93 protein-coding genes and 2 pseudogenes (1 of these 95 running past the window's edge) are annotated in these 115,343 nt (G+C 73.8%); 61 read left to right on the forward strand and 34 right to left on the reverse strand.

Annotated features, from left to right (window positions below; translation table 11 throughout):
* Positions 1-1,303, reverse strand: a 1,303-nt coding sequence (locus AC3ERT_RS19745; RefSeq protein WP_435175707.1) for a DUF1015 family protein, incomplete at its 3' end; no start/stop codon positions are given.
* Between the two features lie 91 nt (positions 1,304-1,394).
* Here AC3ERT_RS19745 and AC3ERT_RS19750 point away from each other — a divergent pair.
* The 4 genes from AC3ERT_RS19750 (at position 1,395) to AC3ERT_RS19765 (ending at position 4,985) form a co-directional block, all read left to right on the forward strand.
* Entirely contained in the window at positions 1,395-2,417 is a 1,023-nt protein-coding gene (locus AC3ERT_RS19750; RefSeq protein WP_435131555.1) for an HAD-IIA family hydrolase, read from the forward strand.
* Between the two features lie 124 nt (positions 2,418-2,541).
* Complete coding sequence (locus AC3ERT_RS19755) at positions 2,542-3,075, forward strand: SigE family RNA polymerase sigma factor (protein ID WP_335982189.1); 534 nt, start codon at positions 2,542-2,544, stop codon at positions 3,073-3,075.
* Positions 3,068-3,589, forward strand: coding sequence for a hypothetical protein (locus tag AC3ERT_RS19760; protein ID WP_435131556.1), 522 nt, complete (start codon positions 3,068-3,070; stop codon positions 3,587-3,589). Before AC3ERT_RS19755 ends, AC3ERT_RS19760 begins: the two co-directional genes overlap by 8 nt.
* Positions 3,590-3,749: 160 nt before the next feature.
* On the forward strand, positions 3,750-4,985 hold the full coding sequence (locus AC3ERT_RS19765; protein WP_435175709.1) for a mannosyltransferase family protein: 1,236 nt from the start codon (positions 3,750-3,752) through the stop codon (positions 4,983-4,985).
* Between the two features lie 27 nt (positions 4,986-5,012).
* On the opposite strand, the gene AC3ERT_RS19770 is transcribed toward AC3ERT_RS19765, so the two are convergent.
* Together AC3ERT_RS19770 and AC3ERT_RS19775 are read right to left on the reverse strand one after the other, a co-directional pair.
* Positions 5,013-5,885: a siderophore-interacting protein gene (locus AC3ERT_RS19770; RefSeq protein ID WP_435175711.1), complete on the reverse strand. Its 873-nt coding sequence runs from the start codon at positions 5,883-5,885 to the stop codon at positions 5,013-5,015.
* Positions 5,886-5,889: 4 nt separating this feature from the next.
* Complete coding sequence (locus AC3ERT_RS19775; RefSeq protein WP_435175713.1) at positions 5,890-6,945, reverse strand: ABC transporter substrate-binding protein; 1,056 nt, start codon at positions 6,943-6,945, stop codon at positions 5,890-5,892.
* Positions 6,946-7,001: 56 nt separating this feature from the next.
* On the opposite strand from AC3ERT_RS19775, the gene AC3ERT_RS19780 reads away from it, so the two are divergent.
* The 3 genes from AC3ERT_RS19780 to AC3ERT_RS19790 are packed head-to-tail and all read left to right on the forward strand — an operon-like array spanning position 7,002 to position 10,230.
* Positions 7,002-8,066 (forward strand): FecCD family ABC transporter permease, encoded by a 1,065-nt coding sequence (locus tag AC3ERT_RS19780; protein ID WP_435175827.1) that lies wholly within the window; start codon positions 7,002-7,004, stop codon positions 8,064-8,066.
* A complete protein-coding gene (locus AC3ERT_RS19785; protein WP_435175715.1) occupies positions 8,063-9,136 on the forward strand; it encodes a FecCD family ABC transporter permease in 1,074 nt (357 codons plus the stop codon). The genes AC3ERT_RS19780 and AC3ERT_RS19785 overlap by 4 nt, the downstream gene beginning before the upstream one ends.
* 56 nt (positions 9,137-9,192) lie before the next feature.
* Positions 9,193-10,230 (forward strand): ABC transporter ATP-binding protein, encoded by a 1,038-nt coding sequence (locus AC3ERT_RS19790; protein WP_435131562.1) that lies wholly within the window; start codon positions 9,193-9,195, stop codon positions 10,228-10,230.
* On the opposite strand, the gene AC3ERT_RS19795 is transcribed toward AC3ERT_RS19790, so the two are convergent.
* On the reverse strand, positions 10,178-10,525 hold the full coding sequence (locus AC3ERT_RS19795) for a sterol-binding protein (protein ID WP_435131564.1): 348 nt from the start codon (positions 10,523-10,525) through the stop codon (positions 10,178-10,180). The two genes, AC3ERT_RS19790 and AC3ERT_RS19795, sit on opposite strands and share 53 nt — an antisense overlap.
* A gap of 150 nt (positions 10,526-10,675) precedes the next feature.
* Here AC3ERT_RS19795 and AC3ERT_RS19800 point away from each other — a divergent pair, with 150 nt between their 5' ends.
* From AC3ERT_RS19800 to AC3ERT_RS19830, 7 genes are all read left to right on the forward strand, one after another.
* Complete coding sequence (locus tag AC3ERT_RS19800; protein WP_435175717.1) at positions 10,676-11,602, forward strand: histone; 927 nt, start codon at positions 10,676-10,678, stop codon at positions 11,600-11,602.
* Positions 11,595-11,897 carry a hypothetical protein gene (locus AC3ERT_RS19805; protein ID WP_435175719.1) on the forward strand — a complete coding sequence of 101 codons (303 nt, stop codon included), beginning with the start codon at positions 11,595-11,597 and terminating at the stop codon, positions 11,895-11,897. Before AC3ERT_RS19800 ends, AC3ERT_RS19805 begins: the two co-directional genes overlap by 8 nt.
* A gap of 7 nt (positions 11,898-11,904) precedes the next feature.
* Entirely contained in the window at positions 11,905-12,711 is an 807-nt protein-coding gene (locus AC3ERT_RS19810; RefSeq protein WP_335982205.1) for a TlyA family RNA methyltransferase, read from the forward strand.
* Positions 12,708-13,718 carry an NAD kinase gene (locus tag AC3ERT_RS19815; RefSeq protein WP_435131569.1) on the forward strand — a complete coding sequence of 337 codons (1,011 nt, stop codon included), beginning with the start codon at positions 12,708-12,710 and terminating at the stop codon, positions 13,716-13,718. Before AC3ERT_RS19810 ends, AC3ERT_RS19815 begins: the two co-directional genes overlap by 4 nt.
* A gap of 86 nt (positions 13,719-13,804) precedes the next feature.
* Positions 13,805-15,583: a DNA repair protein RecN gene (gene recN / locus AC3ERT_RS19820; RefSeq protein ID WP_335982207.1), complete on the forward strand. Its 1,779-nt coding sequence runs from the start codon at positions 13,805-13,807 to the stop codon at positions 15,581-15,583.
* An 85-nt stretch (positions 15,584-15,668) separates the two neighbouring features.
* The gene (locus tag AC3ERT_RS19825; protein ID WP_335982209.1) at positions 15,669-16,499 is read left to right on the forward strand and encodes a hypothetical protein; all 831 of its coding nucleotides are present in this window, start codon (positions 15,669-15,671) and stop codon (positions 16,497-16,499) included.
* A 154-nt stretch (positions 16,500-16,653) separates the two neighbouring features.
* Positions 16,654-17,781, forward strand: coding sequence for a glycosyltransferase family 4 protein (locus AC3ERT_RS19830; protein WP_335982211.1), 1,128 nt, complete (start codon positions 16,654-16,656; stop codon positions 17,779-17,781).
* 51 nt (positions 17,782-17,832) lie between these two features.
* Here the strand turns inward: AC3ERT_RS19830 and AC3ERT_RS19835 are convergent, their stop codons facing one another.
* Positions 17,833-19,659 (reverse strand): glycoside hydrolase family 15 protein, encoded by a 1,827-nt coding sequence (locus AC3ERT_RS19835; protein WP_435175829.1) that lies wholly within the window; start codon positions 19,657-19,659, stop codon positions 17,833-17,835.
* A gap of 542 nt (positions 19,660-20,201) precedes the next feature.
* Between AC3ERT_RS19835 and pyrG the strand changes: the two genes are divergently transcribed.
* The 10 genes from pyrG (at position 20,202) to AC3ERT_RS19885 (ending at position 32,729) form a co-directional block, all read left to right on the forward strand.
* Positions 20,202-21,860, forward strand: a complete 1,659-nt coding sequence (gene pyrG, locus AC3ERT_RS19840) for a CTP synthase (protein WP_335982331.1) — start codon at positions 20,202-20,204, stop codon at positions 21,858-21,860.
* An 87-nt stretch (positions 21,861-21,947) separates the two neighbouring features.
* Entirely contained in the window at positions 21,948-22,571 is a 624-nt protein-coding gene (locus AC3ERT_RS19845) for an NUDIX domain-containing protein (protein ID WP_335982213.1), read from the forward strand.
* Positions 22,572-22,772: 201 nt separating this feature from the next.
* Positions 22,773-25,415: a tetratricopeptide repeat protein gene (locus tag AC3ERT_RS19850; protein ID WP_435175721.1), complete on the forward strand. Its 2,643-nt coding sequence runs from the start codon at positions 22,773-22,775 to the stop codon at positions 25,413-25,415.
* 256 nt (positions 25,416-25,671) lie between these two features.
* Entirely contained in the window at positions 25,672-26,787 is a 1,116-nt protein-coding gene (gene ald / locus AC3ERT_RS19855) for an alanine dehydrogenase (RefSeq protein WP_435175831.1), read from the forward strand.
* 261 nt (positions 26,788-27,048) lie between these two features.
* Positions 27,049-28,140, forward strand: a complete 1,092-nt coding sequence (locus tag AC3ERT_RS19860; protein WP_335982217.1) for a ParA family protein — start codon at positions 27,049-27,051, stop codon at positions 28,138-28,140.
* The gene (locus AC3ERT_RS19865; RefSeq protein ID WP_335982219.1) at positions 28,125-28,757 is read left to right on the forward strand and encodes a hypothetical protein; all 633 of its coding nucleotides are present in this window, start codon (positions 28,125-28,127) and stop codon (positions 28,755-28,757) included. The genes AC3ERT_RS19860 and AC3ERT_RS19865 overlap by 16 nt, the downstream gene beginning before the upstream one ends.
* A 45-nt stretch (positions 28,758-28,802) precedes the next feature.
* Positions 28,803-29,906 carry a segregation and condensation protein A gene (locus tag AC3ERT_RS19870; protein ID WP_435175723.1) on the forward strand — a complete coding sequence of 368 codons (1,104 nt, stop codon included), beginning with the start codon at positions 28,803-28,805 and terminating at the stop codon, positions 29,904-29,906.
* Positions 29,903-30,631, forward strand: coding sequence for an SMC-Scp complex subunit ScpB (gene scpB, locus AC3ERT_RS19875; protein ID WP_335982223.1), 729 nt, complete (start codon positions 29,903-29,905; stop codon positions 30,629-30,631). The genes AC3ERT_RS19870 and scpB overlap by 4 nt, the downstream gene beginning before the upstream one ends.
* A complete protein-coding gene (locus AC3ERT_RS19880; RefSeq protein ID WP_335982225.1) occupies positions 30,631-31,731 on the forward strand; it encodes a pseudouridine synthase in 1,101 nt (366 codons plus the stop codon). Before scpB ends, AC3ERT_RS19880 begins: the two co-directional genes overlap by 1 nt.
* A gap of 206 nt (positions 31,732-31,937) precedes the next feature.
* A complete protein-coding gene (locus AC3ERT_RS19885; protein WP_435175833.1) occupies positions 31,938-32,729 on the forward strand; it encodes a nucleotidyltransferase domain-containing protein in 792 nt (263 codons plus the stop codon).
* Positions 32,730-32,778: 49 nt separating this feature from the next.
* Here the strand turns inward: AC3ERT_RS19885 and AC3ERT_RS19890 are convergent, their stop codons facing one another.
* On the reverse strand, positions 32,779-33,522 hold the full coding sequence (locus tag AC3ERT_RS19890; RefSeq protein ID WP_435131576.1) for a nucleotidyltransferase domain-containing protein: 744 nt from the start codon (positions 33,520-33,522) through the stop codon (positions 32,779-32,781).
* A gap of 311 nt (positions 33,523-33,833) precedes the next feature.
* Between AC3ERT_RS19890 and AC3ERT_RS19895 the strand changes: the two genes are divergently transcribed.
* The 4 genes from AC3ERT_RS19895 to der all read left to right on the forward strand — a co-directional run bounded on the left by AC3ERT_RS19895 (position 33,834) and on the right by der (position 38,023).
* Positions 33,834-34,919 carry a prephenate dehydrogenase gene (locus AC3ERT_RS19895; protein WP_335982229.1) on the forward strand — a complete coding sequence of 362 codons (1,086 nt, stop codon included), beginning with the start codon at positions 33,834-33,836 and terminating at the stop codon, positions 34,917-34,919.
* A 150-nt stretch (positions 34,920-35,069) separates the two neighbouring features.
* Positions 35,070-35,747, forward strand: a complete 678-nt coding sequence (cmk, locus tag AC3ERT_RS19900) for a (d)CMP kinase (RefSeq protein WP_435131577.1) — start codon at positions 35,070-35,072, stop codon at positions 35,745-35,747.
* A gap of 131 nt (positions 35,748-35,878) precedes the next feature.
* A complete protein-coding gene (locus AC3ERT_RS19905) occupies positions 35,879-36,466 on the forward strand; it encodes a lysophospholipid acyltransferase family protein (protein WP_435175835.1) in 588 nt (195 codons plus the stop codon).
* 99 nt (positions 36,467-36,565) lie between these two features.
* Complete coding sequence (gene der, locus AC3ERT_RS19910; RefSeq protein ID WP_335982232.1) at positions 36,566-38,023, forward strand: ribosome biogenesis GTPase Der; 1,458 nt, start codon at positions 36,566-36,568, stop codon at positions 38,021-38,023.
* A 75-nt stretch (positions 38,024-38,098) separates the two neighbouring features.
* On the opposite strand, the gene AC3ERT_RS19915 is transcribed toward der, so the two are convergent.
* Together AC3ERT_RS19915 and AC3ERT_RS19920 are read right to left on the reverse strand one after the other, a co-directional pair.
* Complete coding sequence (locus AC3ERT_RS19915; protein ID WP_435175725.1) at positions 38,099-38,464, reverse strand: hypothetical protein; 366 nt, start codon at positions 38,462-38,464, stop codon at positions 38,099-38,101.
* Positions 38,465-38,682: 218 nt separating this feature from the next.
* Complete coding sequence (locus tag AC3ERT_RS19920; RefSeq protein WP_435131579.1) at positions 38,683-39,624, reverse strand: hypothetical protein; 942 nt, start codon at positions 39,622-39,624, stop codon at positions 38,683-38,685.
* Positions 39,625-39,880: 256 nt separating this feature from the next.
* Here AC3ERT_RS19920 and AC3ERT_RS19925 point away from each other — a divergent pair, with 256 nt between their 5' ends.
* Positions 39,881-40,756, forward strand: a complete 876-nt coding sequence (locus tag AC3ERT_RS19925) for a LysM peptidoglycan-binding domain-containing protein (RefSeq protein ID WP_435175727.1) — start codon at positions 39,881-39,883, stop codon at positions 40,754-40,756.
* Between the two features lie 254 nt (positions 40,757-41,010).
* The gene (locus AC3ERT_RS19930; protein WP_335982238.1) at positions 41,011-41,229 is read left to right on the forward strand and encodes an I78 family peptidase inhibitor; all 219 of its coding nucleotides are present in this window, start codon (positions 41,011-41,013) and stop codon (positions 41,227-41,229) included.
* On the opposite strand, the gene AC3ERT_RS19935 is transcribed toward AC3ERT_RS19930, so the two are convergent.
* Entirely contained in the window at positions 41,186-42,208 is a 1,023-nt protein-coding gene (locus AC3ERT_RS19935) for a phosphatase PAP2 family protein (RefSeq protein WP_435175729.1), read from the reverse strand. The two genes, AC3ERT_RS19930 and AC3ERT_RS19935, sit on opposite strands and share 44 nt — an antisense overlap.
* 396 nt (positions 42,209-42,604) lie before the next feature.
* Here AC3ERT_RS19935 and AC3ERT_RS19940 point away from each other — a divergent pair, with 396 nt between their 5' ends.
* Positions 42,605-44,290 carry an MFS transporter gene (locus AC3ERT_RS19940; RefSeq protein ID WP_435175731.1) on the forward strand — a complete coding sequence of 562 codons (1,686 nt, stop codon included), beginning with the start codon at positions 42,605-42,607 and terminating at the stop codon, positions 44,288-44,290.
* Between the two features lie 65 nt (positions 44,291-44,355).
* Complete coding sequence (locus AC3ERT_RS19945; RefSeq protein ID WP_435175733.1) at positions 44,356-45,546, forward strand: acyl-CoA dehydrogenase family protein; 1,191 nt, start codon at positions 44,356-44,358, stop codon at positions 45,544-45,546.
* 42 nt (positions 45,547-45,588) lie between these two features.
* Here the strand turns inward: AC3ERT_RS19945 and AC3ERT_RS19950 are convergent, their stop codons facing one another.
* Positions 45,589-46,032 carry a cell division protein SepF gene (locus AC3ERT_RS19950; protein ID WP_335982246.1) on the reverse strand — a complete coding sequence of 148 codons (444 nt, stop codon included), beginning with the start codon at positions 46,030-46,032 and terminating at the stop codon, positions 45,589-45,591.
* 386 nt (positions 46,033-46,418) lie between these two features.
* On the opposite strand from AC3ERT_RS19950, the gene AC3ERT_RS19955 reads away from it, so the two are divergent.
* Positions 46,419-47,684 carry a DUF5685 family protein gene (locus tag AC3ERT_RS19955; RefSeq protein WP_435175735.1) on the forward strand — a complete coding sequence of 422 codons (1,266 nt, stop codon included), beginning with the start codon at positions 46,419-46,421 and terminating at the stop codon, positions 47,682-47,684.
* A 151-nt stretch (positions 47,685-47,835) separates the two neighbouring features.
* Complete coding sequence (locus AC3ERT_RS19960; RefSeq protein ID WP_435175737.1) at positions 47,836-48,840, forward strand: helix-turn-helix transcriptional regulator; 1,005 nt, start codon at positions 47,836-47,838, stop codon at positions 48,838-48,840.
* Here AC3ERT_RS19960 and AC3ERT_RS19965 read toward each other — a convergent pair.
* From AC3ERT_RS19965 to AC3ERT_RS19975, 3 genes are all read right to left on the reverse strand, one after another.
* The gene (locus AC3ERT_RS19965) at positions 48,837-49,301 is read right to left on the reverse strand and encodes a PPOX class F420-dependent oxidoreductase (protein ID WP_335982252.1); all 465 of its coding nucleotides are present in this window, start codon (positions 49,299-49,301) and stop codon (positions 48,837-48,839) included. The two genes, AC3ERT_RS19960 and AC3ERT_RS19965, sit on opposite strands and share 4 nt — an antisense overlap.
* A 111-nt stretch (positions 49,302-49,412) precedes the next feature.
* Positions 49,413-50,525: a DNA polymerase Y family protein gene (locus tag AC3ERT_RS19970; protein WP_435175739.1), complete on the reverse strand. Its 1,113-nt coding sequence runs from the start codon at positions 50,523-50,525 to the stop codon at positions 49,413-49,415.
* A 31-nt stretch (positions 50,526-50,556) separates the two neighbouring features.
* Positions 50,557-54,039, reverse strand: a complete 3,483-nt coding sequence (locus AC3ERT_RS19975; protein ID WP_435175741.1) for a DNA polymerase III subunit alpha — start codon at positions 54,037-54,039, stop codon at positions 50,557-50,559.
* A 404-nt stretch (positions 54,040-54,443) separates the two neighbouring features.
* Between AC3ERT_RS19975 and AC3ERT_RS19980 the strand changes: the two genes are divergently transcribed.
* From AC3ERT_RS19980 to AC3ERT_RS19990, 3 genes are all read left to right on the forward strand, one after another.
* Positions 54,444-55,487, forward strand: a complete 1,044-nt coding sequence (locus tag AC3ERT_RS19980) for a polyprenyl synthetase family protein (RefSeq protein WP_435175743.1) — start codon at positions 54,444-54,446, stop codon at positions 55,485-55,487.
* Between the two features lie 78 nt (positions 55,488-55,565).
* Positions 55,566-56,702, forward strand: a complete 1,137-nt coding sequence (locus tag AC3ERT_RS19985; RefSeq protein WP_435175745.1) for a methyltransferase domain-containing protein — start codon at positions 55,566-55,568, stop codon at positions 56,700-56,702.
* Positions 56,699-57,070: a GntR family transcriptional regulator gene (locus tag AC3ERT_RS19990; RefSeq protein ID WP_335982261.1), complete on the forward strand. Its 372-nt coding sequence runs from the start codon at positions 56,699-56,701 to the stop codon at positions 57,068-57,070. The genes AC3ERT_RS19985 and AC3ERT_RS19990 overlap by 4 nt, the downstream gene beginning before the upstream one ends.
* A gap of 52 nt (positions 57,071-57,122) precedes the next feature.
* Here the strand turns inward: AC3ERT_RS19990 and AC3ERT_RS19995 are convergent, their stop codons facing one another.
* Positions 57,123-58,280 carry a DUF5925 domain-containing protein gene (locus AC3ERT_RS19995; protein ID WP_435175747.1) on the reverse strand — a complete coding sequence of 386 codons (1,158 nt, stop codon included), beginning with the start codon at positions 58,278-58,280 and terminating at the stop codon, positions 57,123-57,125.
* Between the two features lie 301 nt (positions 58,281-58,581).
* Between AC3ERT_RS19995 and AC3ERT_RS20000 the strand changes: the two genes are divergently transcribed.
* Positions 58,582-58,845, forward strand: coding sequence for a hypothetical protein (locus AC3ERT_RS20000; RefSeq protein WP_335982264.1), 264 nt, complete (start codon positions 58,582-58,584; stop codon positions 58,843-58,845).
* A gap of 93 nt (positions 58,846-58,938) precedes the next feature.
* Here AC3ERT_RS20000 and AC3ERT_RS20005 read toward each other — a convergent pair whose 3' ends face one another.
* Genes AC3ERT_RS20005 through hmgA form a run of 3 tightly spaced genes read right to left on the reverse strand, consistent with a single transcriptional unit; the run spans position 58,939 to position 62,284 of the window.
* On the reverse strand, positions 58,939-60,186 hold the full coding sequence (locus AC3ERT_RS20005; RefSeq protein ID WP_435175749.1) for a type ISP restriction/modification enzyme: 1,248 nt from the start codon (positions 60,184-60,186) through the stop codon (positions 58,939-58,941).
* Positions 60,187-60,209: 23 nt separating this feature from the next.
* Positions 60,210-60,965, reverse strand: a complete 756-nt coding sequence (locus AC3ERT_RS20010) for a GntR family transcriptional regulator (protein ID WP_435175751.1) — start codon at positions 60,963-60,965, stop codon at positions 60,210-60,212.
* Positions 60,962-62,284, reverse strand: a complete 1,323-nt coding sequence (gene hmgA, locus AC3ERT_RS20015) for a homogentisate 1,2-dioxygenase (RefSeq protein ID WP_435175753.1) — start codon at positions 62,282-62,284, stop codon at positions 60,962-60,964. The genes AC3ERT_RS20010 and hmgA overlap by 4 nt, the downstream gene beginning before the upstream one ends.
* A gap of 370 nt (positions 62,285-62,654) precedes the next feature.
* Here hmgA and AC3ERT_RS20020 point away from each other — a divergent pair, with 370 nt between their 5' ends.
* From AC3ERT_RS20020 to AC3ERT_RS20030, 3 genes are all read left to right on the forward strand, one after another.
* The gene (locus AC3ERT_RS20020; protein ID WP_435175755.1) at positions 62,655-63,287 is read left to right on the forward strand and encodes a TetR/AcrR family transcriptional regulator; all 633 of its coding nucleotides are present in this window, start codon (positions 62,655-62,657) and stop codon (positions 63,285-63,287) included.
* Between the two features lie 306 nt (positions 63,288-63,593).
* Positions 63,594-64,946, forward strand: coding sequence for an aldehyde dehydrogenase family protein (locus AC3ERT_RS20025; RefSeq protein ID WP_435175837.1), 1,353 nt, complete (start codon positions 63,594-63,596; stop codon positions 64,944-64,946).
* Positions 64,947-65,104: 158 nt separating this feature from the next.
* Entirely contained in the window at positions 65,105-66,187 is a 1,083-nt protein-coding gene (locus tag AC3ERT_RS20030; RefSeq protein WP_435175757.1) for a zinc-binding dehydrogenase, read from the forward strand.
* A 24-nt stretch (positions 66,188-66,211) separates the two neighbouring features.
* On the opposite strand, the gene AC3ERT_RS20035 is transcribed toward AC3ERT_RS20030, so the two are convergent.
* Positions 66,212-66,760: a DUF402 domain-containing protein gene (locus AC3ERT_RS20035; protein ID WP_488180742.1), complete on the reverse strand. Its 549-nt coding sequence runs from the start codon at positions 66,758-66,760 to the stop codon at positions 66,212-66,214.
* A gap of 24 nt (positions 66,761-66,784) precedes the next feature.
* Entirely contained in the window at positions 66,785-67,420 is a 636-nt protein-coding gene (locus AC3ERT_RS20040; RefSeq protein WP_335982278.1) for a TetR/AcrR family transcriptional regulator, read from the reverse strand.
* 76 nt (positions 67,421-67,496) lie between these two features.
* Between AC3ERT_RS20040 and AC3ERT_RS20045 the strand changes: the two genes are divergently transcribed.
* Entirely contained in the window at positions 67,497-68,645 is a 1,149-nt protein-coding gene (locus AC3ERT_RS20045; RefSeq protein ID WP_335982338.1) for an acyl-CoA dehydrogenase family protein, read from the forward strand.
* Between the two features lie 119 nt (positions 68,646-68,764).
* Positions 68,765-69,382 carry a TetR/AcrR family transcriptional regulator gene (locus AC3ERT_RS20050; RefSeq protein WP_435175759.1) on the forward strand — a complete coding sequence of 206 codons (618 nt, stop codon included), beginning with the start codon at positions 68,765-68,767 and terminating at the stop codon, positions 69,380-69,382.
* Between the two features lie 64 nt (positions 69,383-69,446).
* On the opposite strand, the gene AC3ERT_RS20055 is transcribed toward AC3ERT_RS20050, so the two are convergent.
* Together AC3ERT_RS20055 and AC3ERT_RS20060 are read right to left on the reverse strand one after the other, a co-directional pair.
* Positions 69,447-69,908, reverse strand: coding sequence for a MaoC family dehydratase (locus AC3ERT_RS20055; protein WP_435131608.1), 462 nt, complete (start codon positions 69,906-69,908; stop codon positions 69,447-69,449).
* A gap of 110 nt (positions 69,909-70,018) precedes the next feature.
* Positions 70,019-70,837, reverse strand: coding sequence for a helix-turn-helix domain-containing protein (locus tag AC3ERT_RS20060; protein ID WP_335982284.1), 819 nt, complete (start codon positions 70,835-70,837; stop codon positions 70,019-70,021).
* A 151-nt stretch (positions 70,838-70,988) separates the two neighbouring features.
* On the opposite strand from AC3ERT_RS20060, the gene AC3ERT_RS20065 reads away from it, so the two are divergent.
* The 7 genes from AC3ERT_RS20065 (at position 70,989) to AC3ERT_RS20095 (ending at position 80,435) form a co-directional block, all read left to right on the forward strand.
* Positions 70,989-71,993 carry an NAD-dependent epimerase/dehydratase family protein gene (locus AC3ERT_RS20065; RefSeq protein ID WP_435131611.1) on the forward strand — a complete coding sequence of 335 codons (1,005 nt, stop codon included), beginning with the start codon at positions 70,989-70,991 and terminating at the stop codon, positions 71,991-71,993.
* Positions 71,994-72,237: 244 nt separating this feature from the next.
* Positions 72,238-72,981, forward strand: coding sequence for a methyltransferase domain-containing protein (locus tag AC3ERT_RS20070; protein ID WP_335982288.1), 744 nt, complete (start codon positions 72,238-72,240; stop codon positions 72,979-72,981).
* A 212-nt stretch (positions 72,982-73,193) separates the two neighbouring features.
* Positions 73,194-75,968, forward strand: coding sequence for a penicillin acylase family protein (locus AC3ERT_RS20075; protein WP_435175761.1), 2,775 nt, complete (start codon positions 73,194-73,196; stop codon positions 75,966-75,968).
* 193 nt (positions 75,969-76,161) lie between these two features.
* A complete protein-coding gene (locus tag AC3ERT_RS20080) occupies positions 76,162-77,028 on the forward strand; it encodes an SDR family oxidoreductase (protein WP_435175839.1) in 867 nt (288 codons plus the stop codon).
* Complete coding sequence (locus tag AC3ERT_RS20085; RefSeq protein ID WP_435175763.1) at positions 77,025-78,740, forward strand: AMP-binding protein; 1,716 nt, start codon at positions 77,025-77,027, stop codon at positions 78,738-78,740. The genes AC3ERT_RS20080 and AC3ERT_RS20085 overlap by 4 nt, the downstream gene beginning before the upstream one ends.
* Before the next feature lie 64 nt (positions 78,741-78,804).
* On the forward strand, positions 78,805-79,455 hold the full coding sequence (locus tag AC3ERT_RS20090; protein WP_335982294.1) for a TetR/AcrR family transcriptional regulator: 651 nt from the start codon (positions 78,805-78,807) through the stop codon (positions 79,453-79,455).
* Positions 79,452-80,435: an NADPH:quinone oxidoreductase family protein gene (locus AC3ERT_RS20095; protein ID WP_435175765.1), complete on the forward strand. Its 984-nt coding sequence runs from the start codon at positions 79,452-79,454 to the stop codon at positions 80,433-80,435. Before AC3ERT_RS20090 ends, AC3ERT_RS20095 begins: the two co-directional genes overlap by 4 nt.
* A gap of 206 nt (positions 80,436-80,641) precedes the next feature.
* On the opposite strand, the gene AC3ERT_RS20100 is transcribed toward AC3ERT_RS20095, so the two are convergent.
* Both AC3ERT_RS20100 and AC3ERT_RS20105 read right to left on the reverse strand, forming a co-directional pair.
* Positions 80,642-81,856, reverse strand: coding sequence for an acyl-CoA dehydrogenase family protein (locus AC3ERT_RS20100; protein WP_435175767.1), 1,215 nt, complete (start codon positions 81,854-81,856; stop codon positions 80,642-80,644).
* Positions 81,857-81,862: 6 nt separating this feature from the next.
* Positions 81,863-82,960, reverse strand: coding sequence for a phosphotransferase family protein (locus AC3ERT_RS20105; RefSeq protein WP_435175769.1), 1,098 nt, complete (start codon positions 82,958-82,960; stop codon positions 81,863-81,865).
* A 152-nt stretch (positions 82,961-83,112) separates the two neighbouring features.
* Here AC3ERT_RS20105 and AC3ERT_RS20110 point away from each other — a divergent pair, with 152 nt between their 5' ends.
* Positions 83,113-84,432, forward strand: a complete 1,320-nt coding sequence (locus tag AC3ERT_RS20110; RefSeq protein WP_435175841.1) for a glucarate dehydratase family protein — start codon at positions 83,113-83,115, stop codon at positions 84,430-84,432.
* Between the two features lie 81 nt (positions 84,433-84,513).
* Here the strand turns inward: AC3ERT_RS20110 and AC3ERT_RS20115 are convergent, their stop codons facing one another.
* Positions 84,514-85,470, reverse strand: a complete 957-nt coding sequence (locus AC3ERT_RS20115; RefSeq protein WP_335982302.1) for an acyl-CoA desaturase — start codon at positions 85,468-85,470, stop codon at positions 84,514-84,516.
* Between the two features lie 174 nt (positions 85,471-85,644).
* A complete protein-coding gene (locus AC3ERT_RS20120; protein WP_435175772.1) occupies positions 85,645-86,853 on the reverse strand; it encodes a PucR family transcriptional regulator in 1,209 nt (402 codons plus the stop codon).
* 341 nt (positions 86,854-87,194) lie between these two features.
* Between AC3ERT_RS20120 and AC3ERT_RS20125 the strand changes: the two genes are divergently transcribed.
* The 4 genes from AC3ERT_RS20125 to AC3ERT_RS20140 all read left to right on the forward strand — a co-directional run bounded on the left by AC3ERT_RS20125 (position 87,195) and on the right by AC3ERT_RS20140 (position 96,347).
* Positions 87,195-88,742: an acyl-CoA carboxylase subunit beta gene (locus AC3ERT_RS20125; RefSeq protein ID WP_435175774.1), complete on the forward strand. Its 1,548-nt coding sequence runs from the start codon at positions 87,195-87,197 to the stop codon at positions 88,740-88,742.
* Between the two features lie 114 nt (positions 88,743-88,856).
* Entirely contained in the window at positions 88,857-90,686 is a 1,830-nt protein-coding gene (locus AC3ERT_RS20130; protein WP_435175776.1) for a fatty acyl-AMP ligase, read from the forward strand.
* Positions 90,679-95,310, forward strand: a complete 4,632-nt coding sequence (locus AC3ERT_RS20135; RefSeq protein WP_435175778.1) for a beta-ketoacyl synthase N-terminal-like domain-containing protein — start codon at positions 90,679-90,681, stop codon at positions 95,308-95,310. Before AC3ERT_RS20130 ends, AC3ERT_RS20135 begins: the two co-directional genes overlap by 8 nt.
* An 8-nt stretch (positions 95,311-95,318) precedes the next feature.
* Complete coding sequence (locus tag AC3ERT_RS20140) at positions 95,319-96,347, forward strand: alpha/beta hydrolase (RefSeq protein ID WP_435175780.1); 1,029 nt, start codon at positions 95,319-95,321, stop codon at positions 96,345-96,347.
* 59 nt (positions 96,348-96,406) lie between these two features.
* Here the strand turns inward: AC3ERT_RS20140 and AC3ERT_RS20145 are convergent, their stop codons facing one another.
* Entirely contained in the window at positions 96,407-96,994 is a 588-nt protein-coding gene (locus AC3ERT_RS20145) for an NUDIX hydrolase (protein WP_435175782.1), read from the reverse strand.
* 156 nt (positions 96,995-97,150) lie between these two features.
* On the opposite strand from AC3ERT_RS20145, the gene AC3ERT_RS20150 reads away from it, so the two are divergent.
* From AC3ERT_RS20150 to AC3ERT_RS20160, 3 genes are all read left to right on the forward strand, one after another.
* On the forward strand, positions 97,151-99,031 hold the full coding sequence (locus AC3ERT_RS20150) for an acyclic terpene utilization AtuA family protein (protein ID WP_435175843.1): 1,881 nt from the start codon (positions 97,151-97,153) through the stop codon (positions 99,029-99,031).
* A gap of 18 nt (positions 99,032-99,049) precedes the next feature.
* Complete coding sequence (locus AC3ERT_RS20155) at positions 99,050-100,015, forward strand: pirin family protein (protein WP_435175784.1); 966 nt, start codon at positions 99,050-99,052, stop codon at positions 100,013-100,015.
* 782 nt (positions 100,016-100,797) lie between these two features.
* Complete coding sequence (locus AC3ERT_RS20160; protein ID WP_435131630.1) at positions 100,798-101,688, forward strand: NmrA family NAD(P)-binding protein; 891 nt, start codon at positions 100,798-100,800, stop codon at positions 101,686-101,688.
* Positions 101,689-102,214: 526 nt separating this feature from the next.
* Here AC3ERT_RS20160 and AC3ERT_RS20165 read toward each other — a convergent pair.
* Positions 102,215-102,853 carry a TetR/AcrR family transcriptional regulator gene (locus tag AC3ERT_RS20165; protein WP_335983668.1) on the reverse strand — a complete coding sequence of 213 codons (639 nt, stop codon included), beginning with the start codon at positions 102,851-102,853 and terminating at the stop codon, positions 102,215-102,217.
* Positions 102,854-102,945: 92 nt separating this feature from the next.
* Here AC3ERT_RS20165 and AC3ERT_RS20170 point away from each other — a divergent pair, with 92 nt between their 5' ends.
* The gene (locus tag AC3ERT_RS20170) at positions 102,946-104,121 is read left to right on the forward strand and encodes an FAD-dependent oxidoreductase (RefSeq protein WP_435175786.1); all 1,176 of its coding nucleotides are present in this window, start codon (positions 102,946-102,948) and stop codon (positions 104,119-104,121) included.
* A 296-nt stretch (positions 104,122-104,417) separates the two neighbouring features.
* Here AC3ERT_RS20170 and AC3ERT_RS20175 read toward each other — a convergent pair whose 3' ends face one another.
* The 6 genes and pseudogenes from AC3ERT_RS20175 to AC3ERT_RS20200 all read right to left on the reverse strand — a co-directional run bounded on the left by AC3ERT_RS20175 (position 104,418) and on the right by AC3ERT_RS20200 (position 113,014).
* Positions 104,418-105,578 carry an acyl-CoA dehydrogenase family protein gene (locus tag AC3ERT_RS20175; protein WP_435175788.1) on the reverse strand — a complete coding sequence of 387 codons (1,161 nt, stop codon included), beginning with the start codon at positions 105,576-105,578 and terminating at the stop codon, positions 104,418-104,420.
* Between the two features lie 139 nt (positions 105,579-105,717).
* Positions 105,718-106,680 carry an RNA polymerase sigma factor gene (locus tag AC3ERT_RS20180; RefSeq protein ID WP_435175790.1) on the reverse strand — a complete coding sequence of 321 codons (963 nt, stop codon included), beginning with the start codon at positions 106,678-106,680 and terminating at the stop codon, positions 105,718-105,720.
* A 135-nt stretch (positions 106,681-106,815) separates the two neighbouring features.
* Positions 106,816-108,033 carry an FAD-dependent monooxygenase gene (locus AC3ERT_RS20185; RefSeq protein ID WP_435175792.1) on the reverse strand — a complete coding sequence of 406 codons (1,218 nt, stop codon included), beginning with the start codon at positions 108,031-108,033 and terminating at the stop codon, positions 106,816-106,818.
* Positions 108,030-109,427, reverse strand: a complete 1,398-nt coding sequence (locus AC3ERT_RS20190) for an MFS transporter (RefSeq protein WP_435131756.1) — start codon at positions 109,425-109,427, stop codon at positions 108,030-108,032. Before AC3ERT_RS20190 ends, AC3ERT_RS20185 begins: the two co-directional genes overlap by 4 nt.
* 253 nt (positions 109,428-109,680) lie before the next feature.
* Positions 109,681-112,199, reverse strand: a pseudogene (locus AC3ERT_RS20195) (FtsX-like permease family protein).
* Positions 112,196-113,014, reverse strand: coding sequence for an ABC transporter ATP-binding protein (locus AC3ERT_RS20200; protein ID WP_435175794.1), 819 nt, complete (start codon positions 113,012-113,014; stop codon positions 112,196-112,198). Before AC3ERT_RS20200 ends, AC3ERT_RS20195 begins: the two are co-directional and overlap by 4 nt.
* A gap of 358 nt (positions 113,015-113,372) precedes the next feature.
* Between AC3ERT_RS20200 and AC3ERT_RS20205 the strand changes: the two genes are divergently transcribed.
* Positions 113,373-113,570, forward strand: coding sequence for a hypothetical protein (locus AC3ERT_RS20205; protein ID WP_335983685.1), 198 nt, complete (start codon positions 113,373-113,375; stop codon positions 113,568-113,570).
* Positions 113,571-114,096: 526 nt separating this feature from the next.
* Here the strand turns inward: AC3ERT_RS20205 and AC3ERT_RS20210 are convergent.
* Entirely contained in the window at positions 114,097-114,738 is a 642-nt protein-coding gene (locus AC3ERT_RS20210) for a TetR/AcrR family transcriptional regulator (protein WP_435131641.1), read from the reverse strand.
* A gap of 469 nt (positions 114,739-115,207) precedes the next feature.
* Here AC3ERT_RS20210 and AC3ERT_RS20215 point away from each other — a divergent pair.
* Positions 115,208-115,343, forward strand: a pseudogene (locus tag AC3ERT_RS20215) (sensor histidine kinase) (it continues 1,115 nt past the right edge of the window).

Below are 115,343 nucleotides of genomic sequence, written 5' to 3' on the forward strand. Positions count from 1 at the left end.
CCACGCTCCGCATCACCAGTCCGCTGGCCGGCTTCGGCCCGAACGACGTCGACTTGCGGGGCATCATCACGCCCTGCCGGGCCAGGTCGAAAACGACGCCCTCGTGCACCGGGTGCATCAGGACGGCGGTGCCGCCGAGTTGACGGGCGAGCCGGACCGCGGCCTCGGCGTCGTGGATGTAGCGGATGTGCTCGGGGGAGTCCGGCACCCGCCAGACGTGGTCGAGCAGCAGGCTGTGCAGCACGGTCGCGTCCAGCCGCCGCCATGGCTCGGGCCGGTCGTCGGGCACCGTCTCACGCAGGAGCACGGCGTCCGGCCGGTCCAGGAGGTGGAAGTCCTCGCCCGCCAGCAGGAAGGCGTTCCCAGCACGCCCGGCCGCCGCACCAGGGCCCGCGCCCTCGGGCTCCCCGCTCGCCGTCGCCAGTGCCTCCAGCGCCTCCGCCAGGCCTTGGGCGGCCAGCCGCCGTACCCGGAAGGCGCCGCGCGCGGCGGCGAGGGCGGCGCCGGGCGCGAGTTCGGGCAGCACCCGGTGGATCGCGCGCACCCGCAGCGGATAGCGGGCGCTGTCCACGAGCAGCACCAGGCCGTAGTCCCAGCCGGTGCCGGGCGGGTGGTCGGCCTGGAGCCGGCGGTAGGTGGCCCAGCGGTGGTGCCCGTCGGCGATCAGGGCCTGGCGGGCGGCGAGTTCGGCGTCGACCGCGGCCAGCTCGGCGGGGTCGGTCAGCGCCCACAGCCGGTGCCGTACGCCGTCCTCGGTGGTGATCGCGAGCAGCGGTTCCGCGCTGCCGGCAGTGCGTTCGACGATTGCGGCGGTGGCGGGTCCGTCGCGGTAGGAGAGCAGCAGGGGTTCGAGGTTGGCCCCGGTCGCGCGCATCAGGGCGGCGCGGTCGGCGACCGGCCCGGGCATGACGTCCTCGTGCGGGAGGACGGCGCCCTCCTCGGGGCCGCTGAGCCGCAGGGCGCCGATCACCCCGCGCTGGAGGTGGTCGCCGTCGCGCTGCTCGTAGACGTAGAGGGCGGGGGCCGGGTCCTGGGCGAGGACCCCGCGGTCGAGCCAGGTCGCCAGGGTGCGGGCGGCCTTGCGGTGCCGGGCGTCGGGGGTGGTGGCGTCCGGGAGGATCAGCCGGACCACGTTGTACGGGTCGGCGGTCTCCAGATGGCGCTGGCCGTCGGGGCGTACCACGACGTCGTACGGCGGCGAGGTGACGGCGGCCAGGCTGCCGACGTGCTCCCGTACGAAGCGCAGCCCGCGGAACGGCGCCAGGTGAGGGCCCCGCGGGTGGTCCTGATCGGTGTCGGTCATCCGCGCATGCTACGACGCCCTCGCGGCGCCGGGGCCGATCGGCATGGGGGATGATCGAGGGGTAGCCCACCGACGAGGAGCGAGCCCCGCCATGACGTACCGCACCAGCCCGCACCGCAGCGACGAGCCGCTGGACACGGCGTACGACACCGCGCTGCTGGACCTCGACGGCGTGGTGTACGCGGGCGGGGAGGCGATCGCGCACGCGGTGGAGTCGCTGGGCACCGCGCGGCGGCAGGGCATGCACCTCGCCTACGTCACCAACAACGCCTCGCGTACGCCGGACGCGGTCGCCGAGCATCTGACGAGGCTGGGGGTCCCGGCGGGGGCGGACGACGTGATCACCTCGGCGCAGGCGGTGGCGCGGCTGATCGCGGACCAGGTGCCGGCCGGTGCGAAGGTGCTCGCGGTGGGCGGGGAGGGGCTGATGGTGGCGCTGCGCGAGCGCGGCCTGGTCCCGGTGGACTCCGCGGACGACGACCCGGTGGCGGCGGTGCAGGGGTACGGTCCGGACCTGCGGTGGTCCCAGCTGGCGGAGATGGCGTACGCGGTGAACCGGGGGGTGCCGTGGTTCGCGTCGAACACGGACCTGACGATCCCGAGCGGGCGGGGCATCGCGCCGGGCAACGGCGCCGCGGTGCAGGCGGTGCGGATCGCGACGGGCGGTGACCCGCAGGCGGCGGGCAAGCCGCTGCCGCCGATGCACCGGGAGACGGTGCTGCGTACCGGCGCGCGGCGGCCGCTGGTGGTGGGGGACCGGCTGGACACCGACATCGAGGGGGCGTTCGCGGGCGGGGTGGACTCGCTGCTGGTGCTGACGGGGGTGACCGACCCGGCGGCGCTGCTGGCGGCCGAGCCGAAGCACCGGCCCACGTATGTCGGGCGGGATCTGCGGGAGTTGCTGGTGGCGCAGCCGCCGGTGGAGGTGGGTGCGGCGGGGGCCGCCGTGTGCGGGGGGTGGAGTGCGTCGGCCGCGGGCGGGGTGCTCGCGGTGGAGGGCGACGGCGACCCGCTGGACGGGCTGCGGGCGCTGTGCGGGGCGGCCTGGAGCAGTGCGGGCGAGGGGAGTTGCGGCCTGGACGCGGGGAAGGCGGTCGGGCGGCTGGGGCTGTAGAGCGCCGTCGGGCCGGGCACCGCGGGCGGTGGTGCGTCCGGCGCCGCCCCGAGCATCCACCCTATGACGCAGGTCACGTCGCGATGTCGCACGCGGTGTAGACCGGATCGGGCCCGACGAGCGTATGCCCGGTGAGACCGAGCAGACCCGGGAGCGATCGTTGACCGTCGAGGAGTTCGAGGAGTTCTACGCGCAGACGGTCGGTCGGCTGACCGGCCAGTTGTACGTGATGCTCGGCGATCACCAAGAGGCGCAGGACGTCGTGCAGGAGGCGTTCGTCCGCGGTTGGAGCCGGCGGCGCCAACTGCGGTCCGACGCACGCCCGGAGGCTTGGGTGCGTACGGTCGCGTGGCGGCTGGCGGTGAGCCGCTGGCGGGGCCGGCGGCGTACCGCGGAGGCATGGCACCGGACCGGGCCGCCGGTAACTGCGGAGGGTCCTGGGCCGGAGCCGGTGGTGCTGGTGGAGGCGCTGCGCGAGCTGCCGCCGAAGCAGCGCCGCACGCTGACCCTGCACTACGTCTGCGATCTGAGTGTGGACCAGATCGCGGCGGAGACCGGGGTGTCGGTGAGCACCGTCAAGACGCATCTGGTCCGGGGCCGCTCGGCGCTCGCCCACCTCCTGAACGATCCGCGGCACGAGGAGGCTTCCGGTGCCTGAACACCGCGACGCGCACGGCGACTTCGACGACCTGGGCGGCCTGCCGGGGCCCTTCGGCGGGTCCGGTCCTGATGGTCCTGATGGTCCGGACGAGCCGCTGCGCGCCCTGTTCAAGTCGGCCGCCGCCGACGGGCAGGCCAGGACGCGTTCCGCGCCGCCGGCGGAGGTCCGGGCGCGGGGAGCGGCGCGGCGCCGACGGCGTGCGGCGGTGGCCGCGGCCGCGCTGTCCGTGGTGCTCGCCGGAACAGCCGCGGGGCTGGTCTCGGCGCTGCCGCGCGGCGGCGGCTCCGTACCGCCCGGCAGCACGAGCAGCGGCGGGGGCGGGTCCGCCACCGCGCCGGGCACCGCGAGCAGCGGCCCGGTGCGCGGCGCGGACCCGGCCGGCACCACGCTGTCCCGGGCGCCCTCGACCACGACCAGCGTGCGGGGCACCGGCGCCGCGGACGGTGCCACCGGGCTGCCGTCCTCCCCGGCGAGCACCACACCGGCCTACCCGCGGACCACGGCGCCCTGAGCGCCCGCTGCCCGCACACCCGTACCCCCGTATCCCGAACGCCCGCTTCCGATCGACGGCTTCGCATCCTGATCCCGATATCCCGCACCGCCCCCGCCCGCGCGCCCCGGCCGCCAGGGCGCGGTGCCGTACGTCCGGACGCAGCCCGAAAGGTCCGTTCATGACGATCTCCCCTGCCCTGCCGACCGTCGAGGCGGCCGAGTCCGAGCCGGAGCGCCCTGGTGCGCGGCGCCGGCGCCCCTTCTCGGTGCGGCGCTTCACCGGCCGGCTGACGCGTGCCGACCGCGACGTGCTGTGGCTGTACGTCCTGACGCGGGCCGGGCTGTGGGGCACGGAGTACTGCGCCCGCTGGCTCTTCCCGGCCGACGGGGACAGCCGCCACCCGGCGGCGGTCCTCGCGCCGTGGCAGCAGTGGGACTGGGCGTATTACCTGCACATCGCGCGGGACGGCTACTTCCCGGCGGGCGCGCCGGGCCCCGGCCAGGTCGGCTGGGACAACCGGGAGGCGTTCTTCCCCGGCTTCCCGCTGGTGCTGCGGGCGGTGCACACGGTGATCGGCGACTGGACGGCGGCGGGGCTGACCGTCTCCTTCGCCGCCGGCGCGGTCGCGGTGGTGGCGCTGGGGCGGATAGCCGGGCTGGACCAGCCGGGTGCGGGCGCGCCGCGGCGGACGGCCGCGCTGTTCCTGCTGTCGCCGTGTGCGGTGTTCCTCGCCGCGGGCTACACCGAGTCGCTGTTCCTGGCGCTGGCGCTGCCCGCGTGGCTCGCGGCCCGCCGGGAGGAGTGGGGGCGGGCGGCGGTGCTGGCGTGCCTGGCGTGCACGGTGCGGGTGTCCGGGCTGTTCCTGGTGGCGGCGCTCGTGGTCCAGCTGCTGGTGGCGGTGCGGCGGCCGCGCGACCTGCGCCCGCTGCCGTGGCTGGCGCTGCCCGCGCTGCCGCCGCTGCTGTACAGCGCCTACCTGCACTCGCGTACCGGCGACTGGCTGGCGTGGAAGGACGCGGAGGACCGGGGCTGGGCGCGGCAGTTCCACAGTCCGTGGAGCGCCTGGCACCACACGTGGACCGCGGCGTTCGGGCACACCCAGGGCACGGGGTACGCGGTGATGTTCCAGGCCGAACTGGTCGCGATGGCCGCCGGGACGGTGCTGCTGGTGTTCCTGCTGGTGCGGCGCCGGTGGGCGGAGGGGGTGTACGTCGGGCTGAGCCTGTGGGCGCTGGGCACGTCGTACTGGTACATGTCGATCCCGCGGGCGGCGCTGCTGTGGTGGCCGCTGTGGACGTCGCTGTGCGCGGCGACTGCGGTCCGGCCGCGGCTGCGCACCGCCTACTTCGCGGTGGCCGGGCCGCTGGGCACCGTGCTGGCGCTGGCCTTCTTCACCGGGCGGTGGGCGGGGTGAGGGCGGCCGGGCGGTGCCCGGCGGCGGTCAGGCGGCGGCCGTCTGTGCTTGCGCCTCGGCCGCGGCGACGGCGGCGCGGAGCAGGTCGTCCTCGGTGCGGCCCTGGCGCCAGTAGCCGGTGAACGAGACCGCCTTGCGGTCCATTCCGCGCTCGGTCACCAGGTGGCGGCGCAGCGCCCGTACGCAGCCGGCCTCGCCGGCCAGCCACGCGTAGGGCGCGGCCCCGTCGGGGGCGGCGGTGGCGCGTACGGCGTCCAGCAGGGGTGTGGTGCGGTCGTGGCCGGCGCGGACCAGCCATGTGACGCGGGCGTCGGCCCGGGTGGGCAGGTGGCGGCGGTCGTCGGGGTGGCCGACCTCGACGAAGGCGCGGACCGGCAGTCCGGCGGGGAGCGCGGCGAGGATGTTCGCCACCGCGGGGAGCGCGGTCTCGTCGGCGGCGAGCAGCACCCAGCCGGTGCCGGCCGGCGGGCGGAACTCGATGCCGCCGTTGTCCTCGACGACGGGTGCCAGCAGCGCGACGCGGTCGCCGGGGCAGGCCCGCGCGGCCCAGCGGGAGGCCGGGCCGAGGTCGCCGTGCAGGGCGAAGTCGATGTCGAGTTCGGCGGTTTGCGGCCGGACGGCGCTGACGGTGTAGGTGCGCATCACGCCGCGCAGGTCCGGGTCGAGGCCGCGCCAGCGGGCGTACCAGTCGTCGTCGAGGACCTTGGGCAGGACGGGCGCGGACTGGCCGGGGCGCGGCAGGAAGAGCTTGACGCGCTGGTCGCGGCCGCCGGTGACGATCCGGGCGAGGCCGGCGCCGCCGAGCACGACGCGGCGCAGCGTGGGGGACAGCTGCCGGGTGCGCACGACCCGCGGGTGGAAGAACTGGTACGGGCGCTCGTTCACGGGGCGGTCGTTCACGGTGTCAGACCAGCTTCTTCGCGGAGGTGATGGCGTGGGTGAGGGCGTCGATCCGGTCGGCGCACTTGGCGTAGGAGAAGATCGGCTCGCTGGGCCAGCCGACGACCTGGCCGCCCTTGACCGCAGGGAGCTTCGTCCAGGTGGGCTTGCCGGTGAGGTCCTTGGGCTGGAGGGTGGCGGTGCGGTTGTCGAGCATGATGATGTCCGCCTGGTACTTGTCGGCGTTCTCCCAGCTCAGCGTCTCGAAGAAGCCGCCCTTGACCTGGTTCGGGACGATGAAGTCCACCCCGAGGCTCTGGTAGTAGCGCAGGTCGGAGGCGGCGGCGGGGGTGGAGACGTACAGCGAGTCGGCGCTCGCCGAGCCGGCCATGACGGTGATGCCGGGGTGCGCTTTGACGGCCGCGCGCAGGGCGGCGGAGGACTTCTCGAAGCGGGCCTTCTGGGCGGCGTTGGTGCCGGCGGCCATGTCGGCGCCCAGGGACGCGGCGAGTTCGGCGTAGCGCTGGAGCGGCGTGGTGAGGGGGACCCCGGCGACGTTGATGCCGACGCTGGGCGCCAGGGCGAGGATCTTCGCGGAGCTGTCGTCGGGGACGAACCAGAGCGTGGGGGCCTGGTACATGTGGCTGACGAGCAGGCCGGGGTTCAGGGCGGCGTACTTCTCGATGTTGAACTCGCCCCAGGTGTTGCCGATCACGGTGAGTTTCTTCACGTCGAGGTCGCCGGCCATCGGGTCGGGCGAGCCGTCCTTGAGGGTGGTCGGGCCGAAGACGCCGGTGCACTCGACGCCGTAGTCGCGCAGGGCCGCGGCGGTGCCGGTGTAGGCGACGAGGTTCGCGGGTATGCGGTCGGCCTTGGCGGTCTTCTTGCGGTCGTCGGTGAAGCTCCAAGGGCCGCCGGCCTTGGTGTCCTTGCCGCCGGAGGAGGCCGCGGCGGTGTCGGAGCCGGAGCCGGACGACCCGCCGCACGCGGCCAGCAGCGCGCCGAGACCGACGGACCCGCCCGCGGCGAGCACCCCTCGGCGCGACGGTTCGGAGACTGGGGCGAAACGGGACGCGTGCATGGGGCTACCGCTCTGCTCGAAGTGGACTGGCGAGGGTAGGCTAACCTAAGTCCGTGCTGGTCGACCGACACTCCCCGCCCCAGGCGGACACCGGGCCCCCGTCCGCCCCAGCGCGCGGCAGCGTCGCGCGCGCCGACGCGCGCCGGGCCGCCGGGCTGCTGCTGGCCGTCGGGCTGCTCGCCTTCGTGGTGGTGGCGAGCATCGCGATCGGCGCGCGGAACGTGCCCGTCGGCCACGTGTGGCACGGCCTGTTCCACTACACCGGCACGGACGACGACGTGGTCATCCGCAAACTGCGGCTGCCCCGTACCGTACTCGGCCTGGTCGTCGGCGCCGCGCTCGGTGTCGCCGGGGCCGCCATGCAGGCGCTGACCCGCAACCCGCTCGCCGACCCGGGCCTGCTCGGCGTCAACGCCGGTGCGGCCGCCGCCGTGGTCTCCGGGATCAGCTTCCTCGGGGTCACCTCCACCACCGGCTACGTCTGGTTCGCGCTGGTGGGCGCCGCGGTGGTCTCCGTGCTCGTCTACGCCATCGGCGGCAGCCGCTCGGCGACCCCGGTACGGCTCGCGCTCGCCGGCACCGCCATCACCGCGCTGCTCCAGGGCTGGACCACCGCCGTCGAACTCACCGACAAGGTCGCCCTGGACCGGATGCGCTTCTGGCAGGTCGGCTCGCTCGCCTCGGCGAACATGTCCACCGTGCGGGACGTCGCGCCCTTCCTCGCGGTCGGCGCGGTGCTCGCCCTGGCCACCGCCCGCCCGCTGAACGCGGTCGCGCTCGGCGACGACACAGCGCGCGGCCTCGGCGCGAAACTCACCCGCACCCGCGTGCTGGTGATGGCCGCGATCACCCTGCTGTGCGGCGCCGCGACCGCCGCGTGCGGGCCGATCGTCTTCGTCGGCCTGATGGTGCCGCACGTGGTGCGCGGCATCACCGGCCCCGACATGCGCTGGATCATCCCCTACGCCGCGGTGCTCTCGCCGGTGCTGCTGCTCGGCTCCGACGTCATCGGACGGGTCGTCACCCGGCCCGCCGAACTCCAGGTCGGCATCGTCACCGCCGTCATCGGCGGCCCCGTCTTCATCGCGCTGGTCCGACGCCGAAGGATGGCCGAACTGTGAGCCGGACCCTGACCCGGACCCCCGGCCGGAGCACGGCCCCGCACCGGACCGTGCTGCGCCGAGGCCACCTCTCGCTGCCGGTCGACCGGCGCTCGCTGCTGGTCTGCGCGGGCCTGCTGGTGGTCGCGCTGGCCATCTCCGTGGTGCTCATCGGCACCGGCGACTACCACATCGCCCCGCTCGACGTGGTGCGCAGCCTCACCGGCCACGGCGACGCCGGGCAGGACTTCATCGTGCGCCAACTGCGGCTGCCGCGGGTCGTGGTGGCGCTGCTGGTCGGCGCGAGCCTGGGCATGGCCGGCGCCGCCTTCCAGACCGTCTCCCGCAACCCGCTGGGCAGCCCGGACGTCATCGGCTTCGGCCAGGGCTCGGCGGCCGGCGCGCTGATCGTGATCGTGCTGCTCAAGGGCTCCTCGTACCAGGTCGCGATCGGCGCGGTCGCCGGCGGGCTGCTCACCGGGATCGCGGTGTACCTGCTGGCGTGGAAGCGCGGCGTGCACGGCTACCGGCTGGTGCTGGTCGGCATCGGCGCGTCCGCGGTGCTGTCGGCGGTCAACAGCTACCTGCTGGTCAAGGCGGACATCGTGGACGCGGCCCGGGCCGTGGTGTGGATCACCGGGTCGCTGGACGGCCGCGACTGGTCGCAGGCGTGGCCGCTGCTCGGCGCGGCCGTCGTCCTCATGCCGACCCTCGTCATCAGCGGACGCGCGCTGAGGATCACCGAGATGGGTGATGACGCCGCCAGCGCGCTGGGTGTACGCGTCGAGCGCGTCCGGCTCGTCACGGTCCTGGCGGCGGTGCTGCTCACCGCCTCCGCGACCGCCGCCGCGGGCCCGATCTCGTTCGTCGCGCTCACCGCACCCCAACTGGCGCGCCGCCTGACCCGCTCGCCCGGCGTCGCCCTCGTGCCCTCCGCCCTCATGGGCGCGACCTTGCTGGTGGCCGCCGACTGGGCCGCCCAGCGCGCCTTCGGGACGGGCGAGGTGCCGGTCGGCGTGGCCACCGGGGTGCTCGGCGGCGGCTACCTGCTGTGGCTGCTGGTCAGCGAGCGGAAAGCGGGGCGGATATGAGCGGCAAGCAGTCAGCGCGGCCGGCGACGGCCCGACCGGGAAAGGGGTTCCGCCGGATGTTCCGCGGCACCGACAAGTCGACAACCGCCACCGCGAAGACGCCGGGCCGCGGCCAGGACGGCGAACCGTCCGGCGGCTCCCGCCTCACCGCCGAGTCCGTCACCCTCGGCTACGACCAGCGGGTCATCGCGGAGGACCTCTCGGTCGCGATACCCGACCGCTCCTTCACCGTCATCGTCGGCCCCAACGCGTGCGGCAAGTCCACCCTGCTGCGCGCCCTGTCCCGGCTGCTCAGGCCGGCGCAGGGCCGGGTGCTGCTCGACGGGCACGCGATCGGCTCCCTCCCGGCGAAGGCCGTGGCCAGGACCCTCGGCCTGCTCCCGCAGAGTTCGGTCGCGCCCGACGGCATCACCGTCTCCGGGCTGGTCGCCCGCGGCCGCTACCCGCACCAGGGCCTGCTGCGGCAGTGGTCGCCCGAGGACGAGCGGATCGTCGACGAGTCGATGGCCGCCACCGGCATCGACGCCCTCGCCGATCGCTTTGTCGACGAACTCTCCGGCGGGCAGCGGCAACGCGTCTGGATCGCGATGGCCCTCGCCCAGCAGACCCCGCTGCTGCTCCTCGACGAGCCGACCACCTTCCTGGACATCCAGCACCAGATCGACGTCCTCGACCTGTGCGCCGAACTCCACGAGCAGCACGGCCGCACCCTCGTCGCGGTCCTGCACGACCTCAACCAGGCCGCCCGCTACGCCACGCACCTCATCGCCATGAAGGACGGCCGGATCGAGGCCCAGGGCCCGCCCGCCGAGATCCTCACCACCGAACTGGTCGAGCGCGTCTTCGGGGTGCGGTGCCGGATCATCGACGACCCGGAGAGCGGCACGCCCCTGGTGGTGCCCGCCGCCCGGCGCGCGGCGGCCAAGACCGATGACGCGGCCGAAGGCGACGAGGAGCGTACGGACGCGGCAGAGGGGGACGAGGACCGTACGGCCACGGCCGAAGACGGCGCGGAGGACCGCACGGACCGGGGCGGTGGCGCTACAGCAGCGAGCGCAGCCTCAGCAGGTCCCGCAGGCTCGCCTGCACCCTGACCCGGCCGGAGCCCCACGCCTTCGCGAAGTTCAACTCGCCGCCGACCAGCCCGACCAGCACGTCGCCGGTCATCGCCAGCCGGATCTGCGCCTTCTGCCGGGGGGCGCCCGGCACCGTCACCACGTCCTGGATGCTGCTGCCCGCCAGCTTGCCGGCGAAGGTGACGTCCAGGTCCGTGAGGTGGCAGCTCAGCGAGCGTTCCAGGGCGGTGGCGTCGCGGACGGCGCCCTCGGCCTTCGCGAGGTTCGCCGCAAGGGTGTCGAGCGCGCTGCGGCACTCCTCGATGGTGGCCATCGGCTGAGATGTCTCCCGGTGGTCGGTACGTCCGGATGACGGTACCGCAGGGCCCGCGCTCGGGGAGCGGCGACGGAAAGAGGTAGCGTCGTCACCGCGTGCACCAGTGGGCGGCGACATGCGCCGACGGCGAGGCGAGGAGTGTGAGCGATGCGGGACGCGCTGCGTACCTGTCTGCAGATCGCGGGCGGCCTGACCGAGGCCACCCGCCGCCGTGCGGCAGAGGCCGCACGGGAGATGCTCGACCAGGCGGGTATCGACCCGGCGGCCCTCCAGGAGCGGATCGGCGCGGCCATCCCGCAGGAGGTGCAGACCCTCGCGGACGAGCTGGTCGCCTCCGGCCGGGCCAACCGCGACCTGCTGCTCGGCATCGTCCGCGAGGAGGTCGACAAGGCGATGAGCCGAGTCGGCCGGCTCGCCGACGAGGTCACCAAGGTCGGCGTCGTCCTGGAGGCGCTGGAGCGCCGGATCAGGAACCTGGAGCAGCCCGGGGCCGACACCGGTCCGGACGGCGCCCCGGGCGCGGGCCGTACCCGGGCCCCGGCTCCCACCCCCACCGCCACCGCCAAGGAACGGGCGCAGCGCACCCCGCCTGCGGCGCCACCCGTCGAACACGTCCGGGTCGACACCGAACCGGCCCCCACCTCGGTCGCCAACCCCCGCAGGACCGCCGCGCCCGGGAAGCCCGCGTCCGCGAAGCCCGCACCGGCGAAGAAGGCCGCACCGGCAGCGAAGAAGACGGCAGCCAAGAAGACCGCAGCCAAGAAGACCGCCGCGAAGCAGGCACCCGCGAAGCAGGCCGCGCCCAAGAAGACGGCCGCCAAGAAGGCAGCAACCACGGGCTCCCCCGCGGAGGAGACCGCCGCACGGCCCACACCGGCGAAGCAAACACCGGCGAAGCAGACGCCCGCCAAGAAGGCCCCCGCGAAGACGACGCCCGCCAAGCAGGCCGCCGCCAAGAAGACCGCGGCCGCGAAGAGCACCCCGGCCAGGAAGGCCCCCGCCAAGCGCACCCCGGCGGCGGGGTCCGGCGGTACGGGGACGCCCGCCACCCCAAAGGGCACGGGCGATGAGTGAAAGCTACGATCTGCCGGGACTCGACCCGCACCCCCACCCCCCGGCGGAGCCGCCCGCGGCGCAGCAGACCGCCCCGGCCCCGAGCGAGGAGCCGGGCGGGGCGGCCGAAGCCTCGCAGCGGGTGGAGCCGTTGGGGGTGGCGGTCGAGGCGACGGGGAATGCTGACGTCGACGCCGCGGTTGAGCGGCTGCGGGACGCGGACGCGCTCCCCACCGACGCGCACATCGAGGTCTACGAAGATGTGCACGCAGGACTGCGGAACGCACTGACCGCGCTGGACGAGAACAGGGGCTGAACCGTACGTGGCACGACGCCGACTCGACGCTGAGCTGGTGCGCCGGAAACTCGCGCGCTCCCGCGAGCACGCCGGGCAGTTGATCGCCGCAGGCCGGGTGACCGTGGCCGGGGCGACCGCGACCAAGTCGGCCACGCAGGTGGAGACCAGCGCGGCCCTGGTCGTCGCGAAGGACGACGGCGACCCGGACTACGTCTCGCGCGGCGGCCACAAGCTGGCCGGTGCGCTGGCCGCCTTCACCCCGCGCGGCCTGACCGTGGCCGGGCGCCGCGCCCTGGACGCCGGGGCCTCCACCGGGGGCTTCACCGACGTGCTGCTGCGCGCGGGCGCCGCCGAGGTGGTCGCGGTGGACGTCGGCTACGGCCAACTCGCCTGGTCGCTCCAGAGCGACGACCGGGTCACCGTCAAGGACCGCACCAACGTACGGGAGTTGACGTTGGAGGCGATCGACGGCCGGCCGGTCGGCCTCGTCGTCGGCGACCTGTCGTTCATCCCGCTCGGCTTGGTGCTGCCCGCGCTGGTGCGGTGCGCCGCGCCGGACGCGGACCTGGTGCTGATGGTGAAGCCGCAGTTCGAGGTGGGCCGGGAGCGGCTGGGCAGCGGCGGCGTGGTCCGCAGCAGCCGACTGCGCGCCGAGAGCGTGCGGAAGGTGGCCGAGCAGGCCGCCGTACTCGGGCTGGGAGCGCTCGGCGTCACCGCCAGCCCGCTGCCCGGCCCGTCCGGGAACGTGGAGTACTTTCTGTGGCTGCGCTCCGGCGCCCCCGCGCTGGACCCGGCCGAAGTCGACCGTGCTGTGGCGGAGGGGCCCCGATGAGCGAGCTGTCCAATACGTCCGAATCCGCGTCCGAGGCCGGGTCCGAGCCCGGGTCCGGGGCCGCGTCCGTGCCCGCGGCTGCCGCCGATCCGGCGGACGGGTCCGCGGCCGCCGGCCGCACCGTCTTCCTGCTGACCCACACCGGCCGCGAGTCGGCGATCCGCAGCGCCGAGCGGGTGGTGCACGGGCTGATGCGCTGCGGCATCGGGGTGCGGCTGCTGGAGGACGAGGCCGCGGACCTGCCGCTGCCGCCCGCCGTCGAACTCGTCGGCGAGGTCGGTCCGGGTTCGGTCCAGGGCTGCGAACTGATCATCGTGCTGGGCGGTGACGGCACCCTGCTGCGCGGCGCGGAGTTCGCCCGCGCCTCCGGGGTGCCGATGCTCGGCGTCAACCTCGGCCGGGTCGGCTTCCTCGCCGAGGCCGAGCGGGACGACCTCGACAAGGTCGTGGACCGGGTCGTCACCAAGGAGTACGAGGTCGAGGAGCGGATGACCCTCGACGTCCTGGTGCGCAACGACGGCCGGATCGTCCACACCGACTGGGCGCTCAACGAGGCGTCGGTGGAGAAGGCGTCCCGCGAACGCCTGCTGGAGGTCGTCACCGAGGTCGACGGCCGCCCGGTCTCCGGGTTCGGCGGCGACGGCGTCGTGTGCGCCACGCCGACCGGCTCCACCGCCTACGCGTTCTCCGCCGGCGGGCCGGTGGTGTGGCCGGAGGTCGAGGCGCTGCTCATGGTGCCGATCAGCGCGCACGCGCTGTTCGCCCGGCCGCTGGTCACCTCGCCGCGGTCGGTGCTGGCGGTCGAGGTGCAGCCGCAGTCCCAGTACGGGGTGCTGTGGTGCGACGGGCGGCGCACCGTCGAACTGCTGCCCGGTGCCCGGGTGGAGGTGCGGCGCGGCGCCGTACCGGTCCGGTTGGCCCGGCTGCACCACGCCTCGTTCACCGACCGCCTGGTGGCGAAGTTCGCACTGCCCGTCTCCGGCTGGCGCGGGGTCGTCGTGCCCTGACCCACCGGGGTGGTCCGGTGCGGTCGGTACCCCCGACTCATGCGAACGGGTACCCCGGGCGGTCCCACGGCCAGCCGAAACCTCGTATGGTCGTATCCGTGTTGGAGGAAATGCGGATTCGGTCGCTCGGAGTCATCGAGGATGCCGTGGTGGAGCTGTCCCCCGGCTTCACCGCGGTGACCGGCGAGACCGGCGCGGGCAAGACCATGGTCGTCACCAGCCTGGGGCTGCTGCTCGGCGGCCGCGCCGACCCGGCGCTGGTGCGGATCGGCGCCAAACAGGCGGTGGTCGAGGGCAGGATCGGCCTCGACCCGCAGGCGCCGGCCGCGGTGCGGGCCGCTGAGGCGGGTGCCGAACTGGACGACGGCGCGCTGCTGATCAGCCGTACGGTGTCGGCCGAGGGCCGGTCCCGCGCGCACGTCGGCGGCCGCGGGGTGCCGGTCGGCCTGCTGGGCGAACTCGCCGACGAACTGGTGGCGGTGCACGGCCAGACCGACCAGCAGGGGCTGCTGCGCCCGGCGCGGCAGCGCGAGGCCCTGGACCGGTACGCGGGCGACGCCGTCGCCGGCCCGCTGGCGACGTACGGCGCGGCCTACCGGCGGCTGCGCGAGGTCGCCGAGCAGCTCGACGAGCTCACCACCCGCGCCCGGGAACGCGCCCAGGAGGCGGACCTGCTGCGGTTCGGCGTGGAGGAGATCTCCGCGGCCGAGCCGCTGCCGGGCGAGGACACCGAACTGGCCGCCGAGGCCGAGCGCCTGGGCAACGCCGAGGCGCTGGCCGCCGCGGCCACGCTCGCGCACGCGGGCCTGGCCGGCAACCCCGAGGACCCCGAGGGCGTCGACGCGGGCACCCTGGTGGCGGCCGCCCAGCGCGCCCTGGACGCGGTCAGCGCCCATGACCCGGTGCTCGCCGACCTCGCGGCCCGGCTCGGCGAGATCGGCATCCTCGCCGGGGACGTCGCCGGGGAGCTGGCCGGATACGCCGACAACCTCGACGCGGACCCGCTGCGGCTGGCCGCCGTCGAGGAGCGGCGGTCCGTCCTGGCCCACCTGGTCCGCAAGTACGGCACCGACGCCGCCGACACGGCGGAGGGCGGCGGCATCGACGCGGTCCTCGCCTGGGGCCGGCGCAGCGCCGCCCGGCTGGACGAACTCGAGGGCGACGACGACCGGATCGCCGAACTGACCGCCGAACGCGACGCGCTGCGCGCCGAACTCGGCGCGCTCGCCCAGCGCCTGACCGACGCCCGTACGGAGGCCGCCGAGCGGTTCGCGGTCGCCGTGACCGCGGAACTCGCCGAACTGGCGATGCCGCACGCCCGCGTCACCGTCGGCATCCGCCAGACCGAGGCGGCCGACCCGGACGCCGGCGTGGAGGTCGGCGGCCGCGCGGTGCTCTACGGGCCCACCGGCGCCGACGAGGTCGAACTGCAACTCGCCCCGCACCCGGGCTCCCCGGCGCGCCCGATCGCCAAGGGCGCCTCGGGCGGCGAGCTGTCCCGGGTGATGCTCGCCGTCGAGGTGGTCTTCGCCGGGTCCGACCCGGTGCCCACCTACCTCTTCGACGAGGTGGACGCCGGGGTCGGCGGCAAGGCCGCGGTCGAGGTCGGCCGGCGGCTGGCCCGGCTGGCGCGCACCGCCCAGGTCGTCGTCGTCACCCACCTGCCGCAGGTGGCCGCGTTCGCCGACCGGCAGCTGCTGGTGGAGAAGACCAACGACGGGTCCGTCACGCGCAGCGGCGTGTCCGTCCTCGAAGGCGAGGACCGGGTGCGCGAGCTGTCCCGCATGCTCGCCGGGCTGGAGGACTCGGAGCTGGGCCGCGCCCACGCCGAGGAACTCCTCGCCGCGGCCAAGGCGTCCCGCTGAGCCCCCGCCCCTCGCAGCGCCACGCCCGGCCGGGCCAGGGGCGCGGCGTACGAACGCGAGTCACTACGGCGAGGAGCCGCACACGGTGAACCGGAGCAGCGGGCACGTATCGGTCGCCGCGTCGGCGGCAGCGGCCACCAGGGCCGCCTACCGGCAGCTGCGGCGCCGCCCCCCGGTGGAGGCGCGGATGTGGCAGCGCACCAACTACGCGGGCCGGGGCGTGGAGTTGTACGGCGGGCTGGCGGCGGCGGCCGGCGCGGCGACGGCGATGGCCGCCGCCCGCGGGGTGAGCGTACGGGCCCGGATCGCGGCGGTCGGCGCGGCGCTCGCGGCCGGCGCGTGCGGTGCCTACGACGACCAGAAGGGCGTCCCCGGCGAGCGCGGCTTCGCCGCCCACCTGGGCGCGTTGCGCGAGCGGCGGCTGACCTCGGGCGGGGTGAAGCTGCTCGGCATCGGCGCGGCGGGCCTGGCCGCGGGCGCGCTGCTCAAGGCCCGGCCGCTCGACCAGGTGCTGGCCGGCGTCGTCATCGCGGGCAGCGCGCACGCGGTGAACCTCGCCGACGTGGCGCCCGGCCGCGCCGCGAAGGCGGTGATCACGGCCGGGCTGCCGGGGCTGCTGCGGCGCGGCCCGGGCGCGGTGCTCGCCTCCGCGCCGCTCGGCGCGGCCGCCGCGGTGCTCGGCGACGACCTGCACGAGCGGACCATGCTCGGCGACGCGGGCGCGCACGCGCTGGGTGCGGCGCTGGGCGCGGCACTCGCGCTCGCCGACGGGCGCGGCGCGCTGGTCGCGCACGCCGCGGTCGTGGTCGCGCTGGCCGCGGTGGGGGACCGGGTGGGGGCGGGGCAGCGGTTCTGGAGCGCGCCGGTGGTACGCCGGTTCGACGCCTGGGGTCGAACGCCCCACCCGTACGGGTGATCCGGGGCGCGGACGGGCGGCATTCGCGCCCTCCTGGGCGGTCAGGCCCGGGCCAGGGCCTGGCATCCTGGAGCGGGCGCCGGCAGCCGCGCCCCCTTCGCCCGCGGCCTTCCGCGGCCGTGTCCGCGCACCCCGAGTCAGGAGCCCCTCCCGCGTGAGCAGCAGCCCGCACCCCCTTCAAGGGCAGCTCCACGCCGTGCACGTACTGGGCGCGGCGGCGGGCGCGCACGTCCGCTCGCTGTCCGCCGGGCTCGTGGCACGCGGGGTGGACGTCACCGTCTGCGGCCCGGCCGGGACCGACACCGAGTACGGCTTCGGGACCGGCGGGGCCCGCTTCCTGCCCGTCGACGTCGGCCGCAGCGCGGCCGCCGACGGCCCCGCGCTGGCCGCGCTGCGCACCGCCTTCAGCGGCGCGGGCGTCGTCCACGCGCACGGCCTGCGGGCCGGGTTGCTCTCCGCGCTCGCGCTCGGCGGCCGCAGGGTGCCGCTGGTGGTGACCTGGCACGGCGGCGAGACGCCCGCGGACGGCCGGGCCGGGCCGATGGTCCGCTGGCTGGAGCGCCGGGCGGTGCGGGCGGCGACGGTGGTGCTCGGGGTCTCCTCCGACCTGGTCGACCGGGCCCGCGGCCACGGCGCCCGCGACGTGCGGCTGGCGCCGGCGGCCGTACCGCGGCCGCAGCCCAGACCGCCGCTGCTGCCGGCCGACGGGGAGCGCAGGAAGCAGCGCGTGCGGGCCGAGTTCGGCGCCGAGGAGCGGCCGCTGCTGCTGGCCGTCGGCCGGCTCGAACCGGCCAAGGGGTACGACTTCCTGCTGACGGCCGCCGCGTACTGGGCCGACTCCGAACTGCGGCCGCTGCTCGCGATCGCGGGGGAGGGGCCGCAGCGGGCGGCGCTGGAACAGCGCGTCGAGGCCGAGAAGTTGCCGGTGGCGCTGCTCGGGCGGCGCGACGACGTGCCCGAACTGCTGTCCGCCGCCGACCTGGTGGTGCTGCCCAGCCGCTGGGAGGGGCGCCCCCTGATCGCGCAGGAGGCGCTGCACGCCGGGGTGCCGCTGGTCGCCACCGCGGTCGGCGGCACCCCCGAACTCGTCGGTGACGCCGCCCACCTGGTGCCCTACGGCGACCCCTACGTCCTGGCGCGCGCCGTCGTGGACCTGCTCGCCGACCCCGAGCGCCGGGCCGCCCTGGCGATCGCGGGCCGCGCCCAGGCGGCGACCTGGCCCACCGAGGACGACACGGTCGCCCAGGTCCTCAGCATCTACGACGAACTGGCGGGCCCCTGAACCGCCGGGATTCCAGGGGCCGTCCACCCGGCCGCGGGGCCGTCCGCCGGGCTACTGCTCCAGCGCGCCGCAGGCGGTCAGGCGCAGCGCGGTGTCGATCAGAGGGACGTGGCTGAACGCCTGCGGGAAGTTCCCCACCTGGCGCTGGCGCCGCGGGTCCCACTCCTCCGCGAGCAGCCCGAGGTCGTTGCGCAGGGCGAGCAGCTTCTCGAAGAGCCGCCGCGCCTCCTGCACCCGCCCGATCATCGCCAGGTCGTCGGCGAGCCAGAACGAGCAGGCCAGGAAGGCCCCTTCGTCGCCGGGCAGCCCGTCGAGGTTCTCCTCGCCGCTCGCGTCGCCGCTGGAGGTGGGGTAGCGCAGCACGAAGCCGTCCGCCGTGGACAGCTCCCGCTGGATCGCCTCGATGGTGCCGATCACCCGCTTGTCGTCCGGGGGCAGGAAGCCCATCTGCGGGATCAGCAGCAGCGAGGCGTCCAACTCGCGCGAGCCGTACGACTGGGTGAAGGTGTTGCGCTCCTTGTCGTACCCCTTCTCGCACACGTCGTAGTGGATCTCGTCCCGCAGTTCCTTCAGCTGCTCCAGCGGGCCCTCGATCTCGCCGGACTCGATGAGCTTGACGGTGCGGTCGACGGCCACCCAGGCCATCACCTTGGAGTGCACGAAGTGGCGGCGCGGGCCGCGCACCTCCCAGATGCCCTCGTCGGGCTCCATCCAGTGCTTCTCCAGATAGCGGATCAGCTTGAGCTGGAGCACGCTCGCGTAGTCGTTGCGCGCCAGGCCGGTCATGTGGCCCAGGTGCAGCGCCTCGGTGACCTCGCCGTACACGTCGAGCTGGAGCTGGTGCGCGGCGCCGTTGCCGATCCGCACCGGCGAGGAGTTCTCGTAGCCGGGCAGCCAGTGCAGCGTGTTCTCGCCGAGCTCGCGCTCCCCGGCGATGCCGTACATGATCTGGAGGTTCTCCGGGTCGCCGGCCACCGCCCGCAGCAGCCACTCGCGCCAGGCGCGGGCCTCCTCGCGGTAGCCGGTGCGCAGCAGCGACGACAGGGTGATCGCGGCGTCCCGCAGCCAGGTGAAGCGGTAGTCCCAGTTGCGCACCCCGCCGATGTCCTCCGGCAGGGAGGTGGTGGGCGCGGCGACGATCCCGCCGGTCGGCCCGTAGGTGAGGGCCTTGAGCGTGATCAGGGAGCGGATCACGGCCTCGCGGTAGGGGCCGGAGTAGGTGCACTGCTCGACCCACTCGCGCCAGAAGTCCTCGGTCGCGGCGAGCGAGCCCTGCGGGTCGGGCAGCGACGGCTGCGGCTTGTGCGACGGCTCCCAGCTGATGGTGAAGCAGACCCGGTCACCGGGGGAGACGGTGAAGTCGCTGTAGGTGGTCAGGTCCTCGCCGTAGGTCTCGACATCGGTGTCCAGCCAGACCGAGTCCGGCCCGGCCACCGCGACCGTGCGGTCCCCGACCTGCTGCACCCAGGGCACCACCTGGCCGTAGGAGAAGCGCATCCGCAGCGAGGAGCGCATGGCCACCTTGCCGCTGACGCCCTCCACTATCCGGATCACCTGCGGCGCGCCGTCGCGCGGCGGCATGAAGTCGATCACCCGGGCGGTGCCGGTCGCGGTGTCCCACTCCGACTCCAGGACCAGCGACTCGCCGCGGTAGTGGCGGCGCGTCGCGTCCGGCGTCCTCGCACCCTCGGGCACGGCCGGGCCGATCCGCCAGAAGCCGTGCTGGTCGGTGCCGAGCAGGCCGGCGAAGACCGCCGGCGAGTCGAACCGCGGAAGGCACAGCCAGTCGACGGTGCCGTCCCTGCAGACCAGTGCGGCGGTCTGCATGTCACCGATGAGTGCGTAGTCCTCGATACGCCCTGCCACGTGAAACTCCAGTCGAACACGGCGCCGCCCCCGCTGGGACGGTCTTGCGGTATGGGGGCAATTCCTTCGGCGAGTCAGCTCTGGAACTGTGGACGAGCTAGTGATCCGGAGGGGGGCGGGGATGTGCCGTGCCGGTCGCTCGCGCAATGCGTTCGAGCAGAATACGTCCTCCCAGCGAGCCGTGCGTGCCTCTCGCTGATCTTCATTGAGCCGGTCGGGTGGCCCCGCCGCCCGGCGGCCGCGGAGCGGACGTCGCCGCAGGCAGACGCGGTGAGCGCCCGCCGTCCAGCCTCGCACGCCGAGCCCCGGGCACGCGATCGGCACCCGGCGTCCCCGCGGTCGCCACCGTTTCCTCACACCATCGCCATGCGGCCGTCGCGCGGTGCACACTCCCCGGCGGTCCGCGCCTGTCGCCCATCGCGCCCGGCGGCGCTGATACCCTGGTAGCCCGTGGGCCGGTGGGCTGTGAACCACTGAACCGCCGCGGCGGCGCGCCAGACCCGAGCGCCGCCCGACACTCACCTCGCGACCACGGGAGCCCCCTCTTGGCCTCATTGCTGAACAGTGCGCCGAAATCCACGACGACCAAGCACATCTTCGTCACCGGCGGGGTGGCCTCGTCGCTGGGCAAGGGGCTCACCGCCTCCAGCCTCGGCGCCTTGCTCAAGGCACGCGGCCTGCGCGTCACCATGCAGAAGCTCGACCCGTACCTGAACGTGGACCCGGGCACGATGAACCCGTTCCAGCACGGTGAGGTCTTCGTCACCGACGACGGCGCCGAGACCGACCTCGACATCGGCCACTACGAGCGCTTCCTGGACGTGAACCTCGCCGGCTCGGCCAACGTCACCACCGGCCAGGTCTACTCCACGGTGATCGCCAAGGAGCGGCGCGGGGAGTACCTCGGCGACACCGTCCAGGTCATCCCGCACATCACCAACGAGATCAAGTCCCGTATCCGGCGGATGGCCGGCGAGGACGTCGACGTGGTCATCACCGAGGTCGGCGGCACCGTCGGCGACATCGAGTCGCTGCCCTTCCTGGAGTCGGTGCGCCAGGTCCGCCACGAGGTCGGCCGCGACAACGTCTTCGTGGTGCACATCTCCCTGCTGCCCTACATCGGCCCGTCCGGCGAGCTGAAGACCAAGCCGACCCAGCACTCGGTGGCCGCCCTGCGCAACATCGGCATCCAGCCCGACGCGATCGTGCTGCGCGCCGACCGCGAGGTGCCCACCGCCATCAAGCGCAAGGTCTCCCTGATGTGCGACGTCGACGAGGACGCGGTGGTCGCCGCGATCGACGCCCCCTCCATCTACGACATCCCCAAGGTCCTGCACACCGAGGGCCTGGACGCCTACGTGGTGCGCCGCCTGGACCTGCCCTTCCGCGACGTGGACTGGACCCAGTGGGACGACCTGCTCAAGCGGGTGCACGAACCCGCCCACGAGGTCACCGTCGCCCTGGTCGGCAAGTACATCGACCTGCCCGACGCCTACCTGTCGGTCACCGAGGCGATCCGGGCCGGCGGCTTCGCGAACAACGCCCGCGTCGCCGTCAAGTGGGTCGCCTCCGACGACTGCGAGACCCCGGCCGGCGCCGCCGCGCAGCTCGCCGGCGTCGACGCGGTGTGCGTGCCCGGCGGCTTCGGCGACCGCGGTGTGGAGGGCAAGGTCCGCGCCATCACCTACGCGCGCGAGAACCGCATCCCGCTGCTCGGCCTGTGCCTGGGCCTCCAGTGCATCGTGATCGAGGCCGCCCGCAACCTCGCCGGGATCGCCGACGCCAACTCCACCGAGTTCGACCCGGCCACCCCCCACCCGGTGATCTCCACCATGGCCGAGCAGCTCGACATCGTGGACGGCAAGGGCGACCTCGGCGGCACCATGCGCCTGGGCACCTACCCCGCGCAGCTCGCCGAGGGCTCCATCGTCCGCGAGGTCTACGGCGACCGGCCCCGCGTCGAAGAGCGCCACCGCCACCGCTACGAGGTGAACAACGCCTACCGGGCCGAGCTGGAGCAGAAGACCGGCCTGGTCTTCTCCGGCACCTCGCCCGACGACAAGCTGGTGGAGTACGTCGAGTACCCGCGCGAGGTGCACCCGTACCTGGTGGCGACCCAGGCGCACCCGGAGCTGAAGTCGCGCCCCACCCGGCCGCACCCGCTCTTCGCCGGCCTGGTCAAGGCCGCGGTCGCCGCCCAGGCGAAGCGCTGACGCCCCACCGGCGTCCCCGCCGACTCCCCGCCGGCGTCCCCGTACGCCGGCGGTGATCCGACTCCCTGACATCCCGGAAGGCGCAGCATGCTCCAGGACACCCCGCAGGAGTGGCAGGTCACGGCCACCGCCACGCCGTTCACCGGCAAGAAGACCGGTGTGCGCACCGACCACGTGGTGATGCCCGACGGCTCCACGGCCAGCCGCGACTACCAGGTCCACCCCGGCTCGGTCGCGGTGCTCGCCCTCGACGACGCCGACCGCGTCCTGGTGCTCAAGCAGTACCGGCACCCGGTCCGGCAGAAGCTGTGGGAGATCCCCGCCGGGCTGCTCGACATCCCCGGTGAGAACCCGCTGCACGCCGCCCAGCGCGAGCTGTACGAGGAGGCGCACGCCAAGGCCGAGGACTGGCGGGTGCTCGCCGACATCTACACCAGCCCCGGCGGCTCCGACGAGGCGGTGCGGGTCTTCCTGGCCCGCGGCGTCTCCGACGCGGACGGCGAGCGCTTCGCGGTCAGCGAGGAGGAGGCCGACCTGGAGTACGCGCGGGTGCCGCTGGCCGAGCTGGTCCAGGCGGTGCTGGCGGGCGAACTCCACAACAGCTGCCTGGTGGTCGGGGTGCTCGCGCTCAACGCGGCGATCGCCTCCGGCGGGCTGGACGCCCTGCGGCCGGCCGAGGCGCCGTGGCCGGCGCGGCCGTTCACCGCGTAGCGGAGCCGTCCGCGGCAGAGAGCAGGGAGCAGGATGCGGGAAACGGGGTGTGAAGGGCAGCGGTCCGAGGGCGCGGGGTGATCTGAAAGGGTGATCATTGGCGCCGCCGTCGGCCACGGGCCCGGGGGCGTGGGGCCCGGCGTGAACTAGGCTCGACGCGCCCCCTTCCCGGGGCACCACCTCACCTCCGGGAGCGCGCCCGTGCCGGACCAGGCCCTCGACCCGTGGCGGTCCCCTGCGGGGAACACCGGCGAGACCGGCCGCCCCGCGGACCCCGAGCGCACGCCCGACCCGGACCCGGAAGAGGGTGCGGCCGCGCGGGGACGCGAGCTGCCCGGGGAGGACGCCGAACCGGCGGCGGAAGAGGCCGAGGCGGCCGGAGAGGCTGAGGAGTCCGCCGGAGAGCCCGAGGCGCCGGAGGGGCCGCGACCGGCGGCGGAAGGGGCCGAGCCGGGCGAAGCGCGGGTCCAGTTGCCGAGGCCGCCCGCCCGGGCGCCCGAGCCGGCGCCCGGGGCCGCACCGGACGGCAGTGCCGAGGCCCGCGCCGTACGGCCCCGGCCCGGCACGCACACGGCGACCGCGGCCGCACCCGTTCCGGCCCCAGCGGCCCCGCCGCGGCCCCCGCACCCGCCCGCCGCGGCACCGCCCCAGGCCCCGCCGGCCACCGAACCGGACAGCGGCGCCGTGGTGCGCCCACTGCCCGAGCCGGCACCGTACTTCACCGGCCGGGAGCGCGAACTCGCCCAGCTGCGGGCCGACATCGTACGGCCCGGGCTTGCCGCGGCGGGCCGGAAACAGCCGGACCGCGGCCGGGTGCTGCTGGTGGTCGGCCGGCCCGGCGCCGGTCGCACCGAGGTGGCGGTGAAGCTCGCCCGGGAGGTCGCGGCGGCTTACCCCGACGGCCGCTTCTTCACGCGGCTCACCGGCACGGACGGCGAACCCGTGCCCGCCGAGAGAGTCGCCCGCGCGCTACTGGGGGCCCTGGCCGCCCGGGTGCCCCCCGCCGCCCGCCCCGCGGTGCCCGGGCAGCCGTCGCCCGGCAGCGGCGGCGCCGAACCGGCCGAGGACCCGGTGGCCGCGCTGCGCAAGGCAACCGCCGGGCGCCGCCTGCTGCTGGTCCTCGACGACGTGGCACGCGCCGACCAGCTCGCCGCGCTGCTGCCCGACGCGCCCGGCAGCCTGGTCGTGGCGACCGCGGACGGCCCGCTGACCGGCGTCCCCGACGTCCGCCCCTGCGCCCTCGGCGGCCTGGACGCCCCCGCCTCCCTGACACTGATCGCCCACACCACCGGCCGCACCCGCCTGACCAACGACCCGCGGGCCGCCGAGGCACTCGTCCAGGAACTGGCCGGGCACCCCACCGCGCTGCGGCTGGCCGCCGCCTGGCTCGCGGCCCAGCCGCGCATGCCGCTGTCCGAGGCGACCGCGCGGCTGCGCGCCCTCCCCGGCACCCCGCCCGCCCCTGCCGCCCCGCCGGCACCCCCGGCCCCGGCCCCGGCGCCCGCCCCGGACGGCCCGGGCCCGGCCGAGGAGGGCGGCGGCGCGGCTCCCCAACAGCCCGGCCCCGTACGCCGCCCCAGCGCTCCGCCCGAGCTGCTGCGGGCCTTCCGGGCCGCGTACGGCATCCTCCCGGCGCCGGTCGCCCGCCTGCTGCGCAGCCTCGTGCTCGCCCCGGCCGGCAGCATCGACGCCCAGGTCGCCTCCGCGCTGGCCGGCTGCGCGGTGGACGCCGCCGAGCGCGCCCTCGCCGGCCTGGCCGACGCCGCGCTGCTGGTGCGCGGCCCCGCCGACGGGCTGTACCGGGTGCCCGGCTGCCTCGAAGAGCTGCTGCGGGCCCTGCTGGCCGGCAGCGACCGCCCGCAGGACATCCGGCTGGCCCGGGCGCGGATGCTGGAGCGGACCGTAAGGCTGCTGGAGTCATGCCGGGCGGCACTGGCGCGCGAGGGCGGCACGGACGCGCTGCCGGCCACCGTCCGGTTCGCCTCGCCCGCCGCCGCGGCCGGCTGGCTGCTGGCCCGCCGCCCGGCACTGATGGCCGCCGCCCGCGCCGCGGTGGCCGACGGCGAACTCGACACCCTCGCCCGCCGGTTGGTCGCCGCGCTGGTCCGCGCACTGCTCGCCCTGCCCGCCGCCGCGCCCGGGCCGGCCGGCGGAAGCCGCGGCCCCGGCACCCGCGCCGACCGCTACGAACTGCACACCCTGGCGCTGACCGTCGCCGAGCGCCGCCGCCTGCCGCGCGAGCGGGCCGCCGCGCTGATCAACCTCGCCGACCTCGACGCGGAGGCGGGCCGCACCGAACAGGCCGTCACCGCCTACCGCGACGCGCTGCAAGCCGCCCGCGCCGCCGACGACAGCGGCGCCGAGGGACGGGTGCTGGAGGCGATCGGCGGCTGCCACCTCGAACTCGGCGACCTCTCCCGGGCCGGCGACTGGTTCGGCCGCGCGCTCGCCCTGCGCCAGGGCCGCGGCGAACTCGCCGACCAGGCGCGGCTGCACGCCCGGATCGGCGCGGTCCTGACGTACCAGGGCAGCCACGGCCCCGCGCTGCGCGAGTGGCGCGCGGCCGCCGGGGTGCACCGCCGCCTCGGCGACGTGGGCGCGCAGGCCCGGGCGCTGGCCGAGGCGGCCCGGGTCCAGGAGTACGCCGGGCTGCCCGAGGACGCCCTGCGCACCTGCCGCGACGCGCTGTACTACGCCCGCCAGGTCGGCGAACGGCGGCTGGAGGCCGCCGTGCTGCTGCGGCTGGCCGACGCGCTCCAGCACCTTGGCGACACCGGGGGCGCCGACCTCCAGCGCGCCGCCGCCCGCCGCCTGCTGCGCGCCGGCGAGCGCCCGGCGTTCTGACCCGCGCGCTGCCCACAGCCGGGCGTAACAACGGCGTCATCTGGACGTGACCAGCCTACGAAACTGCCAATGCTCTCCGCTGAACCCACCACTTTGTAAGGCTGGACAGCGGCTCTTCCTTCACTAGACTGAGTTTCGCCGCACACAAGCCGGTCAGGTCCGGAGTGTCGCGCGATGCCGCCGCATGTCCGGACACCGGACGTGTGGGCGCACCCTCTCCCGAACCTCCCTCCTCAGTGCAAGGACCGTGATCGACGTGAAGGTGGGCATCCCCCGCGAGGTCAAGAACAACGAGTTCCGCGTGGCCATCACCCCGGCCGGCGTCCATGAGCTCGTCCGGCACGGCCACGAGGTCGTCGTCGAGCAGGGCGCCGGGGCCGGCTCGTCGATCCCCGACGAGGAGTACCTGTCGGCGGGCGCGGCCGTGCTCGGCGGCGCCGACGAGGTGTGGGGCGCCGCGGACCTGCTGCTGAAGGTCAAGGAGCCGGTCGCCGAGGAGTACCACCGGCTGCGCAAGGACCAGGTCCTGTTCACCTATCTGCACCTGGCCGCCTCCCGCGCCTGCACCGACGCGCTGCTGGCCTCCGGCACCACCGCCATCGCGTACGAGACGGTCGAGACCCCCGGCCGCCGGCTGCCGCTGCTGGCCCCGATGTCCGAGGTCGCCGGGCGGCTCGCCCCGCAGGTCGGCGCCTACCACCTGATGCGCTCGGCCGGCGGCCGCGGGGTGCTGCCCGGCGGGGTGCCCGGGGTGAAGTCCGGCCGCGCCGTGGTGATCGGCGCCGGCGTCTCCGGCTGGCACGCCACCACCATCGCGCTCGGCCTCGGCTTCCACGTCACCCTGCTGGACAAGGATGTCGACAAACTGCGCGAGGCCGACAAGGTGTTCGGCAACCGCGTGCAGACCGTCACCTCCAACGCCCTCGCGCTGGAGCAGGCCGTCCTCGACGCCGACCTGGTCGTGGGCGCGGTGCTGGTGCCCGGCGCCAAGGCGCCGAAGCTGGTCACCAACGACCTGGTCTCCCGGATGAAGCAGGGATCGGTACTTGTCGACATCGCGATCGACCAGGGCGGCTGCTTCGAGGACTCCCGCCCCACCACGCACGCCGAACCGACCTTCGCCGTCCACGACTCGGTCTTCTACTGCGTGGCCAACATGCCCGGCGCGGTGCCCAACACCTCGACGTACGCGCTCACCAACGTGACGCTGCCCTACATCGTCGAACTGGCGAACCGCGGCTGGCGCGAGGCGCTGCGGCGCGACGCGGCCCTCGCGCTCGGCCTCAACACCTATGAGGGGCAGGTCGTTTACGGGTCCGTCGCCGAGGCGCACGGCCTGACCGCCGCTGACCTGCACACCGTGCTGGGCTGACCGCCCGCGCGTGCGAAGAAACGTCACGCGCGCACGGCCGGTGCCAACTGCGCGCCCACGGCGGGGTCTTGTCCATCGAGACCCCGCCGTCCGCGTGGTTACGCCCTTGACAGAGGGGTGTTCCGTTCCCGACACATCGTGCCGTGTCCGGCGGATTGTGTTGCTGCGAACCACCGACACGCCATAGAGTCGCGAAACGTCGGCTGTAGTCACGCTGACCTATCTAGAAGTTTCCTGGTCACCAAGGAGGTAAGACGACTTGTGAATGAGTCGACATTTGCTCCCGGGGGTGGTCAACCAGGAACGACCGTCGGTTCGGTTGCGGTCCGTACCTTCGATTCCCGCCGGCCCGAGACGACGACCACGGAGACGCTCCCCGGTTACGCCATGGCTCCTTACGACGACGACCACGACCTGCAAGACGGTCAGTTCTACGACCCGGACGCCGAGTACGAGCCGGACCCGGAGTACGCGGCCACGCTCGCGCCCGACGCCGCCCGGCAGCGCCGCGAGCGCGTCGGCCCCACCGGCCGCCCGCTGCCGTACTTCCCGATCCCGAACCCGCTCACCGACCACGGCCCGGCGAAGATCATCGCGATGTGCAACCAGAAGGGCGGGGTCGGCAAGACCACCTCGACCATCAACCTGGGTGCCGCGCTCGCCGAGTACGGCCGTCGGGTGCTGCTCGTCGACTTCGACCCGCAGGGCGCCTTGTCGGTCGGCCTCGGGGTCAACCCGATGGAACTCGACATCACCGTCTACAACCTGCTGATGGAACGCGGCCTGGCCCCCGACGAGGTGCTGCTGAAGACCGCCGTCCCCGGCATGGACCTGCTGCCCAGCAACATCGACCTGTCCGCCGCCGAGGTGCAGCTGGTCAGCGAGGTGGCCCGCGAGTCCGCGCTCCAGCGCGCCCTCAAGCCGCTGATGTCCGACTACGACTACATCGTCATCGACTGCCAGCCCTCGCTCGGCCTGCTCACCGTCAACGCGCTCACCGCGGCGCACTCGGTGATCGTGCCGCTGGAGTGCGAGTTCTTCGCGCTGCGCGGGGTCGCGCTGCTCACCGAGACCATCGAGAAGGTCCGCGAGCGGCTCAACCCCGAGCTGGAGCTCGACGGCATCCTCGCCACGATGTACGACTCGCGCACCGTGCACAGCCGCGAGGTGCTGGCCCGGGTGGTCGAGGCGTTCGACGACCACGTCTTCCACACCGTCATCGGCCGCACCGTGCGCTTCCCGGAGACCACCGTGGCCGGCGAGCCGATCACCACGTACGCGTCCAACTCCGTGGGTGCCGCCGCATATCGCCAACTCGCCAGGGAGGTGCTCGCCCGGTGCCACGCCGAGTGAGTCTGCCGGGCGCCGACGAACTGTTCCGGACCACCGGCGGGGCGTCGCTCCAGGCACCCTCGCCGCCGCACGGCGCCGAGGCGGACACCGACGCACGGCCCGGCGGCCCCGGCGCGCCGGGCAGCGGCGCCGCGCCCGCCGCCCCCGCACCGAACGGGTCCGCGCCCGGTGAGGAGCACACCGGTCGGGACGGCGCCCGTACGGTGCCGCCCGGGCAGCGCCGCCCGGCGCCCGGGGAGCGCACCCCGGAGCGCGGCGGCGCCGTCCAGGCCGCCGCGACGGCCCCGGCGCCCGGGGCGACCGCGACCGTCACTCCGGGCAAGCCCACCCCGCCGCCGATCACGGCGACACCCCAACCCGCCGCGCCCGCACGGCGCAAGGCGCCCCGGCAGAACCGCCGGCCCAGCGGGCGCGAGCGCCACGACGAGAAGATCACGGTCTACGTCTCCGCGGAGGAGCTGATGGACCTGGAGCACGCCCGGCTGGTGCTGCGCGGCGAGCACGGGCTCGCCATCGACCGCGGCCGGATCGTCCGCGAGGCGGTCGCCGTCGTCCTGGCGGATCTGGAGTCGCGCGGCGACGCGAGCATTCTCGTCCGCCGCCTCAGAGGGCGCTGACGCGCCGACGGGACCGCCCCGGCCACGGCGAGTAGCCTGCTGGCGATGCCTACCTCACCCGCCACCCCCCGCCGCAGCCTCGGACGCGGCGCAGCCGCAGCAGCAGCGGCGGAACCGGCCCCTGCGCCGGAACAGGCGGCGGACGAAGCAGAGGGCGCGGCCGCGGACGTGACCGTGGAGGTGGCTGCGGAGGCAGCGGAGGACGCACCCGCGGAGGTGGCGGAGGACGCACCCGCGGAGGTGGCCGCCGACGGGCCCGAGGGGAGCGAACCCGAGGGTGGCGGGGACCGGTTCACGGTGCGGCTGGCGAACTTCGAGGGGCCGTTCGACCTGCTGTTGCAGCTGATCGCGAAGCACCGCCTCGACGTCACCGAGATCGCCCTGTCGAAGGTCACCAACGAGTTCATGGCGCACCTGCGCGCGATGGGCGCGGACTGGGACCTCGACCAGACCACGGAGTTCCTGGTCGTCGCGGCCACGCTGCTGGACCTGAAGGCGGCCCGGCTGCTGCCCGCCGCCGAGGTGGAGGACGAGGCCGACCTCGCGCTGCTGGAGGCGCGGGACCTGCTCTTCGCCCGGCTGCTCCAGTACCGCGCGTTCAAGCAGATCGCCGCGATCTTCGCGGAGCGGCTGGAGCAGGAGGCGCTGCGCCACCCGCGCACCGTCGGACTGGAGCCGCAGCACGCGGAGTTGCTGCCGGAGGTGGTGCTGAGCATCGGCCCGGAGCGGTTCGCGCAGCTGGCGGTGAAGGCGATGCAGCCCAAGCCGAAGCCGCAGGTGTACGTGGACCACATCCACGCACCGCTGGTCAGCGTGCGGGAGCAGGCCGAGCATGTGATCGCGCTGCTGCGGGAGCGCGGCGCGGCCAGCTTCGGCGAGCTGACCGCCGACGCGGCCGACACCCTCACGGTCGTGGCGCGCTTCCTGGCGCTGCTGGAGCTGTACCGGGAGAAGGCGGTGGCCCTGGACCAGGAAGAGGCGCTGGGCGCGCTCCAGGTGCGCTGGACGGGTGCGGCGCGGGACGCGGCGCCGCTGGTGACCGACGAGTTCGACCAGGAGGCCGCGGCGGCGGACTCCCGCGGCACCGGCGGGCGTACCGCCGGCGCCGCCGCCGACCCCGGCGCGGCCGGGAAGGGAGAGCAGGGATGACCGACGTGACCGACCTCACGCGGGGCGCCGCGGGCACCCCCGCCGCCGACGGTGCGGCCGCCCCCGCGGGGCTGCTCGCCGCCGAGACCGCCGAGCTGGAGCTGAAGCCGGCGCTGGAGGCGGTGCTCATGGTGGTGGACGAGCCCGCGACCGAGGAGCACCTGGCGAAGGTGCTGGGCCGGCCGCGGCGGGCGGTGGGCAAGGCGCTGCGCGAGCTGTCCGACGACTACACCCGCGAGGGCCGGGGCTTCGACCTGCGGCTGGTCGCGGGCGGCTGGCGGTTCTACACCCGCCCGGGCTTCTCCGCGGCGGTGGAGAGCTTCGTACTGGACGGCCAGCACGCCCGGCTGACCCAGGCCGCGCTGGAGACGCTGGCCGTGGTCGCCTACCGGCAGCCGGTCAGCCGGTCCCGGGTCTCGGCGGTGCGCGGGGTCAACTGCGACGGGGTCATGCGCACCCTGCTCCAGCGCGGGCTGGTGGCCGAAGGTGGGACGGAACCCGAGACAGGTGCGATCCTGTACACGACGACGAACTACTTCCTGGAACGCATGGGCCTGCGCAGCCTCGACGAGCTGCCCGAGCTCGCCCCGTTCCTGCCGGAGGCGGAAGCGGTCGAGGCGGAGTCCGCGGAAGGGCTCCCGTCCTTCGACCCGGACGCCCCGGACGATCCACCGACGACCTCGAACATGTCGAACACCTCGAACACCTCGATTACGGAACCTTGATGCGAAGCAGCGACAGGAACAGCGGCGGCAACCGGAAACCCCGCGGCGGCAGTGGCGGCGGGCCCGCCGGCGGCTCTTCCGGCGGTTCTTCGGGCGGCCGGCGCGCCGACAAGCCCGAGCGCCCCCGCAAGCCGCGTCCGGAGGAGCGCCGCTACGACGTGGGCGCCACCGGGCAGTCCGGCGCGAACAAGCCCGGCGGAATGCCGCGCACCAAGGACGCGGGCGGCGCGAAGCCCGGGGCCCGGCCGACCGGCAACCGCGGCCGCAAGCCGGTCCCGGCCCGCCCGCGCGAGCTCGACGCCCAGATCGAGGAGCGCAACCGCGAGCGGCACAGCAAGCCGCAGATCCGGACGCCCAAGACGTTCCCCGGCGCCGAGCAGGAGGGCGAGCGGCTCCAGAAGGTGCTGGCCAGGGCCGGCATGGGCTCGCGCCGCGCCTGCGAGGAGCTGATCGAGCAGCGCCGGGTCGAGGTGAACGGCGAGATCGTCACCGAGCAGGGCATGCGCGTCGACCCCGACCACGACGAGGTGAAGGTCGACGGGCTGACCGTCGCCACCCAGTCGTACCTGTTCTTCGCGCTCAACAAGCCGGCCGGTGTCGTCTCCACGATGGAGGACCCCGACGGGCGGCAGTGCCTGGGCGACTACGTCACCAACCGCGACACCCGGCTCTTCCACGTCGGCCGGCTCGACACCGAGACCGAGGGCCTGATCCTGCTCACCAACCACGGCGAGCTGGCCCACCGGCTGACCCACCCGCGCTACGGCGTGCAGAAGACCTACCTCGCCGCGATCCAGGGCCCGTTGCCCCGTGACCTGGGCAAGCAGCTCAAGAGCGGCATCGAACTGGAGGACGGCTGGGCGCGCGCCGACCACTTCCGGATCGTGCACAACACCGGCAAGAACTACCTGGTCGAGGTGACTCTCCACGAGGGCCGCAAGCACATCGTGCGCCGCATGCTGGCCGAGGCGGGCTTCCCCGTCGACAAGCTGGTGCGCACCAGCTTCGGGCCGATCCCGCTCGGCGACCAGAAGTCCGGGTGGCTGCGCCGCCTGACCAACACCGAGGTCGGCATGCTCATGCGCGAGGTCGACCTGTAGCAGGCGGGGGCGGCGGCCTCCCGGTAAGGGCCGGCATCCTGGCGGCGGCCACTTACCGGTGGCCGCCGCGTCCGGCCCGCGCGCCTGTCGGAACCGCCTCGACAGCCGTACCCGCCCGCGGCTTGGATGGACGCGTGACCGTACCTCCCGCGTCCTCCGCCACCGCCGCGCCCCGTGCCACGGCCGCCACCGCCCCGTCCGCCGGCGTGCCCGTCACCTCCCTCGCGACGCTCGCCGCCGCACAGGTGCCCGACCTCGCGCCCGCCGTCGCCGAACTGCTCGGCAGCGGCCCCGAGCTGCTCTTCGCCACCGTCTCCGGCGCGCACCTGTACGGCTTCCCCTCCCGCGACTCCGACGTGGACCTGCGCGGGGTGCACCTGCTGCGCCTGCGCGAGGTGATCGGGCTGCGCGAGGGCGAGGCGACGCGGACCCGGATGTGGCAGCGCGACGGCCTCGACCTGGACCTGGTCACCCACGACCTGCTGAAGTTCGCCCGGCTGATGCTGCGCCGCAACGGCTACGTACTGGAGCAGCTGCTCTCACCGCTGGTCGTCCACACCACCGCCGCCCACGCCGGACTCACCGCGCTGGCCCCCGGCGTGATCACCGCCGGCCACGCCCACCACTACCGCGGCCTCGCCACCACCCAATGGCGGCTGCACGCCAAGAACGGCGAACTCAAGCCGCTGCTGTACACCTTCCGGGGCCTGCTCACCGGCATCCACCTCATGCGCACCGGCCAGGTGCTGGCCCACCTGCCCACTCTGTCCGCGGAGGTCCCGGAAGCGCCCGCCTACCTGCCCGACCTGATCGCCGCCAAGGCCGAGGCCGAGCACGGGCCCACCCCCGACTTCCCCGCCGAACGCCTCAGCGCCGACGTGGCGGCCCTGCACGAGACCCTGACCACCGCGCAGGACGCCTCCCGGCTGCCGGACCGCCCGAGCGCCGAGGACGCGCTGCACCACCTGGTCGTCCGCACCCGCGAGGCGGCCGTCTGAGGCCGGGCCCGTCACCCGGGCCGCGTCACCTCACGCGGGCCGCGTTCCGTCACGGGACCCGCGTCGTGGCCGGGAGCAGCGGCGCAGGCGCCGAGGCGGCGGACGCGGCGCGCACACGGATCAGGAAGTCCTCGACGCGCGCGACGTCCGGCTCGTCCGGCAGCGGGGTGCGGGCGGCGGCCGCGTCGATCTCCTCGTTGAGCGCGCGCACCCACGCCCGCAGCTCGTCCCAGCCCAGCTCGCCGCGCCGGACCGCCAGCAGCCGGTCGCGGTGCTCGCTCGCGTCGATGTCGAGCCGGCCGGTCCGGACCAGGTCGCGGCAGCTCAGCAGCAGCCGCAGCAGGTGCATGCCGTGCTTCCAGCGCGGCCGGCCCTGGGTGCGCAGGTCGGCCTCCAGCTTGCCGAGCTGCTGCACGGCGTAGCCGCGGAAGGACGCCTCGGCGCGGCGGGAGAGGAACGCGTCGCGCAGCGCGAGCAGTTCGCGGCCGGTCGCGTCGGCGTGCTCGACAAGCGGGGAGTGCAGGCACTCCAGGATGTTCGGGTTGCCGCGCAGCGCGAGCACGCAGAACCGCTCCAGCTCCCAGGAGAACTGCTCGTCCAGCGGTCCGGTGACATGGGTGGGCGGCTTGTCCAGCCGCCAGTACAGCGGGGTCGGCGCCAGGAACACCCCGCGCCGGTCGATGTCGCTGCCGTCCGTGGCCAACCCGAAGGCGCGCGAGCCCATCACGCACGCGTAGACCGTGTGGTCCGTGACCAGTCGGTGTCCCACGTCGTCCCCGAGCGATGCGTGCATGAGGGCGATTATGGCCATCCGGTCGGCTCGCGCGGGCGGCTTTCCGTGTTCCCCGCGGGTCGGCGGTGGCGCTGCGGGGCGGATGGTGCGCGCGGGGCCGCCGCGGGGTGCCGGGCGCCTCGCGGTCCGGCCCCGTCCGTCCCGGCCCCGTCTCGGCCCGCGGTCGGCGCCGCGCCGCCCCCGCGCGGCTGGCTACGCTGGACGCGGACCGCCACCTGCCGGCCCGCGGTCCCGTACGGGCCGCAGCCCCCCGTACCCGGCCCCCGTACTCCCTTCGTACCCGCCCCTCGTACCCGCAAGGACACCCTTTCGTGAGGACCGCCCTCGTCATCGGAACCGGCCTGATGGGCACATCGGCCGCGCTCGCACTCAGCGGCCGCGGGGTCGACGTCTATCTGACGGACTACGACGAATCTGCCGCCCGCACCGCCGAGGCGCTCGGCGCCGGGAGCGCCGGGCAGCCGCCGCGGCCGGTGGACCTGGTGGTCGTCGCGGTGCCGCCCGCGCACGTGGCCGCGACCCTCGCGGACGCGATCGGTGACGGCCTGGGCCGCGGCTACCTGGACGTCGCCAGCGTCAAGGGCGGCCCGCGCCGGGAGCTGGACGCGCTGGGCTGCGACCTCACCCGCTACATCGGCACCCACCCGATGGCCGGGCGGGAGCGCTCCGGCCCGCTGGCCGCCAGCGCCGACCTCTTCGAGGGCCGCCCCTGGGTGCTCACCCCCACCGCCGGCACCGACACCGAGGTGCTCAACCTCGCCCTGGAACTGGTCGCCCTGTGCCGCGCGGTCCCCGTCGTGATGGACGCCGACGCGCACGACCGCGCGGTGGCGCTGGTCTCGCACACCCCGCAACTGGTCTCCAGCATGGTCGCCGCCCGCCTGGAGCACGCCGAGGACACCGCCGTACGCCTGTGCGGGCAGGGCATCCTCGACGTCACCAGGATCGCCGGGTCCGAGCCGGGCATGTGGATGGACATCCTCGCCGCCAACCCCGGCCCGGTCGCCGACGTCCTCGACAAACTCGCGACCGACCTCGCCGGGACCGTCACCGCGCTGCGCGCCCTCCAGTCCGCCGACGGCGACAAGCGGCGCGACGGCGCGAGCGGCATCGAGGACATCCTGCGCCGCGGCAACGCCGGCCGCGCCAAGGTCCCCGGCAAGCACGGCGCCGCCCCCAAGCCGTACGAGATCGTCTCCGTGCTCATCGGCGACCAGCCCGGCGAACTGGCCCGGCTCTTCGCGGACGCCGGCGCCGCGGGCGTCAACATCGAGGACGTGCGGATCGAGCACTCCACCGGACAGCAGGCGGGCCTGGTCCACCTCACCGTCGAGCCGCGCAGCGCCCCCGTGCTGGCGGCGGCGCTGCGCGAGCGCGGCTGGGCGCTGCGGCAGTAGGAGCGCGCGTCGCCCCGGCGCCCCCGCCCGGGGCCGCCGGGGCACGGGTGGCACGGGGCCGCCCGGGGGGCCGGTAACCTTGGGGGATGGCATCCGGCGCGCCGCCGGCCCGCCCGTACCCGCTTCCGTGCACGAGGAAGGCCACCCGCTGTGTCAAATCCGGTGATCGTCGCGATCGACGGCCCCTCCGGCACGGGCAAGTCCAGCACGTCCCGGGCGGTCGCGTCCCGGCTCGGCCTCAGCTACCTGGACACGGGTGCGCAGTACCGCGCGATCACCTGGTGGATGCTGACCAACGGCGTGGACGTGGACGACGCGTCGGCCGTCGCCGACCAGGCGGGCAAGCCGGCGATCGTGTCCGGCACCGACCCGGCCGCCCCGGCGATCACCGTGGACGGCGTGGACGCGTCCGGCCCGATCCGCAGCCAGGAGGTCACCGCCGCGGTCAGCGCCGTCAGCGCCGTGCCCGAGGTACGGACCCGGATGGTCGAGATCCAGCGCGCCGCGGCCGCCGCCGCGCCCGCCGGGATCGTGGTCGAGGGCCGCGACATCGGCACCACGGTGCTGCCCGACGCCACCGCCAAGATCTACCTGACCGCCTCCGCCGAGGTGCGCGCCGCCCGCCGCAGCGGCGAGCTGAAGGGCGCCCAGTCCGTCGCCGACACCCAGGCCGCCCTGGTCCGCCGCGACGCCGCCGACTCCGGCCGCAAGACCTCCCCGCTGGCCAAGGCCGACGACGCCATAGAGGTCGACACCAGCGAGCTGACCCTCGAACAGGTCGTCGAGCAGGTCGTCGCGCTGGTCGGGGAGAAGCGAGCGGCGCGGTGAGCACGCAGCCGGCGCGGCCGGTACGGCCCGTGCCGCCGCCGCACCCTTCGCCCCCACGGCAGCCGTCGGAGCCGTCGCCGCTGCCCAGCGCGCGAGGCGCCGCGGTGGCCCGCGGCATCGGCATCGGGCTGATGAACGGCCTGTGGCGCCCCCGGGTGCTCGGCGACTGGCGGCTGCCGGCGCACGGCCCGGTCATCCTCGCGGGCAACCACAGCCACAACGTCGACGGGCCGATGCTCATCGGCACCTGCCCGCGGCCGCTGCACTTCCTGGTGAAGAAGGAGGCGTTCGTCGGCCCGCTCGACCCGTTCCTGCGGGCCATCGGACAGGTCGAGGTCGACCGCTCCGGCGCCGACCGCGGGGCGATCACCGCCGCGCTGGGCGTGCTGGAGCGGGGCGGGGTGCTGGGCATCTTCCCCGAGGGCACCCGCGGCGAGGGCGACTTCGCGCAACTGCGGGCCGGACTGGCGTACTTCGCGGTGCGCTCCGGCGCCCCGGTCGTGCCCGTGGCCGTGCTCGGCAGCGCCCGGCGCGGCCGGCTGGTCGGCGGCCTGCCGCCGCTGGGAGCCCGGATCGACGTCGTCTACGGCGAGCCCTTCCAGGCGGGCGACGGCAGCGGGCGGCGGACCCGTACCGCGCTCGACGACGCCACCACACGCATCCAGGCGCACCTGACCGCGCACCTCGCCGAGGCCAGGCGGCTCACCGGCCGGGCCTGACCCGGGCGGACGGCGGCCGGCCCCGGCCGACCGCGCACCGCCGGCCGGGACCGGGCGGATCGCGCCCACGTACTTCTTGCTGATCGACGGAGAGACCTCATGGACCAGGGACACGAACACGGCACCGCCGACGCGCTCGGCGACGCCGAATACGCCGAGTTCATGCAGCTCGCCGCGGAGGAGGGCTTCGACCCGGAGGAGGTCGCCGACGACCTCGCCGACGCCGGGCACGGGCCGCTGCCCGTGCTCGCCGTGGTCGGCCGGCCGAACGTCGGCAAGTCGACACTGGTGAACCGGATCATCGGCCGCCGCGAGGCCGTCGTGGAGGACCGCCCCGGCGTCACCCGCGACCGGGTCACCTATGAGGCGAACTGGAACGGGCGCCGCTTCAAGCTGGTCGACACCGGCGGCTGGGAGCAGGACGTGCTCGGCATCGACGCGTCGGTGGCCGCGCAGGCGGAGTTCGCGATCGACGCCGCCGACGCGGTGGTCTTCGTCGTCGACGCCAAGGTGGGCGCCACCGACACCGACGAGGCCGTGGTGAAGCTGCTGCGCCGGGCCGGCAAGCCGGTGGTGCTCGCCGCCAACAAGGTCGACGGCCCCTCCGGCGAGGCCGACGCGTACGCGCTGTGGAACCTCGGGCTCGGCGAGCCGTACCCGATCTCGTCGCTGCACGGCCGCGGCACCGGCGACCTGCTCGACGCCGTCATGGAGGCGCTGCCCGAGGCGCCCGCGATGACCTTCGGCGAGGCCCTGGGCGGGCCGCGCCGCATCGCGCTGATCGGCCGCCCCAACGTCGGCAAGTCCTCGCTGCTGAACAAGGTGGCCGGCAGCGACCGGGTGGTGGTCAACGAAATCGCCGGCACCACCCGCGACCCGGTCGACGAGCTGATCGAGCTGGGCGGCGTGACCTGGAAGTTCGTCGACACCGCCGGTATCCGGCGGCGGGTGCACCTCACCGAGGGCGCCGACTACTACGCCTCCCTGCGCACCGCGGCCGCGGTGGAGAAGGCCGAGGTCGCGGTGGTCCTGATCGACGCGAGCGACACGCTCAGCGAGCAGGACACCCGGATCATCTCGATGGCGGTCGAGGCCGGCCGCGCCGTCGTCATCGCCTACAACAAGTGGGACATGCTCGACGAGGAGCGCCGCTACTACCTCGAGCGCGAGATCGAGCGCGACCTCGTCCAGGTGCAGTGGGCGCCGCGCGTCAACGTCTCGGCCCGGACCGGGCGGCACATGGAGAAGCTGGTCCCGGCGATCGAGACCGCGCTCGCCGGGTGGGAGACCCGGGTGCCGACCGGGCGGCTCAACGGCTTCCTCGGCGAGCTGGTCTCCGCCCACCCGCACCCGATCCGCGGCGGGAAGCAGCCGCGCATCCTGTTCGGCACCCAGGCGGGCACCAAGCCGCCGCGCTTCGTGCTGTTCGCGTCGGGCTTCCTGGAGGCGGGCTACCGCCGGTTCATCGAGCGCCGGCTGCGCGAGGAGTTCGGCTTCGAGGGCACGCCGATCCAGGTGTCGGTGCGGGTGCGGGAGAAGCGCGGCCGGAAGAAGTAGCGGGGCGCCGGCGCCGGTAGTGGCTCGACCCGGTAGGGCCGCTACCACCGGGCCCGGCCGCTATCTGTCCGGCCGTTACCGGTTCCGGTCGTCGCCGCGGCCCGGGGGGAGCGCCGCCGGGCCGTCCCCGTTCGTCCCGCCGCGCCGCCCGGTCCGGCCGCCGCGCCCGTTCGCACCGCCGTTCGCACCGCCGTTCGTGCCGCTGCCCGAGCCGTGCGCCCCGCCGCTCCCGGCGCCCCCGGGAGCGCTGCGGTGCCGGCCGCCCGGCGCCAGCGGCGGGTACTCCGCCTGCCAGGCCGCGAACCCCTTGAACTGAAGGGACTCCTCGCCGCTGCGGTCCCCGGGGAGGGTACGGAACAGCCGCTGGTACTCCGAGTACAGCGCGTCGTAGATCGGCGTGTTCGACGCACCGGACCCGCTCCCGTCCTGCGCGGTGCGCATGGGCGGGATGTAGCGCTGGTAAGGGGCTCGGGAGGATGCGTCGAAGCTGTACACGTAACTGCCAACGACCCGGCGCCGGGCGGGATGCGGGCCGGGCGGTTGAATTGCCGATATTTGACCAGGTCAACGCGGCGATGGCGGCGGTATGACGTGCGAAGGGCGCGCGTGGCGTACCGCGCGCGCCCTCCGACCGGGTGATCGCTATGACGATGTGCTGATCACGTTCCCGACAGCGGCATGGTCGCCGCGACCAGCTGGCCGCGCGCGCAGGCCCGGGCCAGCGCGTCCCGCATCAGGTCCTCGCGCGGCTGGCGGCCGATCGAACCGGCCGGGCCGGCGTACACGTACACCTCGTTGCCGCGCTGCACCGCGGCCCGCCAGCCGTCGCTGACCTGGAGCGGCTGGTGCGCCTGCCACCAGGCCGCGGCCGGCCCGCCGCCCACGCCCGGCTGGAGCACGGCGTGCAGCTTGCCCATGGCCAGCAGCACCGACCAGCCCGGCAGCGGCGACGGCGGCGCCTCCAGGTCGAGCTGGGGGACGAAGCCTTGCTCGATGAGGAGCGGCAGGAAGTCGTCGCCACCGCCGGTGGAACCGACCCGGGCGACCGGTCCGGTCGGCTCCACGACCAGCGCCGGGCGCAGTTGCTCCTCCACGATGATCAGACCGCAGGTGATGCCCAGCACCGCCTGCCGGGGGGCGAGGTCGAGGTCGGGCACGGCCGGCCCCGACGGTACCGCGGACGCGGCCGACCGGTCCGCGCCCTGGCCGCCCACCGTGCCGCCCCCTGCCGCGCCGCCTCCTGCCATGCCGCCGCCCTCGGGTCCCCCGTACGGCGCGCTGTGCGGCGGGACACCGCCGGCGGGGCTGCCCGGCCCCGCGGGCACACCGCCGGAGATGCTCGCCACCGCGCCCTGCAACTGGGCCTCGGACACCGGCACGACCTGCGAGGGGATGCACGCGGCGTGCGCGAACGCCAGCACGGCGGTCTCGTCGCCCACGAACAGCACGGTGCTGGTCCGCTCCTGCCCGCTGTCACCGGGCGTGCGGCAGGACGTGCAGTCGTACGTGCCCGGCAAGCTCTCGCCGGTGAGGAGCCGGTCGGTCTCCTCGTCGCCGATCTCGGCTCGTACCTCATCGCTCACGTCGAGCATGGGCGCCACGGGAGTCTCCTTGGAAGTGCGGTGCTGCGGTCACGAATGCGGGCCGGGGGTCCGGTCGCCGGGCGGGTCCCGGCGCACTGTGACAACGGACGGCCCGCGCGCGGAGTCACGGTTTACGGGATACGGGTTGCGCCGGGTGCGTGCGCCGTCCGGGTGAGGTGTAGGGCGTGCGTGCCGTGGCGGCGGCGTTCCGGGGCGGGGGCGTGCCTAGCGTGGCCCGATGATCGAACTGTCGAACTTGTCGGACTCATCTGATATGTCAGCCCCGCCAGCTCAGCCGGTTCAGTCACCCCGGCCGGCCTCCCAGCCGGCATCCCCGTCGGCGCCACCGCAGGCGGCGCTCCCGTGGGCCGCCGAGCAGGCGTCGCCCTCCCCGTCGCCCTGGGGCGAGGCATGGGCCGCCGCCCGCCGCTCGCGCCACCTCGGCGGCATCCGCCGCATCACCCTGGCCGGCATCCGCGGCCCGCGCGCCGTCGCCGCGGCCGCCGTACTCGGCGCCTGCGCACTGCTGCCGATGGTGACGCAGCCCGCCGCCGCGGCTCCCGCCCCCCAGCAGCCCGCCTCCCTGGACACGGCCCGCACCGTCGACCCGCAGGCCGGTACGGCGCAGCCCGGCGACGTCGCCCCTGCCGCGGCCACCGCGACCACCGCAACCGCCACCACCGCCGCCACCACTGCCGCTGTGCCCGCCGCGCCCCGTGCGGAGAGCTTCACCCGGCAGCGCTCGGTCTGGGACGACATCGCCCTGTGCGAGAGCAGCGGCAACTGGCAGATCAACACCGGCAACGGCTACTACGGCGGCCTCCAGTTCTGGCAGCCCACCTGGGAGCTGTTCGGCGGGCTGAAGTACGCGCGCCGCGCCGACCTCGCCTCGCCCCAGCACCAGATCGACATCGCCGAGGCGGTGCTGCGGGTACAGGGCTGGAACGCCTGGCCGGTGTGTGCCAAGCGCGCCGGGATGAGCGGCTTCAACCACCTCGTGCACACGGTGCAGCCCGGCGAGACCCTGTCGGGGATCGCCGCCTCCTACGGCGTGGACGGCGGCTGGCAGCGGCTGTACCAGCTCAACAAGAGCCTGGTCGGCGACGACCCGAACGAGCTGGAGCCGGGCACCGTCCTGACCGTCAACTGAACCGGCCGGCCACCCCGGCTGCTCCGGCTACCCCGGCCGCCCTGACCCTGCGCCCCCTGTGGGGCCGGTGGGATTCCCCACCGGCCCCACAGGTGCGGGCGGGAGCCGATCGTCCGGTGTCGCGTCTTAACTTGCGACCGCCCGGTAAACCACTGGAAATGATGGTTTTTTGTGTGGGGGCTGTGCGGGAGGTGTGTGTTCCGTTCGCGTACGCCGTACCGCGTACGGCTATTGCAGCGAATACCGTTGCCCTCATGGGACCGCAGCCGAACCCCCAGGACCGCAATCCGGACGACAACCTCGACGCCTATCTCGGGCTGCCCGCCGCCGAGGCGGAGGCCCGGGCGCGCGCCCACGGCTGGACTACGGTCCGCAGCCTGCCGCCCGGGACGGTGGTGACGATGGAGTTCGTCCTCGGGCGGCTGAACTTCATCGTGGCCGAGGGCCGCGTGCAACGCTGCTGGCTTGGCTGAGCGGCGGCACGGGGCGCACGATCTGCCGGTCCACCGGGCGGCGGCGGGCGCCGCCCGAGCCGGGCGGGGTGCGCTCGCCGCGCACCGTGGCCGGTCGGCCGGGGGAGTGCCCGCCTGCTGAGGCCGAGCCCGCCGCGGAGGCCGCGGGTGCGGCGACCGGTGCGGGCGTGGTGACGACTGTGCCCGGTGCCGGTGCGCCGGAGGGCGCTGCCACCTGGGCGGCCGTGCCCACCGTCTCGCGGTCCGGTTCGCCCTCGCCGCTTTGCTGGCCGGCGGGGACGGGAGCGGCCGGCGTCCCCGCGCCCGGGGCGGCGCGGCGGGCGCGGAAGCGGTGCCAGGCACCGGTGAGCCAGTACTCGGCCTTGGACATGAACGGCTCGAACCACGGCAGCGCCAGCAGGATCAGCAGCCCCGCCGCCCAGCCGAGCAGCACATCGCTCACCCAGTGGGTGCCGAGGTAGACGGTGGTCGCGCCGACGCCGAGCGCCAGCAGCGCGCTGGCGATCGAACCCCAGCGGCGGGCCCGCGGAGTCGTGGCGAGATAGGCCAGTACGCCCCAGGTCACCACCGCGTTGGCGGTATGCCCGGAAGGAAATATATCGCCGCCGGCGAACATCTCCGCGGAGCCGACGGTCGTCGCGTAATGCGGACCGAGCCGGCCGAGGCCGTATTTCACGGCCCCCACGGTGATGTTGAGCAGCAGCAGGGAGGTGCCGAGCACCAGCAGGGGGTGCAGGGTGCGGTGGCGCCAGGCTCGCCAGCCCAGCCAGGCGAGCACCATCACGGCGGTGGGGCCGCGCTGGCCGAGGACGACGAAGTAGTCCAGGAACGCGTGGATCTGCGGCCACTGCTTGTAGGGGCGCCAGAGCATGACCTGCCAGTCGAGCGTCACCAGCTTCGAGGTGGTGAGCACGCCGACGACGATCGCTACGTAGGAGGCGACGGTGAGGCCGAACAGCCACACGCGCGTTCGGCTCATCCGCGGCAGGCCGCGGCTCGCCGGTCGCTCGGCCGCGCGGTCGGGCCCGTTATCGGTACGCACTGAAACGACGTTACAGCGTGTGATGGCGTGCAACCGCCGTACGGACGGATCTGTAATGACGATGTGATGTGGAGTGCGTCTCACCACCCCTTTGGGGGACGGTGATTGAGGTGAATGCGAGGAGGCCGTGGAGTTTATGTTCGGGTGTCGATACTCACACGGCCGTGTTCTTATTCGATGCTTATTTCCCTCGAATTTATTCGGGGTTTCCCGCGTGCTGGCCGCCCGGTCGGGGGGCGGGCGCCGTGGACGGCACAGGACGGCCACAGCCCGGTCACGTACGCTGGCCGCTCACCGCCCTGGAAGCACGGAGTCGGCCGTGGAGGTACGCCTATGACGCGGCAGGTCAGCCGCTGGACCATCCTCGTGGTGCTGTGCGCGAGTCTGCTGATCGTCGCACTGGACGCCACCGTGCTGCACGTGGCGGTGCCCGCACTCACCGAGGACCTACGGCCCGGCGCCCAGGACCTGCTGTGGATCGTCGACGTCTACCCGCTGATCGCCGCCTCGCTGCTGATCCTCTTCGGCACTCTCGGGGACCGGATCGGCCACCGGCGGGTGCTGCTGATCGGCTACACGCTCTTCGGCACCGCCTCCGGGCTGGCCGCGTTCGCCCCCACCCCCGACGTCCTGATCGCCGCCCGCGGCCTGCTCGGCGCCGGCGGTGCGATGATCATGCCCGCCACGCTGTCCATCCTGCGGCAGGTCTTCCCCGACCGGCGCGAGCGCGCCACGGCGATCGGGGTGTGGAGCGCGGTCGCCGCCATCGGCGCGGCGGTCGGCCCGGTGCTCGGCGGCTTCCTCGTGGAGCACTTCTGGTGGGGCTCGGTCTTCCTGGTCAACATCCCGCTGATGGCCGTGATGCTGCCGGTCGGCCGACTGCTGCTGCCCCCCTCGCGGGGCTGCGCCGAGGGCCCCTGGGACGTGGCCGGCGCCGCCACCGCCGCGCTCGGCGTGCTGGGCGCGGTCTTCGGCGTCAAGCGGTTCGGGGCGGGCGCGGCCCCGCTGGAGCCCTCGGTCTGGGTGCCGCTGCTGCTCGGGCTGGCGCTGCTGGTGTACTTCGTGCGGCGGCAGCGGCGCCTGGCGCACCCGCTGATCGATGTGCGGATGTTCGCCCAGGCGGCGTTCTCCACCTCGGTGGGCTGCATCGTGCTGGCCATGCTGGCGCTGGTCGGGCTCGAGCTCATCGCGGTGCAGTACCTCCAACTCGTGCTCGGCCTCAGCCCACTGGACACCGGGCTGCGCCTGCTGCCGCTCACCTTCGCCGCGATGGCGGCCGGGCTGGCCGGTTCCAGGGCGCTGGCCCGCTTCGGGCCGCGCCGGATGGTCGGCGGCGGCTTCCTGCTCACGGCGCTGGCCGTGCTGTCGCTGACCGCGATGGGGCAGCAGGACCGCCCGCTGCTGCTCACCGTCGCCTTCGTCGCGCTCGGCTTCGGCCTGGAGGCCACCCTGTTCGGGGCGTACGAGTCGATGCTCAGCCAGGCGCCGGCCAGCCGGGCGGGCGGGGCGGCCGCGGTCGGCGAGACCGCGTACCAACTCGGTGCCGGGCTCGGGATCGCGCTGCTCGGCAGTGTGATGAACGCGGTCTACGCCCCCCACGCCTCCGGGATCAGCGCCACCGACACCACGGCGGCCGGCCAGTCGCTGGGCGGCGCGTACGACGTCGCCGAACGCGTCGGCGGGGCCCGGGGTACGGCGTTGCGGACGGCCGCACGTCACTCGTTCGTGCATGGCCTGCATGTGACGCTCCTGGTGAGCGTGGCGCTGCTGCTGTCGGGCGCGTGGGCGGCGCGGCGGCTGCCGCGGGTGATGGAGTGCGCGGTGGGCGGCGGTGCGGGCCGGTCCGATGAACGGGCCGCGGTGGAGCTGCCGTGGCCGGTGCGGACGGAGGGCGCGGGGGCGGAGGAAAAGAGCGCCGGTGCCCGGGCGGAGGGTGCCACGGCGCACGGGGCGGGGGCGGCGGCCCCCGGCGTCGCGGCGCGCTCGACCGCCGTACGCTCTGGACGGGCCCGGGGCTGAGCCGTAACGTCGGCGCCGACCCGCGATGATGACCACCGCTAGTTTTACGGGCCGGAGGTCCACTGATGTCCCACGCCGTGAAGGCGCCCTTCGACCCGCGCGACCCGCTGGGCCTCGACGACCTGCTCACCGCCGAGGACAAGGCGGTGCGCGACACCGTCCGCGGGTGGGCCACCGACCGGGTACTGCCCCACGTGGCCGGCTGGTACGAGCGCGGCGAGCTGCCCGAGATCCGCGAACTGGCCCGTGAACTCGGCTCCCTCGGCGCCCTCGGCATGCAGCTGACCGGCTACGGCTGCGCGGGTGCCAGCGCGGTGCAGTACGGCCTGGCCTGCCTGGAGCTGGAGGCCGCCGACTCCGGCATCCGCTCGCTGGTGTCGGTGCAGGGTTCGCTCGCGATGTACGCCATCCACCGCTTCGGCTCCGACGCGCACAAGGAGCGCTGGCTGCCGTCGATGGCCGCGGGCGAGGTGATCGGCTGCTTCGGCCTGACCGAGCCCGACCACGGCTCCGACCCGGCCGGTATGCGCACCCGCGCGGTCCGCGACGGCGCGGACTGGGTGCTCGACGGCCGCAAGATGTGGATCACCAACGGGTCGGTCGCCGGGGTGGCCGTGGTCTGGGCCACGACGGAGGAAGGGGTGCGCGGCTTCGTCGTCCCCACCGACACCCCCGGGTTCTCGGCCCCGGAGATCCGCCACAAGTGGAGCCTGCGGGCGTCGGTCACCAGCGAACTGGTGCTGGACGGGGTGCGGCTGCCCGCGGACGCGGTGCTGCCCGAGGTCACCGGCCTGCGCGGCCCGCTGAGCTGCCTGAACCACGCGCGCTACGGCATCGTGTGGGGCGCGATGGGCGCGGCCCGGGCCAGTTTCGAGGCGGCGCTGGACTACGCGGGCGAGCGGGAGCAGTTCGGGCGGCCGATCGGCGCCTTCCAGCTCACCCAGGCGAAGCTCGCCGACATGGCGGTCGAACTGCACAAGGGCATCCTGCTGGCGCACCACCTCGGGCAGCGGATGGACGCGGGCACGCTGCGCCCGGAGCAGGTCAGCTTCGGCAAGCTCAACAACGTGCGCGAGGCGATCGAGATCTGCCGCACCGCCCGCACCATCCTGGGCGCCAACGGCATCTCCCTGGAGTACCCGGTGATGCGGCACGCGACCAACCTGGAGTCCGTGCTGACCTACGAGGGCACCGTGGAGATGCACCAACTCGTGCTCGGCAAGGCGCTCACCGGCATCGACGCCTTCCGCGGGTGAGGCGTTGCCCGCGGAAGGCGGTGGCGGCCACCGGAACCGGACTCAGCTCTGGTTGAAGAAACCGTCGCCGCCGCGACGGGAGTCGGCGTTCATCACGGAGTAGTCGGCCGGGGTGAGCAGGAACACCCGGGTGGCCACCCGCTCGATGGAGCCGCGCAGGCCGAAGGTCAGCCCGGCGGCGAAGTCCACCACGCGCTTGGCGTCGGAGGGCTCCATCGCGGTGAGGTTGACGATCACCGGGACGCCGTCGCGGAACAGCTCACCGATGCCGCGCGCGTCACGGAAGCCGTCGGGCGTCACCGTGGCGATCCGCCGCCCCTCCTCCTCGGCCGACTCGGTCGCGATCCGAACCCGCGGGTCGGTCACCCACGTGTCGGCGCGCTCCGGGCCCTCGCCGTAGTCGGCGTACTCCTCGTCGTAGTAACCCTCGCCGCCGTTGTCGTCGACGAGGCCAAGCCAGGCACTCGCCCGTCGAACAGAACCCATGGACGCCTCCTCTCTCGCACGCGGTCTGTACCGTCCGCTTAGTCCTATCGTCATCCATGATGAGGGTGATGCGCCAAGGGGATACGCGCCACGCAGGCCCTTTGTGACGGTACTGGCACACACGATAGTGGCGCACCGTCAAGCAGGGGCAGGCATCGGGGGCCTGACGATCTGATGGGAACGTCCTCCACGATCGGGTGATTTCGGAGGCCGTACGGCCGTACGGGACCGGGGCCCCGCACCGATAACATGACCGCCGGCCGGGTTCTGAAACCTGACCGGAGGTCAAAGCGCAGGCGGCGGCGGGTGTATGGCCGGCCGGGCCGAACGGCCGCCGGCGCCGACCGCGCGTCCTGCAATGCGGGTTCGATGGGGGAGTGGGAAGCGTGTTCGGAATCATCCGTCCTTGCCGGCACCGGATGTCGGAGGGCATGGCGGCCTCGTGGCTGGCCCATCTGTGCGGACTGTGCCTCGCCCTGCGCGACGGGCACGGGCAGTTCGCCCGTGTCGCGACCAATTACGACGGTCTGATCATCTCTGTACTGGTCGAGGCCCAGTCCGCGCCCACTCCCGCCCAGCGGCGCACCGCCGGGCCCTGTCCGCTGCGCGGCATGCGCACCGCGACCGTCGCCAAGGGCGAGGGCGCCCGGCTGGCCGCGGCGGTCTCCCTGGTCCTGGCCTCGGCGAAGGTGCGGGACCATGTCGACGACGGCGACGGCCCGTTCGCCCGCCGCCCCGTCGCACGCGCGGCCCAGAAGGTCGCCCGCCGCTGGGACCGGGCCGGCGCACGCACCGGCGGCGACCTCGGCTTCGACACCACGCTGCTGCTCGACGCGGTCGGACGCCAGGCGGAGGTCGAAGCGGCGGCAGGGCTCGGCAGTTGCGTGCTGGCCGTCACCGAACCCACCGAGACCGCGACCGCCGCTGCCTTCGCCCACACCGCGGTCCTCGCCGGGCGGCCGGGCAACACCGCCCCGCTCCAGGAGGCCGGACGGCTCTTCGGTCGCCTCGCCCACCTGCTCGACGCGGTCGAGGACCTGGCCGAGGACACCCGCACCGGCGCCTGGAACCCGCTCACCGCCACCGGCACCGACCTCGCCGAGGCCCGGCGGCTGTGCGACGACGCCCGCCACGGCATCCGACTCGCCCTCCGCGATGTCGACTTCGCCCACACCGCCTCCGCCCGCCTGGCCCACACCCTGCTCGTCCACGAACTCGGACGCTCCGTGGACCGCGCCTTCGGCACGGACAACTGCGCGCACCACCCCGCGGCCCAGAACGGCGACCCGTACCCGGGCAACCCCTACACCGGCAACCCGTACACCGGCAGTCCCTACGCACCCGGCGCGCCCGGCCAGCAGCCCCACCCTCCCGGTCAGCAGCCGGGCGGACCGGGCGGCCCCGGCGGTTTCCCGCCCCCGCCCGAGCCGCCCCGCCGCCGCGGCCTGATCGCCGGATGCCTGGTCTACGCCGGCATGTTCTGCACCTGCCAGGTGTGCTGCACCGACCACAAGGACGCCTGGACCGGACGACCGCGTGACGCCTGGTGCGACGACTGCGATTGCTGCGACAGCACCGACTGCAGCAACTGCGGCGACTGCTGCGAGTGCTGCGGGAACTGCGACTGCTGCGACTGCGGGTGCGACTGCTGAACCGGGGCGCCGCCGGGGTCGGGCCGTTCCGCCGGGTACCGCCCGGCGGCAGCGGCCTTCTCGAACCGCTCCGCCACGCCTGCCCTGCTCCTTCCTCGCTCGCTCACCTCGCGGTCAACTCCTGTCCTGGACCACTGCCAGACTGAACAGCATGCTGGAAACCTCAGCCCGCCTGCTGCGCCTGCTCTCCCTCCTCCAGTCGCGCCGCGACTGGACCGGACCCGAACTCGCCGGGCGCCTGGACGTCACCGCCCGTACGGTCCGGCGGGACGTCGAACGCCTGCGCGCGCTCGGCTACCCCGTCCACGCCACCCCCGGCACGGCGGGCGGCTACCGGCTGGGCGCGGGTGCCGCCCTCCCGCCGCTGCTGCTCGACGACGAGGAGGCCGTCGCGGTGGCGCTGTGCCTGCGTACCGGCGCGGTCGGCGGCGTCGAGGGCATCGAGGAGACCTCGGCGCGGGCGCTGACCAAGCTGGAGCAGGTCCTCCCGTCGCGGCTGCGGCACCGGGTGCAGGCGATGCAGGCGGTCACCGTGCGGCCCGCGCCCGCCGCCATGACGGTCAGCCAGGAAGTGCTGACCGTGATCGGCGCCGCCTGCCGGGACCGGGAGCAGCTGCGCTTCGACTACCTCGACCACCGCGGCGCCGGCAGCCGCCGCACCGTCGAGCCCTACCGGCTGGTCCACCACGGCCGCCGCTGGTACCTCCTCGCCTTCGACACCGACCGGGACGACTGGCGGACCTTCCGGGTGGACCGGATCGAGCCCAAGCCGCCCACCGGCCCCCGCTTCGCCCCGCGCGAACTCCCCGACGACGCCGCCTCCTACGTCGCCGCGGGCGTCACCTCCCGGGCCTACCGCTACCAGGCCAGGGTGGTGCTGCACGCGCCCTTGGACACCATTGCCGCCCTCGCCTGGTCAGGCTTCGGCCGGCTCGCCGCCCTCGGGCCCGACACCTGCGAACTGACCACCGGGTTCGAGACCTTGGACGCCGTGGCGATGTTCATCGGCATGACCGGTGCGGAGTTCGAGGTGAAGGAGCCGCCCGAGCTGGTGTCCCAGCTCGCGGCGGTGTCCGGCCGGCTGGCCCGGGCGGCCCACCGCGGAGGTGCGGAGGGCGGCGCCCAGGTGGCCCCCGGCGGCCTCGGGCAGCCTTAGTCCAGGGGGCCGCTCGTGCCGCCCTGGGTGCGGCCCCAGCCGTAGGCACGGTCGGCCCGCAGGCGTATGACCAGCCTCCCGTCGGCCACCATGGCCGCGCGGTACTCCTCCCAGTCCGGGTGTTCCCCGGCGATCGCCCGGTAGACCTCGACCAACTCGTCCACGGTGGCGTCGTGCGGATCGGCGGCCACCGGGGTGAGCTCCGCCTCGCCCTCGGCGACCAGATAGGCGCCCAGGTCGGGGGTCGTGACGTAGAAGCTCGCCCGCGGGTCGCGGCGCAGATTGCGGGTCTTGGCCCGGCTGTCGGTGGCGGAGACGCGGATGTAGCGGGTCGACTCGTCGTAGAGGAAAGTGACGTTGGACAACTGGGGCCTGCCGTCTTTCTTGAGTGTGACGAGCACTCCGTTCCGCTGGTCCTTGAGCAGGTCCAGCAGCGGGCTGGTGGCGGGGGCCTGGTGCATGATCGCTCCTCGGTGAGCGGGGCTGACGGATACGGTCGGTTACTGCCTGTGCATGGGGGAACGCGCCGTGGCCGGGCGGTTGTTCCGTCCCGAGCACCGAATCGCACGGATTCACTCTTTCGGGACAAGCCCCGTCGCCCACGGCGGCCGGTCCGGCCCGAGACGCGCCGGGCGGGGCCGGCGCGGCCTTCTGGCGGCGGACGGTGCCAGGCTCGCCGGCATCACGGCGTCGCTTCCGAAACGTGCCCGGGCGCTGTCCGCGGCGGCCTCCACCGCGCGGGCCCGGTCGTCCCGCGGATCGAAACTGAGCTGCCGCACGGCCTCCCTGGCGGGGCGCAGCGCGTCCAGCCGCAGATGAACGCGCCGGACCCGGGCCCGCTGCAGTCCCAACTGCTCGTACAGCGCGTACGCCGCCCGGGCCAGCGCGGCCGAGTGCGCGGTGGACTCGGGCAGTACCCGCTTGCGCACCGACGCCGACCCGTCCGCGTACCCCACCGTCAGCACCATCGCGCCGGCGACCTGCTCCTCCCGCCGCAGCTGCCCGCCCAGTGCGTCCGCCAGCGACAGCAGCGCGGTGCGGTGCCGCTCGGGATCGAGCACATCAGCGGGAAACTCCACCGCTCTGGTGAGCGACCGCGGCAGTTCCGCCGGCGTGACCGGCCGGGGGTCGATCCCCAGGGCCCGCTCGCGAACCGCTCTGCCGGCCGTGCCGCCCAGGATTCGTTGCAGCGTCACCAGCGGCAGGTCGGCGAGCGAGCCGACCGTGTGCAGCCCGTACCGGCGCAGTGTTTCCGCGGTGGCCGGCCCGACGCCCGGCAGCGCCGCCACCGGCAGCGGACGAAGGAACGCGGCCACCGCCTCGCGGGAGGAGCCGACGACGGTGACGCGGCCGGGCGGCGTGACGGACGCGGCCATGGCGGCGATCTGACGGTTCGTCCCGGCCCCGATGCAGGCGCGGTCCAGCCCGAACAAAGCCACCAGGCGCACCTGCACCAAGTACGCGATCCCGCGCAGATCCCGGTCCCAGAACCTCAGCGCACCGGTCACGTCCAGGTCCGCGGCGTCGGGCGGGAGCGCCTGCACGACCGGTGTGATGTTCGTCAACGCCTCCAGGACCGCGGCGAACAGGGCCTCGCGTCGGCGGTCCGGAATCAGCAACCGCACGTGCAGCACCTGCCTGCCGCCGGCGTGCCGCCCTCCGGCCACGCCACCGGTCCCGCTCACGCGGCAGTCACCCCGACGATGCGGCGCGCCCTCATCCCGCGCTCCCCGGGCTGCGGTGGCCGAGCCTGCGCAGGTCGGCGGTGCGGGAGCCGGCGGGCTGGAGGTCGGCGTAGGGGTGGAGGCGGGCGCCGGTGGTGCCGTTCGCCAGAGTTCGCTGCGGCTGCGGCTGCGGCTGCGGCTGCGGCTGCGCCGGTGTCGGGTGGGGACCGTCCGCTCCCAGGAGCGCAAGGGCGGCCTCCGGTCCCTCGTCACGCCGGGTGGCGGCGAGCTGCTCAAGGTCCCAGGCCATGGTGCCGACGATCGTCCGGCGCGTGCCGCGGACCTGGACGGTGCCGCGGACCAGCAGCAGCCCGGAGTGGAAGACGGTGTGCGCGCATGCCTCGTGGGAGTCCTCGAAGAAGGCGAGGTCGACCAGGCCGGAGCCATCCTCCAGGGTGACGAAGATGATCCGCTTGCCCGAGGCGATCGGCGGGGTCTGGGTCGCGGACCGTATGCCGGCCACGAGGACCTGCCGGCCTGCGGGCAGGCCGCCCAGATGGGCGGCGTCGGTCGCGCCGATCTCCCGCAGCAGCCGGTGGTGGTACTCCATCAGATGCCGGGAGACGTCGATGCCGAGCGTGTGCAGTTCCTCGCCGAGCACTTCGCGCTTGGTCATCTCGGGCAGGCCGCCGGGCTCGGCGGCGCCGACCGCCTCCGTGGTGAGGGGGACCTGCCCCTCGGTCACGTTGCGGTTGCGGGACTGCCTGTGCAGTTCGGCGATCTGCAACAGCAGATCCCGCCGGGTCGACCGCCCGTCGTGCAGCGCGTCCAACGCACCGATGACGGCGAGCTGTTCGGCCACCGGACGGCTGGGCCTGGCCCGCTGCCAGAAGTCGGACAGGGAATCGTACGGCTGCCCCGCGGAGATCCGCGCGCACTCTTCCTCGCTGATCCCGCGCACCCCGGACAGGGCGAGCCGCACCCCCCACCGCTCGTCCTCGGCACGCTCGACGACGTGTTCCGGGCGGGAGCGGTTGACGTCGACCGGCAGCACGGGCACCCCGCGGCGCCGGGCGTCGGCGACGATGACCCGCTTGGGCCACATGCCCGGGTCGTGCTCCAGCAGCCCGGCCAGCAGGAACGCCGGGTAGTGCGCCTTCAGCCAGGCCGACTGGAGGGCCGGCACCGCGAACGCCACCGCGTGCGCCCGGCAGAAGCCGTAGGCGCCGAACGCCTCGACCGTGGCCCACACCTCGTCGCGGACCTCGGGGGAGAAGCCGCGGGCGGCGGCCGCACGGTGGAACCAGTCCCTGATCTCCGGCAGCTTCCCGGGGTTGCCGAGCAGGCGCCGGCCCACCTCCGCCCGGTCCTTGCCGCATCCGGTCATCACGTCCAGCGTCTCGATGATCTGCTCGTGCCAGATGGTCACCCCGTAGGTGTCGGCGAGCACCGGTTCCAGGGCGGGGTGGGCGAAGCGCGGAGAGCCGCCGTGCCGGGCGGCGATGTACCGCTCGGGCATTCCGCCGGCCACCGGCCCGGGGCGGAAGAGGCTGATGTCGGCGATGACGTCCTGCACGTCCCGCGGCTGAAGGCGGGAGAGCAGGTCCTGCTGGCCGGGCGACTCCAACTGGAACATGCCGATGGTCTGGCTCTGCTGGATCAGCTGGAACGCGAAGACGTCGTCGAGCGGGACCTGCTTCCCGTCGTCGAGGTCGATCCGCTGCCCCGTGGCACGTTCGATCTCCGCGACCGCGTGCGCCATCGAGGACTGCATCCGTACCGCCAGGACATCCAGTTTGATGTTGCCCAGGATTTCGACCTCTTCCTTGGCCGCCATGGCCATGGGGTAGTCGCCCTGCGGGGTCGGCTGGACAGGAAGGCGGTCCAGCAGGGTCGCGTCGCTGATGATCACTCCGCACGGGTGCATGGCCATGCCGTGGACAAGGGAGTCCAGCCCTTCGGCGAGTTCCCACAGGGGCCCGTACCGCCCGGCCTCGGAGGCGAGTGCGCGAAGTTCGGGCAGTTCGGCGAGCGCGCTGGTGATGTCTCCGGCCCGCAGGTGCGGGAAGCTCTTGGCGACGCGGTCCACCTCCGCGGGGGGGATGCCGAGCGCCAGCCCCGTGTCGCGCAGCGCTCTGCGCGCCCGGTAGGTCTCGGGCATCGCGGTGACCGCGACCCGCTCGTGGCCGAACCGGCGGAAGATCGCGTCGTAGCACTCCAGCCTGCGCATCGACTCCACGTCGATGTCGATGTCGGGCAATCCCCTGCGCCGTTCGCTGAGGAAGCGTTCGAACAGCAGGTGGTGGTCGAGCGGGTTGGCGGTGGCGATACCGAGGGCGTGGCAGACCATCGAGCCCGCGCCGGAACCGCGGGCGGCGACCCTGATGCCCAGCTCGCGGATGTCGGCGACCACCTGCCCGACGGCGAGGAAGTACGAGTCGTAGCCGAGCTTCCCGATGATCTCCAGCTCACTTCCCATACGTTCCAGCGCCGCACGGTCCCGCTCCAGGCCGCGGCGCGCCAGCCCCGCCTCGCAGCGTTCCCGCAGCAGCCGGACAGCGGCACCAGGACCTGGCTTCCGAGCCCCGACGACCTCCGGTTCGGGGAAGTGCCGGGACCCGATGCCCAGATCCGCCCCCGGGTCCAGGCGGCAGGCCGCTGCCGTGGCGGCGGTGTCGGCGAGCAGCCGGTCCGCCCGGCGCGGTCCCATGCCGGCGCACTCGGCGATCTCCCGCGCCACCCGGGACATCTCCCCCTCCCCCTTGAGCCAGCGCTGCCCGCTGTCCAGCCGCCGCCGGTCGATCGGCCGCAGCAGCCGCGCGGCGTCGAGGACGTCGGCGAGCCGGTGCTGCTCCGCGTCGGCGTAGCGGACGGCGTTGGTCAGCACCGCGGTGGTACGGGTGCGGTCGGCGAGCGCGAGAGTGCGGGCGGCCAGCCGCAGCGAGCCCGGCCCCGTCCCGGGCTTGCCGTGGACGACCGCCTCCAGTCGCAGCCCGTCGCCGAAGATCTCCCACCAGGGCCGCAGCAGCCTCACCGCGACGTCCTCCCGGCCGGCCGCCAGCGCCCGCACCGGCTCCGAGAGCGGCCCGAGCAGCACGGTCAGACCGGCGCCGCCGTGCTCGCGCAGCGCGTCCCACGGCACCTCGACGGGCGCCGTCCGGCTCGCAGTGCCGACGTGGGCGGCACTGGTGATGCGGCACAGCCGGGCCCAGCCCTGGGCATCCTGGGCGAGCAGGACGAAGCGCAACGGCGGCTCGACCACGTGGGCGCCGCCGCGCGCCGGGGCCCTGAGCCGCTGGGCCGGGGGCGGTGGCGCGAGCGCGGCCACGGCGAGGTCGATCCCGAAGACCGGCCGCACCCCTGTTTCCGCGCACGCCCGCGCGAACCGCACGGCCCCCGTGACGGTGTCCCGGTCGGTCAGCGCCAGCGTCCGCACCCCTCGCTCGGCCGCCCGCAGGGCGAGCTGTTCGGGGTGGGCCGCGCCGTACCGCTCGGAGTAGCCGGACGCGACATGCAGATGGGCGAAGCCCGCCATGCCGCACCTCCACCCTCCACCCCTTTTCGGCCATCCGTCCGGAACGTTCTCGCACGTTCGTTCGATTACCTTAGCGCGGTCGCCCCAGGCCAGCGACTCGAACGCGCCCGTTGGTCGGCGGTCCGGGGGTGGAGGACGATGGCGAAATCGAACGCCTGCGCCGCATCTTCGCGGCCTGGCAACGGACTTGGCGGTGCGGACCGCGGCGCCGCCGGCCGCAATGACGTTCATCACGAGAGGGCGCCGGCCTTCGCCCCCGCACCAGCCATGGGGTGCCGGAAGGTGCTCCGAGCGGCCGGAATAGTGTGGGGGTATCTGCCGCTCGCGGCTTCCGTCCGGTTCGCCGGACCGAAGAGGCGGGCGCGCGGCTCTGGTCATCGGTCCTGCCTGAGAGCTGGTGGAGTGTGCGCGGAGGCGTCGAACTCGGCCCCGAGCCCCTGACGGTGCTCTCCCCGCCCACCGACACCGCCATGGTGGACGGCTGCGCGGTGGAGCTGGCCGCGCTCCTGCTCGGGCACCTGGAGTCCGTGTGCGCCTCGGACGACCGGCTGGGCGTGCTGATGCGCTACGCCCTGCTGCCGGGCGGGAAACTGCTGCGCCCGCTGCTCCTGCTGGAGACCGTCGCGGCCCTGGGCGGCGACCCGGGCGCGGCACTGCCGGCCGCCGCGGCACTGGAGATGCTGCACGCCGCCACGCTCGTGCACGACGACATCATCGACCAGGACGCGCTGCGGCGCGGCCGCCCGAGCGTGGCCGCGCGCTTCGGCCAGGCCGACGCCCTGGTGGGCGGGGACGCCATGATGTGCGCCGCGCTCGGGCAGGCGCGGGCGCTCGCGACCAGCGGCTACGGTGCCGAACAGGCACTCCGGGTACTGGATGTGATCAGCACGGCCGCCGTCGAGGTCAGCCGCGGCCAGATGATGGAAGCCGACCTCGCCGGGCGGATGGACTGCGCCATGGCGCAGTACCTCCGGATGGTCCGGCTCAAGACGGGCGCCCTGCTCGACGCCGCGACCCGTGCGGCCGCCGTGCTGACCGAAGCGGAGCCGCCGCACGCCCGTGCCCTGGCCCGGTTCGCCGACCACCTCGGGATCGCCTTCCAGATGCAGGACGACCTGCTGCCGTACGCCGAGGACGACCGGGCGGCCGGCAAGCCCGCCCTCAGCGACCTGCGCAACCGGCGCCCGACCCTGCCGGTGCTGATCGCCTTCGGCAACGCGACGCCCCAGCAGCGCCTGCTGTTGCAGGACCTGTGGCAGCGGCCGGCGGAGGACGCCCAGCACGCCTTGGCCGGACTCCTGGAAGCGGCCGGGGCGCTGCACGCCGCCCGGGCCACCGCCGCCGATCACCTCGCGGCCGCGCTGGCCGCGCTGGAGGACCTCCCGCCCGGACAGCACCGCGACCACCTCGCCGCCATGGCCGGACGCCTGGCCGCCCGCCGCGCCTGAGCCCTCCTCGTCCGTCCGATCCGCTCGGCCGGTCAGCACGCCGGCGGCCGTGTCAGTGGTGGGTGCGAAGCTTCTCGTATGAGCACCGACACAGACGCCCGGCAGTACTGGGATGCCGCCGCGGACCACTTCGACGACGAGCCCGACCACGGCCTGCGCGACCCGGGCGTCCGCTCGGCCTGGGAGGCGCGGCTGAGGTCCTGGCTGCCGGCGGAGCCGTCCGACGTGCTCGACCTCGGCTGCGGCACCGGGAGCCTCGCCCGCCTCGCCGCTGCCGACGGGCACCGCGTCACCGCGGTGGACCGGTCGGAGCGGATGGCCGCACGGGCCCGCGCGAAACTCGCCGGCACGGACGCGCGGGTGGTCGTCGGCGACGCAGGGCACCCGCCGGTGGGGGCCGGCGGATTCGACGTCGTCCTCGTCCGCCACGTGCTGTGGGCGCTGCCGGACCCGGACGCCGTGCTGCGGCGGTGGGCGGACCTGCTGCGGCCCGGCGGACGGCTGGTCCTCGTCGAGGGAAGGTGGGGGACGCCTCCGGTCGGCATCTCGGCGGACACCCTCGTCGAACTCACCGCGCCGCTCGGCGGGTCGACCCGGGTCGAACAGCTCGGACACGACACGGCGCTGTGGGGGCGGGAGGTGTCCGACGAGCGGTATGCGGCGGTGGTCCGCCCGGCGCCCCGCGGCTCCCGCCGGCACACCGAGGTCGTCGACGTCCACCTGCTCCTGCTGCGCGGCCGGGACGTGCTGCTCGCCCGCCGGGCCGGGACCGGCTACGCGGACGGCCTGCTGCACGCCCCGTCCGGGCACCTGGAGGACGGCGAGGACGTCAGGAGCGGAATGATCCGCGAGACCCGGGAGGAGATCGGGCTCGACCTGGCCCCCGGCGACCTGGAGGCCGCACTGGTGATGCAGCACCGGGGGCCCGGCGGACAGGCCCGGATCGGCTGGTTCTTCGTCGCGCACCAAGCGCCCGGCGGCCCCGAACCGGTCAACCGGGAGCCGGACAAGTGCTCGGAGCTGGGCTGGTATCCGCTGGACGCGCTGCCCGACGACATGGTCGCCTACTGCCGCGCGGCGATCGAGGGCCACCTGGCCGGCCACCGCTTCCTGCTCCATCTGCACGAGAGCGGGGACTCCATCGCCTACGCCCCGGGCGGTCCGGCCCGAGCGGTGCCGCTGGCGGCGCCCGCTGTGCCAGTATCCGGCGTATGAGCCTGGAGATCACGATCGATCCGGACGCGACCGCTGCCCCGTACGAGCAGGTGCGCGGCCAGATCGCGGAGAAGGCCCGCGCGGGGGAGCTCCCGGTCCACTACAAGCTGCCCACCGTGCGCGGGCTGGCCGAGCAGTTGGGACTCGCGGCGAACACCGTCGCGAAGGCGTACCGGGCGCTGGAGGCGGACGGGGTGATCGAGACCCGGGGCCGTCACGGCACGTACATCGCGGCGGGCGACGCCCAGGCCCGCGAGGTGGCCGCTGCCGCGACCGGCTACGCGCAGCGGGTCCACCGACTGGGTCTGGACGCTGCCGCCGCACGTGCCGCCGTGGAGGAGGCGCTGCGCGCGGAGTACGGCGCGTAGGCCGGCTCCGGCGGGGCCGGCGGCGGACCGGACCGGTGGCGGGGTCCGGCCGTCACAGGTAGAGGCCGCCTTCCGCCTGGGGCGGCACGGCGAGGGTGGGGGAGGTGCCGCGGCGCAGGGCGTACAGCTCGGCGAGGGTGGCGCCCTCGCGTCCGATGCCCTCGCTGGTGCCGAGCCACCGCACCGCCTCCTCGCGGTTCAGCGGGCCGACCTCGACGCGGGCGAGGCAGCGGCCGGGCCGGACGACAGCCGGGTGCAGGCGTTCCAGGGCTTCGTTGGTGGTGATGCCGACCAGGACGTTCCGGCCCTGGCCGAGCAGCCCGTCGGTGAGGTTGAGCAGCCGGGACAGCGCCTGGCCGGTCTCGTGCTTGGCCTGGCCGCGGATGAGTTCGTCGCAGTCCTCCAGCAGGAGCAGCCGCCAGCGGCCGCCCTCGCTCTCGTCCTCGCCGATGGCGATGTCCATCAGGTAGCCGACGTCGTTGAAGAGGCGTTCGGGGTCCAGGACGCAGTCCACCTGGCACCAGTCGCGCCACGAGCGGGCCAGGGTGCGCAGGGCGGACGTCTTGCCGGTGCCGGGCGGTCCGTGGAGCAGGAGCAGCCGCCCGGTGACGTCGTCGGCGGTCATCTTCATCAGGCCGTCCATGGCGTCGGCGACCGGTGCCGAGTAGTTGCCGCGCAGCTCGTCCCAGGTGTCGGCGGAGATCTTCCGGGTGGTGCGGTGCGGGCCGCGCCGGGGGGAGACGTACCAGAAGCCCATGGTGACGGTCTCCGGCTGCGGCTCCGGTTCGTCCTCCGCGTCCTCGACCGCCGACTTCAGCACCCGCTCGGCGAGTTCGTCGGAGGTCGCCGTCACCGTGACGTCGGCGCCCCGGTTCCAGCGCGAGACGAGGATCGTCCAGTCCTCCCCCTCGGCCAGGAGGGCACTGCGGTCCTTGTCGCGGGCCTGCCGCAGCACGGTCGCGTCCGGCGGCAGCAAAGTGAGGCCGGCCTTGACGTTCTCCAGGGAACTGCTGCGGGCGAAAGGCTGCTGTCCCGAGGTGAAGCGCCCCAGGAACAGGGCGTCGACGACGTCGGACGGGGAGTCGCTGTCGTCCAGCCGCAGGTGGACCGGCAGGGCGCGGAACGGATCGGCGGCCGCGGCGGCCTTCGCGTCGGCGGCGGGAGAGGTGGGCGGCACGTGCCTCCTCGGCGGACGGGATGTGGCGGACATGAGGCCATGATCCGGCACGGCGGCGCGATCGCCCAGCGCTTTTCGGTTCGACTCGGGCTGTTACGCGAACTTCCAAACCCCTCGAAAGGGTTGATTTGCCGTACGTGTGTCCGGAAATGATTCCGGTGAGGCCGGAGCGATGACGTGCGATGCCGTCCTCCTTTGCGCCCTGTACCGCGTCAACCCCCTTGGGCGGAGGGCGAATCGGGCGACCGGGGCGGCGGGGGATGCGCACGTGACGTGACGGGGCGATAGGGTTACCCTGCCCGTGCTGGGTGCCCTCGACAGGGTGGGGAGAGTCATGGAACAGATAGCGATGCACAGCAGGTCCAGAGTGCCTGCCATCAACTGCGGTACTACGGCGTCCAGTGCGCGTCTGGACCGGCACCTTGCGATACTGGCCGGCCCGGCCGTTCCGCAGCGCGAGGCCGAGGAGGCCACCGTGCTGCTGCGGGAGCTGACGGCGCGTGACACCACGCGGGTCAGGACCAGCAGGAGCGCCCGGGTGTCGCTGTTCGCGCCGCTGCGTCGACTGCGGAGGACGCTCTTCGGCAACCACCGCTGAGCCACGAGCAGTTCGCGTCCGTCCTGCTGTCCATGCGGTGGGGTGTGTGCGGCCGTCCTCCCCAGCGGCCGCAGCCGACCCACCGCACCGCCGTCACAGCAGGGCGAACTGCCCGTCGGGACCTTCTTCCTGGTGCTCCAGTACCGAGGCCGGCCTGCGCCTGGCCGGGGGCACCGGAAGGACTCCGGCGGTTCGCAGTGCCACCGCGCCGGTGGTATCCGCCCTGTCGACGCCCGTAGCGGCCGACCGCGCCGCGAAGTCCGCCAGTTCCTCCCGGAGTTCGGCGAGCAGCGTCAGTACGCCGATCAGTTCCAGTAGTTCCGAGGTCGTGGCCCGGCTCCAGGAGGCCGGCCGCAGCGCTTCGAGCGAGCCCTGCTCCCCGGATGCGGTCCGCCTCCCGTACCACGCCTCCAGGACCCGTACGCCGCCCGCGGTGGCCTCCCAGGCCGCGGGCGCCACCGGCGCGACCTGGCCGGTCCCGATCCACAGGGCGCGCTCCTGCGGGTCGTACCGCAGGTCGTCCGGCCGGGGCCGATCCGGCAGCGGTGCCCGGACGTAGGGGCGGCTGCCGCCGGGCGGTCGCAGCCGGGAGGCGTCGCGGCCCTGCCCGGGGTCGGCGCAGCGGGCACCGCGGGTGTGCAGCCACAGGGACCTGCGGCCCAGGGCGGTTCCCTCCCGCCACTGGTCCAGGCCGCGGGGGAGCGGCACCGCGCAGCCCCGGTGGCCGGGCCGGGCCGCGGCCGCGATCCAGGCGAGGGTGTCCTCGGCGGTGACTCCGGTGCCCAGGCGGCCGGCGAGCCAAGCGGTCAGGCCCGGCGCGAGGTTGGGGTCGCGGCCGCCGGGCTGCCGGTACAGCGGCCGGATCAGCGCGGGCTTGCCGGCCGGGGAACGCCCGTCCGGAAGCAGGGCGCTGAAGGTCACCGCGGCTTCCTCGGTGTCCGGCAGCGGGGTGTGCTCGACCGCGAAGACCTGCCGGTCGTCGGCGATCCGCCACAGCTCGGGCCGGGCCACGTCGATCAGCCGGTGATCGGGTATCAGCCACTGCTGGTCGTACGGTCCGTGCTGGATACGGACCGGCTCCGGGCAGCGGCCCGCCTCGCGGGAGATCGCGGTGGTGGGGGTCTGGTGGCCGGGGAGCTGGGCGACCGGGGTGTGCAGGCCCCGGGCACGGGTGGGGTGCAGCAGGGCGGCTTTGGCGCTGTCGTCCGGGGCGGTGGTGAGGAGCGTCCAGCGGGCCCGCAGGCAGGCGGGGTCGGATGCCATCGGCCAGCCGCGGCCGATGCGCAGCGGGCGGACCGACCAGGGCATCAGGTCGTGCAGCAAAGGCGCGTCATCGCTCACCACATGCATGCTACTGACGCCCCTCAGGGTGCCTCCATCGTCACGCTGAAGGAGAACCTGTCGCCGCGGTAGTGGATGTGTGCCACGTCCGCCACCTGGCCGGTGTCGTCGTAGGTCACGCCGGTGTAGTGCAGTATCGGGCTGAGCAGCGGTACGCCGAGCAGGCGGGCGGTGTCGGGGTCGGCGAGGCGGGCCGTCACGGTGTCGGTGATGCGGCTGATCCGCACGCCCAGCACGTCGCGCAGGACCTTCGTCATCGGCCAGCGTTCCAGGTCGGCGAGGTCGATGCCGGCGGCGAGTTCGGGGCGGACGTAGTTCTGCGCCCAGTTGGAGGGTTCGCCGGACTCGTCGTGGCGCAGCCGCCGGAAGGAGACGGCCTCGGTGCGGCCGGGGAAGTGCTCGGCCGCGTCCGGCGGCAGGGGAGCCGGGCCGTGGGAGAGGATCGTGGTGCGGCCGCCGGACTGCTGGGCGACGATGGCGTCCACCGAGCCGAGCAGCTTCACCGGCACTGCGCGCCGCGCGGCCGGCTCGATGAAGGTGCCGCGCCTGCGGTGACGGGATATCAGCCCCTCGGCCTCCAACTCCTTGAGCGCCTGGCGCAGGGTGAGCACGCTCACCCCGTAGTGCGCGGCGAGTTCCTCCTCGGTGGGCAGCCGCAGCGGGGCGTCCGCGGGGCGGCCCAGTATCGAGGCGCGCAGGGACTGCGAGACCTGGTACCACAGGGGCAGTTTGCCGTTGAGCACCAGGGAGTCGGGGGCGAAGGCGTTCGCGGTCGTCACAGCCGGAAGTTTCGCTCAAGCCCCTCCCAGACCGAGTCGTACCCGGCCTGGCGGTGCTCCGCGCCCATCGCGAACCCGGTCGGCACCACCGGCCAGCGCGTCTCGAACATGAACGCCAGCCCGTCGTCGACCTTCTGCGGGCGCAGTTCCGCGGTGCTGGCCCGGTCGTACGTCGTGCGGTCCGGTCCGTGCGCGGACATCATGTTGTGCAGCGAGGCACCGCCGGGGACGAACCCCTCGGCCTTCGCGTCGTAGGCGCCCTCGACCAGCCCCATGAACTCCGACATCACGTTCCGGTGGAAGTACGGCGGGCGGAAGGTGTCCTCGCCGACCAGCCAGCGCGGGGCGAACACCACGAAGTCCGCGCCCGCGAGCCCGGGGGTGTCCGACGGGGAGGTGAGGACGGTGAAGATGGACGGGTCCGGGTGGTCGTAGCTGATCGAGCCCAGGACGTTGAAGCGGTGCAGGTCGTAGAGGTAGGGCACATGGTTGCCGTGCCAGGCCACCACGTCGAGCGGGGAGTGGTCGTAGACGGCGGCCCACAGGTTGCCGCCGAACTTGCTGACGACCTCGGTGTCCTCCTCGCGGTCCTCGTAGGCGGCGACCGGGGCGAGGAAGTCCCGTGCGTTCGCCAGGCCGTTGGCGCCGATCGGGCCGAGGTCGGGGAGCTGGAACGGGCGGCCGTAGTTCTCGCACACATAGCCCCGGGCGGTCGACTCCAGCAGCTCCACCCGGAAGCGGACCCCGCGCGGGATCAGGGCGACATGGCCGGGCTCGGCGCGCAGCACGCCCAGTTCGGTGCGCAGCAGCAGGGCGCCCTGCTCGGGGACGATCAGGAACTCGCCGTCGGCGCAGGAGAACACGCGGCGGTCCATCGTGGTGTTCGCCGCGTACCAGTGGATGCCGATGCCCTCGCGGCGCAGCACATCACCGTTGCCCCCCACGGTGACCAGGCCCTGGACGAAGTCCGTGGGTTCGTCGGGGAACGGAAGGGGGCCCCAGCGCAGGCGGTTGGGGTCCGGCTCCACGTCGTGGAAGGGGGCGCTGCGCAGCGCCCCGTTCGGCACGCGGTGGAACGGGGGGTGGGCGGCGGACGGGCGGATGCGGTAGAGCCAGCTGCGGTGGTTGTGCGCCCGGGGCTCGGTGAAGGCGGTGCCGCTGAGCTGCTCGGCGTACAGCCCGAGGGGCGCGCGCTGCGGGGCGTTGCGCCCCACGGGGAGGGCGCCCGGTACGGCCTCCGTGCTGTGCTCGTTGCCGAATCCCGGCTGGTAGTCCAGGTCCTTGCCCTCGTCGCCGGGCCCGGCGCCTTGCAGCTCCATGCTTCGCTCCCCGTCCTGCCGTCGTCATTCCTATGCTGGGCCATAGGAATCGCGGCGGCAAGCCTCGCGGCCGCGCACGGATGGGGCGGGTGTGCCGGCCGGGGCGGGGCGGGGAGGGGCGGGGTGCGGTGCCGAGGGCGCGGGCCTGGGGGTGCGCAACGGCCTTGGCTAGGGTGGAGCGGCAGCAGGCCGCCGGTTCGATCGGCGGGCAGGGGCGGGAGGCGCGCCGTGGCGGGACCGGGCGGGTACGGAAGTGGGCGGCGCGTCGTCGGGCGGGCGCGCGGCGACGCAGGCAGGACGGAACCGACGGCGACCCGCGGGCCGCGGATCGCACGCGTGAGGCGGCCGTCCGGGCCGTCCGGTCCGCTCGATGCCGCGGCCGCGGGCTGAACCCGCCATGCCGGGGCCGGAGTCCGCGGGGGGCGCGCTGCGCCGTGTCCCGGTCCAGCGCCGCAGCGCCGAGCGCCTCGCCCGCATCCTCGACGCCTGCGCCCGCGAACTCGACGAAGGCGGGTACGAGCGGCTCAGCACTCGGGCGGTGGCGGCGCGCGCCGGAGTGCCCATCGGTTCCGTCTACCGCTTCTTCTCCGACAAACGAGCCATGACCGACGCGCTGGCCCACCGCAATCTCGACGAGTTCCTCGACCGCACGGCGGCGCGGCTGGCCGAGCCGGGCACCGGAACGGACTGGCGGGCCGCTGTCGACGTGCTGGTCGACGAGTACACCGCGATGAAGCGGACCGCGCCCGGCTTCGCGCTGGTGGAGTTCGGTGCCCCCGACGAGAGCAACCAGGACCTCGCCGACCGGCTGCCGGAACTGCTGGGCGACCGGCTCACCGCCGACCCCGCGGACCCGCGGCTGCGGCTGGCGCTGACCGTCGCGGTCGAGGCCGCCGACGCGGCGCTCCAGCTCGCGTTCCGTGTCGGCCGAATGGGTGATTCACGCGTGATCGACGAGGTGAAAGTGCTGGTCAGGGCCTATCTCGGGACCGTGCTCGAATAGCGAACCCGCATTCGATGGGTAACTCTGTGTAGTCGGGGTAGATCGATGGTGGAGCCACTCGGCGCCGGTCGGGCGGGATCGACGAGGACCGGCGGTATGACGCGAGTGGCCGGCGATCGCATAGATGGGCCCGAGGGCATCGGGCGGGCACTGGCCACACAAAACTATCGGCGCTAGTTTGGCGTCGCGGGTAAACAGGATGCGGAGGGCAGCAGCGTGGACAGCAGGACAGGCACGGCAGGCGGTGGCGAGGGCGTCCACCAGGGGCGCGACGAACTCTATGTCGACGGGCGCTGGCAGCCGGCGCTGGCCGACGCGTGGATCGACGTGGTCGACCCCGCGACCGAGCAGGTGATCGCCCGCGTCCCGGCCGGCGATGCCCGCGACGTGGACACGGCGGTGCGGGCGGCCCGCCGGGCGCTGCCCGGATGGGCGGCGACCGAGCCCGAGCAGCGGGCGGTGGTGCTGGCCGCCGCGGCGGATCTGATGGCCGAGCGGCGCGACGAGATCGCCGCCACGGTCGCCGCCGAACTGGGCGCGCCGCCGAAGTTCGCGATGGCGGTGCACACCGACATGCCCACCGCGGTGATGAGGTCGTTCGCCGAACTCGCCGCCGAGCACCGCTTCGAGGAGCGCATCGGCAACTCCCGGGTGCTGCACGAACCCGTCGGCGTGGTCGGTGCCATCACGCCCTGGAACTACCCGCTGCACCAGGTGGTGGCGAAGGTGGCGCCCGCCCTCGCCGCGGGGTGCACCGTGGTCCTCAAGCCGGCCGAGGACACCCCGCTCGTGGCCCAGTTGATGGCGGAGATCCTGCACACCGCGGGCCTGCCCGCCGGGGTGTTCAACCTGGTCACCGGGCTCGGACCGGTCGCGGGCCAGGCGCTCGCGGAGCACCCCGGGGTCGACCTGGTGTCCTTCACCGGGTCGACCGCGGTGGGGCGGCAGATAGGCGCGGCGGCGGGCGGCGCGGTCAAGCGGGTCGCGCTCGAACTCGGCGGCAAGTCGGCCAACGTGATCCTGCCGGGCGCGGACCTGGCCCGCGCGGTCAACGTCGGGGTGGCGAACGTCTTCGCCAACTCCGGCCAGACCTGTAGCGCCTGGACCCGGATGCTGGTGGACTCCGCCCGCTACGAGGAGGCGGTCGAACTGGCCACGACCGCCGCCGCGAAGTACGTCCCCGGCGAACGGCTGGGCCCGGTGGTCAGCGCGAAGCAGCGGCAGCGGGTCCGCGGCTACATCACCAAGGGTATGGAGGAGGGTGCCAAGGTCGCGATCGGCGGCCCCGACGCACCCGAGGGCCTCACCACCGGCTACTACGTGCGCCCCACCGTCTTCACCGACGTCGCCCCGGAAATGACGATCGCCCAGGAGGAGATCTTCGGCCCGGTGGTGGTGCTCATACGGTACGAGGACGAGGAGGACGCGCTGCGGATCGCCAACGGCACCGTGTACGGGCTGGCCGGGGCCGTATGGGGCGCCGACGAGGCGGAGGCGGTCGCCTTCGCCCGGCGGATGGAGACCGGCCAGGTCGATATCAACGGCGGCCGGTTCAACCCTCGGGCGCCCTTCGGCGGGTACAAGCAGTCGGGTGTCGGGCGGGAGCTGGGTCCGCACGGCCTGGCGGAGTACCTCCAGACGAAGTCCCTGCAGTTCTGAGCAGGCCGCACTGAGCAGGCCGCACTGAGCAAGCCGCACTGAGCAGGCCGCACCGGGAAAGCCGTACCCGGAAAGCCGTACCCGGAAAGCCGTACCGCCCGCTCCCACCGTTCGACCGTCCGATGCCGACGTCCGTCGCGAGAAGTCCAGGAGAGACCGTGGTCCGTGCTGCCGTACTGCCCGAAGTGAACGCTCCACTGCTGGTCACCGACATCGAGTTGCCGTCGCCCGGGCCCGGCCAGGTGCGGGTGCGGCTGGCGGCGGCGGGGGTGTGCCACTCGGACCTGTCGCTGTCCAACGGCACGCTGCGGCAGCCGGTGCCGGCGGTGCTCGGCCACGAGGGCGCGGGCACCGTGGTGGAGGTGGGCGAGGGTGTCACCCATGTCGAGGTCGGCGCCGAGGTGGTGCTCAACTGGGCACCGGCCTGCGGCAGCTGCCACTTCTGCGGGCTGGCGGAGCCGTGGCTGTGCGCCGACGCGGGCGCGGCGGCAGCAGCGCCCTACGCGCGACTGGCCGCGGACGGCAGCGAACTGTACCCCGGGCTGGGCACCGCGGTGTTCGCGGAGGAGACCGTGGTGGCGGCGAACGCGGTGCTGCCGCTGCCCGCGGGGGTGCCGCTGGCTGACGCGGCGCTGCTCGGCTGCGCGGTGCTGACCGGCTACGGCGCGGTGCACCATGTGGCCGGGGTGCGGCCCGGGGAGTCGGTCGCGGTGTACGGAGTGGGCGGGGTCGGCCTGGCGGTGCTCCAGTCGGCCCGGATCGCCGGGGCGGAGCGGATCATCGCGGTCGACGTGGCGCCTGGCAAGGAGGAGTTGGCCAGGGCGGCGGGCGCCACGGACTTCGTGGTGGCGGGCGAGGACACCGCCAAGCGGGTCCGGAAGCTGACCGGCGGTCACGGCGCGGACGCCGCGGTGGAGTGTGTGGGCCGCGCGGAGACTATCCGCACCGCGTGGTCGTCCACCCGGCGGGGCGGGCGGACCGCGGTCGTCGGTATCGGCGGGCAGGACCAGCAGGTCACTTTCAGCGCGCTGGAACTCTTCTACTTCGGCCGCACGTTGTCGGGGTGCGTGTACGGCAACTGCGACCCGGCGAAGGATCTCCCCGTCCTCGCCGGGCACGCACGCGAAGGGCGGCTCGACCTGTCCGCACTGGTCACCGACCGTATCGGCCTCGACGGCATACCGGATGCCTTCGAGGCGATGACCGCCGGCCGCGGCGGCCGGGCCCTGGTGGTGTTCTGACCGGCCGCCGCGGGTGGGCGAATATCAGGGTGAGGGCTGGGCGACCTGGGCCAGCCAGGGTTCGTGGGCGCCGTCGAAGGGACCGGAGCGCTCGGTGACCGCGTGCATCAGCCAGGACGCGGACTGGACGGCGGAGCGGATGACGTCGGCGGGATAGCCGTACCGCACCTGGTGTTCGGCGAACTCGTCCTCGTCGACGAGGACCGGGAGCCGGGTGCCGCGGCGGCGCAGGACGTCGAGGTCGAGGTCGACCATGGTCACCTCGGTCGCGGACGGCCACTGCGGCGGGGTGGTGATGTCGCAGTAGATCTCGGTGCGGTGCGGGGCGGCGTTGAAGGTGGCGGTCCACCAGGAGTCGAGGGGGAGGAGGAGGATGTGGGCTTCGGGAAGGTTCATGGTCAGGTCGTAGCCCTTGCGCGTGGTGCTGCCGGCGGGGAGGCCGAGCCACGTTCCGTGCTCGTCCTCACCGAGCCGGCGCATCTTCAGGTTCCAGTGCAACGAGCCGTCGTACTTGGTCCAGTTGACCTGGACGAGATCATCGGCGGTTCCGTCGAAAGCGGGCATGTGCGTCATGCTGTCACCGGAGGGGCGGTGCGCTCAGCGGAATTGAAGTGCCAGTCCGTCGATGAGCGCACGCAGGCCGGTTTCGAACGCTCCCTGGTCGATCTGCTCGCGGCGTTCGGCCAGCAGGTGGGCCTGGCCGAGGTGCGGGTAGTCGGCCGGGTCGTACGCCTGGGGGTCGCCGACGAAGCCGGCGGCGAAGGAGCCGAGCGCCGAGCCGGTGACGAAGTAGCGCATCAGGGCGCCGATGTGCGTCGCCTGGGCGGCGGGCCAGCCGGCCTCGACCATGGCGCCGAAGACGGCGTCGGCCATCCGCAGGCCGGCCGGCCGCAGCCCGGGGCCGACGGCGAGGAAGGGCACGATGTGCGGGTGCTCGGTCAGCGCGGCGCGGTAGGAGCGGCCCCAGGCCAGGAGGGCGGCGCGCCAGTCGGGCCGGCCGTCGGGCGAGGGGGCGAACATCGACAGGTCGACCTGGGCGATGACCGTGTCGGCGGCGGCGTCGAGGATCGCGTCCTTGGTGGCGAAGTGGTTGTAGAGGGAGGGCCCGCTGACCCCGAGCTCGGCGGCGAGGCGGCGGGTGGACAGCGCGTCGAGGCCCTCCTCGTCGATGAGGGCGAGCGCCGTCGTCACGATGCGGTCGCGGCTGAGCAGGGGCTTGCGGGGGCGGGCCATGCGGCACATAGTAGAGGCTGCCGACAGAAAACTAGCGCCGTTAGTTTAATGGGTGCGGAAGGGCCGGGTGACCGCGGTGGACCTTGAGCTGTCCGAGGAGCAGGCTGCCGTGAAGGCGCTGGCGAGGGATTTCGCGGACCGGGAGATCGCGCCGTACGCCGCCGGGTGGGACCGGGCGGAGAGCGTGGACCGCGGGATCGTGAAGAAGCTCGGCGCGCTCGGCTTCCTGGGGCTGACGATCGACGAGGAGTACGGCGGTTCGGGCGGCGACCACCTGGCGTACTGCCTGGTCACCGAGGAGTTGGGGCGCGGGGACTCCGCGGTGCGCGGGATCGTGTCGGTCTCGCTCGGCCTTGTCGCCAAGTCGATAGCGCACTGGGGCAGCCCGGCCCAGAAGCGGGAGTGGCTGCCGCGGCTGACAGCCGGTGACGCGGTCGGCTGCTTCGGCCTCACCGAGCCCGGGACCGGTTCGGACGCCGCCAACCTCACCACGCGGGCAGTGCGGGACGGCGACGCGTACGAGATCACCGGCAGCAAGATGTTCATCACCAACGGCACCTGGGCGGATGTCGTCCTGCTCTTCGCGCGCACCGGAGGGGAGGGGCACCGGGGGGTGAGCGCTTTCCTCGTGCCGGCCGACGCGCCCGGCCTCACCCGCCGCGAGGTGCACGGCAAGCTGGGGCTGCGCGGGCAGGCCACGGCCGAACTGGTGCTGGACGCGGTGCGGGTCCCGGCGGACGCGATGCTCGGGCCCGAGGGCAAGGGCTTCTCGGTGGCGATGTCCGCGCTGGCCAAGGGGCGGATGTCGGTGGCCGCGGGATGCGTCGGCATCGCGCAGGCGTGCCTGGAGGCGGCCACCGGATACGCCGGGCAGCGCGAGCAGTTCGGGGTGCCGATCGCCCGGCACCAGCTGGTGCAGGAGATGATCGCCGACATCGCCGTCGACGTGGCCGCCGCACGGCTGCTGACCTGGCGCGTCGCCGACCTCATCGACCGCGGGCAGCCCTTCGCCACGGAGTCGTCGGTCGCCAAGCTCTACGCCAGCGAGGCCGCGGTGCGCTGCGCCAACAACGCGGTGCAGGTGTTCGGGGGCTATGGCTATATCGACGAGTATCCGGCGGGCAAGCTGCTGCGGGACGCGCGGGTGATGACGCTGTACGAGGGCACCAGCCAGATACACAAGCTGCTCATCGGGCGGGCGCTGACCGGTGTGTCCGCGTTCTAGGGAGCCGTCCGCACGCCCCGCGCGCCTGGCTCCGCGCCGTTGGCTAAGCGCTTGCTCACCCGGGACGGTAGGGTATGGCCCTGTCGGCCAAGTGGGTGGACAGGTGTGAGGAGCGTGGGATGACGGCTGCGGAGGAGGCGACCGGCGAGGCGTGGGGTGACATCACCCCCGACGCCGCGAGGCGGCTGGTGATCGCCGCGGTCGAGGCGTTCGCGGAGCGCGGCTATCACGCCACCACCACCCGGGACATCGCCGGGCGGGCCGGGATGAGCCCCGCCGCGCTCTACATCCACTACAAGACCAAGGAAGAGCTGCTCTACCAGATCAGCAAGGTCGGCCACCACCGGTCGCTGGCGATGCTGGCGGAGGCGCGCGACGCCGAGGGCACCCCGGCCGAACGGCTCGCGGGGGCGGTCCGCGTGTTCGTGCGCTGGCACGCCGAGCACCACACCACCGGCCGCATCGTGCAGTACGAACTCGGTGCCCTCGCCCCCGAGCACTACCGGGAGATCGTCGTACTGCGCCGGCAGAGCGAGGACGCGATCCGGACGATCATCAAGGACGGGGTGGCGACCGGGGAGTTCGACGTGCCCGACGTCTCCGGGACCACCCTCGCGGTGCTGTCGCTCTGCATCGACGTGGCCCGGTGGTTCAGCCCCGACGGCAGCCGCACCCCCGAGGAGGTGGGCGCGCTCTACGCCGGGCTGGTGCTGCGGATGGTCCGCCGGATCGACTGACCGGGTAGCGCTCGGGCCTGCTCGGAGCCGGCGCTCGGAGGTACCAAGACGTGCGAAGAGCTGCTCAGAGGTAGAAGCGCACCACGGTCTCGGCCACGCACACCGGCTTCTCGCCGCCCTCGCGTTCGATGGTCACCTGAGAGACGAGTTGCACGCCCCCGCCCGCCTCCGACACCTCCGCGATCTTCGCGGTGGCCCGCAGCCGGGAGCCGACCGGCACGGGGGCGGGGAAGCGGACCTTGTTCAGGCCGTAGTTGACGCCCATCCGCACCCCCTCGACGCTGAACAGCAGCGGGGTCAGCGACGGGATCAGCGAGAGCGTGAGGAAGCCGTGCGCGATGGTGGTGCCGAAAGGTCCCTGCGCCGCCCGTTCGGGGTCGACGTGAATCCACTGGTGGTCCCCGGTCGCCTCGGCGAAGCGATCGATCCGCGTCTGGTCGACCTCGATCCAGTCCGTCCAGCCGAGTTGCACGCCGACGGCGGCGCGCAGCTCGTCGAGCGAGGCGAAGACGCGGGGCTGCGACATGGCGGTGGGACCTCCTGGACGACGGGTTTCCAAGCGCTTGCTCAGCATGGTTCGGTCCACCCGTCGTGTCAACGTGCCGACGCCGTACGGCCCGCCGCACCGCGGTCGGTTCAGCCGCGGGCCAGCAGCTCGAGCCGTGCGGACGACGCAGTGCCAGGCCGCGCGTGGTACGTGATCAGCATCTGCCCGGGTGCCTGCGGCAGCGCCAGCTTCTCGTAGTGCAGGTCGAGGTCGCCGACCCGCGGGTGCCGCAGCAGCGTGACCCCGCTGGTCCTGATCCGCACGTCCTGCCGCGCCCACAGCGTGCGGAACCGCTCGCTGCGCAGAGTCAGCTCGCCGATCAGCGCCAGCAGCCGCGGATCGTCCACCCCCGCGGCCATCGAGCGCAGATGGGCCACGGTCTTCGCGGTCATGGCGTCCCAGTCGCGGTAGTACGCGCGCATCGCCGGTTCGAGGAAGGCGGCGCGCAACGTGCTGGTGCCGGGGGCGAAGTACGGGTTGAGCGCGACGGCGAGCGGGTTCGCGGCCAGCGTGGTCAGCGAGCGGCCGACCACTGTCGCGGGCGTGGCGGTCCAGCTGTCGATCAGCGACCGTACGCCCGCGCCGGCCCGCTCCGGCCGCAGCGCGCCGCCGCCGTGCCGGGCCGCCGGGCGCCGCGGCCGGGCGAGCGCGCGCAGATACGTCTCCGCGTCGGCGTCCAGCCGCAGCGCGCGGGCCAAGCTGTCGAGCACCTGGTCCGAAGGGTGCTGGTCGCGGCCCTGCTCCAGCCGCAGGTAGTACTCGACGCTGATCCCGGCCAGCAGCGCGACCTCCTCCCGCCGCAGCCCCGGCACCCGGCGCCTGCTTCCCGCGGGCAGCCCCACGTCCTGCGGCCGCAGCCGCTCCCGCCGCAGCCGCAGATAGCCGCCCAGCTCGCTCACCGTGGCCATGCCACCCAGCGTACGGCCGGGCGCGCCGCTCATCCTGTCCCTCCCGCTACCAGTGTCCACAGGGTCTTACTCTGCGTGACGGTCGGCCGCACCATCGAGAGAGCCGACCGGGCGGACCGGCGGCACGGTGGAGAGAGCGGGAGCAAGCGGTATGAGCGGCGAACGGGTACTGGTCACGGGCGGTTCGGGATTCGTGGGCGCGCACTGCGTCGTACGACTGCTGGAGGCGGGATACCGGGTACGGGCCACGGTGCGTTCCGCGGCGCGGGAGGCGCAGGTGCGCGCCATGGTGACGGAGGGCCTCGCGCGACCGGGCGGCCCGGGCGGCCCCGCAGGCGCCGCCGCCGATGTCACCTTCGCCGTCGCCGACCTGGCCGGGGACGAGGGCTGGGCCGAGGCCGTCGACGGGTGCGCGTACGTCCTGCACGTCGCCTCGCCCTTCCCGCCGGGCGAGCCCGCGCACGAGGACGACCTGATCGTGCCGGCCCGCGACGGCGCCCTGCGCGTGTTGCGGGCGGCGCGCGCGGCGGGGGTGCGGCGGGTGGTGCTCACCTCGTCGTTCGGCGCGGTCGGCTACGGCCACCCGCAGACCGAGGCGCCCTTCACCGAGGAGAGCTGGACCGACCTCGCGGGCCCGGGCGTCAGCGCCTACGTCAGGTCCAAGACGCTGGCCGAGCGCGCCGCCTGGCGGTTCGCGGCGGCGGAGGGCGCGGGGACCGAACTCGCGGTGGTCAACCCGGTGGGTGTCTTCGGCCCGGTGCTCGGCCCCGACTACTCCGCCTCCGTCGCCCTGGTCCGCCACCTGCTCGACGGCGCGATGGCCGAGGTGCCGCGGCTGCACTTCGCGGCGGTGGACGTGCGCGACGTCGCCGACCTGCACCTGCGCGCGATGACCGACCCGGCCGCGGCGGGGGAGCGGTTCGTGGCGGCGGCCGACGGCGTGATGTCCCTGCACGAGGTCGCGGTGCTGCTGAAGGAGCGGTTGGGCGCGGCGGCGGCGAAGGTGCCGACGGCGGAGGCGGCCGGCGCCGGACCGGTGGCGGTACGGCACACCAGCAGCGCGAAGGCCCGGCGGCTGCTGGGGTGGGCGCCCCGGACGGGTGCGGAGGCGGTGCTCGCGACGGCGGAGAGCCTGCTGCGGCTCGACCGGCGCTAGCCCCGGGCCCCGGCGCCAGGCCGCCCGGCCCCCGGCCGCCCCGCCAAACGGCCCCCCGCCCCCGGCCGCCCGGCCCCGCCGCCCGCTCCCACCGTGCCCCGGCCCCCGGCCCCCTCACCCGCGGCAAAGCGACAAGTCGACCCGCCACCAGGCGATATCGAGTGGCGTCCGCCTCCCGGATCGGGCACGATGCGCGAGTTCCGCCCCCGCCGGGGCCGCCGTACCCGAGGAGCCCGAGAACCGCATGAGCCTGCGCCACCACGAGATCGCCGAGTCCGGGCACCGCATCCTGAACCCGATCACCGAGGAGAAGCTGATGCTCCTCGGCGAGATCTGCCGCCTCCGGGAGGGGCAGCGGCAGCTCGACCTGGCGTGCGGGAAGGGGGAGATGCTCGCCCGCTGGGCGGAGCGGTACGGCACCGGGGGCGTCGGGGTCGACCTGAGCGAGGTGTTCCTGACCGCGGCCCGGCTGCGCGCGGCGGAGCTGGGGGTGGCCGAGCGGCTGGACTTCGTCCGCGGCGACGCGGGGGCGTACGAGGCGGAGCCGGCGGCGTACGACGTCGTGTCCTGCATCGGGGCGACGTGGATCGGCGGCGGGCTCGGCGGCACCATCGAGCTGCTCCGGCCGGCGCTGCGCCCGGGCGGGCTGATGCTCATCGGCGAGCCGTACCTGACGGAGCCCGCGCCGGAGGAGGCACTGGAGGCGATGGGGTTCGGCCCGGAGGAGTTCACCTCGCTGGTGGGCACCTCGGAGCGGTTCGAGGCCGCCGGGACGGAACTGGTGGAGATGGTGCTGGCGGACGGCGACAGCTGGGACCGCTACGTCGCGGAGCAGTGGTTCGCGATCTCGGACTGGCTGCGCGCGGTGCCGCCGGACCACCGGGACGCGGCGGACATGCGGGAGTTCCTGGCGCACAGCCGCCGTACGCACCTGGAGTACCAGCGCCGGTACCTCGGGTGGGGCGTGTTCGTGCTGCGGGCGGCCTGAAAGCGACGACGCCCCGACCGCGGCCCGACCTCGCGTACGGGCCCCACCTCGCGTACGGCCCCACGGCCGCCGCGCGCGGGTGATCCGCCCCCATATCACCGTGTTCACGCCACAATCGGCTCCGGCCGAATCCAAAAGCTGACGTATGTTCATCTTCCGGCGACCCCGTACCGGCGGTAACCTCCGCGCACCGGTATCCGGAAGGAGCAGTTATGCCGCTACGGACCCCACGACGGATCGGCACGCGCGTCGGCAGACGGATCGGTACCCTGAGAACCGCGGCAGCCGCCGCGCTGCTCGCCCTCGGCGCCACCCTCATGGCGCCGGGCGCGATGGCCGCCCACGCCGCGGACTCCACCACCGACTACTGCGGCGGGCAGTGCTCGGACATCCTGCCGCCCGGCGAGAACGGCAACGCCACCCTCGCCGACATCCTCGCCAACAAGGCGTTCGGCACCCGCCCCGCCCACACCACGGACCAGCTCGGGCCCTACTCCTCGCTCGCGACCGGGTACCAGAACCTGACGGACTCGACGTTGAGCAGCTTTTTCAACTCCTCGTCCTTCGGGGTGCCTTCGGCCCAGGTCGCCTCGGTGATCAGCCCGCGCTCCGATGTCACCATCACCAGGGACAAGGCCACCGGGGTGCCGCACATCAAGGGCACCACCCGGGACGGCACCGAGTTCGGCGCGGGATACGCCGCCGCGCAGGACCGGTTGTGGCTGATGGACCTCTTCCGGCACGTCGGCCGGGGGGAGCTGTCGTCCTTCGCCGGCGGCGCCGCCGCCAACCGCGGCCTGGAGCAGGAGTTCTGGCAGCAGGCCCCCTACACCGAGGACGACCTCCAGGCCCAGGTCGACTGGCTGAGCACCCACAGCGGCGACCGCGGCAAGCAGGCGCTGGCCGACGCGCAGGACTACATCGACGGCATCAACGCCTACATCACCGCGGCGAAGAGCGGCCGGTACTTCCCCGGGGAGTACGACCTGACCGGGCACGTGAACGCGATCACCAACGAAGGGGACATCGAGCCGTTCAAGCTCACCGACCTGATCGCGCTCGCCTCCGTGGTCGGCGCGCTGTTCGGCACCGGCGGCGGCGGAGAGGTCCAGTCGGCGCTGTCGCTGCTGGCCGCGCAGCAGAAGTACGGCGTGCAGCAGGGCACGAACGTGTGGGAGTCGTTCCGGGAGCGGGACGACCCCGAGGCCACCTCGACCGTGCACGACGGCACTTCGTTCCCGTACGCGGGCAAGCCGGCGAACGCGCAGGGCGAGGCGCTGCCCGATCCGGGCTCGGTGGTGCCGGAACCACTGGTCTACGACGAGACCGGCGGCGCGACGCAGACCACCACGAAGAGCCCGGGCGTGCTGCCCGCGAACCTCTTCTCCACCCCGCGCAAGGGCATGTCCAACGCGCTGGTGGTCAGCGGCGCGCACACCGCCAGCGGCCACCCGGTCGCCGTGTTCGGCCCGCAGACCGGCTACTTCGCCCCGCAGCTGCTGATGCTCCAGGAGCTCCAGGGCCCGGGGATCAGCGCGCGCGGCGCGTCGTTCGCGGGGCTCGGCATGTACGTCGAGCTCGGCCGCGGCCAGGACTACGCCTGGAGCGCCACCTCCGCCTCGCAGGACGTGACCGACACCTACGCGGTGCAGCTGTGCCAGGACGACACCCACTACATCCTGCACGGCAGCTGCGTGGCGATGGAGAAGCTGGAGCGGACCAACTCCTGGTCGCCGACGCTCGCGGACTCCACGCCCGCCGGGTCCTACCGGATGCAGGTGTACCGCACCGCGTACGGGCCGGTGATCTACCGGGCCACGATCGGCGGGAAACCCGTGGCCTACACGCAGTTGCGCAGTTCGTACATGCACGAGGCGGACTCGATCATCGGGTTCCAGGAGCTGAACGACCCGGGGTTCGTGCATGACGCGGCGTCGTTCCAGAAGGCGGCGCAGGACATCAACTACACCTTCAACTGGTTCTACGCCGACTCCCGGCAGACCGCGTACTACAACAGCGGCACCAACCCGGTGCGCGCGAGCGGGGTGGATGCGTCCTTCCCGGTGTGGGGGACCGGCGCCTACGACTGGCAGGGCTGGGACCCGACCCACAACACGGCCACCTACACGCCCGCTTCGCAGCACCCGCAGTCCATCGACCAGGACTACTACATCAGTTGGAACAACAAACAGGCGCCCGGCTACACCTCGGCGACCTTCGGCAACGGCTCGGTGCACCGGGCCGACCTGCTGGAGGACCGGGTCAAGGCGCTGGTCCAGGCGGGCGGCGTGACCCGGTCGTCGCTGGTCAAGGCGATGTCGGACGCCTCGCTGACCGACCTGCGCGGTGAGGACGTGCTGCCCGACCTGCTCCAGGTGATCAACAGCCAGCCGGTCACCGACAGCCAGGAGGCCACCGCCGTCCAGCAGTTGACCACCTGGCTCGGGCACGGCGCCAAGCGCACCGAGACCTCCGCCGGCTCGCACACCTATGCCGACGCGGACGCGGTGCGGACCATGGACGCGTGGTGGCCGCTGCTGGTCAAGGGCGAGTTCGCCCCCGGGCTCGGCACCGACCTGTACACCGCGCTGGCCACGGACCTGAGCATCGACGAGTCGCCCTCGGCCGGGCACGGCCCGACCGGCTCGCACGCGGGCAGCTCCTTCCAGTACGGCTGGTGGTCCTATGTCGACAAGGACCTGCGGCAGGTGCTCGGGCAGAACGTGAAGGGGCCGCTGGCGCAGACCTACTGCGGCGGCGGGCAGCTCTCGGCCTGCCGGGACGTGCTGCTGTCCACGCTGAAGCAGGCGGCGGCCACCCCGGCGACCACCGTCTACCCCGGTGACGACGGCGGCTGCTCGGCCGGCGACCAGTGGTGCGCCGACTCGATCGTGCAGCGGCCGCTCGGCGGCATCACCGACGACCGGATCAGCTGGCAGAACCGCCCCACCTACCAGCAGGTGGTGGAGTTCCCCGCGCACCGCTGAGCGGGAAGGCGCCACCGCGCGCCGCGGCACCGTACGGCCCTGGGGGCCGGGTCCCGAGTGGGGCCCGGCCCCTGCCGCGTCCCCCGCGCGGCGGCGGGCCGCCGGGCGGCCGGGGCAGGCCCTTCCGCGATGGTGACCGACCGCTTAGTATGCGAAGGTCATGCCGTCGAGTCGAAGGAGACACGTCGTGGTCGTGGAAGCGCTGCGCGACGCCCGGGTGGTCGTCACCGGGGCCGGGGGCGGGATCGGGGCCGCGCTGGCCCGGCGGTTCGCGGCCGAGGGTGCCCGGGTCGCGGTCAACGACATCGACGCCGACGCCGCCCGGAAGACCGCCGACGAGATCGGCGCGGCCGTGGTCCCCGGCGACGCCTCCGACGTGGTGCCGGCCGCGCGGACCGCGCTCGGCGGCGGCATCGACGTGTTCTGCGCCAACGCCGGCGTCGGCACCGGCGGCGGCCCCGAGGCGGACGACGCCGCCTGGGAACTGGCCTGGGACGTCAACGTGATGAGCCACGTCCGCGCCGCCCGCGCCCTGCTCCCGGAGTGGCTGGAGCGCGGTTCCGGCCGCTTCGTGTCCACCGTCTCCGCCGCCGGGCTGCTGACGATGATCGGCGCGGCGCCGTACTCCGTGACCAAGCACGGCGCGCTCGCCTTCGCCGAGTGGCTGTCGCTCACCTACCGGCACCGCGGCATCCGCGTGCACGCGGTGTGCCCGCAGGGGGTGCGCACCGCGATGCTCGCCACCACCGGCCCCGCCGGCGACCTGGTGCTCGCACCGACCGCGATCGAACCCGAGGACGTCGCCGACGCGGTGCTGGCCGGGATAGCGGCCGACCGCTTCCTGATCCTGCCGCACCCCGAGGTGGCGGGCTACTCCGCCGCCCGAGCTGCCGAACCCGAGCGGTGGCTGCGCGGCATGAACAAGCTCCAGCGCCAGTACGAGCAGCAACTCGCCGCCCAGGACGGCGGCTTCGCGAACGGTCCGGCGAGCAGCCCGGCGGGCGGGCCCGCGGGCGGACCCGCGGACGGGTCCCGGGACGGGAAGGGCGGCCGGGCATGACGACCTCCGCGGACCAGCCGTGGCTGCGGCACTTCACCCCGGAGCAGCGCGCCGAGACCGAGCACCCGCCGTCCGTGCTGCACACCTTCCTCGCCGTCGCCGAACGCGCCCCCGACCACCCGGCGCTGCGCTACTTCGACGGCACCCTCGGCTACGGCGAACTCGACGCGCTCTCCGACGGCCTGGCCCGCCACCTCGCCGCCCGCGGCTTCGCCCCCGGCGACCGGCTCGCGGTCATGCTCCAGAACGTGCCGCAGTTCGCCATCGGAGTGCTCGCCGCATGGAAGGCGGGCGGGGCGGTGATCCCGGTCAACCCGATGTACAAGCAGCAGGAGCTGTCCCACATCCTCCACGACGCGGGCGCCGCCGCGATCCTGTGCTCGCGCACCGCCTGGGAGGAGTACGTCCGGCAGACCGTCGCCGGCTCGCCCGTCCGGATCGCGCTGACCGCCGACGAACACGACCTCCAGACCCGCGACGACCCCCGGGTGCTCGGCGAACGGCGGCCGTCCGCACACGAACCGGCCACCGAGGACTCGCCCGCCGGGGAAGCGCCCGACGGCGGCCTCACGCCGCAGGATGTCCTCGCCGCCGCCCGCGCCCACCTTGGGCCGCGCCCGGTGCGCACCGCCGCCGACCTGCCCGCCGCCGGCGACACCGCGCTGGTCAGCTACACCTCCGGCACCAGCGGCCGCCCCAAGGGCGCCCTCAACACCCACGGCAACATCTCCTTCAACGCCCACCGCCAGGTCCGCATCCAGCAACTCCCGGACGACGCCGTGCTGTTCGTCCTGGCGCCGCTGTTCCACATCACCGGCATGGTCTGCCAGTTCGCTGCCGCCCTCGCCGGCGGCCACACCGTGGCGCTCGCCTACCGCTTCGAGCCCGGTGTGGTGCTCGACGCGTTCCGCGAGCACCGCCCCGCCTACACCGTCGGCCCCTCCACCGCCTTCATGGCGCTGCTGGCCCGCCCCGACGCCGCGCCCGGCGACTTCGCCTCCTTCCGGCTGATCTCCTCCGGCGGCGCGCCGCTGCCGCCCGCCGTGGTCGAGGACTTCCGGGCCCGCTCCGGCGGCCACTACCTCGCCAACGGCTACGGCCTGACGGAGTGCACCGCGCCGTGCGCGAGCGTGCCCCCGGGCCTGGAGGCGCCCGTCGACGCGGACTCCGGGACCCTCGCGGTCGGCGTGCCCGGCCCCGGCACCATGGTCCGCATCCTCGACGACGACGGCGCCGAGGTGCCGTTCGGGCAGCACGGCGAGATCGCGGTCAGCGGGCCGATGGTCGTACCGGGGTACTGGAACAAGCCCGAGGCGACCGCGGCGGGCCTGCCCGGCGGCGAGCTGCGCACCGGCGACATCGGCTTCATGGACGAGGACGGCTGGCTGTACGTCGTCGACCGCAAGAAGGACATGATCAACGCGTCCGGCTTCAAGGTCTGGCCGCGCGAGGTCGAGGACGTCCTCTACACCCACCCGGCCGTGCGCGAGGCCGCCGTGGTGGGCGTGCCGGACCCCTACCGCGGCGAGAGCGTCAAGGCGTACGTCAGCCTGCGGCCCGGCGCCGCGGTCGAGCCGGCGGACCTGGTCGCGTACTGCCGGCAGCGGCTGGCGGCGTTCAAGTACCCGCGGCAGGTCGAGGTGCTGGTCGAGCTGCCCAAGACCGCCAGCGGGAAGATCCTGCGCCGGGAGCTGCGGACGGCGGCCGGATAGGGTCCGTACCGGTCGGAAGGTCGGAACGCCGGCCGGCCGCGGACGGCACGAGGAGAGGGCAGTCATGGCACGCAGAGCGACGAGCGGCAGCAGCGGTGGTGGCGGCACGGCCCCCGGCGCCACCGGAGGCGTGCCCGAACGGCTGCTCGCCGAGGCCACCCGGCTCTTCGCCGAGCGCGGCTACGACCGCACCTCCGTGCAGGAGATCGTCGAGGCGGCCGGCGTCACCAAGGGCGCCCTCTACCACTACTTCGGCTCCAAGGACGACCTGCTCCACGAGATCTACGGGCGCGTGCTGCGGCTCCAGACCGAGCGGCTCGACGCGATCGCCGCCCGGCCCGTCCCGGTCACCGAGCGGATCGCCGAGGCCGCCGCGGACGTCGTGGTGACCAGTATCCAGAACCTCGACGACACCAAGATCTTCTTCCGCTCGATCCACCAGCTCGGGCCGGAGAAGCAGAAGGCGGTGCGCGCCGAGCGCCGCCGCTACCACGAGACGTTCCGCGCGCTGATCGAGGAGGGCCAGCGCGACGGCCTGCTGCGGCCCGAGCCGCGGCCGGACCTGGTCGTGGACTACTTCTTCGGCTCCGTGCACCACCTCGGCACCTGGTACCACGCGGACGGCCCGCTCACCGCCGAGCAGGTCGCCGCCGAGTTCTCCGACCTGCTGCTGCACTCGCTGCGGCCGCCTACGAACCCGGGAGATCCCACGTGAAGGCATGGCGTGTCCACCACAATGGCGAACCGCGCGAGGCGATGCGGCTCGACGACATAGCCACCCCGGCGCCCGGCGCGGGCGAGGTGCTGGTGCGGGTGCGGGCCGCCGGCGTCAACTTCCCCGACGCGCTGCTGTGCCGCGGCCAGTACCAGGTCCGCCCGCCGCTGCCCTTCACCCCCGGGGTCGAGCTGTGCGGGGACGTCGTGGAGTCCGGCGCCGGCGTCACCGGACTCGCCGCCGGCGACCGCGTCATCAGCCCGGCGGCCCTGCCGGCGGGGGCGTTCGCCGAGTACGTGGTGGTGCCCGCGGCCGGTGTGCTGCCCGCGCCCGCCGCGCTCGACGACGCCGAGGCCGCCGCGCTCCACGTCGGCTACCAGACCGGCTGGTTCGGGCTGCACCGCAGGGCGGCGCTCCAACCCGGCGAGACGCTGCTCGTGCACGCGGCCGCGGGCGGGGTCGGCAGCGCCGCCGTCCAGCTCGGGAAGGCGGCGGGCGCCACCGTCATCGGGGTCGTCGGCGGGGCCGAGAAGGCCGAGGCCGCCCGCGAGGCGGGCGCCGACATCGTGGTCGACCGGCGCACCGAGGACTTCGTCGCCGTCGTCAAGGAGGCCACCGGCGGGCGCGGCGCCGACGTCGTCTACGACCCGGTGGGCGGCGACGCGTACGCCCGCTCCACCAAGTGCATCGCCTTCGAGGGCCGCATCCTGCTGGTCGGGTTCACCAGCGGGACGATTCCCGCGCCCGGGCTCAACCACGCGCTCGTGAAGAACTACACGATCCTCGGGCTGCACTGGGGGCTGTACAACACGCACGACCCCGCGGCGGTGCGCCGCGCCCACGACGACCTCACCCGGCTTGCCGCGGAAGGCTCTGTCAAGCCGCTCGTCAGCGAACGCCTTCCCTTCACCGCCGCCGCGGAAGCGGTTCAGCGCGTCGCTGACGGCACGACGGTCGGACGGCTCGTCGTCCTCCCCTGACCTGCCGTGCCGGCTGCCCGGTTCGGCGGTCTGCCGGACCTGACGGTCGCCGGTGGCTGGTGGCGCAGTTCCCCGCGCCCCTGGCCGGTGACGCTCTTTCCGCGGAAGAAGCCGAGCAAACCCAGGGGCGCGGGGAACTGCGCGACCAGCCCACCACCGGCAGGTGGTCCCTGAACCGGCGCAGCGCACCACCCCGGAGGGCCGGGTCACACGTAGTTGCGGAGCTCGCGCCGAGCGAGCGACCGCTTGTGGACCTCGTCCGGGCCGTCGGCGAGGCGCAGGGTGCGCACGCCTGCCCACAGTTCGGCCAGCGGGAAGTCCTGGGAGACGCCGCCGGCGCCGTGCACCTGGATGGCGCGGTCGACGATCTGCTGGACGGCGGCCGGCGTCGCGATCTTGATCGCCTGGATCTCGGTGTGGGCGCCCTGGTTGCCGACGGTGTCCATCAGCCAGGCGGTCTTGAGCACCAGCAGCCGCAACTGCTCGATCTGGACCCGGGCTTCGGCGATCCACTCCTGGATCACGCCCTGCGCGGCGAGCGGCTTCCCGAACGCGGTACGGGTGTTGGCGCGCCGGCACATCAACTCCACGGCGCGCTCGGCCATGCCGATCAGCCGCATGCAGTGGTGGATGCGGCCGGGCCCCAACCGCGCCTGGGCGATGGCGAACCCGCCGCCCTCCTCGCCGACGAGGTTGGTGACGGGCACCCGCACGTCGTGGAAGACCACCTCGGCGTGCCCGCCGTGGTCGCCGTCGTCGTAGCCGAACACGCGCATGCCGCGGCGGACTTCGACGCCCGGGGTGTCGCGGGGGACCAGCACCTGGCTCTGCTGGCGGTGCCGGTCGGCGGCCGGGTCGGTCTTGCCCATCACGATGAGCACGGCGCACTTGGGGTTCATCGCCCCGGAGATGTACCACTTGCGGCCGTTGATGACGTACGAGTCCCCGTCGCGCTCGATCCGGGTCTCGATGTTGGTGGCGTCGGAGGAGGCGACGTCGGGCTCGGTCATCGCGAACGCCGAGCGGATCTCCCCGGCGAGCAGCGGTTCCAGCCACTCCTTGCGCTGCTCGGGGGTGCCGAACTCGGCGAGCACCTCCATGTTGCCGGTGTCGGGCGCCGCGCAGTTGAGCGCGGGCGGGGCCAGGTGCGGGCTGCGGCCGGTGAGTTCGGCGAGCGGCGCGTACTGGAGGTTGGTCAGGCCCGCGCCGTGCTCGCCGGGCAGGAAGAGGTTCCACAGGCCCTGCGCGCGGGCGGTCGCCTTGAGCTGCTCGACCACCGGCGGCGCCGTCCAGCGCTCGTCGCCGACCGCCTGCTCGCGCTGCGCGGCGAAGACCGGCTCGGCCGGGTAGACGTGCTCGTCGAGGAACGCCGAGAGCCTGGCGCGCAGCTCCTCGGTCCTGGTGTCGTAGCCGAAGTCCATGGGCCCTCAGTCCTCGTCTCGGGTGGTGGAGTGCGGTGCGGTGCCGGCAGGCTGCCCGGCGCCGGAGGTCCGCGCGGTGCCGGCGGTGCGCAGGGTGTGCAGCCCGCGGTCGATGAAGACCGGTACGACGGTGCCGATCCGGTCGAACCCGGCGCCGACGGTCTGCCCGAGGGTCCACCGGTAGTGGATGCCCTCCAGGATCACGGCGAGCTTGAAGTAGGCGAACGCGGTGTACCAGTCGACGAAGGACACGTCGCGGCCGGACCGCTCGGCGTAGCGCGCGACGATCTCGCGGGAGTCGGGGTGGCCGGGCGCGCCGCCGGTGGTGGGTGCCGCGAGCAGGTCGGCGCTGCGCTGCTCGGTGTACATCACCAGCAGCCCGAGGTCGGTGAGCGGGTCGCCGAGGGTGGACATCTCCCAGTCCAGTACGGCGGTGAGCCGGCCGTCGGTGTCGATCAGCACGTTGTCCAGGCGGTAGTCGCCGTGCACGATCGCGGGTGCGGGGGAGTGCGGCAGGCTGCGGCCGAGGGCGGCGTGCAGTTCGTCGACACCGGGCAGCTCGCGGCTGCGGGAGGCGTCGAGCTGCTTGCCCCAGCGGCGCAGCTGGCGGTCGAGAAAGCCCTCGGGCCGCCCGAAGTCGGCCAGGCCCACGGCCGCCGGGTCCACCGCGTGCAGGTCCACCAGCGTGTCGACCAGGGTGTGCACGGCCGCCCGGGTGCGCTCCGGGCCGATCTCCCGCAACTGGTGCTCGCTGCGGTAGGGCGTGCCGGCGACGAACTCCATGACGTAGAAGGGCGCGCCGATCACCTCCGGGTCGTCGCAGCGCAGCAGGGTGCGCGGCACCGGGACGGCGGTGTCGGCGAGGGCGGTGATCACGCGGTGCTCGCGGCCCATGTCGTGCGCGGTGGCCAGCACGTGGCCCAGCGGCGGGCGGCGCACCACCCAGGTGCCGGTGCCGTCGGTGACGCGGTAGGTGAGGTTGGAGCGGCCGCCCTCCAGCAGGTCGCCCCGCAGCTCGCCGCGGACCAGGCCCGGGTGCTCCCGGTCCAGGTGGTGGCGGAGGCGGTCGAGGTCCAGGCCCGGCGGGTTGGCGGATGCACTCATGCCGGGGATCGTACCGACTGGTTGGTATGGGGTCCAGTGCGCCTGTGGCGGCGGCCGTGCTCGCGCGGTGCCCCGCCGGCCGGCGGCGGCCGCATTGACGGTGGCCGGGCCGCCCGCCTAGGCTCAATCCCATGGGTGAACGCGATTCATATATGCAGACGGCGGGTTCGGCGGCGGCCCCCACCTCCGGGCAGACCATCACCGAGGTGCGGCTGACGCCCATCCTGATCGCCGATCCGCCGCTGCTCAACACCCAGGGGGTGCACCAGCCCTACACCCCGCGCCTGATCATCGAGGTGGTCACCGCCGACGGCACCAGCGGTGTCGGCGAGACCTACGGCGACCGCGGCTACCTCGACCTGGTCGCGCCGCTCGCCGAAGCGCTGCCCGGCCACCAGGTCAGCGACCTGAACGGGCTGTTCACCCTCGCCGAGCGGGTGTGCGGCGAACCCGGCGGCGTCTCCGACTCCGTCAGCACCGGCGGGCTGCGCGGGGTGCAGACCGCGGACAAGCTGCGGCTGTCGGTCATCTCCGGGTTCGAGGTGGCCTGCCTCGACGCGCTCGGCAAGTCCCTGGGCCTGCCGGTGCACGCGCTGCTCGGCGGGAAGGTCCGCGACGCCGTCGACTACAGCGCCTACCTCTTCTACCGCTTCGCCGAACACCCGCAGGGCGCCGGGGAGCCCGACGACTGGGGCGCCGCCCTGGACCCGGCAGGCGTCGTCGCCCAGGCCCGCCGCTTCGCCGACACCTACGGCTTCGGCTCCTTCAAGCTCAAGGGCGGCGTCTTCCCGCCCGCGCAGGAGATCGCCGCCGTACGGGCGCTGGCCGAGGCGTTCCCGGGCAAGCCGCTGCGGCTGGACCCCAACGGCGCCTGGTCGGTGGAGACCTCGCTCGAGGTCGCCCGCGAGATCGGCGACGTGCTGGAGTACCTGGAGGACCCGGCGAGCACCACCGACCGGATGGCGCGCGTGGCCGCGCGGACGGACGTGCCGCTGGCGACGAACATGTGCGTGACGACCTTCCCGGAGATCCAGGAGGCGTTCACCCGCGGCGCCGTGCAGGTGGTGCTCTCCGACCACCACTACTGGGGCGGGCTGCGCAACACCCAGCACCTCGCGGCGATCTGCCGCACCTTCGGGGTGGGCCTGTCCATGCACTCCAACACCCACCTGGGCATCAGCCTCGCCGCGATGACGCATGTGGCCGCGACGGTGCCCAACCTCGACTACGCCTGCGACACGCACTACCCCTGGCAGACCGACGACGTCATCACCGAGCGGCACGTCTTCACCGACGGGCGGCTCGCCGTCTCCGACCGCCCCGGGCTCGGCGTCGAACTCGACCGCGACGCCCTCGCCCGGCTGCACCAGCGCTGGCTGGACGACGACGGCACGATGCGCGACCGCGACGACGCGGCCGCGATGCGCAAGGCCGACCCGGACTGGCAGACCCCGACGGTGCCCCGCTGGTAGGCAGGGCGGACCGTACGGGGCCGGGGAACCCCGGTGCCGTACGGGCCCTCAGGGGGAGCGGTGCGGCGGCGCCCGGGGCCGTCACGCGTCGGCGCGGTCGCGGTCCTCGCGGGCGGCCGCCGTCCGCGCCGCCAGGCGGCGGCGGTCGGGCCAGCGCACTGAGCGGGCCCAGCCGAGTAGTTCGAAAATCCGGATCAGCCGGGCGCTGGAGTCGAGCTGCCCGGGCAGCACGCCGTGCCGGGCGGAGGTCGGGTCGGCGTGGTGCAGGTTGTGCCAGGACTCGCCGCCGGACAGCGGCGCCAGCCACCAGACGTTGCCGGAGCGGTCGCGGGACCGGAAGGGGCGCGAACCGGCCACGTGGCAGATCGAGTTGATCGACCAGGTGACGTGGTGCAGCAGCCCGATCCGGACCAGCCCGGCCCAGAAGAACGCCGACAGCGCGGCCGTGCCGTTCCAGGGGTGCGGCCCCCACAGCCCGCCCGCCACCGCGGGCAGCCCGAACGAGGCGGCCACGACGAGGGGTTGCCAGCGCGCCACCCGCACCAGGTCGCGATCGGCCAGCAGGTCGGGTACGTAACGGGCCTGGTTGGTCTTCTCGTTGGTGAACGTCCAGCCGATGTGCGCCCACACCATGCCCTTGGCGACCGCGGCCGCGGACGTGCCGAACCGCCACGGCGAGTGCGGGTCGCCCGGCCGGTCCGCGAACTGGTGGTGCCGGCGGTGGTCGGCGCACCAGGTGATCACGTCGCCCTCCACCGCCAGCGTGCCCGCCACCGCGAGGGCGATCTTCAGCGGGCGGGCCGCGCGGAACGCCCGGTGCGTGAACAGCCGGTGGTAGCCGACCGTCACACCGTGCACGGCCACCGCGTACGCCACCGCGCCGATCACCACCTCGTGCCAGCCGATGCCCCAGCCCCACAGCACCGCGACGGACGCGATCACCGCGGCGAACGGCACCCCGACGAACAGGCCGACCACCACCCGGTCGGAGGTGCCCATCGGCTCGCCCCACGGGGCATCTGCGGAACTCGTCGCCATCGGACGCCTCCTGGGCGCGCTCGGGGCCTGCGCGCGGTCGCGGCAGTGGGGGAAGACCCGCAGCCTACGAACGGCCCGCCGCACCGGCTACGCGCCGTACGCGCACCTGGCCGCGCCCGGTCATCACCCGGCTGACAACCGCGCCGCCGCGCCGTCCAGCCGCCCCGCCCCGCTTCACCGCAACTGGCGCAGCCGCAGGGCGAGTTCCATCTCGAAGCACGCGTCCGGCTGCTGGAGCCGCGCGCCGAACAGCTCGTCGAGGCGGCGTAAGCGGTAGCGGACGGTCTGCGGATGGATGCCCAGCCGCACCGCCACCTCACTGGCGTTGCGGCTGCACTGCAACCACGACAGCAGCGTCTCCGCCAGCCGGTCCCGGTACGGCCGCGGCATCCGCTCCAGCGGGCCCAGATGGCGCGCGCCGAGCTCGTCCACCAGGGCCTCGTCCTGGAAGAGCAGCAGCGTGGTGAGGTGGTCGGCGCACCGCACCAGCCCGCGTCCGGGCAGCACACCGCGCCGGGCCAGCGCCAGCGCGTCCAGCGCCCACCGCAGCGACCGGGCGCCCTCGGTGAGCGGCACCGCGGGCCCCAGCGCCGCGCGGTGGCCGCGCAGCGCCGCCTCGACGGCGCGGGACCGGCCGGGTCCGTCCGGGTCCGGCACCACCACGCGGGTCGGCTTGCGGTCGAAGCGCACCAGCAGGTCCGGCGGCAGGATCGGCCGCGACTCCTCCTGCTCCCACTGGTGGTCGACCACGGCGACCGCGATCCGCGAGGGCACCGGCCAGCGGGCGGCGCCGGCCAGCGCCGCGATCGCCTGCGCGGTGGGCGGCTGCTCGTCGGTGAGCATGTCCAGCAGGCGCAGCCGGCGCCGCCGCGGCTCGTCGGCCAGCCGGGACTGGGCCTCGGCGAAGCCCGCCGAGGTGGCGGCGGCGATCTCGTCCAGGTGCACCAGCGCGGCCTCGCCGAGCAGCGCCAACTCCTGGCGGGGCAGCGCGTCGCGGCCCGCCAGGGCGCTGACGGTCCGCCAGGTGATGCGGGCGGCGATCCGCAGCGCGCCCTGGAAGGAGTCCAGCGAGCGGCCCTCGCGGGCCTCGCCGCGCCCGATGGCGTGGTAGATGTCGAAGATCTCGCGGGCGCTGACGCCGGGCGCGGTGAGCCGGTCCAGCAGGAGGTTCAGGCCGAGTTCGACGCCGGTGCTGATGGTGGTGGTGTAGGCGGCGTTGGTGGGGCGGGCGTATTCGGGGATGCCGGTGACGATCGCGCTCACCACCTCCCGCCGGATGTCCTCGGTCAGCGGGCGCAGGTGCTCGGCGAGGCCGGCGGGGAACCGGTTGAACGGCTCCTCCGCGAGTTCGGCCCGATGTCCCGCCACGGCATGGCTCAGCACGGCGCGGCCCCTTCCGCTCGATCAGGTGGAGTGCCGTGACCTTACTCTCCGGTAGCAACACGTGCACCAGTAGTGAACCGGACACGGCCGCCGGCAGCTGCCCGCGGCTGCTTTCCCTGTCACCTGGATGACAGTGCGCTGCCGCGGTCCGCTCACCGGCCTCAGCGCCGCCTGCGGCGATGCCGCGTCCGCCGGGCGAGCCCCGCGCGGCGCCGGGGGGCGGTTGTCACCGAAGTGACAGGGCCCGCGCGGACCGCTGTCAGGTCCCGCACTACTCCGCCCGGCCCACCCGGCGGAGCCTGCTGGTGTCCATGACGCCCCTGGCCGGAGGAGGACCGCGCATGACGCGTACCGCCGAGTTCGAGGCCCGCCGGGCCCGCCTGCTGCGGGGCGGCCCGCCCGAGGCCGTGGCCCGGCTGCGCGCCCGCGGCCGGCTGACCGCCCGGGAACGCGTCGACGCGCTGCTGGACGCCGGGTCGTTCACCGAGTTCGACGCGTTCGTGCGATCCCGCGCGACCGGGTCCGGGACGGCCGACCGGCGGCCGGACGGCGACGGCGTCGTCACCGGCCACGGCACCGTGGACGGCCGCCAGGTCGCGGTGTTCGCGCAGGACCCCACCGTCTTCGGCGGCAGCATGGGGGAGGCGTTCGGGCAGAAGGTCGCCAAGGTGATGGACCACGCCGTCAAGGTCGGCTGCCCCGTCATCGGCCTCAACGACGGCGGCGGCGCCCGTATCCAGGAAGGCGTGGTCGCGCTCGCGCACTACGCTGAACTGGTGCGCCGCAACGTACGGGCCTCCGGTGTCATCCCCCAACTCTCCCTCGTCCTCGGCCCGTGCGCGGGCGGCGCCGCGTACTCGCCCGCGCTCACCGACTTCACCGTGATGGTCCGCGGCAGCTCGCACATGTTCGTCACCGGGCCCGACGTCATCCGCTCGGTGACCGGGGAGACCACCACCGCCGAGGAGTTGGGCGGCGCCCACACCAGCGGCGCGGTCAGCGGCACCGCCCACTACGTCGCCGACGACGAGGCGGACGCCTTCGACTTCGTCCGCGTCCTGCTGTCCTACCTGCCCGCCAACAACCGTGCCGCGCCACCGCAGTACGGGCGGCCCGCCGACCCCGGCGTCACCGCGCAGGACCTGTTGCTGGACACCGTCGTGCCCGAAGAGCCCGGCCGCGCCTACGACATGCGGGACATCCTGCGCCGCGTCGTGGACGACGCCGAACTGCTGGAGGTACAGGAGCTGTTCGCGCCGAACATCATCTGCGCCTTCGCCCGCGTCGAGGGCTCCTCGGTCGGCGTCGTCGCCAACCAGCCGCTGCACTTCGCCGGTGCGCTGGACATCGACGCGTCCGAGAAGGCGGCCCGCTTCGTCCGGTTCTGCGACGCGTTCGGCATCCCGATCCTGTCCTTCGTGGACGTGCCCGGCTACCTGTCCGGGGTCCGGCTCGAACACGAGGGCATCGTGCGGCGCGGCGCGAAACTCCTGTACGCGTACGCCGAGGCCAGCGTGCCCACCGTCACCGTCGTGGTCCGCAAGGCGTACGGCGGCGGGTACGCCGTCATGGGCTCCAAGCACCTGGGCGCCGACCTCAACCTCGCCTGGCCCACCGCGCGGATCGCCGTCATGGGCGCCCAGGGCGCCGTCGCGATCCTGCACCGGCGGGCGCTGGCCGCGGCCGAGGACCCCGAACTGCTGCGCAAGCAGCTCGTCGAGGAGTACGAGAACGACTTCGCCACGCCGTTCCAGGCCGCCCAGCACGGCTACGTCGACGCCGTGATCATGCCGCACGAGACCCGCGGGCAGATCGTCCGCGGGCTGCGCGCGCTGCGGACGAAGGAACTGGCGGTGCCGCAGCGCCGCCACGGCAACATCCCGCTCTGACCTCGCACGTCCTTCCGCCGCCCCGCCGTACCGCCCTGCGAACGCCGAGCCCACCGCCCCGTTCCGTACGCCCCGTTCCGTACGCCCCCTTCGTACGTCCCCTCAGGAGTGCCTGTGCCGACACCGCCCCCCACGCGGCCCGTCCCGCTGACCGAGTCCCTGCGCCGCTGGTCCGCCGAGCGCGGCGGGCAGCGGGCGTTCACCTTCGTCGACCACCCGACCCCCGACTCGCCCGGCCGGGCCCGCTCGCTGACCTGGCGGCGGCTGGACGAGCACGCCCGCGACATCGCGCTGCGGCTGCGCGGCCGGGTCGGCCCCGGGGAGCGCGCCGCCCTGATGCTGCCCCAAGGGCTCGGCTACGTCGCGGGGTTCCTCGGCTGCCTGTACGCCGGGGTGATCGCGGTGCCGCTGTTCGGGCCCGACCTTCCCGGGCACGCCGACCGGCTCGCCGCGGTCCTCGGCGACTGCGAGCCGCGCTGTGTGCTCACCGATGCCGCGACCGCGCCCGCGGTGGCCGCGTTCACCGCCGCGCACGGCATCCCGGCGGTGCCGGTGCTGCACGTCGAGCGCGCCGCGGGCGCCGAGCCGCCGCCGCGGATACCGTGGCCGGCCGCCGACCCGGAGGACATCGCCTACCTCCAGTACACCTCCGGCTCCACCCGCGTCCCCGCCGGGGTGATGATCAGCCACGGCAACGTCGTCGCCAACGCCCAGCAGGCGATCGACGCGTTCACCGCCACCGCCGAGGGCACCACGACCGTCGGCTGGCTGCCGCTCTTCCACGACATGGGCCTGGTGCTCAGCGTCGCCGCGCCCGTCGTCGGCGGCTTCCCCTCGGTCCTCACCGACCCCGTCGCCTTCCTCGAACAGCCCGTCCGCTGGCTGCGGTTGCTCGCCGCCTACCCGGGCGCCATCAGCGCCGCGCCGAACTTCGCCTACGACTACTGCGCCGCCCGGATCGACCCGGAAGAGGCCGCGGGCCTGCGGCTGGACGGGGTCCGGGCGCTGATCAACGGCAGCGAACCGGTCCGCGCCGGCACCGTGGAGCGCTTCCGCGCTGCCTTCGCGCCGACCGGGCTGCGCCCCGAAGCGCACTGCCCCTCCTACGGGCTGGCCGAGGCGACCGTCTTCGCCACCACCGACCCGCCGACCGCGGCGCCCCGCACCCTGACCTGCGACCCGGACGCGCTCGCGCAGGGCAGGGTGGAGCCGGTCATCGACAGGGCCACAGCGGCGGGTTCGGAGCCCGCGGCAGCGGCGGACGGCCCGGCGCCGGTGACGCTCGTCGGCTGCGGCACCCCGGTCGGCCAGGTGCTGCGCATCACCGACCCGCGCACCGGCCGCCCGCTGCCGGCCGGCCACGTCGGCGAGATCCGGCTGCGCGGCCCCAACATCGGCCTCGGCTACTGGAAGCGGGCCGACCGCTCCGCGGAGTCCTTCGCCGCCCGCATCACCGGCGAGTACGGCGACTGGCTGCGCGCCGGCGACCTCGGCGCCCTGTACGACGGCCAGTTGTACGTCACCGGGCGGCTGAAGGACCTGCTCGTCGTGGACGGCCGGAACCACTACCCGCAGGACGTCGAGGAGACCGTGCAGGCGGCGGTGCCCCTGGTCCGGCGGGACCGGCTCGCCGTCTTCACGGCACCCGCCGGACCGGGGAGCGGACCCGGCGGTGACGACGCGGCCGCCGCCATCGCGGCCACCGCGATCGTGGCCGTCGCCGAGTACCGCCGCGGCGCGGAACCCACCGCCGACGAAGGTGCCGCCGCCGAGGGCGCCGCCCGCGCGGCCGTCTCCGCGCGCCACGGCATCCGCCTGGCCCGGCTCGTGCTGGTGCCCCCGGGCGCCGTGCCCCGCACGTCCAGCGGGAAGGTCTCGCGGTCCGCCTGCCGCGAGCGGTACCTCGCCGGTGCCTTCGCGCCGAAGGGAGGCTCTGGTGCGTAGCGCCGCCGCCCCGACCGCGACAGCCGCCCCGGCGGACCGGCGGCGCGGGGTGCGGGAGGCGGTCGTGGCCCGGCTGGGGGAGTGGTACGGCATCGACCCCGCAACCATCGACGACGACCGGCCGTTCGCCGAGTTGGGGCTCACCTCGCGGGACGCGGTCGCGCTGGCCGGGGACGTGCGCGAGCTGACCGGGGTGGCATTGGCGCCCACCGCGCTGTGGGACGCCACGACGCTCGGCCGGCTGCTCGACGTGATCGCCGCGGGCGGCACCGACGGCACGGGCGGCACGGGCGGCACCGACGGAGCGGGCGGCACGGTCACGGTCGGCGGTCCCGGCACGGTCGGCGGCGCGGTGGCGCCCCCGCGCCCGCAGGCGGCGGCCACCGGCCCGGGCCCCTCCGCCGCACCGGCACCCGCACCGACATCCGTACCCGTGGCCGTCATCGGGCTCGGGTGCCGGCTGCCCGGCGGCGCCACCTCGCCCGCGGCCCTGTGGGAACTGCTGTGCGCGGGGCGGGACGCGGTGGGCACGGTGCCGGACGACCGCTGGACGCCCTTCCTCCCGCCGGGCGGCCCGGCTGCGGACCCCGCGGCGCCGGGCGGGGTGAGCCGGCACGGCGCCTTCCTGCCGGACATCGCCGGCTTCGACGCGGAGTTCTTCGGCATCTCCCCCCATGAGGCCGTCCGGATGGACCCGCAGCAGCGGCTGCTGCTGGAGGTCGCCCGTGAGGGCCTGGACCACGCGGCGATCCCCGCCCCCGAACTCGCCGGCACCGCCACCGGCGTCTTCGTGGGCATCAGCGGCAACGAGTACGCGTCGCTGACCACCGCCGACCTCGGCGCGGTCGACGCCTGGACGCCGCCGGGCGCCGCGCTGAGCATCGCCGCGAACCGGCTCTCGTACGCGCTGGACCTGCGCGGCCCGAGCATGGCCGTGGACACCGCCTGCTCGTCGTCGCTCGTCGCGGTGCACCACGCCGTACGCAGCCTCGCCGGCGGCGAGACGGACACCGCGCTGGCCGCGGGCGTCAACCTGCTGCTGTCACCCGCGCTGACGCTGGCGTTCCAGCGCGCGGGCGCCCTCGCACCGGACGGCCGCTGCAAGACGTTCGACGCGAAGGCCGACGGCATGGTGCGCGGCGAGGGCTGCGTGGTGGCCGTGCTCAAGCGGCTGGCCGACGCCGAACGGGACGGCGACCGGGTGCTCGCGGTGATCCGCGGCACCGCCGTGAACTCCGACGGCCGCTCCAACGGGCTGCTCGCCCCCAACCCCGCCGCACAGCGCGCCCTGCTGTGCCAGGTCCACGGCGACCAGGGCACGCTGCTGGACTACGTCGAGGCGCACGGCACCGGCACCGCACTCGGCGACCCGATCGAGGCACACGCGCTGGGCGCGGTGCTCGGCGCGGGCCGTGACCCCGACCAGCCGCTGCTGCTCGGCTCGGCGAAGACCAACTTCGGCCACCTGGAGGCCGCCGCGGGCCTGGTCGGCCTGGCCAAGACGGTGCTCGCGCTGCACCACGGCGTGCTGCCGGCCCACCTCCACCTCGACCGGCCGAACCCGCTGATCGACTTCGACGCGCTCGGGCTGCGCGTCGTGACCGGCCCCGAACCCTGGCCGCGCTACTCCGGCACCGCGACCGCGGGCGTCTCCGCGTTCGGCTTCGGCGGCACCAACGCCCATGTCGCGCTCGCCGAGCACCGCCCGGCCGGCGCGCCCCGGTCCCACCCCCGGCCCGCCGTCACCGAGCCGCCGCCCGCCGTGCTCGTGCTCGACGCGGCGACGGACACCCGGCTGCGCGCCGCCGCGGAGGACCTCGGCCGCTGGCTCACCACCCGGGACGGCCGCGCCGCGCCGTTGCGCGACACCGCCCGCACCCTGCACGGCCGTACCGGCCGCGGCCGCCACCGCGCCGCCGTCGTGGCCGCGGACCACGCCGAGGCCGCCGACGCCCTCACGGCGCTGGCCGCCGGCCGGCCCCACCCCGCCCTGGTGCGCCCGGCCCCGCCGCCGCTGCCCGACGGACCCCGGCCCGCCTACCCGCCCCGCCCGTCGGACAGCGCCCGCCCGGTGTGGGTCTTCTCTGGCTACGGCTCGCAGTGGCCCGGCATGGGCAGCCGGCTGCTCGCGGCGGAACCGGCGTTCGCGGCCGCCGTGGACCGGCTGGAACCGCTGCTGGCACGCCACGCCGGCCTGTCCCTTCGCGCGCACCTGCGGCCGGACGCGGAGTTGGCGACCCCGTCCGTGGTGCAGCCCGTGCTCTTCGGGCTCCAGGTCGCGCTGGCCGCGCTGTGGCGCTCCTACGGCCTCCAGCCGGCCGCCGTCATCGGGCACTCCATGGGCGAGGTGGCCGCCGCGGTCGTGGCCGGCGCGATCGACGAGGAGAGCGGCGCGCGGATCATCGGCACCCGGGCGCGGCTGCTCGACGGGCTGTCCGGCGGCGCGATGGCCGTGGTGGAGCTGTCCGCGGCCGAGGTGCGCCGCCACGCCGCCACCTGCCCGAGCGTACGGGTCGCCGTGCACTCCTCGCCCGCGCAGAGCGTGGTGACCGGCACCGCCGGCGACATCGCGAACCTGGTCGCCGTGGTGCGCCGGCTGGGCGGAATGGCCCGCCCGCTGAGGGTGGTCGCCGCCGGGCACTCCCCGCAGGTGGACCCGCTGCTCACACCGCTCACCCGGCAGCTCGGCGAGGTGCCGCACACCGCGCCCGGCTGCGCCTTCTACGGCACCGTGCTGGACGACCCGCGCGAGGCGCCCGCCTTCGACGCCGGCTACTGGGCCGCCGGGCTGCGCCGCCCGGTGCGGTTCGCGCAGGCGGTCGCCGCCGCGGCCGCCGACGGCCACCGCACGTATGTCGAGATCTCCGCGCACCCCACCCAACTCCACCCGCTCGCCGAGACGTTGGCCGCCGACGGCATCGAGGGGGCGGTGCTGCTGCCGACGCTGCGCCGGAACACCGACGACGCCCGCGGCTTCCGCGCGGGGCTGGCCGCGCACCTGCTGCACGGCATCCCGGTCGCGCGGGACCTGCTGCACCCGGGGGCCCGGCTCGCGGACGTGCCCGTGGCCGGGTGGCGGCACCGCAGGTACTGGGCGGCGGCCGCGGCGGTGCACCGCGTACCGGCTGAACAGGCCTGCGAGGAGGGCGAGTCGGTGTCGTCGACCGCTTCCACGACCGCGGCTGCCCCTTCCACTGCCCCTCCCGCCGCCCCGACCGTCCTCGACCGCCTGCTCGGCCACGTCGCCCAGGTCATGGGATACACCCCGGCCGACATCGACCCGCGCGCCCCGCTGACCGACCTCGGCCTCGACTCCCTGATGGCGGCCCGTATCCTCGCCGCCGTCGGCCGGGACTTCGGGGTCGCCGTCGAGCCGCGCGTGCTACTGCGGCACGGCACCGTCGAGGCACTGGCGGCCTGGCTGGAAGCAGCGGGCAGCGGACCGGCTGCCGAACCCGCCCCGGTGACAGGGCCGTTGGCCGACCGGCGCCCCCGCCGCCGGGTCCAGCCGCGCGACGCCGCCGAGCGGCTGGTCGCCCACGCCTGGGCCGCCGTCACGGGCGGGCCGCCGCCCGGTGCCGAGGACGACCTCGGGCTGCCCTCCCGAGCGACCGGCCAGGTGATCGGGCTCGCCGAGGAGTTGGCCGCCCGCAGCGGACACCCGGTCACGCCGGGGGAGTTGGCGGCGGCCCGGCCGCCCACCGTGGCCGCGATCGCCCAACTCCTGCGCCCGCGCCTGGAATCGGCGTCCGGCGGCCCCGTACGCACCCTGCGCGCCGAAGGCACCCAGGCGCCGCTGTTCCTGCTGCACCCGGCGGGCGGCTCGTCCGCGGTCTACGCCGCCCTCGCCCAGCGGCTCGGCCCGGACCGCCCCTGCTACGGCCTGGACCGGCTGCCCGACCTCGCCGACGTCGGCGACCGCGCCCGCGCCTACGCCCGGCTGATCCGCGCCACCCGCCCCAACGGCCCCTGGGTGCTGGGCGGTTGGTCGTACGGCGGGCTGGTCGCGCAGGAGACCGCCCGGCTGCTCGCGGCGCCCGAGACAGGCCCGGACCCGGACGCCGAGCCGCTCGCCGGGACGGTCGCCGCGCTGGTGCTCGTGGACAGCGTGCTGCCGCTGCCCGCCGAACGGCTCACCCCGCACGACGAGGCCCTGCGGCGCTTCGCCGGCTTCGCCCGCTACGTCGAGGAGACCTACGGCACCCGCCTCGACCTGCCGTACGACCACCTCGCCGCACTCGACGACGCCGGCCAGGTGGACCTCGTCGTCGGCGCGCTCGCCCGCACCGCCGACCTGCCCGCGGCCGTACTGGAGCACCAGCGCGCGTCCTACCTCGACCTGCGCAGCGCCGAACGGCACACCCCGCGCCCCTACGCCGGCCGCACCCTGCTCTACCGCGCCAGCGAGCCCGCCCCGCACACGGTGTACGACCCCCGGTACGACCGCGCGGACCCGGCGCTCGGCTGGGACGCCCACTGCCCGGACCTGACGGTCCGCCCGCTGCCCGGCCACCACCTCGCGCTCCTCGACCCGCCCGTGGTGGACGAACTCGCCGCGCTGCTCGCCCGCGACCTGGCCGCTCCCGTCGCCCCCGCCGCCGCCCCCGTACCGCCTACGACATGAGGTGTCCCATGCCCACGCACCGCCGTCTCACCGGGGCCGCCGCCGCACCGGCCGTCGCACTGGCCGTCGCGCTCACCGCCGCCTCGGCGCTCGTCCTCGGCCCGGCCGGCCCCGCGTCGGCCGCCACTGCCCGCGGCGCAGCGGCCGCCGTACCCGCCGGCACTGCCGCGGACGGCGCGCACGTCGTCTCCGAGACCTGGCTCGACGCCCGCACCGTCGACCTCCAGATCTCCTCGCCCGCGGTCGGCGGCACCGTGGCCACCCGGCTGCTGCTGCCCGCCGACTGGTCCGCCCAGGCCGGCCGCACCTGGCCGGTGCTCTACCTGCTCCAGGGCGCCCACGACGACTACACCTCGTGGACCCGCGAGACCGACATCGAGCAGTTCACCGCGGGCCAGGAGGTGATCGTCGCCATGCCGTCGTCCGGCCCGACCGGCATCCCCAGCACCTGGTGGAACTACGGCAGCGACCACCCCGACTACGAGACCTTCCAGGTCACGGAGCTGATGCAGCTGCTCCAGCAGGACTACCGGGCCGGCACCACCCGGGCGATCGGCGGGGTGTCCACCGGCGGCTGGGCGGCGATGGCCTTCGCCGCGCGGCACCCCGGCACGTTCGCCGCCGCGGCCTCGTACAGCGGCGTGCTCGACACCACGATGCCCGGCATGCCCACCGTGGTGGAGGCGATCGTCGCCCGGGAGAGCCTCGACCCGCTGTCGCTGTGGGGCTCGCCGGTCCTCAACTACGCGCTGTGGAGCGCCGAGAACCCCTTCGACGTCGCATCGGGGCTTCGGGGCACCAAGCTCTACCTCTCCTCCGGCACCGGAGTCGCCGGAGGCAACGGCGAGTTGAGCGCCGAGGCGCTGGAGACCGCGCTGTGGCCCGGATCGCAGGCGTTCGCCCTGCGGCTGGCGCTGCTCGGCATCCCGGTCCAGACGCACTTCTACACCGGCGGCACGCACAGCTGGACGTACTGGAAGGAGGAGTACAAGACGTCCTGGCCGCTGATCTCCCAGGCGCTCGGGCTGAACAGCTGAGCGGCCGACAGGAGTTGCACCGCTGAACCGGCCGGCGGGCCGAACAGGGCGGCGTACGGCTACCGTTCGGCCCGCCACCGCACGAGCCGGCGGTACGCCTCCAGCCCGTCCGGCACGAACTCCCACTCCGCCAGCCGCTGCCGCAGCTCCTCCTCGGTCACGAAGCCGTGCCAGGCGACCTCCTCCGGCTGCGGCCGGACCGGGCCGTCCACCCGCACCTCGTACACCGCCGAGAACCAGCCGCCGGGCTGGTCCTGCCGGTCGTAGCGGAAGGTGAACAGGTGCGTGGGCTGCGGCAGTCCGCTCACCCCGAGTTCCTCCTCGGCCTCGCGCAGCGCCGTCGCGTCGTAGGACTCGCCCGCGCCGACCACACCGCCGACGAACATGTCGTACAGGGCGGGGAAGACGAGCTTGCGGGCGGTGCGGCGGTGCACGAAGATCCGGCCGGCCGGGTCGCGGGCCAGGATGAACGCGCAACGGTGCAGCAGTCCGCGCGCGTACGCCTCGCCGCGGGGGGAGGTGCCGATGACGTTGTCGTCCTCGTCCACGATGTCGATCACCTCGTGGACGGAGAGCAGGCCGCCGTCCTCGGTGGTGCCGTCGTCGTCGGCAGCGGCGGAGCCGGAGTGCGCGGGTGGTTCGCTCATACCGCGATTCAACCACCGCCCGCCGGGGGGCTTGCGCGGTGCGGGCATCGGCACGAGGATCGCGGGGCCGGTGACCCTGGGGCGAAGTGACGGGAGAGTACGGTGACGGATGCGGCGAACGGTCCGGTGGGCACGACCGCTGCGGCCGGTGCGCCGGTGTACGGCCGGGGCCGCACCGCACCGCTGCGGATCGCCAACTGCTCGGGCTACTACGGCGACCGGCTCGCCGCCGCCCGCGAGATGGTCGAGGGCGGCCCGATCGACGTCCTCACCGGCGACTACCTCGCCGAACTCACCATGCTGCTGCTGTGGAAGGCCCGGCGGCGCGACCCCGAGGGCGGCTACGCGCTGTCCTTCCTCGCCCAGATGCACGACGTGCTCGGCACCTGCCTGGACCGCGGCATCAAGGTCGTGGTCAACGCCGGCGGCCTCAACCCCGCCGGGCTCGCCGCGAAACTCCGCGAACTCGCCGCGGCCGCCGGGCTGCACCCCTCCGTCGCCCATGTCGAGGGCGACGACCTGCTCGACCGGCTGCCCGAACTCACCGCCCGCGGCCACGACTTCGCCCACCTCGCCACCGGCCGCCCGCTGGCCGCGGCCGGCGTCGAACCGGTCACCGCCCACGCCTACCTCGGCGGCTGGGGCATCACCCAGGCGCTGCGGGCCGGCGCCGACGTCGTGGTCTGCGGCCGCGTCACCGACGCCTCGCTCGTGGTCGGACCCGCCGCATGGGCGTTCGGCTGGGCCGCCGACGACTGGGACGCGCTGGCCGGCGCGGTCACCGCGGGCCACATCATCGAGTGCGGCACCCAGGCCACCGGCGGCAACTACTCCTTCTTCACCGAGATCCCCGACCCCGTCCACCCCGGCTTCCCCCTCGCCGAGATCCACCCCGACGGCTCCAGCGTCATCACCAAGCACCCCGGCACCGGCGGCGCCGTCACCGTCGGCACCGTCACCGCCCAACTCCTGTACGAGACCGGGCACCCCGCCTACCTCAACGCCGACGTGGTGGCCCGCTTCGACACCGTGCGCCTCACCCAGCAGGGCCCCGACCGGGTCGCGGTCGGCCCGGTCGCCGGGGAACCGGCGCCCGACACCCTCAAGGTGTGCGTCAACCACGTCGGCGGCCACCGCAACTCCGCGGTGTTCGTCCTCACCGGCCTCGACCTCGACGCCAAGGCCGACTACGCCGAGGCCGCACTGCGCGACGCCACCGGCGGCCCGGCCGCGTTCGCCGGGTACGACCTGCGGCGCGAGCACGGCCACGAGGTGGACCGCCTCACCCTCACGGTGAAGGACCCCGACCCGGCGAAGGTCGGCCGCGGCTTCTTCACGGCCGTCGCAGGCACCGCGCTGGCCGGCTACCCCGGGCTCTACCTGGAGCACGCGAGCGCCCGGCCCAGCGAATTCGGCGTGTACTGGCCCGCGTTGGTGCCCGCGGCGGAGGTGGCCGCGGTCACGGTGCTCGCGGACGGCACCCGACTGGCGGTGCCCGGCCCGCCCGCGTCACCCGCGCCGTCCGCCACGCCCGGACGCCCGCTGCCGGGACGCGCGGCCCCTGGGCTGCGGCCCGACGCCGTACCCCCGCCGCCGCCGCCCGTCGACGGAGCGCCCCGGCCCGAGCGCGCGGAACCGTACGGCGGTCGCGGCACCGCCACACCCGGCCGGACCGTGCGCCTGCCGCTCGGCACGCTCGTCGGCGCGCGCTCCGGGGACAAGGGCGGCGACGCCAACGTCGGACTGTGGGCCCGCGACGACGACACGTACACCTGGCTGCGCGACTACCTCGACGTGCCCCGACTGCGCGCGCTGCTGCCCGAGACCGCCCGGCTGCCGGTCAGCCGCTACGAACTGCCCGGCCTGCGCGCGCTCAACTTCGTCGTCCACGACCTGCTCGGCGACGGCGTCGCGGCCTCCACCGGCGCCGACCCGCAGGCGAAGGCGCTCGGCGAGCGGCTGCGCGCCCGGTTGGCGGACATCCCCGAGCACCTCGTGGAGCCCCCGCGGGCGCCGCACCCGGACCCCGGCGCCTGAGCGGTGCATGATCGGGGCATGAGCAATCTCGATGTGAAACCGTCCGCCAGCGTCTGCGGCGGCCGCGAGGACGTGTCCGCCGCCCCGGTCCGCGAACTGCTCGCCGGCCGCCTCACGCCGCTCGGCGAGAGCACCGAGGTGCGCCGGCTCCTGCCCAACCTCGGCCGCCGCATGATCGGCGCGTGGTGCTTCGTCGACCACTACGGCCCCGACGACATCGCCCGCGAGCCCGGCATGCAGGTGCCGCCGCACCCGCACACGGGACTCCAGACGGTGAGCTGGCTGCACGAGGGCGAGGTGCTGCACCGCGACAGCCTCGGCAGCAAACAGACCGTCCGGCCGCGGGAGTTGGGGCTGATGACCTCCGGGCGGGGCATCTCGCACTCCGAGGAGTCGCCGCGCGACCACGCCCGCTACCTGCACGGCGCCCAACTGTGGGTCGCGCTGCCCGACGCCCAGCGCCACATCGCCCCCGCCTTCGAGCACCACGCCGAACTCCCCGAGGTCACCGCCCCCGGGCTGCACGCCACCGTCATCCTCGGCGAACTCGACGGAAGTGCCTCACCCGGCAGCGTCCACACCCCGCTCGTCGGCGCCGACCTCACCCTCGCCGAGGGCGCCGCCGCCCGCCTGCCCCTCCAACCCGACTTCGAGTACGCCGCCCTGGCCATGTCCGGCCGCGTCGACGTCGACGGCGTCCCCCTCACCCCCGGGTCGCTCCTCTACCTCGGCGCCGGCCGCCGCGACCTCCCCCTCCTCGCCGACACCGCCTCCTCCCTCATGCTCCTGGGCGGCGAGCCCTTCGCCGAGAAGTTGATCATGTTCTGGAACTTCGTGGCCCGCACCGCGGAGGAGATCTCCCAGGCCCGCGACGACTGGCACACCGGCACCCGCTTCGGCGAGGTCCACGGTTACGACGGCGCCCGCCTCCTGGCCCCTGCGCTCCCCCCGACCCCCTTGAAGCCGCGCGGCCGCGAGCGCTGACCAGCACGTATTTCGATTCTCCCGGCCCGCTCGGCGCGGCATGCCCGACCTGATCCCGAGCGGCCCTCCGCGCTGTCCCCCGCGTGCGCTCTCCTGGCCAAGTGCCACCGGTTTCGCGAGCTGAGCCCTCTCGGTTACGACGCGACTCCGCACCCTGCGGACGGCCGTAGACCTAGGTGCCCTCCATGGGGACTTCGCCATGGATCGGGTCCGGATGGCCGGTGGGAACTGCCGGAGCCGCTGCTGCCGAGGAAGGAGCGGCCGTTGCGGTATCCGGGCCACAGGCCGGTGCCCGACCGCGATGTGGCTGCGCGGGTTCGGCCGGACGGAAGTCGGTTGGGAGCCCGAGCGAGGCGTGTGACCGCGGCCAGGCCTGCCATTCCAAGTACGCGGTCTGCTGGAACTCCTGCGCCGCGATGGCGAATTGCGCCCGTGGCCGGGCCTTGGCCGGCAGCAGCTCCCACGCCCGGTTTCGGGAGGCGATCGCCGGGTGCGAGCGGCCGTCCGCGGGTCGCAGGGCCTGTGCGGCCGCTCGTGAGAGCGGGGCAGCGCTGACGAACGTGTGGACGGTGAGGAGGCGCCGCGACATCTGCCACCTGTCGACCAGCACGGGCAGAAGTGCATGCTCCGCGCTATCGGGGCCGAGTAGTGCGTTCCGGGCGGCTTCCTGGGGTGTCTGGCCGTTGCGGACTTTGTCGCGTCGTCGCGCTGCCATGGTGGCCCTTTCCAGAAGTAAACGGTACGGTCGAGTTTACACGCACCCGTCGTACGGAGGAATTCTCGTGATCGTCGTTACCGCCCCCACCGCCAAGAGTGGCCGCCGCGTCGTCGAGCGGTTGCTCGATGCCGGCGAGTCCGTCCGGGTTGTCGTCCGCGATCCGCAGCGGCTCTCTCCCGGCGTCCGTGACCGCGTCGAGGTCGTGGAGGGCTCCCACCGCGACGCCGCGGTGGTGGACAAAGCGTTCGCCGGTGCCGACGCGGTGTACTGGCTGATGCCCAGCGACCTCCGCGCCCCCGACGTGATGACTTCCTACGTCGAGGCCAGCAGGCCGGGCGTCGAGGCCGTCGCCGCGCACGGCGTCCGCCACGTCGTCGGGGTCTCGGCGCTGGGCAGGGGGACCGCCGCGGCCGACCGGGCCGGCAACGGGACGGCCTCGCTGGCCATGGACGACCTGTTCGCCACGGTCACGAACTACCGCGCGCTCGCCAACCCGACCTTCATGGACAACACGCTGCGCGATATCGGCACGATCCTGGGCCGGGGCGCGGTCTACGGACCCCTCGCGCCCGAGCGCAAGGTGCCGATGGTGGCCACCCGGGACATCGGCGACACCGCCGCTCGCCTGCTGCTCGATCGCGGCTGGACCGGGTTCGCCGAAGTACCGCTGCTCGGCCCGGAGGACCTGTCGGGCAACGACATGGCCGCTGTCATCACCGACGTGCTGGGCATCCCGGTGCGCTACGAGCGGATCGAGGCCGCGTCACTGGAGACCGCGATGCTCTCCTTCGGCGCGTCGCCCGGCATGGCCCGGGCGATGGCCGACATGGCGCAGGCCAAGATCGACGGCCTCGACGAGGGCGTCGTCCGCACCGCCGCGAACAGCACGCCGACCACCTTCCGTCAGTGGTGCACAGAGGTCCTCCGGCCCGCCGTCGACGCTGCCCGTTCCTGACCCCTGCCACGCGGATGCGAAATGACTCTCATCTGAGTCGAGGAACACGCGATCGATCCGGCGATCATGGAAGGCGCCGGATCGGTACTCGCCCGTGAGGCACCCGATCTGCGCTTCCGGAGCACCAGCCCGACGCCCGTCCGGCCGGGGCTCGGGCGGTCCCCAGCGCTGGACCAGGCGATCGCGTACCGGCTCGGCACCGATCTCGGCGAGGGCCGGATCCGGCGGATGGACGAGCACGCATCGACGTACAGGTCGTGTCCTGGACGAGCCCGGTCAAGATGGTGCCCGCCGTACCGACTTGGGAAGGTGCTTGACTTCATCGACGGGCTCGACCTGACGGCCGAGGAACGGGCCGCGCCCACCCACCGCAACGCGGAGCGGCTGTTCGGACTCTGACCGGTGACCGCGGCGGGTCGAGGAGACGGGCTCGCCGCGGCTCGGGGGCGCCGCTGGAGCCGTCCCCGCAGTCCGGCTCGTCCTGCCGAGTTCGGCAACACCCAGGAGGGCGGCCGGAAGCGGGTTTCTAGGTTTCATCCGCTGATCGTGACGCCGGTCCGGACAGCCCGTACAACAGCAAATCCGTGAGGCTGCCGATGACGTGCTGGTCGTCTTCGCTGCCGGGGGGCGTGAGCACGGCGTAGTTGAGGGTGACAAGCATCGCGCCTATCGCCGCCGCGATGAACTCGGGGTCGCCGGGCAGCTGGTGTCCGCGCTCAACCAGGTACTCGAGGTGCTCCCGAATGGTTACTGTCTGTGCGCGCAGGTCGCGCCAGGCCCGGCCCGTAGCGGGGGCGTCGGCCACCATCGCCTGAAACAGTGCGAGTGCGACGGGGCGGTTCTGTCGCATCACCGTCCACGCGACACCGACATGGTCGCGCAGCTGGTCCCGGTCGGTCAGGTCGTGATCGCGGGGGTGCTCCAGACCGATCATGCGCTCGTCGATCGCACCCTCCATCTCGGCGAGGAGCGCCTGGAGCAGCTCGTCCTTGCTGGCGAAGTGTTCGTAGAACGACCCGGTCGAGCGTCCGGCCGCGGCCGTGATGTCAACGATCTTCGTATTGAGGTAGCCGCGCTCGTTGAAGAGCCCCCGCGCCGCGTCCAGCAGCGCGGCACGGGTCTGGGCCGCCCGGACTTTCCGGCTGGCGGAACTCGCCTGAGGCATGTCGTCCTCCTCGCCTGTTGACAGATGCCAGCGTATCGGAACAGACTTTCACCGAATCAGTATTCGGTGAAATTTGATTCAGGGAGAAGCCTGTGCAGACGATCGTGATCGGTGGCGGGGTAGCCGGCCCCGCCACCGCCCTTGCACTGCGACAGATCGGTCACGAGGTGACCGTCTACGAGGCGTACGAGGTTCCACCCGAGGAGGTCGGCGCCCACTTCAGCCTCGCGGTCAACGGCCTGCGCGCGCTGGAGAAGCTGGGCTGCCTGGACGACGTGCGGGCAGCCGGATTCCCCATTGATCGGATGCGGTTCCACACGGGGGGCGGCCGCCTCTTGGGGGACGTGCCGCGCCTTCGGCGCGGCACCGATTCGATGCGCAGCGTCGCGCTCCAGCGCGGACGGCTCGTGGCGCTCCTGAGGCGCGCCGCACTCGACGCGGGCGCGCGGATCGTCACCGGCGAACGCCTGGTGGGCTCGACGGAGTCGGCGGACGGCGTGGTGGCTGAATTCGCCTCCGGCCGGCGCGACACCGCGGAACTGCTCGTGGGTGCCGACGGCATCTGGTCAACCGTGCGCGGACTGATCGACTCGTCCGCGCCGCGCGCGGAGTACGCGGGGCTCTATGGAGTCGCCGGAATGTCCACCATGGCAGGTGTCGAGCCCGGCGTCTGGGACCTCACCTACACGCGCAACGGCGCCTTCGTGTACACCAGCATCGACGAACGGACTCAGTGGTGGACGGCGCAGATCGGGGCCCCCGTCAAGCCCGATCTCCGAGGCGTCGACGACGAGCAGTGGCTGCGGCGCGTCCGCGAGCTGTTCCCGGAGGCGACGCCGAGGGCGATGGTCCAAGCCACGACATCGATCGTCGCGTCCGGCTGTCTGAACGTCTGCGACCCGGTCGCGAAGTGGCACAGCGCCCGCATGGTCCTGGTCGGCGACGCCGCTCACCCAGTCGGCGTCGGGCACGGTGCCTCGATGTGCGCCGAGGACGCACTGGAACTCGCAGCGGCGCTGAGCAGCGCCCCGACCGTCCCAGCGGCACTCGCGGCCTATGACAAGGCGCGCCGCCCGCGCATCGACAAGCTGCTCAAGCACGGGCACAACGCCCGTGAGAGCAAGCGGCCCGGTGCTGTGAAGCGACAGATCGATGCGGCGAAGATGCGCGTACTCCTCCCGTTCTTCGAACGGGCGCAGGGATACCTCTACGACTACGAGCCGCCTTCCCTGCCCGTCGCAGACGGATCACAGTCCGCCATGGGCTAGGTGTATTGACCCGGAACATTGTTAACGCGGGTGATGGGTGGCTGCCCGCCCAGTGCGGTGTGGCAGCGGTGCCTTTCCCAACCTCACGTTGAGGCGTGAGGTTGGAAAAGGCTCAGTAGAAGCATTCCGAGGACCGACCGCACCAGCCCTTGAACTGATAACTCAGGTTGGCGCTGGCTCAGTGGCCGGTAGTCAGCAGCGGCAGTTCGCCGTCGCGGTGCACGTGCTGACCTTCCTGGCCGACCCGCCCGAAGGCAGCACCTTCGACCGGGCAGTGCTCGTCGGTCGTCGTCAATTCACAGGGTGGGGTCGGCGGCTGGGATGCCGAGGACTGTGCGACCGGCCAGTTCGTAGTGGGCCGCGGAAAGGGCGATGTGCTGGGCGGCGGTGTGGCCGTCGCGGAAGAGCTGGCCCAGTCGGCTCGATTCGTACAGGACGCTTGAACCGCCCAGCTCGTACATCGACGTGAGCACTTCGCGTGCGGTCTCTCCCGCGTGAGACAACGCACCCCTCACGGCACCGCGTTCCACCTCCGTGGCTGGGCGGCCCGCCGCCGCGGCGGCATCCAGTCCTCGCAGGGCGGCCAGCAGCAACTCCCGTGCGGCGTCGGCCCGCGCAGCGGCCCGGCCGAAGGCGGCCTGGATCCCGGGCTGCTGTGCGAGCGGCGCACCGTCCGGTCCGGTCTTGGCACGCGACAATGCTGCCATCTCGTCGATCGCCCCGCGGGCCAAGCCCAGTACGATCGCCGCGCTACCGGAGGGGATCTGGTTGATCACCGGTACACGATAGAGCGGGCGGTCGATGCGGCTGACCGCGTTGGGTGACACCGTCATGTCGGCGGCTACCGGCACGTCCTCAGCCATGACCGTGTTGCTGTTCGTGGCTCGCATTCCGGTCGAGTGCCAGGTGTCGCGCACGGTCACCGAGGCGCGGGGAACCAGGCAGAAGCGCCACTCCGGGCCGGTTTCGGTCATGCGCGGCTGCCCATCGTCCAGGACGAGTGCGAGCAGTCCCAACCACCGGGCCGTGTCGACCCCGCTGACGAGCTTCCACTCACCGGAGAGCCGGAAGCCGTTGTCGCCAGGTGTCAGACGACCCGGCTGGCTGGAGTGCGCGATCATCGGGTCCGGGCCGTCTGCCCAGACCCGCTCCACGCTCGCCTCGGTGAGGAGCGCGGCGGTGAAGCCGGTATTGAGGTTCCACACGACCCAGGCGGTCGAGCCGTCGATGCGGGCGAGGCGCTCGATCACGGCCGCCGTCCTGGCCAGCGGCAGCTCGTACCCGCCCAGCTCCCGCGGGGTGTTGAGGCGAAACGCCCCGCAGGCGCGCAGGTGGTCCAGGAGTCCGTCCGGCAGCCTGCGCATTTCCTGGGCCTGGCCCCGGTACTCCTCGATGATGGGGCGCAGCAGCTCGGGCAAGTCCTCGGCTGCCTGAGCAGGCTGGGGATAGGAAAGCATGTCATCTCCGAACGAAGGAAGGAACCGGGTACCTGCGGCGCCGCCCCCTGGGGGGAGACGCACAGCCACCGGGCGCGTTGTCGCCTCCACCAGATGCGAGGGGTGGAGCGAAAGTTCGAAGATCCGCTTGTGATGCGGGTCACGCCGTATGGGTGTGCGCCGGAGGCTCCCGGCGGGTGTGGAAGAGCCGGGCCCGCTCCACCCAGTCAGCGCGCAGATGCAGGACCCAGACCGCGCTGGGCGGGCAATGGAACGGGTCCTCCGGCGGGCTCTGCAGCGCGACCTCCCAGATGGCAAGATCACTGCTGGCGACCACGTTGGCCAGGCGATAGCCCACACCGGCGGTCAGATCCTGCCGGAACCCGTGGGCAAGCAGGTCGTACCCCTCGGCTCTCATGCCACCGGGCCCGGACACCGCGACCGTCGGCAGCCAGGAGGTGGCCAGAGCGGGCACGGGCGCACCGCGCCGCGCGGCGCTCAGCAACTCCTCGGCCTGGGAACGTCGTTCCGCGGTGACGGCCCGGATGTCGCCGTGCGTCGTGTCGGCGGTGGCCAGCAGGGCTCGTGTCAGCTTGCCACGGGCCTCGCTCAGCCGACTGCGTACGGTGCCCACCGGCACTCCGCAGGCATCGGCGATGTCCTGATACGCCGTCACACCACTGAAGTAGCGCAGCATCAGCACCAGGCGCAGCGGGGGCGACAACTCCTCCAGGGCCTGCCAGATCCAGTCCCGGGTGGCATGCTGTCCCAGTACTTCCACGGGGTCCGGTTCTGCCGAACGAAGCACCTCTGTGACGCCGGCGTCCAGAGGAACACGGGCCGGCGCCCGGTACTGCATGCGGCAGGCATTACGGACCACGGCGCGCAGCCAGGCGCCCACCGCGCCGGGATCACGCACATCGCCGATCCGGCGCAAGGCGGTCATGCTCGCCTCCTGCACGGCGTCCTCGGCGTCGGGGCCGTAACCGACCAGGCTGATGGCGACGGCCAGAAGCGCCGGGCGATGGCGGCCCAGCAGACTGCCGAGGGCGCTCACATCGCCCGCCTGTGCGGCATGCACCAACTCTGCGTCGGTGGCGGCATCGGAACGAGAAAACCTCACGGACGAAAGGCTAATCGGGCTTGGTCGGGTTCGTATGGGGGTGCGTACGTCGCGGGGGCAGATGGGGCCCCGACCGCACTTGTGAGGCGACCGGGGTGTCCGCTCGGGCAACGGCGCCGTGGATACCGAGCGAAGTCAGAGATCGTCGAAGTCGGGCAGGGCAAGGGCCGAGTGCGCCGGGCGTGGTTCCGGGGAGGGCAACGCACTGAGTTTGCGCAGCCGGTCGTTTCGCTCTTCCAGGGCCTGGGCGGTGGTCGGGAACAGAGTCGCACCGCCCTTGCCGACCAGGTTCTGGTTCAGGGTCACGAAAGCACGGGTAGCGTGTTCGTATGCGGCGAAGCCTGCGGCGTGGTCCCGTTCGGCAAGGGAACCGGCGAGCATGTAGGCGCCGACGAGAGCGAGACTGGTTCCCTGGCCGGTGAGGAACGAGGGCGCGTACGCGGCATCACCCACAAGGGCCACCCTGGCCCTGGACCACTGCGGCATGCGGATCTGGCCGACTGCGTCGAAGAAGACGTCATCCGCTTCACGCAGGGCTGCCAGGATGCTTGGGATCTCCCATCCGGCATCGGCGAAGGTCTCGGTGAGCAGCCTCTGTTGGGCTTCCCGGTCGCCGAACATGCCGGATGGCAGGTCGCGCTGGGCGAAGTTCAGGAAGGCGTGCACTTCGTCGTCGTCGCTCACGGCGTAAACGGCCGCCGCCCTGCCCGGGGCGTTCCACACCACTGTCTCGTGGGAGAGGCCCAGTGTGTTGCGCATGGTGAAAATGGCGAAGCAGTAGCCGAGGTGGCGATGGAACTGGTCCTCAGGGCCGAACACCATCTCCCTGGTGCGCGAGTGCATGCCATCCGCGCCGAACACCATGTCGAACCTGCGGCTACCGCCTCCGCGAAAGGTGACGTCGATTCCGTCCGTGGTTTGCTCAAGGCTGTCGACGGAGTCGTTGAACAGGAACTCCACGTCGTCCCGGACCGCCGTGTACAGGGCGTCCGTCAGATCCCCTCGCCGTACCTCCAGGTCATGTCCCGCGACACCACCGGTGACGGCATGCGGATGCAGGGAGGTCACCTCGCTGCCATCGCCTTCGAGGAAGGTGATGCGGTGCAGGTCGATGTGTGCGTCGCGCAGTTGTGGCAGGAGCCCCATCCTTTCCACGACGTCCAACGCCGTGCCCCGTATGTCAATGGGGTAGCCGCCGCTGCGGATGGTGCCGGCCTTTTCAACGACCGTGACCGCGTATCCGTGGCGGTTGAGCCAGTAGGCCAGGGCGGGGCCGGCGATGCTGGCCCCGGAGATCAGGACCTTGCCCTTCGGGGTGGTGCGCCTGCGGACTGGCTGATCGGTGCGGGTCATGCCTTTGCTCCTTTGTGCATGGTGCGAGGGACGAACAGGGCAAGCGAGGTGACAACGCCGGCTATGACGAATCCGGTGACGTAGGCCGACTCCGCCGCGGTCTCGGAGCCCGAGGGCGTCGCGGCGGTCAGGAGCGCGCCACCGAGTTGGCCGCCGACCGCGTATCCGAGCACGCGGCTGACCAGGATCAGACTGGTGGCGATGCCGGTGTCGTTCTGGTCGACGGAGGTGGCGGTGCTGGTCATCATCGCCGTGACGCACAGGCCGTTGGCGAGCGCGATGAGCGCCTTGGCGACGACGAGGTGCCAGATCTCGGTGTGCACGGCCGCGAGGGCGAGAAGAGCGAAGGCCATCATGACGACACCGGTGTTGACCACGGCACGCGAGCCGAAACGCCGTTCCCCGAGCCCGCCAAGCGGTCCTGCCAGTGTCGCGGCAATGGCACCGGGCAGCAGGTAGATGCCGATCTCGGTGGCACTGGCTCCGAATCCGTATCCTTCACCACGTTCGTCAAGAAGCTGCGGAACCAAGAACACCGCCATCGAAGTGCCGAGGCAGATGATGAACGTGAGCACACATGCCTTCCACATCGCGGGGCGAGCCAGCATGCGCAGGTCGATCATGGGTGAGGCCGCGCGTCGTTCGACTCGCACCCATCCGGTGACGAAGACGGCCAGCAGTGCGACGAGAGCGACGAGCATGAGTGGTGCCGAGCCGGCTTCGGGTGCCAGCGCGAGGACGAGCATGAGGGTGGTCAGCATCCCGCTCAGGAGCAGCAGGCCCGGCCAGTCGGTACCGACATCGTGGGAAGAGCCCGGTGGATCGGCCGGCATCAGCCTGTCCACCAGCAGCGTGGCTCCGATCACCGCGATCGTTGGGAGCGCGAACATCCAGTGCCGGGAGAGCTGTTCCGCCACCGGACCGGCCGAAAGCATGCCGGCCATCCCGCCCCCGACGAAGAGCCCGCTGACCACTCCGATGGCCACCTTGGACTGTGCGGGCGGCAGGTGTTTGCGCACGACGATGAACGACAGGGGCAGCGCGCCGACCATCGCCCCTTGCAGCACCTGACCGAGCAGCAGCACGGGCAGGCTCGGGGCCAGGGCGGACACCGTGCCACCGACCGAGACCACCGCCATCAGGCGGATCAGCACCTTCTTCCCGCCGTAGCGGTCACCGAACTTGCCCGCCAGCGGTGTGATGAGCGCGCCGGTGATGAGCAGGACGATGCTGAGCAGTGCCCCTTCGGACTGGCTCATGTCCAGTTCGCGTTCCAGGAGCGGGATCGTCGGTGAAACCACCGATTCCAGGGCGCCGGTGGACAGCGCCAGTAAGCCGAGGGCCCCGACGGCGGCCTTCCCGATGGGGACCGGGGGAGCCAGGGTTTGAGTCACGAGCATCCTGCCTTCACGGGTGGTCTTCTCCGCCATCGCGGAATGAGGGGACGGCCTTGAGGTCGCGGGACCGGTCGTTGCCGGGGACCGCCACGGCGAGCGCGACGCAGGCAGCCATCGCCACCGCGACGCTCTCGTGCACCCGGCACAGCCCTGCCCCGGTGGCCGCGGCTCGCTCCCCCAGGAAGGTGCGAGCCCGCACAGGTCGGCATCGCGTTGACGCGAGTCGGCACGATGCCGGCCTGGGCACGGCCTAGGACTGACGACGTAGCGCACCCCGGCCGGGCAGCATGACCGCGAGCAGCGCCAGGCTGGCGGCGGCACCCGCGAAAGCGCCGTACATCAGAGGGGGGCGTAGGGCATGGTGCCGGTCATGCCGTGCATCATCGGGATCAGCGTGGCCGCGGCAATGGCGGAGCCGAGGACGATACCGATGCCGGCGACCAGCAGGCTTTCCCACCGGAGCATGGCCAGGACCTGGCGTCGCGTGGAACCGACGAGGCGAAGGGTGACCAGCTCGCGACGGCGGTCGAGGATGGTCATCACCAGGGTGTTCACTGCGGCAACGGCGGCGAACCCGCCGAGGACCGCGGCCATGGTGTTGTTCATCCAGGCGCCGGTCTTGGCATCGAGGCTCTGCTCGGTGGCGTAGCCGGAAGCGTCGGTGACCCGGCCCAGGGCGGACAACGAATGCTGCGAGCCGCCGTTCACCAGCAGCGTACTGTCGAAGCCGGACGTGACGTGCTCGGCCAGAGACGCGCGATCCATGGTTATCGCGGCGAGGCCGAGGCCGCGGCTGTAGATCGCGGTGATCTCGGGACTGGCCTCGGTGCCGTCGGGGAGGTACAGCGGAAGCTTGTCACCGACGCCTACGTGTGCCGTGGACGCCAGGCTCTTGTCGACAGCGATATGCCCCGCACCGATCCGGTTGAGACTGCCTTCCGTCACACCCAGATCCTGAACCTTGGCGAGTTCGGAGCCGGAACCGGTGACGCCTTGGACCGCGGTGCCCTGGAGTGCCTTGAATTCGCCGGAGCCGGTCGGCACGAGAACCTGCGTGTTCAGTATGCCGACGGCTGTCTCGACGCCGGGTTCATGGGCTGCGCGCCGCACGGAGTCGACGGGGAGCCCGGCGGGGTCGGTGACCACGTGGTCCGCGGTGATGCCGGCCCGCAACTGGGAATCAGCGACGTGGCGTTCGCTTGTATTCATGAAGACCAGCGTTGAGGCGAAGGCCATGGCAAGCACGATCGGGGTGATCGCGGATGCGAGGCGGCGGGAGTTGGCCCGGGAGTTGGCGTCCGCGAGGGAGGCGGCGGGGCCGGCGCCACGCAGCGGCAGGCCGAACAGGACCGCGCACAGCCTGGCCACCAGTGGGCCGAGCAGACCGACGGCGAGCATGAAACACATGACGACACCCAGAGAGGCACCTGCCGCGCCGTCCCCGGTCGAACCGGCGGCGACGCCCGCGAGGACCGCGCCTCCGACCAAGGTGGCCAGGCCCAGGACAGTACGGATCACACCGGGTCGCAGTCGCTCGACCGAGGCTTCCGACAGCGCTTGCCCGGGCTTGATCTTCGCGGGTCGGCGTCCGGCGATCCATCCAGCACCGAGCGCGGTGAGCAGCCCGGCACCGACAGCGATGAGAAGCGGGATGGCGGAGACGTGTATCTGGACGGCGTCAGGGATCGCGCCGCGGTCCTTCAGCTGTCCGAACCACCAGTGTGCGAGTCCGATACCGGGCAGGGTGCCCAGTATTCCGGCGAGCGGGGCGACGAGGAGTGCTTCGGACGCGACCGCGCGGCGGATCTGACGCGGCGTGGCCCCGATGGCACGCAGCAGTGCGTACTCCCTGGCTCGCTGGGACACGGACAGCGCCACGGTGCCGGCCGCGGTGAAGATCGCGACGATGGTGGCGATGCCCCCGAAGGGGCCACCGATGCCGAAGAGGGTGTCCTTGGCGTAGGCCAGGCCCGGATCTTCGACGGCCCCGCGGTCGTCACCCGTGTGCACCTGGGCACCCGAGCCGGCAAGGGCCTTCTTCACGGAGTCCGCGAGGGCGCCGGTATCGGTCCCGCCCTTCGCGAGCACGGCGATGGCGTCCGCTTTGCCCGGGTGGCCCGCGAGTACGGGCGCCTGAGCGTCAGAGAACCAGACAGTGGCGTCCCCTGGGCCGAAGTCCCGGGCAGTGTCCGCGGCTGTGGCCCTGGCGATCCCGGCAACGCCGAAGTCCTGTTGCCCGGCGGCGGTCCGCAGCGCGATGGTGTCTCCGACGGAGACTTTCGCGGCGCGCGCCGTACCGGGGTCAAGGACCACCTCGCCGTTGCCGGGAGCGCTGCCCCTGGCCAGCGCGCTGCCGGTGAAGGCGTGCGAGCCCCAGCCGTGCGCCGTCAGCACACCGTCCTCGACGGCCACGCCGTCCAGTGCCCGCACAGGGAACGTGAAATCGGGCACCGCCGCCTTCACGCCCGGCGCCGCGACGACCCTGTCCGCGAGACCCGCGTCCAGCCGTGCCGTGTCCGGAAGCGGCACCGCCTCCTTCTCGCGGTCCTCCCCGCTCCCCGTCACGACATACTTGTACTGATCAGCCGCCGCGATGACCGGAGCCCCCGCGTAGCGCTCCGGGGGCACGGAACCGCGCAAGCTGGTCTCGAGCAGGATGCCGCAGGCCGTGACGATCAGTGCGGACATCAGCAGTGCGACGAACGTGCCCGCGAAGGAGGCGGGCTTGAAGCGGACGGCGGCGCGGGCGAGCCCGTTGGGGCGCATCATGCGGGCACCCCCGTCAGCCTGCTCGGACGTGCGGTGAGCAGGGTCATCCGCCGGGCGATCTGGTCCGCCGAACCGCGTTCGAGGTGGTCGGCGAAGGTGCCGTCGGCGAGGAAGAGCACGCGGTCGGCCCAGGCGGCCGCGGTCGGGTCATGGGTGACCATGACGACCGTGGCACCCATGCCGTCCACCGCCTGCCTGAGCAGACCGAGAACCTCGGCGGCGGTACCCGTGTCGAGAGCACCGGTGGGCTCGTCGGCGAACACCACGTCGGGACTGGTGACCAGGGCGCGGGCGACAGCCACGCGCTGCTGCTGGCCACCGGACAACTCGCTGGGCCGGCGCCGCGCCTTGTCGGCCAGTCCCACCTGGCCGAGAACCGCCATTGCCTGGCGCCGGTCCTGACGCTTCCCCGCCAGACGCAACGGCAGCAGCACGTTCTGCTCCACCGTCAGCGACGGCAGCAGGTTGAACGCCTGGAAGACGAAGCCGAGCCTGCTGCGCCGCAGCTCCGTCAGTTCGTTCTCCTTCATGCCGGTGATCTCCGTGCCGCCCAGGCGCACCGATCCCGCCGACGGCCGGTCGAGCCCGGCGGCACACTGCAGGAAGGTCGACTTGCCGGACCCGGACGGGCCCATGACCGCGGTGAAGGTGCCGCGCGGGAGGGCGAGGTCGACACCTGCGAGCGCGTGCACGGTGTTCGCGCCGCGGCCGTACTGCCGACGGACCCCGCGCAGTTCCACGGCGAGGCCGGGCGTTCCCGCCGGAGCCTCCGGCCGATCATCCCGCTTGCGCCGTTTGCCGTTGCGTAGCCTCACGTTCTGCCCTTTCGCAGTCTCCTTGTGGTGGTGAGGTGAGAATGGGTCCTTGCCCGCGCGCAACGCGTCATACTGCGGAGCCATCTGGATGTGCTACCGCGGTAGGGGGTGACACCACAGGGCAGCGGCCGTGCCGGGGCGGCCCCGGAAAGGATCTGCGGCCCTCGCCATCGGTGGCAACCACGATGCCGCGCTCGAACGTGTCCCGGTCTTTACGTCCGGCATCCGCGTCAGAGCCGGGTCCCCGCACCTTCGACGACCCCGGTAGAGGCACACCCGATCCTGGCGGTGGGCCGCCATATCAACGCAGCCAAGGAGACTGACGCCCGAGTTGGGGACACCACCGGAAGGGGCCGTGATGCGGTACATCGACCGCCGCCCGGGCACCACGGTGGGCGCGGCAGCCGAGAACCTTCGGCGGCTACGTGACACTTGGACCCGCCTGCTCGATGGAACGGTTACCGACGCCGAGGAGGTCGACACGTTGATCGCGGCTCTGCGGAACATCGAGACCCGGCTCGTCGCTCAATCTCGCATTGCCACCAGCCAGCCGTGACCAGCGATGCCGCCGCGACCATTAACGCGGCTACCGGATCACACGCCTACCAGGTCTCCGCTTGGCTCCACACCAACACCGGAGACCTCATCGAGGTAGACACCAAGGACTGTCTCCGCGTGACCACCGCACCCACCTGGTCCGGTACCGAAGGCTCACTGCGCGACCGTGCGACGCCCGGCTGGGAGGTCGGCCAGTTCTACCGGGGCTTCGGCGAGTACGGCCTGCGGCTTGCCACCGACGTCTGGGCCCGACACTGGGCCCAACGACGCGGGCCCACCGCCGATCCCAAGCCACCGTTCACGGACGCCCTCGCGGCCCGGCTGGGAAGACCACTCGACGCCCCGGCCGCCCTCACCGCCCAAGTGCGGGAGCACTACATTGGGTTGCGCGATGCCCTGCCTCTCCGCCCGGGAATCGCAGCATGGACCGGACATCTTCCCCGCCGAGATCACCAACCCGTGCTCGGCCAGGCTGCGTTGGAGTTCGGATGCCTTCCAGACTCGCCCGCGCCGGCCTCGGAATGTCAGGAGCGCGCTGGTGTCCCCGGGAGAAGCAGCCGGACGCTTGCGGCGATGCGGTCGAGGTCGATATCGGTGGCGAGGGCGGCCTCATCGGGGTGTTCGGCGATCGGTTTCCGGGTGCCGAGCAGGCCCTGTACCAGTTCGGGGTAGACCGTCACGCCAACGAGGATCTCGGCCGTCTCCCGTGCCCCCTCCTGCGTCAGGCCCCACGTCCGGGAGACGTATGCGCCGATGCGCACCGTGGGAGCTTCGAAGACCGCCTCGTAGTAGCCAGACGCGATCTCGGGCACCCTCTCGGCCTCGGCGATCCCCATCCGGAGCGTACGCAGGGACGAGGACCACAGCAGCAGCTGCAGCAGCCGCTCGCAGTAGCGCACCAGGGCCTCGGCCGGATCGGCCCGCTCCGTGGTGACGTAGCGCTCCGGCGAGCCCAGACGGTCGAGGTAGAGCTCGCGCACCAGGTCGACCACCCCGGCGAAGAGGACATCTTTGCTGGGGAAGTGCGCGTAGAGCGAGCGCTTGGAGGTCTTAGCCCGCTGGGCTACGACATCCATCGAGGTGCGCTCGAAGCCGGCCTCAAGGAACACGTCTTTCGCTGCCATGAGGATGTGCTCGCGGAGCTTCTCGCCTCGTCGTGCCCCCATGGTGGCCCCTTCTCAAAGTAGACGGCAGAGTAAAGTTTACGTGCTCCAACCGCACGGAGGAATCTCCGTGATCGTCGTCCCCCCCGGCCAAGCTCACGGGGCGCTCCAGGTCCGGGCAGGTGGAACAGCCTCTCGGCGTTTCCGGAGGCGACCTTGAGGCGATCCTCGGATTCCGGGAGGGCGCCGACGAATCCTTCGGCCGCTGCGGCATCGCGAAGTTCGTTCGACGAAATCCGCGGGTGGGAGGAGACGGGGCGCACAGCCGGGCCGCAGTGGCGAAAAGTTCTCCGGGCGGGAGGTTGCGTCCTTGGAAGCGGTGTAGCGGGTTGGACCTGATCCGGGGGTTTGTCCCGGCGTCTGGGTTGGCTCGCGGCAAGGGGGCGCGGTGGCCACAGTACTGTTGTGCGGGTCCGCCTGGTGGCCACGCGTTCCGTGACGGACTCTTGTCGCAGGTAAGAAGATGGGGCTCATGACCTCAGTGAGAGAACGTCCGCCCGCCCTGTTCGCGGGGGCCACCCGTTGGTGGGTGCGACTGCTGCCGTGGGCGGTGGCGTTCGTGCTGAGTGTCGCGCTGCTGCCCACCACCGTCGTGGTCCTCACCGCTG

The sequence above is a fragment of the Actinacidiphila sp. bgisy145 genome, assembly GCF_057708125.1.

Excerpts from the sequence above, each read along its gene's own strand:
- AC3ERT_RS19805 (WP_435175719.1), top strand. The coding sequence starts at position 11,595 with ATGAGTGAAAGCTACGATCTGCCGGGACTCGACCCGCACCCCCACCCC.
- AC3ERT_RS20070 (WP_335982288.1), top strand. The coding sequence starts at position 72,238 with ATGAGCCTGCGCCACCACGAGATCGCCGAGTCCGGGCACCGCATCCTG.
- AC3ERT_RS20210 (WP_435131641.1), bottom strand. The coding sequence starts at position 114,738 with ATGGGGGCACGACGAGGCGAGAAGCTCCGCGAGCACATCCTCATGGCA.
- AC3ERT_RS19935 (WP_435175729.1), bottom strand. The coding sequence starts at position 42,208 with ATGAGCCGAACGCGCGTGTGGCTGTTCGGCCTCACCGTCGCCTCCTAC.
- AC3ERT_RS20075 (WP_435175761.1), top strand. The coding sequence starts at position 73,194 with ATGCCGCTACGGACCCCACGACGGATCGGCACGCGCGTCGGCAGACGG.
- AC3ERT_RS19950 (WP_335982246.1), bottom strand. The coding sequence starts at position 46,032 with ATGGGTTCTGTTCGACGGGCGAGTGCCTGGCTTGGCCTCGTCGACGAC.
- AC3ERT_RS19965 (WP_335982252.1), bottom strand. The coding sequence starts at position 49,301 with ATGCACCAGGCCCCCGCCACCAGCCCGCTGCTGGACCTGCTCAAGGAC.
- AC3ERT_RS19940 (WP_435175731.1), top strand. The coding sequence starts at position 42,605 with ATGACGCGGCAGGTCAGCCGCTGGACCATCCTCGTGGTGCTGTGCGCG.
- AC3ERT_RS20175 (WP_435175788.1), bottom strand. The coding sequence starts at position 105,578 with ATGCTTTCCTATCCCCAGCCTGCTCAGGCAGCCGAGGACTTGCCCGAG.
- AC3ERT_RS19845 (WP_335982213.1), top strand. The coding sequence starts at position 21,948 with ATGCTCCAGGACACCCCGCAGGAGTGGCAGGTCACGGCCACCGCCACG.
- AC3ERT_RS19905 (WP_435175835.1), top strand. The coding sequence starts at position 35,879 with ATGAACGGCCTGTGGCGCCCCCGGGTGCTCGGCGACTGGCGGCTGCCG.
- AC3ERT_RS19985 (WP_435175745.1), top strand. The coding sequence starts at position 55,566 with ATGAGCACCGACACAGACGCCCGGCAGTACTGGGATGCCGCCGCGGAC.
- AC3ERT_RS20035 (WP_488180742.1), bottom strand. The coding sequence starts at position 66,760 with ATGACGCACATGCCCGCTTTCGACGGAACCGCCGATGATCTCGTCCAG.
- AC3ERT_RS19870 (WP_435175723.1), top strand. The coding sequence starts at position 28,803 with ATGCCTACCTCACCCGCCACCCCCCGCCGCAGCCTCGGACGCGGCGCA.
- AC3ERT_RS19995 (WP_435175747.1), bottom strand. The coding sequence starts at position 58,280 with ATGTCCGCCACATCCCGTCCGCCGAGGAGGCACGTGCCGCCCACCTCT.
- AC3ERT_RS20040 (WP_335982278.1), bottom strand. The coding sequence starts at position 67,420 with ATGGCCCGCCCCCGCAAGCCCCTGCTCAGCCGCGACCGCATCGTGACG.
- AC3ERT_RS20155 (WP_435175784.1), top strand. The coding sequence starts at position 99,050 with ATGAGCAATCTCGATGTGAAACCGTCCGCCAGCGTCTGCGGCGGCCGC.
- AC3ERT_RS19790 (WP_435131562.1), top strand. The coding sequence starts at position 9,193 with ATGTTCCGCGGCACCGACAAGTCGACAACCGCCACCGCGAAGACGCCG.
- AC3ERT_RS20145 (WP_435175782.1), bottom strand. The coding sequence starts at position 96,994 with ATGAGCGAACCACCCGCGCACTCCGGCTCCGCCGCTGCCGACGACGAC.
- AC3ERT_RS19990 (WP_335982261.1), top strand. The coding sequence starts at position 56,699 with ATGAGCCTGGAGATCACGATCGATCCGGACGCGACCGCTGCCCCGTAC.
- AC3ERT_RS19795 (WP_435131564.1), bottom strand. The coding sequence starts at position 10,525 with ATGGCCACCATCGAGGAGTGCCGCAGCGCGCTCGACACCCTTGCGGCG.
- AC3ERT_RS19775 (WP_435175713.1), bottom strand. The coding sequence starts at position 6,945 with ATGCACGCGTCCCGTTTCGCCCCAGTCTCCGAACCGTCGCGCCGAGGG.
- AC3ERT_RS20090 (WP_335982294.1), top strand. The coding sequence starts at position 78,805 with ATGGCACGCAGAGCGACGAGCGGCAGCAGCGGTGGTGGCGGCACGGCC.
- AC3ERT_RS19755 (WP_335982189.1), top strand. The coding sequence starts at position 2,542 with ATGCCCGGTGAGACCGAGCAGACCCGGGAGCGATCGTTGACCGTCGAG.
- der (WP_335982232.1), top strand. The coding sequence starts at position 36,566 with ATGGACCAGGGACACGAACACGGCACCGCCGACGCGCTCGGCGACGCC.
- AC3ERT_RS20050 (WP_435175759.1), top strand. The coding sequence starts at position 68,765 with ATGACGGCTGCGGAGGAGGCGACCGGCGAGGCGTGGGGTGACATCACC.
- AC3ERT_RS20105 (WP_435175769.1), bottom strand. The coding sequence starts at position 82,960 with ATGAGTGCATCCGCCAACCCGCCGGGCCTGGACCTCGACCGCCTCCGC.
- AC3ERT_RS19930 (WP_335982238.1), top strand. The coding sequence starts at position 41,011 with ATGGGACCGCAGCCGAACCCCCAGGACCGCAATCCGGACGACAACCTC.
- AC3ERT_RS20000 (WP_335982264.1), top strand. The coding sequence starts at position 58,582 with ATGGAACAGATAGCGATGCACAGCAGGTCCAGAGTGCCTGCCATCAAC.
- AC3ERT_RS19945 (WP_435175733.1), top strand. The coding sequence starts at position 44,356 with ATGTCCCACGCCGTGAAGGCGCCCTTCGACCCGCGCGACCCGCTGGGC.
- recN (WP_335982207.1), top strand. The coding sequence starts at position 13,805 with ATGGTCGTATCCGTGTTGGAGGAAATGCGGATTCGGTCGCTCGGAGTC.
- AC3ERT_RS19975 (WP_435175741.1), bottom strand. The coding sequence starts at position 54,039 with ATGGCGGGCTTCGCCCATCTGCATGTCGCGTCCGGCTACTCCGAGCGG.
- AC3ERT_RS19815 (WP_435131569.1), top strand. The coding sequence starts at position 12,708 with ATGAGCGAGCTGTCCAATACGTCCGAATCCGCGTCCGAGGCCGGGTCC.
- AC3ERT_RS20065 (WP_435131611.1), top strand. The coding sequence starts at position 70,989 with ATGAGCGGCGAACGGGTACTGGTCACGGGCGGTTCGGGATTCGTGGGC.
- AC3ERT_RS19880 (WP_335982225.1), top strand. The coding sequence starts at position 30,631 with ATGCGAAGCAGCGACAGGAACAGCGGCGGCAACCGGAAACCCCGCGGC.
- AC3ERT_RS20115 (WP_335982302.1), bottom strand. The coding sequence starts at position 85,470 with ATGGCGACGAGTTCCGCAGATGCCCCGTGGGGCGAGCCGATGGGCACC.
- scpB (WP_335982223.1), top strand. The coding sequence starts at position 29,903 with ATGACCGACGTGACCGACCTCACGCGGGGCGCCGCGGGCACCCCCGCC.
- AC3ERT_RS20110 (WP_435175841.1), top strand. The coding sequence starts at position 83,113 with ATGCAGACGGCGGGTTCGGCGGCGGCCCCCACCTCCGGGCAGACCATC.
- AC3ERT_RS19925 (WP_435175727.1), top strand. The coding sequence starts at position 39,881 with ATGTCAGCCCCGCCAGCTCAGCCGGTTCAGTCACCCCGGCCGGCCTCC.
- AC3ERT_RS20055 (WP_435131608.1), bottom strand. The coding sequence starts at position 69,908 with ATGTCGCAGCCCCGCGTCTTCGCCTCGCTCGACGAGCTGCGCGCCGCC.
- AC3ERT_RS20205 (WP_335983685.1), top strand. The coding sequence starts at position 113,373 with ATGCGGTACATCGACCGCCGCCCGGGCACCACGGTGGGCGCGGCAGCC.
- AC3ERT_RS20020 (WP_435175755.1), top strand. The coding sequence starts at position 62,655 with ATGCCGCGGCCGCGGGCTGAACCCGCCATGCCGGGGCCGGAGTCCGCG.
- AC3ERT_RS20100 (WP_435175767.1), bottom strand. The coding sequence starts at position 81,856 with ATGGACTTCGGCTACGACACCAGGACCGAGGAGCTGCGCGCCAGGCTC.
- AC3ERT_RS19800 (WP_435175717.1), top strand. The coding sequence starts at position 10,676 with ATGCGGGACGCGCTGCGTACCTGTCTGCAGATCGCGGGCGGCCTGACC.
- AC3ERT_RS19765 (WP_435175709.1), top strand. The coding sequence starts at position 3,750 with ATGACGATCTCCCCTGCCCTGCCGACCGTCGAGGCGGCCGAGTCCGAG.
- hmgA (WP_435175753.1), bottom strand. The coding sequence starts at position 62,284 with ATGGAGCTGCAAGGCGCCGGGCCCGGCGACGAGGGCAAGGACCTGGAC.
- AC3ERT_RS20165 (WP_335983668.1), bottom strand. The coding sequence starts at position 102,853 with ATGCCTCAGGCGAGTTCCGCCAGCCGGAAAGTCCGGGCGGCCCAGACC.
- AC3ERT_RS19960 (WP_435175737.1), top strand. The coding sequence starts at position 47,836 with ATGCTGGAAACCTCAGCCCGCCTGCTGCGCCTGCTCTCCCTCCTCCAG.
- AC3ERT_RS20140 (WP_435175780.1), top strand. The coding sequence starts at position 95,319 with ATGCCCACGCACCGCCGTCTCACCGGGGCCGCCGCCGCACCGGCCGTC.
- AC3ERT_RS20085 (WP_435175763.1), top strand. The coding sequence starts at position 77,025 with ATGACGACCTCCGCGGACCAGCCGTGGCTGCGGCACTTCACCCCGGAG.
- AC3ERT_RS19750 (WP_435131555.1), top strand. The coding sequence starts at position 1,395 with ATGACGTACCGCACCAGCCCGCACCGCAGCGACGAGCCGCTGGACACG.
- AC3ERT_RS20185 (WP_435175792.1), bottom strand. The coding sequence starts at position 108,033 with ATGACCCGCACCGATCAGCCAGTCCGCAGGCGCACCACCCCGAAGGGC.
- AC3ERT_RS20125 (WP_435175774.1), top strand. The coding sequence starts at position 87,195 with ATGACGCGTACCGCCGAGTTCGAGGCCCGCCGGGCCCGCCTGCTGCGG.
- AC3ERT_RS20060 (WP_335982284.1), bottom strand. The coding sequence starts at position 70,837 with ATGGCCACGGTGAGCGAGCTGGGCGGCTATCTGCGGCTGCGGCGGGAG.
- AC3ERT_RS19890 (WP_435131576.1), bottom strand. The coding sequence starts at position 33,522 with ATGCACGCATCGCTCGGGGACGACGTGGGACACCGACTGGTCACGGAC.
- AC3ERT_RS19915 (WP_435175725.1), bottom strand. The coding sequence starts at position 38,464 with ATGCGCACCGCGCAGGACGGGAGCGGGTCCGGTGCGTCGAACACGCCG.